The organism is Marinobacterium jannaschii DSM 6295, assembly GCF_000620085.1.
Taxonomy (GTDB): domain Bacteria; phylum Pseudomonadota; class Gammaproteobacteria; order Pseudomonadales; family Balneatricaceae; genus Pontibacterium; species Pontibacterium jannaschii.
The window spans coordinates 139387-254729 of the sequence record NZ_JHVJ01000004.1; the positions used below are offsets into that span (position 1 = coordinate 139387).

Annotated in this window: 85 protein-coding genes and 1 pseudogene (1 of these 86 running past the window's edge); 60 read left to right on the forward strand and 26 right to left on the reverse strand. The window is 55.1% G+C overall.

From position 1 onward, the window contains the following. The 5 genes from Q354_RS28825 to Q354_RS24315 all read left to right on the forward strand — a co-directional run. On the forward strand, positions 1-255 hold a 255-nt coding region (locus tag Q354_RS28825; protein ID WP_211252192.1), incomplete at its 5' end, for a ZrgA family zinc uptake protein. Positions 256-275: 20 nt separating this feature from the next. Next, positions 276-980 carry an ABC transporter ATP-binding protein gene (locus tag Q354_RS0102365; protein WP_027856218.1) on the forward strand — a complete coding sequence of 235 codons (705 nt, stop codon included), beginning with the start codon at positions 276-278 and terminating at the stop codon, positions 978-980. Further along, a complete protein-coding gene (locus tag Q354_RS0102370; RefSeq protein WP_027856219.1) occupies positions 977-2236 on the forward strand; it encodes an ABC transporter permease in 1260 nt (419 codons plus the stop codon). Before Q354_RS0102365 ends, Q354_RS0102370 begins: the two co-directional genes overlap by 4 nt. A gap of 12 nt (positions 2237-2248) precedes the next feature. Continuing rightward, positions 2249-2785, forward strand: coding sequence for a DUF3299 domain-containing protein (locus Q354_RS0102375; RefSeq protein WP_027856220.1), 537 nt, complete (start codon positions 2249-2251; stop codon positions 2783-2785). 177 nt (positions 2786-2962) lie between these two features. After that, positions 2963-3244 carry an Lpp/OprI family alanine-zipper lipoprotein gene (locus tag Q354_RS24315; RefSeq protein WP_036228310.1) on the forward strand — a complete coding sequence of 94 codons (282 nt, stop codon included), beginning with the start codon at positions 2963-2965 and terminating at the stop codon, positions 3242-3244. A gap of 49 nt (positions 3245-3293) precedes the next feature. On the opposite strand, the gene Q354_RS24320 is transcribed toward Q354_RS24315, so the two are convergent. Continuing rightward, complete coding sequence (locus Q354_RS24320) at positions 3294-4217, reverse strand: L,D-transpeptidase family protein (protein ID WP_051559824.1); 924 nt, start codon at positions 4215-4217, stop codon at positions 3294-3296. Positions 4218-4391: 174 nt separating this feature from the next. On the opposite strand from Q354_RS24320, the gene Q354_RS0102390 reads away from it, so the two are divergent. Continuing rightward, entirely contained in the window at positions 4392-5327 is a 936-nt protein-coding gene (locus Q354_RS0102390; protein ID WP_027856221.1) for a nucleoside recognition domain-containing protein, read from the forward strand. A 28-nt stretch (positions 5328-5355) separates the two neighbouring features. Here the strand turns inward: Q354_RS0102390 and Q354_RS0102395 are convergent, their stop codons facing one another. Continuing rightward, on the reverse strand, positions 5356-5559 hold the full coding sequence (locus Q354_RS0102395; RefSeq protein ID WP_027856222.1) for a hypothetical protein: 204 nt from the start codon (positions 5557-5559) through the stop codon (positions 5356-5358). A 158-nt stretch (positions 5560-5717) separates the two neighbouring features. Here Q354_RS0102395 and Q354_RS0102400 point away from each other — a divergent pair, with 158 nt between their 5' ends. The 3 genes from Q354_RS0102400 to Q354_RS0102410 are packed head-to-tail and all read left to right on the forward strand — an operon-like array spanning position 5718 to position 8328. Beyond that, entirely contained in the window at positions 5718-6866 is a 1149-nt protein-coding gene (locus Q354_RS0102400) for a pyridoxal phosphate-dependent aminotransferase (RefSeq protein WP_027856223.1), read from the forward strand. Continuing rightward, positions 6854-7645 carry an amidohydrolase gene (locus Q354_RS0102405; protein ID WP_027856224.1) on the forward strand — a complete coding sequence of 264 codons (792 nt, stop codon included), beginning with the start codon at positions 6854-6856 and terminating at the stop codon, positions 7643-7645. The genes Q354_RS0102400 and Q354_RS0102405 overlap by 13 nt, the downstream gene beginning before the upstream one ends. A 53-nt stretch (positions 7646-7698) precedes the next feature. Further along, positions 7699-8328 carry an NAD(P)-dependent oxidoreductase gene (locus tag Q354_RS0102410; protein WP_027856225.1) on the forward strand — a complete coding sequence of 210 codons (630 nt, stop codon included), beginning with the start codon at positions 7699-7701 and terminating at the stop codon, positions 8326-8328. Between the two features lie 578 nt (positions 8329-8906). Here the strand turns inward: Q354_RS0102410 and Q354_RS0102415 are convergent. From Q354_RS0102415 to Q354_RS0102430, 4 genes are all read right to left on the reverse strand, one after another. Continuing rightward, positions 8907-9245 carry a hypothetical protein gene (locus Q354_RS0102415; protein WP_027856226.1) on the reverse strand — a complete coding sequence of 113 codons (339 nt, stop codon included), beginning with the start codon at positions 9243-9245 and terminating at the stop codon, positions 8907-8909. 198 nt (positions 9246-9443) lie between these two features. Further along, the gene (locus Q354_RS0102420) at positions 9444-9668 is read right to left on the reverse strand and encodes a hypothetical protein (RefSeq protein WP_027856227.1); all 225 of its coding nucleotides are present in this window, start codon (positions 9666-9668) and stop codon (positions 9444-9446) included. Between the two features lie 275 nt (positions 9669-9943). Next, entirely contained in the window at positions 9944-10168 is a 225-nt protein-coding gene (locus Q354_RS0102425) for a hypothetical protein (protein WP_027856228.1), read from the reverse strand. 267 nt (positions 10169-10435) lie between these two features. Then, a complete protein-coding gene (locus tag Q354_RS0102430; protein ID WP_027856229.1) occupies positions 10436-10660 on the reverse strand; it encodes a hypothetical protein in 225 nt (74 codons plus the stop codon). Between the two features lie 420 nt (positions 10661-11080). On the opposite strand from Q354_RS0102430, the gene Q354_RS0102440 reads away from it, so the two are divergent. Then, a complete protein-coding gene (locus tag Q354_RS0102440) occupies positions 11081-11503 on the forward strand; it encodes a DUF1801 domain-containing protein (RefSeq protein WP_027856231.1) in 423 nt (140 codons plus the stop codon). 43 nt (positions 11504-11546) lie between these two features. Here Q354_RS0102440 and Q354_RS0102445 read toward each other — a convergent pair whose 3' ends face one another. The 4 genes from Q354_RS0102445 to Q354_RS0102460 all read right to left on the reverse strand — a co-directional run bounded on the left by Q354_RS0102445 (position 11547) and on the right by Q354_RS0102460 (position 15818). Then, entirely contained in the window at positions 11547-12314 is a 768-nt protein-coding gene (locus Q354_RS0102445) for a ribonuclease H family protein (protein WP_027856232.1), read from the reverse strand. Between the two features lie 109 nt (positions 12315-12423). Beyond that, positions 12424-14313 carry a phosphate ABC transporter substrate-binding/OmpA family protein gene (locus Q354_RS24325; protein ID WP_051559825.1) on the reverse strand — a complete coding sequence of 630 codons (1890 nt, stop codon included), beginning with the start codon at positions 14311-14313 and terminating at the stop codon, positions 12424-12426. Between the two features lie 143 nt (positions 14314-14456). Then, positions 14457-15005, reverse strand: a complete 549-nt coding sequence (locus Q354_RS28830) for a sugar O-acetyltransferase (RefSeq protein WP_027856233.1) — start codon at positions 15003-15005, stop codon at positions 14457-14459. Between the two features lie 12 nt (positions 15006-15017). Continuing rightward, positions 15018-15818 (reverse strand): AraC family transcriptional regulator, encoded by an 801-nt coding sequence (locus Q354_RS0102460; protein ID WP_169828847.1) that lies wholly within the window; start codon positions 15816-15818, stop codon positions 15018-15020. A gap of 82 nt (positions 15819-15900) precedes the next feature. On the opposite strand from Q354_RS0102460, the gene panB reads away from it, so the two are divergent. The 5 genes from panB (at position 15901) to Q354_RS0102485 (ending at position 19214) form a co-directional block, all read left to right on the forward strand. Then, complete coding sequence (panB, locus tag Q354_RS0102465; RefSeq protein WP_027856235.1) at positions 15901-16722, forward strand: 3-methyl-2-oxobutanoate hydroxymethyltransferase; 822 nt, start codon at positions 15901-15903, stop codon at positions 16720-16722. Positions 16723-16872: 150 nt separating this feature from the next. After that, positions 16873-17484 carry a methylthioribulose 1-phosphate dehydratase gene (locus Q354_RS0102470; RefSeq protein ID WP_027856236.1) on the forward strand — a complete coding sequence of 204 codons (612 nt, stop codon included), beginning with the start codon at positions 16873-16875 and terminating at the stop codon, positions 17482-17484. Beyond that, positions 17481-18158: an acireductone synthase gene (mtnC, locus tag Q354_RS0102475; RefSeq protein WP_027856237.1), complete on the forward strand. Its 678-nt coding sequence runs from the start codon at positions 17481-17483 to the stop codon at positions 18156-18158. Before Q354_RS0102470 ends, mtnC begins: the two co-directional genes overlap by 4 nt. Before the next feature lie 13 nt (positions 18159-18171). Next, entirely contained in the window at positions 18172-18714 is a 543-nt protein-coding gene (locus Q354_RS0102480; protein WP_027856238.1) for a 1,2-dihydroxy-3-keto-5-methylthiopentene dioxygenase, read from the forward strand. Positions 18715-18812: 98 nt separating this feature from the next. Next, complete coding sequence (locus Q354_RS0102485; RefSeq protein ID WP_027856239.1) at positions 18813-19214, forward strand: PhnA protein; 402 nt, start codon at positions 18813-18815, stop codon at positions 19212-19214. Positions 19215-19403: 189 nt separating this feature from the next. Here Q354_RS0102485 and ansA read toward each other — a convergent pair whose 3' ends face one another. Then, complete coding sequence (gene ansA, locus Q354_RS0102490; RefSeq protein WP_027856240.1) at positions 19404-20423, reverse strand: asparaginase; 1020 nt, start codon at positions 20421-20423, stop codon at positions 19404-19406. A 302-nt stretch (positions 20424-20725) separates the two neighbouring features. On the opposite strand from ansA, the gene Q354_RS0102495 reads away from it, so the two are divergent. Then, complete coding sequence (locus tag Q354_RS0102495; protein WP_027856241.1) at positions 20726-21013, forward strand: RNA recognition motif domain-containing protein; 288 nt, start codon at positions 20726-20728, stop codon at positions 21011-21013. Between the two features lie 125 nt (positions 21014-21138). On the opposite strand, the gene mtnA is transcribed toward Q354_RS0102495, so the two are convergent. Further along, positions 21139-22164 carry an S-methyl-5-thioribose-1-phosphate isomerase gene (mtnA, locus tag Q354_RS0102500; RefSeq protein WP_027856242.1) on the reverse strand — a complete coding sequence of 342 codons (1026 nt, stop codon included), beginning with the start codon at positions 22162-22164 and terminating at the stop codon, positions 21139-21141. A gap of 325 nt (positions 22165-22489) precedes the next feature. On the opposite strand from mtnA, the gene mtnK reads away from it, so the two are divergent. Both mtnK and Q354_RS0102510 read left to right on the forward strand, forming a co-directional pair. After that, the gene (gene mtnK, locus Q354_RS0102505; RefSeq protein ID WP_027856243.1) at positions 22490-23689 is read left to right on the forward strand and encodes an S-methyl-5-thioribose kinase; all 1200 of its coding nucleotides are present in this window, start codon (positions 22490-22492) and stop codon (positions 23687-23689) included. 55 nt (positions 23690-23744) lie between these two features. Further along, positions 23745-24566, forward strand: a complete 822-nt coding sequence (locus tag Q354_RS0102510) for a hypothetical protein (protein WP_027856244.1) — start codon at positions 23745-23747, stop codon at positions 24564-24566. A gap of 368 nt (positions 24567-24934) precedes the next feature. Here Q354_RS0102510 and Q354_RS0102515 read toward each other — a convergent pair whose 3' ends face one another. Both Q354_RS0102515 and Q354_RS0102520 read right to left on the reverse strand, forming a co-directional pair. Continuing rightward, complete coding sequence (locus Q354_RS0102515; protein WP_027856245.1) at positions 24935-26371, reverse strand: diaminobutyrate--2-oxoglutarate transaminase; 1437 nt, start codon at positions 26369-26371, stop codon at positions 24935-24937. 23 nt (positions 26372-26394) lie between these two features. Beyond that, positions 26395-26601, reverse strand: coding sequence for an MbtH family protein (locus tag Q354_RS0102520; protein WP_027856246.1), 207 nt, complete (start codon positions 26599-26601; stop codon positions 26395-26397). A 250-nt stretch (positions 26602-26851) separates the two neighbouring features. Here Q354_RS0102520 and Q354_RS0102525 point away from each other — a divergent pair, with 250 nt between their 5' ends. The 12 genes from Q354_RS0102525 to dgt all read left to right on the forward strand — a co-directional run bounded on the left by Q354_RS0102525 (position 26852) and on the right by dgt (position 65225). Beyond that, positions 26852-27832: a TauD/TfdA family dioxygenase gene (locus Q354_RS0102525; RefSeq protein WP_051559827.1), complete on the forward strand. Its 981-nt coding sequence runs from the start codon at positions 26852-26854 to the stop codon at positions 27830-27832. Positions 27833-27915: 83 nt separating this feature from the next. Further along, positions 27916-29979 (forward strand): AMP-binding protein, encoded by a 2064-nt coding sequence (locus Q354_RS0102530; protein WP_036228369.1) that lies wholly within the window; start codon positions 27916-27918, stop codon positions 29977-29979. Continuing rightward, positions 29979-34832: a non-ribosomal peptide synthetase gene (locus Q354_RS0102535; RefSeq protein WP_027856249.1), complete on the forward strand. Its 4854-nt coding sequence runs from the start codon at positions 29979-29981 to the stop codon at positions 34830-34832. The genes Q354_RS0102530 and Q354_RS0102535 overlap by 1 nt, the downstream gene beginning before the upstream one ends. 25 nt (positions 34833-34857) lie before the next feature. Next, positions 34858-44478 (forward strand): non-ribosomal peptide synthetase, encoded by a 9621-nt coding sequence (locus tag Q354_RS0102540; RefSeq protein WP_027856250.1) that lies wholly within the window; start codon positions 34858-34860, stop codon positions 44476-44478. A 15-nt stretch (positions 44479-44493) separates the two neighbouring features. Beyond that, entirely contained in the window at positions 44494-53685 is a 9192-nt protein-coding gene (locus tag Q354_RS0102545; protein ID WP_027856251.1) for a non-ribosomal peptide synthetase, read from the forward strand. Next, entirely contained in the window at positions 53682-57518 is a 3837-nt protein-coding gene (locus Q354_RS24330) for a non-ribosomal peptide synthetase (protein ID WP_051559828.1), read from the forward strand. The genes Q354_RS0102545 and Q354_RS24330 overlap by 4 nt, the downstream gene beginning before the upstream one ends. 8 nt (positions 57519-57526) lie before the next feature. Beyond that, complete coding sequence (locus Q354_RS0102555) at positions 57527-59170, forward strand: cyclic peptide export ABC transporter (protein ID WP_245600970.1); 1644 nt, start codon at positions 57527-57529, stop codon at positions 59168-59170. A 13-nt stretch (positions 59171-59183) separates the two neighbouring features. Further along, positions 59184-59771, forward strand: a complete 588-nt coding sequence (locus Q354_RS0102560; RefSeq protein WP_027856253.1) for a nitroreductase family protein — start codon at positions 59184-59186, stop codon at positions 59769-59771. Between the two features lie 118 nt (positions 59772-59889). Then, a complete protein-coding gene (locus Q354_RS0102565) occupies positions 59890-60633 on the forward strand; it encodes an AzlC family ABC transporter permease (protein ID WP_084332445.1) in 744 nt (247 codons plus the stop codon). Further along, positions 60626-60952: an AzlD domain-containing protein gene (locus tag Q354_RS24335; protein WP_027856255.1), complete on the forward strand. Its 327-nt coding sequence runs from the start codon at positions 60626-60628 to the stop codon at positions 60950-60952. The genes Q354_RS0102565 and Q354_RS24335 overlap by 8 nt, the downstream gene beginning before the upstream one ends. 605 nt (positions 60953-61557) lie before the next feature. Next, positions 61558-63324, forward strand: a complete 1767-nt coding sequence (locus Q354_RS0102575; protein ID WP_027856256.1) for a protein adenylyltransferase SelO — start codon at positions 61558-61560, stop codon at positions 63322-63324. Positions 63325-64016: 692 nt separating this feature from the next. After that, positions 64017-65225, forward strand: a complete 1209-nt coding sequence (dgt, locus tag Q354_RS0102580) for a dGTP triphosphohydrolase (RefSeq protein WP_027856257.1) — start codon at positions 64017-64019, stop codon at positions 65223-65225. A gap of 661 nt (positions 65226-65886) precedes the next feature. Here the strand turns inward: dgt and Q354_RS28975 are convergent. Beyond that, positions 65887-66619 (reverse strand): annotated as a pseudogene (locus tag Q354_RS28975) (thioesterase II family protein). A 268-nt stretch (positions 66620-66887) separates the two neighbouring features. Here Q354_RS28975 and Q354_RS0102595 point away from each other — a divergent pair. The 6 genes from Q354_RS0102595 to Q354_RS24345 all read left to right on the forward strand — a co-directional run bounded on the left by Q354_RS0102595 (position 66888) and on the right by Q354_RS24345 (position 73816). Further along, on the forward strand, positions 66888-69179 hold the full coding sequence (locus Q354_RS0102595; RefSeq protein ID WP_245600972.1) for a TonB-dependent siderophore receptor: 2292 nt from the start codon (positions 66888-66890) through the stop codon (positions 69177-69179). 79 nt (positions 69180-69258) lie between these two features. Further along, positions 69259-70062, forward strand: a complete 804-nt coding sequence (locus Q354_RS0102600) for an ABC transporter ATP-binding protein (protein WP_027856260.1) — start codon at positions 69259-69261, stop codon at positions 70060-70062. 2 nt (positions 70063-70064) lie between these two features. After that, the gene (locus tag Q354_RS0102605) at positions 70065-71084 is read left to right on the forward strand and encodes a FecCD family ABC transporter permease (RefSeq protein WP_027856261.1); all 1020 of its coding nucleotides are present in this window, start codon (positions 70065-70067) and stop codon (positions 71082-71084) included. Further along, positions 71081-72136 carry a FecCD family ABC transporter permease gene (locus Q354_RS0102610; RefSeq protein WP_027856262.1) on the forward strand — a complete coding sequence of 352 codons (1056 nt, stop codon included), beginning with the start codon at positions 71081-71083 and terminating at the stop codon, positions 72134-72136. Before Q354_RS0102605 ends, Q354_RS0102610 begins: the two co-directional genes overlap by 4 nt. 22 nt (positions 72137-72158) lie before the next feature. Next, positions 72159-73097 (forward strand): ABC transporter substrate-binding protein, encoded by a 939-nt coding sequence (locus Q354_RS0102615; RefSeq protein ID WP_027856263.1) that lies wholly within the window; start codon positions 72159-72161, stop codon positions 73095-73097. Between the two features lie 5 nt (positions 73098-73102). Next, on the forward strand, positions 73103-73816 hold the full coding sequence (locus Q354_RS24345) for a 4'-phosphopantetheinyl transferase family protein (protein ID WP_051559829.1): 714 nt from the start codon (positions 73103-73105) through the stop codon (positions 73814-73816). Here Q354_RS24345 and Q354_RS0102625 read toward each other — a convergent pair. Beyond that, complete coding sequence (locus tag Q354_RS0102625) at positions 73813-74463, reverse strand: DUF1826 domain-containing protein (RefSeq protein WP_051559830.1); 651 nt, start codon at positions 74461-74463, stop codon at positions 73813-73815. The genes Q354_RS24345 and Q354_RS0102625 overlap by 4 nt on opposite strands. Before the next feature lie 126 nt (positions 74464-74589). Between Q354_RS0102625 and hisI the strand changes: the two genes are divergently transcribed. From hisI to Q354_RS0102640, 3 genes are read left to right on the forward strand one after another with little or no spacing between them, the layout of a single operon-like run. Continuing rightward, positions 74590-75018, forward strand: a complete 429-nt coding sequence (gene hisI, locus Q354_RS0102630; RefSeq protein ID WP_027856265.1) for a phosphoribosyl-AMP cyclohydrolase — start codon at positions 74590-74592, stop codon at positions 75016-75018. 21 nt (positions 75019-75039) lie between these two features. After that, positions 75040-76017: a GTP cyclohydrolase FolE2 gene (gene folE2, locus Q354_RS0102635; RefSeq protein WP_245600973.1), complete on the forward strand. Its 978-nt coding sequence runs from the start codon at positions 75040-75042 to the stop codon at positions 76015-76017. An 11-nt stretch (positions 76018-76028) separates the two neighbouring features. Then, positions 76029-77369: a dihydroorotase gene (locus tag Q354_RS0102640; protein WP_027856267.1), complete on the forward strand. Its 1341-nt coding sequence runs from the start codon at positions 76029-76031 to the stop codon at positions 77367-77369. Positions 77370-77457: 88 nt separating this feature from the next. On the opposite strand, the gene Q354_RS0102645 is transcribed toward Q354_RS0102640, so the two are convergent. The 3 genes from Q354_RS0102645 to Q354_RS0102655 all read right to left on the reverse strand — a co-directional run bounded on the left by Q354_RS0102645 (position 77458) and on the right by Q354_RS0102655 (position 80751). Beyond that, the gene (locus Q354_RS0102645; RefSeq protein WP_027856268.1) at positions 77458-78735 is read right to left on the reverse strand and encodes a quaternary amine ABC transporter ATP-binding protein; all 1278 of its coding nucleotides are present in this window, start codon (positions 78733-78735) and stop codon (positions 77458-77460) included. After that, positions 78728-79627: an ABC transporter permease gene (locus Q354_RS0102650; protein WP_027856269.1), complete on the reverse strand. Its 900-nt coding sequence runs from the start codon at positions 79625-79627 to the stop codon at positions 78728-78730. Before Q354_RS0102650 ends, Q354_RS0102645 begins: the two co-directional genes overlap by 8 nt. A gap of 119 nt (positions 79628-79746) precedes the next feature. Next, positions 79747-80751: an ABC transporter substrate-binding protein gene (locus Q354_RS0102655; RefSeq protein ID WP_027856270.1), complete on the reverse strand. Its 1005-nt coding sequence runs from the start codon at positions 80749-80751 to the stop codon at positions 79747-79749. A 669-nt stretch (positions 80752-81420) separates the two neighbouring features. On the opposite strand from Q354_RS0102655, the gene hemH reads away from it, so the two are divergent. Together hemH and rlmB are read left to right on the forward strand one after the other, a co-directional pair. After that, entirely contained in the window at positions 81421-82431 is a 1011-nt protein-coding gene (hemH, locus tag Q354_RS0102660) for a ferrochelatase (protein ID WP_027856271.1), read from the forward strand. A 3-nt stretch (positions 82432-82434) separates the two neighbouring features. Continuing rightward, positions 82435-83178: a 23S rRNA (guanosine(2251)-2'-O)-methyltransferase RlmB gene (rlmB, locus tag Q354_RS0102665; RefSeq protein ID WP_027856272.1), complete on the forward strand. Its 744-nt coding sequence runs from the start codon at positions 82435-82437 to the stop codon at positions 83176-83178. A gap of 106 nt (positions 83179-83284) precedes the next feature. Here the strand turns inward: rlmB and Q354_RS24350 are convergent, their stop codons facing one another. From Q354_RS24350 to Q354_RS0102680, 3 genes are all read right to left on the reverse strand, one after another. Then, positions 83285-85315 (reverse strand): methyl-accepting chemotaxis protein, encoded by a 2031-nt coding sequence (locus tag Q354_RS24350; protein WP_036228314.1) that lies wholly within the window; start codon positions 85313-85315, stop codon positions 83285-83287. 186 nt (positions 85316-85501) lie between these two features. Next, on the reverse strand, positions 85502-86713 hold the full coding sequence (locus Q354_RS24355) for an acetate/propionate family kinase (protein ID WP_051559831.1): 1212 nt from the start codon (positions 86711-86713) through the stop codon (positions 85502-85504). Beyond that, entirely contained in the window at positions 86710-87657 is a 948-nt protein-coding gene (locus tag Q354_RS0102680; RefSeq protein ID WP_027856273.1) for a bifunctional enoyl-CoA hydratase/phosphate acetyltransferase, read from the reverse strand. The genes Q354_RS24355 and Q354_RS0102680 overlap by 4 nt, the downstream gene beginning before the upstream one ends. Before the next feature lie 195 nt (positions 87658-87852). Here Q354_RS0102680 and Q354_RS0102685 point away from each other — a divergent pair, with 195 nt between their 5' ends. Further along, the gene (locus Q354_RS0102685) at positions 87853-89121 is read left to right on the forward strand and encodes a DUF2252 domain-containing protein (protein ID WP_027856274.1); all 1269 of its coding nucleotides are present in this window, start codon (positions 87853-87855) and stop codon (positions 89119-89121) included. 87 nt (positions 89122-89208) lie between these two features. On the opposite strand, the gene Q354_RS0102690 is transcribed toward Q354_RS0102685, so the two are convergent. From Q354_RS0102690 to Q354_RS24365, 4 genes are all read right to left on the reverse strand, one after another. Next, entirely contained in the window at positions 89209-91149 is a 1941-nt protein-coding gene (locus tag Q354_RS0102690; RefSeq protein WP_027856275.1) for a bifunctional diguanylate cyclase/phosphodiesterase, read from the reverse strand. Between the two features lie 21 nt (positions 91150-91170). Then, complete coding sequence (locus Q354_RS0102695; RefSeq protein WP_322786126.1) at positions 91171-91902, reverse strand: transglutaminase-like cysteine peptidase; 732 nt, start codon at positions 91900-91902, stop codon at positions 91171-91173. 28 nt (positions 91903-91930) lie between these two features. Beyond that, positions 91931-92968: an O-antigen ligase family protein gene (locus tag Q354_RS24360; RefSeq protein WP_245600974.1), complete on the reverse strand. Its 1038-nt coding sequence runs from the start codon at positions 92966-92968 to the stop codon at positions 91931-91933. Positions 92969-93419: 451 nt separating this feature from the next. Continuing rightward, on the reverse strand, positions 93420-94007 hold the full coding sequence (locus tag Q354_RS24365; protein WP_156948145.1) for a hypothetical protein: 588 nt from the start codon (positions 94005-94007) through the stop codon (positions 93420-93422). A gap of 440 nt (positions 94008-94447) precedes the next feature. Between Q354_RS24365 and Q354_RS0102710 the strand changes: the two genes are divergently transcribed. From Q354_RS0102710 to Q354_RS0102800, 18 genes are all read left to right on the forward strand, one after another. Further along, a complete protein-coding gene (locus tag Q354_RS0102710; protein ID WP_051559833.1) occupies positions 94448-95884 on the forward strand; it encodes an undecaprenyl-phosphate glucose phosphotransferase in 1437 nt (478 codons plus the stop codon). A gap of 21 nt (positions 95885-95905) precedes the next feature. Continuing rightward, the gene (wecB, locus tag Q354_RS0102715; RefSeq protein ID WP_036228320.1) at positions 95906-97030 is read left to right on the forward strand and encodes a non-hydrolyzing UDP-N-acetylglucosamine 2-epimerase; all 1125 of its coding nucleotides are present in this window, start codon (positions 95906-95908) and stop codon (positions 97028-97030) included. Positions 97031-97054: 24 nt separating this feature from the next. Next, a complete protein-coding gene (gene wecC, locus Q354_RS0102720; protein ID WP_027856279.1) occupies positions 97055-98308 on the forward strand; it encodes a UDP-N-acetyl-D-mannosamine dehydrogenase in 1254 nt (417 codons plus the stop codon). A 3-nt stretch (positions 98309-98311) separates the two neighbouring features. Beyond that, positions 98312-98908, forward strand: coding sequence for a serine O-acetyltransferase (locus Q354_RS24370; RefSeq protein ID WP_051559834.1), 597 nt, complete (start codon positions 98312-98314; stop codon positions 98906-98908). A 52-nt stretch (positions 98909-98960) separates the two neighbouring features. Beyond that, positions 98961-99986 carry a glycosyltransferase family 4 protein gene (locus Q354_RS0102730; protein ID WP_084332446.1) on the forward strand — a complete coding sequence of 342 codons (1026 nt, stop codon included), beginning with the start codon at positions 98961-98963 and terminating at the stop codon, positions 99984-99986. 3 nt (positions 99987-99989) lie between these two features. Next, the gene (locus tag Q354_RS0102735) at positions 99990-101132 is read left to right on the forward strand and encodes an O-antigen ligase family protein (RefSeq protein WP_027856281.1); all 1143 of its coding nucleotides are present in this window, start codon (positions 99990-99992) and stop codon (positions 101130-101132) included. Beyond that, complete coding sequence (locus tag Q354_RS0102740) at positions 101129-101932, forward strand: glycosyltransferase family 2 protein (RefSeq protein WP_027856282.1); 804 nt, start codon at positions 101129-101131, stop codon at positions 101930-101932. Before Q354_RS0102735 ends, Q354_RS0102740 begins: the two co-directional genes overlap by 4 nt. Positions 101933-101935: 3 nt before the next feature. Beyond that, positions 101936-103099 (forward strand): hypothetical protein, encoded by a 1164-nt coding sequence (locus Q354_RS0102745; protein WP_027856283.1) that lies wholly within the window; start codon positions 101936-101938, stop codon positions 103097-103099. 3 nt (positions 103100-103102) lie between these two features. Further along, positions 103103-104227 carry a sugar-transfer associated ATP-grasp domain-containing protein gene (locus Q354_RS0102750; RefSeq protein ID WP_051559835.1) on the forward strand — a complete coding sequence of 375 codons (1125 nt, stop codon included), beginning with the start codon at positions 103103-103105 and terminating at the stop codon, positions 104225-104227. Positions 104228-104248: 21 nt separating this feature from the next. Further along, a complete protein-coding gene (locus Q354_RS0102755; protein ID WP_027856285.1) occupies positions 104249-105553 on the forward strand; it encodes a phenylacetate--CoA ligase family protein in 1305 nt (434 codons plus the stop codon). Between the two features lie 6 nt (positions 105554-105559). After that, on the forward strand, positions 105560-107734 hold the full coding sequence (locus tag Q354_RS0102760; RefSeq protein ID WP_027856286.1) for a bi-domain-containing oxidoreductase: 2175 nt from the start codon (positions 105560-105562) through the stop codon (positions 107732-107734). 7 nt (positions 107735-107741) lie between these two features. Further along, positions 107742-108914, forward strand: coding sequence for a glycoside hydrolase family protein (locus tag Q354_RS0102765; protein ID WP_036228322.1), 1173 nt, complete (start codon positions 107742-107744; stop codon positions 108912-108914). Continuing rightward, positions 108901-109638 carry a WecB/TagA/CpsF family glycosyltransferase gene (locus tag Q354_RS0102770; protein WP_027856288.1) on the forward strand — a complete coding sequence of 246 codons (738 nt, stop codon included), beginning with the start codon at positions 108901-108903 and terminating at the stop codon, positions 109636-109638. The genes Q354_RS0102765 and Q354_RS0102770 overlap by 14 nt, the downstream gene beginning before the upstream one ends. Positions 109639-109759: 121 nt before the next feature. Next, positions 109760-111124 carry an MBL fold metallo-hydrolase gene (locus Q354_RS0102775; RefSeq protein ID WP_027856289.1) on the forward strand — a complete coding sequence of 455 codons (1365 nt, stop codon included), beginning with the start codon at positions 109760-109762 and terminating at the stop codon, positions 111122-111124. A 209-nt stretch (positions 111125-111333) separates the two neighbouring features. Next, the gene (locus tag Q354_RS28135) at positions 111334-111582 is read left to right on the forward strand and encodes a hypothetical protein (RefSeq protein ID WP_156948147.1); all 249 of its coding nucleotides are present in this window, start codon (positions 111334-111336) and stop codon (positions 111580-111582) included. Positions 111583-111588: 6 nt separating this feature from the next. Further along, positions 111589-112515 carry an outer membrane beta-barrel protein gene (locus Q354_RS24375; RefSeq protein WP_084332447.1) on the forward strand — a complete coding sequence of 309 codons (927 nt, stop codon included), beginning with the start codon at positions 111589-111591 and terminating at the stop codon, positions 112513-112515. Between the two features lie 129 nt (positions 112516-112644). Continuing rightward, positions 112645-113106 carry a polysaccharide biosynthesis/export family protein gene (locus tag Q354_RS0102795; protein ID WP_245600975.1) on the forward strand — a complete coding sequence of 154 codons (462 nt, stop codon included), beginning with the start codon at positions 112645-112647 and terminating at the stop codon, positions 113104-113106. 81 nt (positions 113107-113187) lie between these two features. Continuing rightward, positions 113188-115343, forward strand: the 5' portion of a protein-coding gene (locus Q354_RS0102800; RefSeq protein WP_027856292.1) for a GumC family protein. It continues 34 nt past the right edge of the window; 2156 of the gene's 2190 nt are visible here — the first part of the coding sequence; the start codon lies at positions 113188-113190; the stop codon falls past the right edge of the window.

Below are 115343 nucleotides of genomic sequence, written 5' to 3' on the forward strand. Positions count from 1 at the left end.
GATCACGAAGATCACGAAGATCACGAAGATCACGAAGATCACGAAAGCGCAGAGCACAAACATGATGAAGGTGGTCATTCCGATATCAGCGTCAGCTACCAGTTCCGCTGTGTGGCGGTGGATAAACTGGATCAGATAGAGGTGGGATTATTTAAGGCATTCCCGGCATTTGAGGAACTAAAAGTCCAGCTGATCGCTCCAACCGGGCAGAAGCTGCTGCGCCTGACGGCTGACAGCAATAAAATCAGTTGGTAAAGGCAAGTGGAGATGGGGTAGTGGGCAGCGCAATCGAGCTGGATGCTCTGAAATTTGGCTGGAAACCGGGTCAACTGGTGCTGGACCTACAGCCAGTGAAGATTGACCGGGGTGAACAGGTCTTTCTGAAAGGGCCGTCGGGTTGTGGCAAGAGCACCTTACTGAACCTGATCGGGGCGGTTATCCGGCCCGGTCAGGGCAGTATCCAGCTGTTAGGACAGGATCTGCAGCAGCTCAGCGGTTCTGCCCGGGATCGCTTCAGGGCCGATCATATTGGCTTTATCTTCCAGATGTTCAACCTGCTGCCCTTCCTCTCCATGCAGGAAAATATTCTGCTACCTTGCCGTTTCTCTGCCCTGCGCCGGCAGCGGGCGGAGCAACGCTTCGGCTCGCTGGAACAGGCTGTAGGTCATTACCTGGATGATCTCGGACTGAATGATCGGGCACTGTTGCAGCGTCCGGTAACCGAACTCTCCATGGGACAGCAGCAACGGGTAGCGGTAGCCCGCGCCCTGATCGGTGCGCCGGAGATCCTGATCGCGGATGAACCGACCTCGGCGCTGGACAGCGATAGCCGTGACAGTTTCCTGCGTTTACTTAACAGCGAATGTCAGCAACAGGGAACCGCCTTGCTCTTTGTCAGCCATGATTCGGCACTGCAGGAACACTTTCACCGCACGATCGAACTCAATGCGATCAACCGTGTGATGCAGGGGGCGCTATGATTCTGCTTAACCTTGCCTGGCATAGCCTGCTTAACCGTAAGACCAGCGTGTTGCTGACCCTGCTGTCGATCAGCGTCAGCGTAATGTTGCTGCTGGGGGTGGAAAAGGTACGTACCGAAGCGCGCAGCAGCTTTGCCAACACGGTGTCGGGTGCCGATCTGATCGTGGGGGCCCGCAGCGGACCGGTTCAGCTGTTGCTGTATTCGGTTTTTCGTATCGGTGATGCGACCAGCAATATCTCCTGGGAGAGCTATCAGAAGATCAGCGCCCATTCCAAGGTGGCCTGGAGTATCCCTATATCCCTGGGAGACTCCCATCGCGGTTTCCGCGTGATGGGTACCTCAAGAGCTTACTTTGAGCACTTTCGCTACGGCCAGCGTCAGCTGCTGGAATTTCAACAGGGGCAGGCATTTGACGGTCTCTATGATGCGGTTGTCGGTGCTGAAGTAGCGAAGAAACTGGGCTATACGGTGGGCGATAAGATCGTCGTCGCCCATGGACTGGGTAACACCAGCTTTGCCAAACATGATGATAAACCCTTTAGGGTTGTCGGCATCCTGGATCCGACGGGGACGCCGGTAGATCGTACCGTGCATGTTTCGCTCGAAGCGATTGAGGCGATTCATGTCGATTGGAAGGTGGGGACCCGGCTGCCGGGACAGACTGTGTCGGCGGAAGAGGCTGCACAGATGGACCTGATGCCGAAGCAGATCACTGCATTCATACTGGGCCTGAAGTCACCGATGGCGACCTTCCATCTGCAGCGCTCAATCAATAACTACCGCAAGGAGCCGTTGCTGGCGATCCTGCCCGGTGTGGCGCTGCAGCAGTTGTGGGACCTGATGAGCGTGGCGGAAAAGGCACTGGTGGCGATCTCTATACTGGTGGTGTTTACCGGCCTGATCGGCATGCTCACCGTGTTGCTGACCTCGTTGAATGAACGCCGCCGAGAGATGGCCATCCTGCGTTCAGTGGGCGCGCGTCCCGCCCATATACTGGCATTACTGATTCTGGAAACCACTGCGTTGACACTGCTTGGCGCAATCCTTGGGGCCTTATTGCTCTATGCCGGACTGGCCGCCTTTAAGCCCTGGCTGAGCAGTGCCTTTGGCCTCTACATTACTCTGGGGCCTCCAAGTCCCTATCAATGGCAACTGCTGGGTATGGTGATGATTGCGGGTATAATGGTGGGACTGATACCCGGTTATCGTGCCTACCGTTATTCGCTGGCCGATGGTCTTTCCGTACGAATCTAGGAAGCCAAATCCATGTTCAAGCCGATCTGTCTGGCGCTTGCGCTGATGTTCCTTGCCGTTCCGCCGTTGCAGGCGGAGCAGATTAACGGTGAGGAGGTAACTACTGTGGAGTGGGAGGCGCTGATGCCGGCCGACTTCACAATGGATCATATCTTTGATAGCCAGGAGGACCTGGCTATGCTGGATGATTTCGATCCCAAGGCGGAAGCTAAGCTGAAGGAGATGATGAATCTGCTGCAGTCGGCACCGGTTGTGGCGGCGATGGATGGCAAGATGATCAGGATTCCGGGCTTTGTGGTACCACTGGAGGGAGATGGTCAGCGCGTCACGACCTTCTTTCTGGTGCCATATTTCGGTGCCTGTATCCATACCCCGCCGCCGCCCTCCAACCAGATTATCCATGTCAGCTATGAGCCGGGCACCAAAGTGGAAAACCTGTTCGATGCGGTCTGGATTACCGGAAAGTTGCGCACTGAAGACTTCAGCCATGAGATGGGGGCGGCGGGTTATGTTATGGAAGCCTACCAGATCGAACCCTATGCGCTGTAACCCGGAGACTCTTGGTCCGGCGGTTACAGAACCCATGGGTTCAGTCAGCGCAAATATTTTTGAATAATTTTATAAGAATTTGATTGTCGGGCCGAAAGATCAGGGGCTTTGTCTATACTGGAGGGGAGTAGCTGTAGTTCTCATGACTCTCTAAAATTCCGTCAGTGGAGGCGAAGTATGAAACGCTTAGTACCTCTGATTCCTCTGGTTGCGGCAGCCCTTATCAGTGGCTGTGCCAGCACCGGTACCGCCGAAATGGATTCATTGCGGGGTATGGCTCAGGAAGCGATGGAACGTGCAGACGCAGCATCAGCAGCCGCTGGTCAGGCGTCCAGTCAGGCTGCACAGGCATCTCGCGATGCAGCAGCGGCAATGGAAGCAGCCAGGGATGCACAGGCCTGTTGTCAGGCTAACACTCAGCGAATCAACCGGGCGTTTAAGGACGCCATGAGTAAATAAGCCAGGAGTTAACGCTTCTCCCTGCAGCATCGGAAAGCAGTCGATAGCTTCAGGGAGATGTCATATCCAGCCGCTCGCCTATCACCATCGGAATACCGTTCGCCCCCCGCACCGCCCGTGCCACTGCATTCAGATCCAGCTGAGTATTATCCCCGATACCGGCAGCACGGATTGTCTTCATCAGCGCCTCGTAATCCAGGCTTTTGGCATTGGCTCCGGCATAGGCCGGAGAATGTACTTCCAGCAGCAACTCATCGCCGCGCCAGCCAACTTTATAGGCGCTGTTGATAATACGTACCTGGGTTCCCTTCCTGACCGCATTAAACAGGCGTTCTATATGTTCCGGATAGAGGCGGATACAGCCATGGCTGACGCGCATACCAACGCCGGCGGGCTTGTTGGTGCCATGCAGAAGATAGCGCGGTAGCGCCAGCCTGAGGGCATAGTCTCCCAGCGGGTTTTCCGGGCCGGGGGGAATAAACTCAGGCAGCGGTTTACCCCTCAGCTCGGCTTCCTGGCGAATCGAGCGGGGCGGGTACCAGCGCGGGCCTTTGGTTTTCTGAGTGATTCGGGTTACGGTTTCCGGCGTCGGCCAGCTCTCCCTGCCGATTCCGACCGGATAGACTTCGACCACCCCCGGGCGGTTAAACGGATAGTAATAAAGACGCATCTCTGCCAGATTCAATACGATACCTTTGCGTGGTGCGGCCGGCAGAATCAGGCGGGTGGTGAGTATCACCCGGGAGCCTTCTCCCGGTAGCCACAGATCCAGGTGCGGGTTGGCCATCTGGATATGGTTAGCGCCCAGGCTGTGACGCCTGGCGATATCCAGCAGCGTATCTTCACTGCGCGATTTGACCCAGCTTAGCTTCCCTACCACTGAGTCCCCTTCAGGGATGGCATAGGTTGCTGCAGACAGCGGCCCGGATATCAGGCAAAGCAGGCAACCTGCGGTGGTTATCAGGCGTTTCATCTTGGATCGCAGGTTATTGAGTCTTTATTCAGCATAGGTGATGCGCGCCGCCTGATAAATGTTTATCCTGCCGCGTTGGTCAGACCAGCAGCAATTTAATCGCGCCGACGGCATCGTAGTGGCACGGCGCGCGGGTTAAGATGACGGGTTTGCACCGCAACAAGGGAGCTCGGGGTGGAACAGATCATTGATGTCATTCTGGATTCAGGGCGTTCTGCAGTGGATATGGCGCTCTATATCCTGCTTCCGGTCATGGTGGTGATGCTGGCCGTGATGAAACTGCTGGATGCTTACGGTGTACTGGCCCGTATCGCGAATCTGCTGGCACCGCTCCTGCGTATCTTTGGCGTACCGGGGCTGGGCATATTCGCGATGGTGAAGCTGCTGTTTGTCAGCTTTGCCGCCCCGGTGGCAACTCTGACCCTGATGGATCAGAACGGCACCGCACGCCGCTATATCGCCTCGACGCTGGCGATGGTGCTGACCATGTCCCAGGCCAATGTGGTTTTCCCCATGGTCGCAGTGGGGCTGAACCTGCCGGTGATCATGGCGACCTCAGTGGTAGGGGGGCTGTTTGCTGCTGCACTGACCTATTACCTGTTGGGACGGGTACTGGCACAGGACCAGCCTGAGCCGACGGCCGAGGTGCCGGTAGTGGTAACCGCGAAGAAAAGCCCTATCCAGATCATGTCTGACGGCGGTCAGGAGGGGGTTAAGATCGTTATCGGCATGATCCCGATGCTGATCCTGGCGATCTGTTTCGTCAATGCGCTCAAGGTCAGTGGAGCGATCGGCCTGATCAGCGCGCTGCTGACCCCTCTGTTGGGCCTGATCGGCCTGCCGGAAGCCAGTGTGTTGCCACTGGTTACTAAGTTTATCGCCGGTGGCACCGCGTTTATGGGCGTCACCATGGAGCTGCTGAACCAGGGGCAGCTGACGGTACAGGAGCTGAACCGGATGGCGGGCTTTGCCACCAACCCGCTGGATATTGTGGGGGTGGCTGTACTGGCTGCCGCCGGAGCGCGGGTCAAATCGGTGGTGAGGATTGCCGTCATCGGGGCCTGCGCCGGTATGCTGCTACGGGGTATTCTGCACCTGCTGATCTTCTGAGCAGGTGCTGCCCGGCGTCACAGGCACATCAGATGCGGTTCAGCACCAGCTGCGGGCCGCTTTTCCCACCCTGAATTACATGCTTGCTGAAAACGCCATAGATATGGCCGCAGCTGTCACAGTGTGCGACCTGAAACCAGGCTTTATTATCCCGGGCCTGCTCATGGCTGTCCTTGGATACGATGTGATGGATACCTTCGATCTTGCACTCAGGGCATTTAGGTTCAGCCATGTTCACTCCTTAAAAATCAGTCTGTTGCTTGGAGCCTGCCGGATGATGAAAGGTTCCCGCGCAGATAATTTATTTTTCCTCTACTGAGGCCATAGGCGTTCAGCGGCGTTTGTGATTAAAATCGGACTCTTTTGGTTACCTGCGCAAAGAGCATTGATATGAAGTATCCGGATACCAAGCTGCCTAAAGTCGGCACGACCATCTTTACCCTGATGTCGAAACTGGCCGCAGAGAAGGGCGCCATCAACTTGTCACAGGGGTTTCCGGACTTCGATGGCCCTGAAGCCCTGCGCGAGCGTGTGGGGCACTATATTGCCCGGGGAGCCAACCAGTACTCGCCTATGACCGGGGCACCGGGCCTGCGCCAGGCAATTGCCGATAAGGTGAAGTATCACTATGGCGCCGAGATCTGTCCGGAACAGGAAGTAACCGTCACCTCGGGAGCCAGTGAAGCGATCTTCGCGGCGATCACGGCAGTGGTCAGCGCCGGTGATGAGGTGATTGTGTTTGACCCGGCGTATGACTGCTACGAACCGGCCATCGAACTCAGTGGTGGCCGGGCGGTCCATCTGCAGTTGCAACCGCCGGCATTTTCCATCGACTGGCAGCAGCTGACGGCCGCGATCAGCGACCGCACCCGGATGATTATCCTCAACAGCCCGCACAACCCGACCGGCGCGGTGCTTAGTGCGGAGGATCTCGACCGCCTGGCCGCCTTGCTGGCCGATAGCGATATCCTGCTGCTGGGGGATGAAGTGTATGAACATATTGTGTTTGATGGCGCGCCGCATCAGAGCCTGCTGCGCCACCCGCAATTGCGCGGCCGCAGCTTTGTGGTGTCTTCCTTTGGAAAGACCTATCACACCACCGGCTGGAAGGTCGGTTACTGCTGTGCACCGCCGCAACTCAGTGCCGAGCTGCGCAAGGTACACCAGTATCTGACCTTCTGTACCACGACCCCGATGCAGCTGGCGCTGGCCGACTATATGGCACAGGATCCGGAATACGGTGATCACCTGCCCGGTTTTTACCAGCAGAAGCGGGATCTGTTCTGCCAGTTAATGGCCCACAGTCGTTTCCGCTTCACCCCGGCGACCGGGACTTACTTTCAGCTGATGGATTACAGCGCTATCAGCGACCTGCCGGATACCGAATTCTGCCAGTGGCTGGTGGATAGTGCTGGTGTTGCAGCGATTCCCGTCTCGGTATTCTGTGAAACCCCGCCGCAAAGCCGGCTGGTACGTTTCTGCTTTGCCAAAGATGATGCCACCCTTCGGGCGGCGGCGGAGAAACTATGTCAACTGTAAAACGGCAACTCAGGGTCAGCCTGGTACAGGCGCCTTTACACTGGCATCAGCCGCAACCGAACCGTGAGATGTTTACAGAGCGTATGGCGGCGTTACAGGGCTGTACAGATCTGATTGTACTGCCGGAGATGTTTACTACGGGTTTTACGATGACGCCGGAGAGGGTGGCGGAGCCGGAGCAGGGGCCGACCGAACACTGGTTGCAGCAGCAGGCTGCCGAACTGCAGGCCGCGATCTGTGGCAGTGTCGCTATCCAGACGGCCTCGGGATACGTCAACCGTATGCTATTCGTCAGCCCGGACGGCGAAGTCCAGTCCTATGACAAACGGCACCTGTTCCGGATGGGCGGTGAACATAACCACTATCTGCCAGGGGCCGAACGCAAGGTCTTCAGTTACCTTGGCTGGCGCATTCTGCCGCTGATCTGTTATGACCTGCGCTTTCCGGTCTTCAGCCGCAATCGGGATGATTATGACCTGTTGCTCTGTGTGGCTAACTGGCCGGCACCCAGGCGTCAGCCCTGGCGTATTCTGGCGCAGGCCCGGGCCATCGAGAATCTCAGCTACGTGGCGGCCGTGAATCGCTGTGGCAGCGATGATAATGGACTGAACTACAGCGGTGATTCGCTGCTGATCGACTTCAAAGGTGAAAAATTAATTGATCAGCCGGACAGTGAGGCTTTCGTTTTAACTCAAAGCCTTGATATGCCAGCGTTACAGCAGTTTCGTCAGCGTTTTCCCGCCCAGTTAGACGGAGATCTATTTACACTAGAACTTTGACTAGTAAAGAAATGCGGTCAATCCTGTAAAGGAGAAACAACACCGGAGGCGCTATGAAACTCCTGGTTATAGGTGCCAGCCGAGGAATAGGTCTGGGAGTGGTAGAAAAGGCGCTGGATAAGGGACACCGCGTAACTGCATGTTCGAGACACCTCTACGGAAGTGATGTCGACCATAACCATCTGCAATGCTGTCGGGCTGACGTACTTGATTCGTTTGCCCTGCAGAGGGTATTGCCCGGCCACGATGCGGTGGTGCTTTGCATCGGCAAAGAACCCAGCTTTAACGAAGTGAATCTGTTCTCTGAAGGAACCCGCAATCTGGTCGAAGGGATGCAGCAGTTTGGTATTACCCGACTGGTGGTCGTGACAGGGATCGGAGTGGGTGACACCAAGGGGCATTGTGGTTTCTTTACAGATCACCTGATCAATCCGATTCTGATGCGTACCGTCAATCAGGATAAGGAGCGTCAGGAAGCCTACGTCCGTCACAGCAGCCTTGACTGGACTATCGTTCGCCCGGCACAACTCACCTACGGTCCGGAAACCGGCCAGTATAAAGTGATTACAGAGTTAGACGGTATCACCGCTGACTGTGTATCCCGCGCCGATGTGGCGCACTTTATTACCCATCAGCTGGACTCTGAGGCCTACCTCTACGGCACACCGATGCTGACCTACTAATGTAAGAGGGTTGCTTCATTGACGCCGGAATTTCAGGGATGAAGTTCCGGCCGCGGCGGTTACCCCCGGCATTGTGTGCCAGCTGAATCCCAGAGGCCTGTGAAAATTGTTTATTGAAAATAATTCAAGAATTTTAGTGGCACTTTAGCTGTTGTTTCCCAGATAAACGCTATACTTTCTTCAAAGGTTGCTGAGGCCGTTACATCTCTCAGCTACAGGCTAAGGATCAGACCCGGCAGCCATGATGCGATTTTAAGATGCTGGTGAACTTAGAGTGACTGGTTGCTGTAAGCCTTCAGCCTGATCAGAAACACTGCCCACAAGCACTGGTGGAAGTGACCGGACAAGATGGGTTCGCCAACTGGAAGCCTGTGAAAAAACAGGTTTCATCACGACCCAGCCTACTATAGGCCTTTAACCGAAATCTGTTTTCGGTGTACAAGGGGTAACCGTAAGGTTACCCCTTGTTTATTTTCAGTCGCTTTAATCCCTCAGTCCTCAGTCCCGGGCTCTCAGACTCAAACTCTCACATCCAGGCGCGTAGACTCAGGCGGGGCGTGCCCCGGTCATTGTCTGTTTCAGCTGAAAATAAAAAGGCCACCCCGGTAAAACCCGGGGTGGCCAAATATTGCTTGTGATGCAAGGAAAACGGTGTGTTGCTTAAAACTGCCCGCGAATAGCTTTAAGCTGGCTTGGCGATTGGTATACAGCGAAGGGTCGTAGTTGTCTGAATCCACAAAGCTGTTGAGCTCAACGCGTTCGTTATCGATAAAGTGGGTATTGGATTCAAAATTAATACCTGAGCCCAGCTGGCTCTGCTCGACACTTGGGTTTTCAGCGTAGCCGTAAGAGGCGGCGGAAGCTGCGCCGGAAACCAGTGCCAGACCCAGAACGATAGAAGTAGTAAATGCTTTCATGATTTTGTTCCCGTAATGTTTTTCGTTGCAGTAATCTTATTCAGTGGAACTGAAATGCAGCTGAAAGATTGAGTTTTTATTGGCGATTTAGCTTGTTGTTTATGAAACAGTCTGTTCCCGATTGATGAACGAATCTGGAAATATAAAAAGGCCCCGATCTGCTGCAACAGAAAGGGGCCTTTATTACGGGAACCCGTATTAACGGTTGGTGTAAAGGTCCGGGTTATACTCACCGGAATCGACAAAGCTATTCAGCTCTACACGCTCGTTATCAATAAAATGAGTGTTGGACTCAAAATTAATACCTTCGCCCAGTTGGCTCTGCTCAACACTTGGGTTTTCGCCGTAGCCGTAAGAGGCGGCGGAAGCAGCACCGGAAACCAGTGCCAGAACCAGAACGATAGACGTAGTAAATGCTTTCATAATTTTGTTCCCCGTAATGTGTTTCGTTGAGGTAATAATAGATATCGGTCCTGAAATTAAACTGAAAATATCCGGTGCTGACAGAATATATTGTGGTTGTTAATGCAACGGTCTGTTTTTTATTAAGTCATTTAATGAATGTTGCCTGTTAAAAACAGACTGTTCCATTAAACAAAAAAGCCACCCCGGTAAAACCTGAGGTGGCGAAAGATTGCTTGTGATGATAGGAAAACTGCCCGCTGCTAAAGGCTTCCTGACTTATCGCTGCAAGCCTGTTAGCGGTTGGTGTACAGCGAAGGGTCGTAGTGGTCTGAGTCTACAAAGCTGTTCAGCTCTACACGCTCATTGTCGATAAAGTGGGTATTGGATTCGAAGCTGATGCCAGCACCCAGCTGGCTCTGCTCAACACTTGGGTTTTCGCCGTAGCCGTAAGAGGCGGCGGAAGCTGCGCCGGAAACCAGTGCCAGACCCAGAACGATAGAAGTAGTAAATGCTTTCATAATTTTGTTCCCCGTAATGTGTTTCGTTGAGGTAATAGTAGATAGCGCTCCTGAAATTTAACTGAAAATAATTGGCGCTTTTTAAATATATTCTGGTTATTGGTGCAACAGTTTGTCCTGTTTTAATCAGGGTATTGTTTCTAATTGAAAACAGACTGTTCCATTAAATAAAAAAGCCACCCCGGCAATACCTGAGGTGGCGAAAGATTGCGATGAAAGGAAAACTGCTTGCTGCTAAAGGCTTTCCGGCTTATAGCTGAAAGCCTGTTAGCGGTTAGTGTACAGCGATGGGTCGTAGTGGTCTGAATCTACGAAGCTGTTAAGCTCGACACGTTCATTGTCAATAAAGTGGGTATTGGATTCGAAATTGATACCCGCTCCCAGCTGGCTCTGCTCAACGCTGGGGTTTTCACCGTAGCCGTATGAGGCGGCTGAAGCTGCGCCAGAAACCAGTGCCAGACCCAGAACGATTGAAGTAGTCAGTGTTTTCATGATTTTGTTCCCCGTAATATGTTTCGTTGGAGTCATCATATTCGAGGGATCTGAAATAAAGCTGAAAGACGGATGATATTTTTAGTAATGATTGAGTTATCGATGCAACAGTTTGTTGCTTGTATTACCGGAATTGATTAGTGGGAAATAAAAAAGGGCCACATACGGATGTGGCCCTGAATACTAAATGATCAATATGCTGCAATGGATTCGGAATCAAGGCCCCGATGGGTGGATCAGGCTAAGTAAGAGGTTTATACATGAGGACAAATTAAACCACTTCCTTTCTTACTTTGTGATCCTGGACGAAAGCCCTGTTCCGAAAGTCGATACTCCGGGATCTCCCGCTCACGGTGCTGTTCGACTTGTTATCAGCATAACGGTGTAAACTGAAAGCAACCTGAAACGGCTGGAAAAACTATGTCCGGACTTAAAACCAGGCCTACCCGAAAAAGCGCGGAAAAACTGATTCGCGAGCTGGAACATCCTGTCCGGAGCCGCGATGCTGCCATATTACTGGCGTTATTTTCGGAGATAACCGGCTGCAAGCCGGTTGTCTGGGGCGACAGTATTATCGGCTTTGGCCGCTATCACTACCGGCAGCGCAGCGGGCTGGCGGCCAGCTGGCCGATCACCGGCTTCTCGGTACGGAAACACAACCTGACGATCTATATTATGCCGGGGTTCGATCCCTTCACCGAGTTACTTGACCGACTGGGCAAGTATAAGACGGCCAGGTCCTGTCTCTATATCAACAAGCTGGCCGATGTGGATATCGGGGTCTTCGAACAGTTGATAGGGGCTTCGGTAGAGCTGATGCAACAGCGCTACCGGTGTGACTGAGTGAGGCGCTGCAGGTGGGCTTCACCCGTGACGCAGTCCAGTCTCAGCCCTGGCGCAGGCTGAGCAGGTACTGGATGTCATACGGCTCCTGGTAGCGAACGAAGGCCTTCTCCTTCGTTTCTACCGCCACGATCGACATGCGGTCTGCCAGTTCATTGCCCTCAGTGCCCACATGCGCCTTTACGTGGCTCAGGGTGAACCGGTCTGCTATCTCACTATAGAGGGCAAAGGCCTGTTTGATGATCTCAAGGTTTTTGATCTCACCGCCGGACTTTGTCCAGTCCTTACGCTGCCAGCCGGCGGCCCACTTACTGATGCAGTTGATTGCATAGGTGGAGTCACACAGGACCTGAACGCTGAGACCCTGGCGGATACCCTGTTCGGCCACACAGAGGGACTGATAGAGCGCATTGAGTTCGGCACTGTTATTAGTGCCCTGAGGGTTGTACAGGCCGTACCAGAGCTGCTCGACTTTGCCATCGCGGTAGACGGCCATGCCGGAGCCCGCTTCGCCCGGGTTTGGCTCGCAGGCGCCGTCACAGTAGATTTGCATCTGAAATTCAGATTCCGCTGCAGACGGCGTCGACGCTGTGCTGCGGGGTTTGGTCGCAGGAGTGGAGGAGCGGCCGGGCGATGTCCGTTTAGGCGCTGCCGCTGCGCCCTGGCTGAACGCGGCTTCCGCCTCAGCCCGGGTCGGGAAGGACTTAAAGCGCGCATTGGGAAACTTATCGACCGACCGCTGTGCTGTTGGCCAGTCGGTAAAGATACCGGTCTCACGACCCTGCCAGACCACATAGAATTTTTTCGCCATTCCCGCTTCCTCTATACACGTTGGCCGCAGTGTACTGGTGAGCGCAGGAGGATGCCAGCGGCGGAAACAGGGCCGTTGCTATGATAGCGGCTGCCCCAGAGGGGCGGACTCAGTTTGAGGCCAGGTTGCCCTGCGGAGAACGCACCCAGATCTCAACCCTGCGGTTGCGCTGGCGGCCCGCCCGGGTGGTGTTTGAGGCGATGGGCACGCTTTCGCCCATGGCATAGGTTGCTTCCACATTGATGCCGCGCGAAAACAGCGCTTGCTGTACCAGCTCTGCACGCTGCTTGGATAGTTTCCGGTTGGCCTCGGCTTCACCGATGCTGTCCGAGAAGCCGATCAGGAAGGCGCTCTGTCCCGGATTATCCTCAAAGAACTTCACCACCCGGTCAAGGTCGCGTTGCGCCTTGTTATCCAGCTCAAAGGTGCTGCTGTTAAAGCGGAAGTTGAGTGACAGGCGATTCGCATTGGTGACCAGGTTGAGATACTCCAGAGGCATATCGCCACTCAGCACCGGTCGGGTCTTATAGACGTTCTGTGAGATAAAGCCGGTTTTCTTCACCACGTTCTGTCCCTCTTCCGACATCACGAAGCGGATAAACTGGTGGGCGGGTGAAGAGGTTTCAATGGTGGCCGGTTCGTAGATATAGAGGCGGCGTACCAGAGGATAGTCTTCGGTTGAGATGGTAAAGGATGTCGGGTAGATCGGTTGGGCGTTCTGCTCGTCTGAGACTGCCAGAGCCTTTGAACGCAACACATAGGGCAGGCCGATAAAGCCAATGGCCCCCAGCTCCTTGCTGACACTGTCTGACAGTTCGACACTGGACTCGATGCGAATGGCATCCGGCGACAGCTTGGCCTTATGCTTCTTCAGCACCATGCTTTTAAAGGAATCCCAGGTGCCGGAGTTTTTATCGCGCGAGTAGATCCTGACCGGCGCATCCGGTCCGCCAATCTCAGACCAGTTTTCTGTTTTGCCTGAGAACAGGTCTGCCAGCTGGGCAGTGCTGAGATGGTCCAGCGGATTTCCCGGGTTAACGATGATCGCCAGGCCGTCCATACCGATAATATGTTCGGTACCTTTGGAGGTCAGGTTTCCGTAGCGTTGTTCCAGCAGGGTCCGCTCTTTATTCTTGATCCGGCGTGAAGCCATCGCCAGGTCTGTCTTATTCTTGTCCAGATCTTTAAAACCGGTACTGGAGCCGTGTGCTTGTATCTCGATACGGCGGCGCATGGATTCCATCGGCAGTTTGAAGGTCAGGTCTTTCTCCACGCTGACCTTGCCTTTCTCGATACGAAGGTCAATGGCACCCTCCCGTGTATAGAAGGCTTTCAGCAGTTCCGGTGCCAGTGCTTCACCGATCGTATTGGAGCCATGCAGACGAAAGACCGGTTTGTCAGCGGTCCGTGGCACTGTAACTGCCGGGGCTACTGATGCCGCGGTAACCGCAGTCTTCTCAGTGGCGGCCTGCTTTTGTTCTGCGATCGCGGCTGGCTGCGGCGAAGCCGGCTCTTTCAATGCGCCGGCGCTGACATAGGCGGTCGGGACTTCTGTCTGAACCGGAGTCTTGTCTGTAACGCCGGGATTGTTCTGTGTTGCCAGCTGGGGCAGAGACAGGTCGCTGGCAAGCTGTTTCTGATAGAGCATGAAGCCACCGGCGGCCAGCAGGATGCCCGCTGCGAGCCCTAAATACAGCCAGCCACCTTTCTTATCCGCGGGGGCTGCAATGGCCTTTTCCTGTGGGGCCTGCGCTGACAGGGGCGCGCGCGCAGCGCTGTTCAGAATGACCTCTTTTTTCAGATCCAGCGGCAGCTCCGACAGCAGATCCTGATGGATCGCCTGAATATCAGCGCTGAACTGGCTGATGTCGACATTCAGCATGATCTCACGGCGATAGGCCGGGTCTTCGGTAAAGCGGTGCAGCTCAATAGAGGAATGCCCGTCTTTTTCGAGGGCGCGTTTCAGTTTCCAGATTAGATCAAATACGGTGGTCTTCACGACGGCAGCTCTCTTACGACATCCGTTTATTAAGGGGGCGCATTAGTGGCGCGGATGCTACCGTTGGAAGATTGCCTATTTGTTACAATCTGTAATCGAGCCGTAATGAAATCTTTATGTAAGAACAATTACTTATGGCGTTTTTAGGGGGCTTTTAGTGGTGTGGAGCGGGCCGGGTTTCCGAGCGCTTTGTGGCCTGCGGGTATATCGCGGGTGACCACGGCCCCGGCACCGATAATGGCCCCGCGACCGATGCTGACGCCGGGCAGGATAATCGCCTGACCGCCGATCCAGACATCCTCGGCGATATTCACAGCCTGTCCCCGGGTCAGGCCGCTGCGCCGTGCTTCCGCATCCTGCGGGTGCTCGGCGGTATAGATATGACAACCGGGACCGATCAGCACGTTATCGCCGATAGAGATGCGGCCCACATCCTGCAGCAGTACATTCTGGTTGCAATAGATATTGTCGCCCAGATAAATATTGCAGCCATAGTCGCAGCTGAAACCGGCATCGAGCCATAGCCTCGGGCCGCGTTCGGCAAACAGCTGCCAGATTTTTTTCTGATGTCCCTGAGTCGGTTGCTGGGTATAGCGGCGACAGACCTCGGCCGCGCTCTGGCGCAGCTGGCTCAGGGCCTTATCGCGAGGCTGGTGCCACTGATACTGCTGAAACTTCTCCAGTTCTGTCATTTGGGGCAGGGCCTATTCTGTGTTTTCCCGTTTACGCAGATACTCGCCCGGCGTGACGCCCAGCAGCTGGCGGAAGCGGCTGATAAAGGCCGAGGTCGAGCTGTATCCCAGCGCCAGTGCCACGCTGGTAACGGCTTCGCCGTTTTCCAGCCGTTGTATCGCCTCCAGCATGCGTAGCCGCTGCCGCCACTCACGAAAGCCCATCCCCAGCTCTTTCTGGAACAGCCGGTTCAGGGTACGGCTGGTGGCGCCGATCTGGTCAGCCCAGACCTCCAGAGTCTGGTTATTGTCCGGTTGCTGCAGCAGCTGCTCAGTCAACTGGCGCAGCCGGTTATCCTGTGGCATCGGCAGCTCAAAGCCCACTTCCGGCGCGGCGACCAGCTGATCCAGCAGGCAGCGGATCAGACGCCCCTCGGCCCCGGCCTGCTCATACTCCCGGGGCAGGGTGGAGGCATGCCGGATCAGCTCACGCAACAGCGGCGTCACTTCCAGCACATAGGTCTCTGTCGGCATCTGATCGAGAAACGGCTGGTCGATATAGAAGCCGCAGAAGTCGACGCCGTTAGAACTGCTCAGTTCATGGGCCACATGGGGCGGACACCAGAGGGCATGCTGGGGCGGAATGACATAGCTGGTATCTTCCACCCGGGCCAGAATCACGCCGTCGGTGGCGAACGAGAGCTGTCCCCAGGGATGGTCATGGGTTTCGACTATATGATTAGCCGGGATCTGCATCACCCGGAAAAACACCGGACGTTGCAGGTTTCTGAAGTTTGGCGGTGGCAGTAATTGCCAATTATGTCTGTTTTGCATTATTGGTTGTCTGGATGCAGCAAGTGCGACAGGTGTTGCACAGCATACCATTGCCACCGAATCAGGAACACAGGAGTTTGAGATGAGTGTACATCTCAGTCGCGACCGAATGACGGTGCCGAAAATACAGGCCCGTAAAGGTGGCGAAAAACTGGTGGTGCTGACAGCGTACAGTACACCCATGACCCGGTTGCTTGATCCTCATTGTGACATCTTGCTGGTAGGGGATTCGCTTGGGATGGTGCTGTATGGCCTGCCCAATACCCTGACAGTCAGTGTCGATATGATGATCAATCACGGGGCGGCAGTGGTGCGGGGCGCAGAGCATTCCTGTGTCGTAGTGGATATGCCGTTTTCCAGCTATCAGGAGTCGCCGCAGCAGGCATATCGCAATGCCGCGCGTATTCTGGCAGAGACCGGAGCCCAGGCAGTGAAACTCGAAGGGGGCCAGGAGATGGCCGAGACCGTCAGGTTCCTCACTGAGCGGGGCATTCCGGTGATGGCCCATGTCGGGCTAAAACCCCAGTCTGCCAATGCCCAGGGGGGCTTTAAAGTGCAGGGCCGGGATGAAGCGGCCGCTGCGCAGATCATGGTCGACGCTCAGGCGATGGATGCTGCGGGTGCATTCAGCATGGTCATCGAAGGTACTTCCGAGCCGGTGGCGCGGAAGGTGAGCGACGCGGTCAGTGTACCAACCATCGGTATCGGCGCCTCGGCTGCCTGCGACGGCCAGGTACTTGTCACCGACGATATCATCGGCCTGTTCGGTGAATTTACGCCGAAGTTCGTTAAGCGCTATGGCAATGTCGCCGATCAGATCGGTCAGGCTGCCCATGCCTATGCCGAAGAGGTCCGCGGAGGTATCTTTCCGGCCGCCGAACACTGTTTCGACCGAAAAGACTGAATCCGGCCCCGGCCGAATCCTCCAGAAACCGCGCTCCGGCCTATCAGTCCGGGGCGCGGTTTTTTTACGTCTGCCCTCAGGCCCTGACTTCGCTAACTACCGGCTTTGCCGTAAACTAGCGGCAATTTTTCGGCTTATAGAGAGTGCTGCATGGCAGAGCAACTGATTCAGTCAATCATCGAGGCTGGACGCTGGATCGACAGTCAGGGCTGGTGCCCGGCCACCGGCGGTAACTTTTCCGTCCGTGACGGCGACAGCGTGCTGGTGACCGCCTCCGGACGTCACAAGGGGCAGCTAAGCGCTGCCGATATCCTGCGGGTGAATTTTAACGGCCAGCCTGTTGAGAGCGACCTGAAGCCTTCGGCGGAAACCCTGTTGCATACCGCCCTGTATGAGCTGGACGCTTCCATTGGAGCCGTGCTGCATACCCACTCAGTGACCTCCACCGTGCTGTCGCGCCTGATCCACAAGGGCATGCTGACACTGCAGGGTTACGAGATGCAGAAAGCCCTCAGCGGCAACCAGAGCCATGAGGAGGAGATCCGCATTGCGATTCTGGATAATTCCCAGGATATGCCGTTGCTGGCAGAGATTCTCAAAGCCGGCTGGCAAGTGGCTCCGCTGCAGTGGGGCTTTCTGGTGCGGGGCCATGGCCTCTATTGCTGGGGCCGCGATATGGCGGAAGCCCGCCGTCACCTGGAAGGACTGGAATTTTTATTCGCCTGTGAGCTTGAGATGTGGCGACTGGGAGTCAACGAATGACGATTAAAGCGATACTGACCGATATTGAAGGCACTACCACGGACATTAACTTTGTCCATAAGGTGCTGTTTCCCTACGCCTACAAGCAACTGCCGGGCTTTCTGCGCGAGCACGCCTCGCGCGATGATGTGGTTGCCATTCTGGACCAGGCCCGGGCTGAACTGGGTCAACCGGAGGCGGATCTGGAGACGCTGATCGCCGCTTTCCTTGGCTGGATCGATGCCGATAAGAAGGTTACGGCCCTGAAATCCCTGCAGGGACTGATCTGGGTGACCGGCTACCAGCAGGGCGACTTCAGCGGTCACCTCTATAAGGACGCCTACGAGAAGCTGAAACAGTGGCATCAGGCCGGCCTTAGCCTGAATATCTTCTCTTCCGGCTCGGTAAAGGCGCAGAAGCTGCTGTTTGGCTACAGCGATTTCGGTGATCTGACTCCATTGTTCAGCGGCTACTTCGATACCACCACTGGGCAGAAGCGCGAGGCGCAATCCTATCGCAAGATCGCGGCGGCGATGGCCGTGGATGCGACTGAGATCCTGTTCCTGTCTGATGTCGAGGCGGAGCTGGATGGCGCCGCCGAGGCCGGCATGCAGACCCTGCTGCTGGCGCGCGATCAGTTACCGGAACATTCAGCCCACCGGGTCGTAAGCAACTTTGATGAAATTTCCCTTTGAGCAGAGGTGAGAGATGAGCGCACTGACAATCTACAACGATAACGCGCCGCAACAGGTGCTGTTCCATACGGATGAGGGTGCTGAGATCAGCAGCAAGCTGGCTGAGATCGGGGTACGCTTCGAGCGCTGGCAGGCCGATCGTGAAGTGACGCCGGAGATGGATGCCGCTGAGGTACTGGCTGCCTACAGCAGCGAGATCGACAAGCTGAAAGCGCAGGAAGGTTATGTCACCGTCGACCTGATCAGTCTGGATGCCAGTCATCCACAAAAGGATGAGCTGCGTAAGAAGTTTCTGGCGGAGCACACCCACAGCGAAGATGAGGTACGTTTCTTCGTCGCTGGTGAAGGGCTTTTCTACCTGCACCTGGAGGCCAAAGTGTTTGCCGTACACTGTCGTAAGAATGACCTAATCTCAGTACCAAAAGACACAACTCACTGGTTTGATATGGGGCCAAATCCGGATTTTTCTGCTATTCGTTTGTTTAACAACCCGGATGGCTGGGTTGCCAATTTCACCGGTTCAGACATTGCGGAACGGTTTCCGTTGTTTGATTAACAGCGCTTCAGGCGTTGACTGGTATAGGGAAATACGGGAATTAATCGAACTGAGCCGGGTCTGACTAATAACTTGCTAATGCGAGGGAGGTTATTCCCATGGCCAGAGGACATTCCCGTCATGGCGCGCACCACAACCTGAACCACTTTGGTAAAGAACTGGTGCGCCGCTGCAGCGCCCATTGTGAGCTGTGTGATGCTCAGGGCGTAAAACTGAAGATATATGAAGTGCCGCCGATTCCGGCCGATGCAATGCTGGACCACTGCATCATGATCTGTGAAACCTGTTACGAACAGATCGAGAAGCCGAAACGCCTCGATGCCGATCACTGGCGTTGTCTCTATAACTCCATCTGGAATGATACCCCGGCGGTTAAGGTTGCTGCGCTGGCGATGCTGGACCAGGTGGCAGAACGCGAAGCCTGGGCGGCGGAACTGCGTGAGCAGGCCTATATGGAGCCGGAAGAGGAAGCCTGGCTGGAGGAGTTGGAGGCGCTGTAGCCGGGTGCGGAAAGACTATGTCCAAGATCGTTGTTTTTCCGCACCCTGTTTTGTCCCTCAGTCCTCTGATCGCCCGGCCCTTCAGGCCGGGGGGCGTCAGCAGACACAGTTAAGTGCCTCGCCGGTTCTGAAGGCAGGCATTGTTCAGAGCTTCTCTGCGGCCCGCTGTGGCTTTATCAGACCTGGCCTTCAGTCCAGGCTGATCTCGCCTGCCAGCGAGCGTTGCAGCTGTTCCCGCATGGCCTGTGGATCGCTCTCAGTGGCCAGCAGCAGGTGCAGTTTGGCGAAAGCGGCCTCCAGCGTCATATCGCCCCCGGATATCACCCCGATCTCATTCAGTACCGCACTGCAGGCGTAAGCTCCCTGGCTCACCTGTGCCTGCAGGCAGCGGCTCAGGTTAAGCAGCTGGATGCCGCCGGCCGCGGCCTCGCGTAATACCGCAATCAGCTCAGCATCTGCATCCGGCAGGTTGCCAACGCCGTAGCTCTGGATAATCACCGCCCGGACGCCCGGTTGATTGATGATTGCCGCCGCGGTTGTGGCCGGCATGCCGGGATAGATCTGCAGGATCGCCACTGCCGCCGGATCAAATTCTGGAATCTGAAACTTCTCTGCGGCAGGCTGAATCAGCAGCTGGCGGTGCAGTTCGATATGGATTCCCACCTGTCCCAGCCAGGGAAAGTTGGGTGAATCGAAGGCGTCCAGACCGGTCGCTTTCACCTTGCTGGCGCGGTTGCCCCGCAGCAGGCGGCCATTGAAGTAGACACAGACCTCGTTGACCGGCCGGGACTCTCCCGCCAGCAACAGCGCTGTAATCATATTATCCAGGGCATCATTACGCAGCTGGGAAAGCGGAATCTGTGAACCGGTCAGGATTACCGGTTTGCCAAGGCCCTGCAGCATAAAAGACAGCGCCGATGCGGTGAAAGCCATGGTATCGGTGCCATGTAATACGATAAAGCCATCGTAACGGGCGTAATTGTCACTGATGCTGGAGGCGATCTGACGCCAGTTATCCGGTCGTAAATTGGCACTGTCGATCAGTTGCTCATACTCCAGTACTTCAAACTCGGGTAGCAGTGCGTGATGGCTGTTGTCAAGCCGGTTACGAAGCAGCTGCTCAAACCCTGGGACAGCGACGTAGCCTGAATCTGAAGCCTGCATACCGATGGTTCCGCCGGTATAAATAACGAGGATCTTTTTACTCATGAACACCTGAATCCGGGAGTAGAGGAGAGAGAAGGGCCCTATTTAACAGGTCGCGATCAGCATATTCAATCCGTGTTGCTGCGGAGAAGTTGTCTGATTTATAACCAGAATAAATCAAAATTTAACCAATTTTATATTGAATCATCCTGGCAGAGCGGCTAAAAAGTAGTCTGCATTGTCACCCGGGAGAGGGTGATTTGGAGTCTAAATGGCCTTTTGGGCTATGAGCGTTATCGCCCGATTCAACCGGCGGTCAGGCGAAAACGGAGCTTCTACGCCGGTGAGATTCGAGATCAATAAAAATGAATATCTTCGTTGGTAACGTGTCCTATCGGATGCAGGATCAGGAACTGGAAATGCTGTTTGCCGAATTCGGCGAAGTGCAGTCTGCAAAAATCATCATGGATCGTGAAACGGGCCGTTCCCGCGGTTTTGCATTCGTCGAGATGCCCGACTCCAGTGAAGCACTGCGTGCGATAGAGAGTCTGAATGGCCAGGAGTCCGGAGGCCGTCAGCTGATCGTTAATCAGGCCAAGCCACGTCCGCAGGGGGGCTCGCGTCCACAGGGCGGATTCCGCCGCCGCGATTGATTTCGTTCTCGCCAGAAAGGAGTCGCAGGCCCGCACTATCTTCCGGTAGTGACAGCGCCGGACTCCTTTTTCTATATCCCGCTTACCAGATGCAATCTGCGATAGCCTGAGGCGCCTCTGTTGCCTTACAGCCGGAAGCTACTCAGCGCACCTTCATCGATATCGGCCTGGGAAAACACACCGGTATCCAGAATCCATCCGCTTACCAGTTCGGCGGGCGTGACATCAAAGGCCGGGTTGTATACCGCGGCATCCTCCGGACTCCAGATCACATCGCCAAAGCTGCCACTGACGCCCTGTACTTCAGGGGCCTTGCGCTCTTCGATCGGAATCGCGCTGCCATCCGGGCAGGCCGGGTCGACGGTGGTATAAGGCGCGACCACGTAAAAAGGCACCTTGTGGTAGCGGGCGTTGACCGCCAGCGAGTAGGTACCGACCTTATTGGCGAAATCACCGTTGGCCGCGATACGATCAGCCCCGACCAGAATGGTGTCGACCTTGCCCTGCGCCATCAGCATTGCGGCCATATTGTCGCAGATCAGGGTATAGGGTACGCCCAGTTGCTTCATCTCCCAGCTGGTCAGGCGACCGCCCTGCAGCAGGGGGCGGGTTTCGTCGACCCAGACATGGATATCCTTGCCCTGGGCATGGGCCTTGTTGATGACGCCAATGGCGGTGCCGACGCCGGCGGTCGCCAGGCTGCCGGTATTGCAGTGGGTGAGGATGTTACTGCCGGGTCGGATCAGGTCGGCACCCAGCAGGGACATCCGCTCGCACAGCGCTATATCTTCTTCAAAGATCAGCTCGGCTTCCTGCATCATCGCCGCCGGGCCGCGATCGCGCAGCACCGAGACCATCCGGTCCATACAGTTCATCAGGTTAACTGCCGTCGGCCGTGCCGCACGCAAGGTGTTGGCGGCCTCGATCAGTGCGGCTTCGGCGATACCGCGTTTAGCCATATCGGCCAGCAGCAGGCTGGCCCCGATACCGATCAGCGGGGCACCGCGAATCTGCAGCTTCCTGATCATGCTGACCATCCCCGGAACTGACTGACAGTCGAGCCAGATCTCGTTATGTGGCAGCTGATGTTGATCCAGCACCAGCAGCTGCCCGGACTGATATTTCAGGCTGGTGGCAATCAGATCTTTCATTGCAACAAACTCCGTCAGGGGAACCTGCGCAGCAACTGGCTATCTTATGTAGTCAGGCTGCCGCAACGGTCCGCAGGTTCTTAAGCTTTGATGGCCGCTACATTAACAGTTAGTTAAATTCTGTAAAGCCAATTCCAGTATGTAATTGCGTTTGAAATCAAACTGTAACAAAAGGTTCCGCCTGATCTGCAGCGGGCAGATTGGATGATTGCCGCAGGGCAGCAACAGGGGTAGAGTGTCAAACCCCGTTTTTTTATTATGAACGATACAGGGGGCCTGAGAGTCAGTTTTGCCGGGTCCCCCGATAATAAGAGTCTGTAAAGCCATGGAATTCCGTAAGTTTGACAGCGACAAAGACGTTACCGAGTTTGTACTTCATAACACTGAATTGTTTGAACCGGATACCCAGCTAACGGTTTCAGAGATAGGTGATGGCAACATAAACTTTATCTATCGGGTCGGTCAGCCCGGCGGCGACAGCGTTATCGTCAAGCAGGCGCTGCCCTATGTACGTATTATCGGCGAAGGCTGGCCGCTGTCTCAGGACCGGGTGCGTATCGAAGCGGAAACCCTGCAGTATGAAGGCAGCCACTGCCCGGACCTGGTGCCAACGGTGTATCACTTTGATGCCGATCTCTGCGCCATCGTAATGGAAGATATCGGCCAGCACGAGAACCTGCGCCACGCCCTGATCGCCCGCCGTCGCCTGCCTAACCTGGCCAGCGACCTGGGGCGCTTCCTGGCCGATACCCTGTATCACAGCAGCGACCTCCACCTGGATTCCCATGCCAAGAAGGAGCTGGTGAAGTCTTATATTAATCCGGACCTCTGTAAGATCACGGAAGAGCTGTTCTTCTGGGACCCGTACTGTGACCACGAACGCAACAGCATTAACCCGCACCTGCGCCCTTATGCTGAACAGCTGTGGGCCGATGACGCCCTGAAACTGGAAGTCTACAAGCTCAAGCGCCAGTTCCTCTGCGATGCCGAAGCGCTGTTGCACGGTGACCTGCATGCCGGATCGGTGTTCGCCAGCGGCAGCGGTACCAAGGTGATCGATCCGGAGTTCGCCTATGTCGGCCCGATCGGTTTCGATATCGGCTCTATTCTGGGCAACTTCCTGCTGAACTATGCCGGTCAGGCCAACCTGCCGGGAGACCTGGCGGAACGCCGCGACTACCAGGCCTGGTTGCTGGACAGCGTCGAGACCCTGTGGAATACCTTCGCCGAGCGCTTCTATATCCATATGCGCGAAAAGACCCAGGACCCGAGCTTCAACAATGAAATCTACCGCACCTGGTATCTGGATAAGCTGTTTGCCGATACCCTGGGGTATGCCGGCACCGAGATGATCCGTCGTACTATCGGTCTGGCCCATGTTGCCGATATCGAATCCATCGAGGACCCGCAGAGCCGGGCTAACTCTGAGAAACTGGCGCTGCGCATTGGTTGTGAGCTGATTATGGCCCGTGACCAGATCATCGATGTGGAAGCGCTGGCCCAGCGAATCCGCCGCATCAGCTGATCCCTCCACTAATGCGGCAGTCTGAGGGCTGCCGTCCTGTTTGACAGCCCATCCTATGACCTCCGATAACAGTCCGATCTCCACCTCCGTCCTGGCTAAGAAGCTGGGTAAATCCTCAAAACAGATGTTTGCCGAGCTGGAAGCCCTGCGCTGGATTAAGCGTGAGGATGACCACTGGATACTGACCCCGAAAGGGGAGTTTGAAGGTGGCCGCTATAAGACCAGCGATAAGTTCGGTACCTACGTGGTCTGGCCCGTGACAGTGTTGCAGCACCAGGCGCTGGTAACCCCTGACAGTCATCTGAAAAGTGCCACGGCCCTCGGCCGGGAGCTGGATCTGTCTGCCGGCCGCATCAACCAGTTGCTGAAGACGCTGGGCTGGATTGAGGCGCAGCAGAAAGGTTGGGTGACGACCCGGGCCGGTAAGCTGGTGGGCGCTGCGCAACGCCAGAATGAGCGCAGTGGCGTGCCCTATCTGCTCTGGCCGGAGGATCTGCCCACATATCCTGCCTTTGCGGATATCTGCCAACGCTGGTTGCAGCCCCGCCCGGGAGCGGCCCTGGACGGTCATCAGCATGACTCAGCGGCACGGGTACAGATCGATAACTGGCTCTACCTGGCGGGATTGCTGCACAGCTGCCAGCATCCACTGCCTCTGGATGAGCCGCTGAAGGTGGACTTCTGGCTGCCGCAGTCGCATATCTGTATCCAGTACTGGGGCGATCTCAGCGGTGCCGGACAGTTATCGGAGATGATGGCGGTGCGGGAGCGGATTGATGAGCTGGGTTTTGGTCTGATCGAGCTGCAGCCTGAAGATCTGGATCAGCTCGACCAGCTGCTGCCGAAGCTATTGCTAAAGCTCGGTGTAGAAATCTGATATGAGTGGTAGGTTGGGTAGCGGAGCGCAGCGACAAAACCCAACGCTCCTGCGCAATTTGATTAATGCTGGGATTCGCAGGCTCATCGCCAGCCTACAAGTTACTTTGTAGGTGGGTGTCTTGAATCTGCGTTTGTAGGTTGGGTAGCGGAGCGCAGCGACAAAACCCAACGCTCCTGCGCAATTTGATTAATGCTGGGATTCGCAGGCTCATCGCCAGCCTACAAGTTACTTTGTAGGTGGGTGTCTTGAATCTGCGTTTGTAGATTGGGTAGCGACAAAACCCAACTATCTGAAAGCTACAAGCAGCGGGCTACAACCGGGTAGCCTGCTGCTGTGGGCCTGCTGCTTAAAGCTAAAAGCGGCTTTTACAGCGTTACCTGGCTAACCGCCTGAACTGCTTCGGCGAAGATCTCGGCGATGATATCGATCTCTTCCGCCGTGACGATCAATGGTGGCAGGAAACGTACCGTCGAACCAAAACGGCCACCCACCTCCAGGATCAAACCACGCTGCAACGCTTGCTGCTGCACCGCGCGGGCCCGTGCGCCGTCCTGTGGTGCATTGCCCAGGCTGTCGCGTTTACCCGCCGGATCAACCATCTCCACTCCCAGCATCAGGCCACGGCCGCGCACATCACCGATAATCGGGCTGCAGATCTGGCTCAGCAGGCCCTTCAAACGAGCGCCCATCTTTCCGGCATGCAGGTGCAGCTTTTCCTCTGCCAGATGGCGCATCACCACCTGGCCGGATGCCAGCGCCAGCTGGTTACCACGGAAGGTGCCGGCATGAGCGCCCGGCTGCCACTGGTCGATCTCATCGCGGTAGACGATCACCGCCATCGGCAGGCCGCCGCCGATCGCCTTGGACAGCACGATAATATCCGGCTCTATACCGGCGTGCTGGAAGGCAAAGATCTCACCGGTGCGCCCCATACCCGCCTGAACCTCGTCCAGGATCAGCAGGATATCGTGACGGCGGCTGATTTCGCGCAGCCCCTTGAGCCATTCGATATCCGCTGGCAGGGCGCCGGCTTCACCCTGAACCGCTTCCAGAATAATCGCCGCCGGCTTCTGCACGCCTGATTCCGGATCGCTCAGCATAGTTTCCAGCTGGTTCAGGCTGGCCCTGACGCCATCCTCGCCGAGTCCATAAGGACAGCGTGGTGCATAGGGGAAGGGCATAAACTGCACATCCGGTACCGTCGCGCCCAGTGCCGATTTCGGCCCCAGGTTACCCATGATAGCGAGGGTGCCCTGGGTCATACCGTGATAGGCGCCGGAGAAGGCGATAACCGTATTGCGACCGGTGGCAGTCTTGGCCAGCTTGATTGCCGCTTCTACCGCATCGGCGCCACAAGGGCTGCAGAACTGGATGCGGGCACTGTCGGCCATCTTGCCCGGCAACAGGCCGAACAGGCGGTCGATAAACTGGTCTTTGACCGGGGTGGTGATATCCAGTGTCTGCAGCGGCACACCGCTGTTCAGGGTCTGGCTGATCGCTTCCGTGATCTGCGGGTGGTTGTGGCCCAGCGCCAGGGTACCGGCTGCTGCCAGCGCATCGATAAAGAGCTGTTGCTGCGAATCCTGCACATAGATGCCCTGACTTCTGGTCAGTGCCAGTGGCAAGCGCCGTGGATAACTGCGCGCATTGGACTCACGTTTCTGTTGACGTTCGAGGTACGAATTCTGACTCAGCTGTCGCATCGGCTGGGTGAGGAAGTGATTCAGACAAGGGCTGATAGCGTCCTGATCCTGAACTGCCTCGGCGCTCTGCAGCAGGGTGTCACTGACAACTTGGTTCATGGTGATGGATTCCGGGTTGGGTCTTAGCGGTTAGCCATTGCGTCGCGCAGGCTCTTGGGACGCATATCGGTCCAGTTTTCCTTGATCCAGGCCAGGCAGTCTTCGCGCTGGCCCTGCTTGCCCGCTTCACGCCAGCCGCCTGGAATTTCCTTGTACTCCGGCCAGATGGCGTACTGCTCCTCATGGTTGATTACGACATTAAAGATGGTGTTCGGATCATCAAGGCTCATCTTCCACTCCCTTTAGGTGGCTTGTTTAACAGACGACTACAAGTGCTGTTGAAGGGGGCCGTTACTAAACGACCGTTTAGCATGTTGCATTCGAGAAGCGGTTTTATAAGGCAAATGCGAATTATTATCAATACAATTTAACTTTTCATATAGATTATGTATTATGCCCAGCCTCAGTTGCCAAACGACTGTTTGGTTATGCGGCTAGATCCAGATTTTCATATTCACAGCGTTAAGGAAGAGGTTACAGATGGCTCCTGAAACAGATATCGCGACATCGACTGTCATCACCGGTCAGCTGGAGGCTACAGGCCCGCTGCCGCTGCTGATCGAGCCGGCGGCAGACCGCAACTGGCGTAACTGCTTTGATGAGATCAAGGCCGTGATCGATGCCCGGCTGGAGCAGGTGGGAGGCGTACTGTTGCGTGGTTTCGAAGTCGGCGGAGAACAGGACTTCCAGGCGTTTGCCAAGGCCTTTGGCCATGACCTGCTGAGCTATGACTATGCCTCAACGCCACGCAGCCAGGTGGAAGGCAAGGTTTACACCTCGACCGAGTACCCGGCCCATCAGGTAATTCCGCTGCACAACGAACAGGCCTATACCCTGGCCTGGCCGATGAAGATCTGGTTCTGCTCTATCACCGCTGCAGAAGAGGGCGGCGAGACGCCGATCGCCGATAGCCGCAAGGTTTACCAGCAGATCGATCCGGCCATCCGTGACAAGTTCGCCCAGCGCAAGCTGATGTATGTGCGTAACTACGGCAACGGCCTCGATCTGCCGTGGCAGAAAGCCTTCAGTACCGAAGACAAGGCCACTGTCGAGCAGTTCTGCCGCGACAACCAGATTGAGTTTGAGTGGAAGGGCGATGGCGAGCTGCGCACCCGCCAGGTCTGCCAGGCTATGGCGATCCATCCGCGTACCGGTGAGCCGGTCTGGTTCAACCAGGCGCACCTGTTCCATGTCTCCAACCTGCAGCCCCATGTGCGTGAGACCCTGATCTCCATCGTCGGCGAGGACAACCTGCCGCGTAATGTCTACTACGGCGACGGCAGCCCGATCGAGGAGGCCGATCTTGCCCATGTACGCCAGGTGCTGGATGCCTGCCAGGTGCAGTTCCGCTGGCAGCCGGGCGATATCATGATGCTCGACAACATGCTGGCTGCCCATGGCCGCAGCACCTTCAAGGGTGAGCGCAAAGTGGTCGTGGCGATGGCCGAGCCTCATCGCTAGGCCGGACTCAGACTGCCGCGCCCGATTATTCCAGTAGCCCTATTCAGTTGCACCCGCCACGGCGGGTGTAGGAGAACGCCCTTATGTCCAATGCCTCTTTGACCACCGTCGAACAGCCCGCCAACTGGGTTGAACTGTTGCAGTATCAGGCCCGCTGTCATGGTGAACGCACCTGTTTCAGCCTGCTGGGTAACGGTAGTGATGTTTCAGCTTCGATCAGTTATGCCGAGCTGGATCAGCGTGCCCGCGCCCTGGCCGTGGAGTTGCTTGAGCATGCCCGTGCCGGTGACCGTGCCATGCTGCTGATGCCCAATGGCATCGATTATGTGGTCGGGTTTTTTGGCTGTATCTACGCCGGCCTGATCGCTGTCACTGCCTATCCGCCACAGCACAAGCGTCGTGACTGGGGACGTATCAGCGGTATGCTGACCGACTGTGAAGCGGCTGTGGTACTTTGTGCCGCAGAGCACAGCGCGAAGGTCAACGCTTGGCTCCAGGCTGAGGCGCACGGCTGCCGGCTGCTGCAGGTGGGTAGCGAATCTCTGGTGCAGGCGGCGCAGTGGCAGATGCCGCAGATCGACAAGCAGACCGTCGCCTACCTGCAGTACAGCTCCGGCTCGACCGGATCGCCGAAGGGGGTGATGCTGGGGCATGGAAACCTGTTGCATAACACCGCGCTGATCGCCCGTGAATTTGGCATGGGTGGTGAAGACCGCTTCGTCAGCTGGTTGCCGATGTACCATGATATGGGCTTTATTGGCGGCGTACTGACTCCGCTGGCGCTGGGCGCTGCTACCTGGCTGATCCCACCGCCGGTGGCACTGCAGAACCCCTACCTGTGGCTGAAGGCGATCTCGGACTTTAAGGCGACCACCAGTGGCGGCCCGAATTTTATCTTCGAGCACTGTGTTGCCCGGATCAGCGAGGTGCAGAAAGCCGGACTGGACCTGAGTCACTGGCGCTGCAGCGTGAACGGGGCCGAGCCGATCCAGGCCCGGACCCTGGCAGACTTCAACTGTGCCTTCGCCTCTAGCGGCCTGGCGCAGACGACCCTGAAGCCAAGCTACGGCATGGCCGAAACCTGTCTCTTTGTTACAGCCACCCCGGAAGATGAGCGTTATCGTGCTGTTCAGTTGGATAAGACTCTGCTGCAGCAGGGGCGTGTGAGTCTGTCTGATCAGAATAGCCTGGAGCAGGCGGGATCCGGACGTATTAATGATCAGATGGACGTACGGATCGTCGATCCGCAAAGCGGTCAGTCGCTGCCGGCCGATCAGGTTGGCGAGATCTGGATCCGTGGCGCCAGCGTAGCACAGGGCTACTGGAACAAGCCCGAGCTGAGCGCCGCGACCTTTGGCAACCAGATCGATGGCGTTACCGGATATCTGCGTACCGGCGATCTGGGCTTTATCCTTGACGGCCATCTCTATGTCTGCGGTCGCCGCAAGGAGATGCTGATCGTCAACGGCCGTAATCACTACCCGCAGGATATCGAAGCGACTATCCAGACCGTCGACAGTGATCTGGCGGCCCATGGTGGTGCTGTGTTTGAACTTGGCGACGGCAGTGGCCAGGTGATCGCGGTGCAGGAACTGAGCCGTCAGGGCTGTCGCCGTGAAGGCCTGGATCAGCTGATCACCCGCATCCGTCAGGCCGTGGCCGAAGTGCATGAGATCACCCTGGCTGCGGTGGTGCTGATCGCACCGGTCTCTCTGCCGAAAACCACCTCCGGCAAGATCCAGCGCCTGCAGTGCCGTGACCAATACCAGCAGCAGTCACTGCGCATCCAGGCGCAGTGGCAGCAGTCCGGGCCGGGCAATGCTGATCAGGCCGAGGTGCTGCCGCCGCTGGTGGCTGGAGATTCGGGCCAGATCAGCGCCTGGATCTGTGGCTGGATCGCCCATCGCCTGGGAATCGCTGCCGACACCGTCGATGCCTCTCAGGAGCTGGTGGCGACCGGGCTGGACTCGGTGGATGCCATGACCCTGACCCACGAGCTGGCGGAAGGGCTGGGGCGCGAACTGTCGCCGGATCTGGTCTGGCACTATCCCACTATCGATGCCCTGGCCCAGTACTTAGAAGAGAGCCTGGCCGTTGCACCTCAGTCCGAGCCAGAACAGGAGTTGCTGCTGGAGGGAGAGATCTGATGAGTGATGCGATCTCCCTGCTGAAGCAGTGCTGGCTGCGCGGCATCAACCTCAGCCTGAAAGATGACAAGCTCAGTTTCAAGGCAGCACCGGGTGTTATGGATCAGACGATGCTGGCGGAGATTCGCCAGCATAAGACTGGGCTGATCAGTGCCCTGCAAGCCCAGCCCGACTATTTCGAACCCCGTCCGCTCAGCGCCAACGAGCGGGCACTCTGGTTCCTCTACCGCATGGCGCCGGACAGCGCCGCCTACAATATGGCCTATGCGGTTAAATTGTCCGTCGGAATCAGCGAAGCGGCGATTAACCAGGCCTTCGCCACGCTCTTAGCCCGTCATCCGATCCTCTGTACACCCTATGGAGAGCGCGATGGCGAACCGCTGCAGTGGGCCAGGGCGGTCACCCCCGGCAGGCTGGAAGCCCGGATGATGCTGGATGCCGGGGCCGAGCAACTGCAGCAGTGGATCAGCGAAGAGGCGGACCGGCCATTGGTGCTGGAATCCGGTCAGATCTGCCGTGCTGCACTGGCGATCAACCAGACCGAGCAGGGCGCCGAGCCGCATCTGGTGCTGGTGGTACACCATATCGCCGCCGACTTTATCTCTTTCGAAGTGCTGCGCCAGGAGTTCCTGCAGCTGCTGGGTGGCAAAACCCCGGCGCAGGCCGCTGCATACAGTTACCGTGACTGGGCCGTGCAGCAGCAACTGGCCCTGCGTCAGGGCGAGAAGAGTCGCGAATACTGGCTGGCTGAGCTGGAAGGGCTGCCCCAACTGCAGCTGCCGACCGACTTCAGGCCCGGTAGCGATACCCGCGCCGAAGGCGAGGAGATCAGCTTTGTACTGGCCGAGCCGCGCGCTGCGCAGCTGCGGCAACAATGTCGCGACCTGGGCATCACCCCTTATGTCTGGTGGCTGTCCGCCTTCCAGTGGTTTATGGCCCGTCTATCGGGCCAGGATGACTTTCTGATCGGCACCCCCAGTGCGGGCCGCCTTAAACCGGAACATAGTCGCCTGGTGGGCTATCTGGTCAACCCGTTGCCGCTGCGTTGCCAGCCGCAGTGGGAGCAGTCCTTCGCGGACTGGAGCGGCCAGGTGGCACAGCAGGTAAAACGGGCCCTGAGTCACCAGGCTTATCCCTTTGCCGCCCTGGTTGAGCAACTGGAGGTGCAGCGTGAAGCGGGCCGCAGCCCGGTGTTCCAACATATGTTCACCCTAAACCATGAACGCCCGGAAGCAGGAAAGGCCGGACTGATCGAAGCCGAGTTGCTGGCCGAGCAGCGCGGTGCAGCCCATGAGCTGAACCTGGTGGTGGTCGACGACCGCAGCTGCTTTACCGGTAAGTGGCGCTACAATAACAGCCTCTACCGCCGTGAAAGCGCCGAACGCATTCGCGAGAGCTTCCTCTGTTTCGTCAGCCAGTTGCTGGACGATAACCAGCAGGCGCTGCACAGCCTGACGTTGGCATCGGATGAGAATGTTTCAATACTCCAGGGTGAGCCACTGGCACCTCTGGCTGATTCCGCCTGGCAGGCCTTTGCGAACCATTGCGCCCAGCGCCCGGACGCTATCGCCCTGCAGCAGGGTAGTGACAGTCTAAGCTATGCCGAGCTGATGCAGCGGGTCGAAAGTGCCGCCGCGCAGTTACATAGCGATGGCATTCAGGCGGGCGAGCGTATCGGTATCTGCCTTGAGCGCAGCATCGGGCAAGTAGTACTGATGCTGGCAAGCTGGCGTCTGGGCGCTGCCTATGTGGCGCTGGATGGCAAATGGCCTGAGGGGCGTCTGCAGTTCGTCGCTGAGGATGCGCAGCTGAAGCTGATTGCCGGTGCAGGCGAACGCCCGGACTGGCTGGCTGACGCTTGTCACTGGTTCTCGCCCCAGGCGATCAGCGCTGGCACAGCGGCGATCACTGAGGTTGCGCCGGCGCAGGCTGGCGATGCCGCTTACCTGATCTATACCTCCGGCTCCACCGGCCAGCCGAAAGGCGTGGTGCTGAGCCAGTCCAACCTGATCCACTACGCCAGTGCGGTGATCGATCGCTTAGCACTGGATGCCGATGCCAGCCTGGCGACTCTGGCCAGCAACGGTGCCGACCTGGGTTATACCGCGCTTTACGGTGCCCTGCTCAGCGGCCGTACCTTGCGTCTGCTGCCAGAAGATCTTGCCTTTGATGCCGAAGCGCTGGCCGATGAGCTGGCCCAGCGCCCGGTCGACTGCCTGAAGATAGTGCCGTCCCACCTCAACGGCCTGCTGCTGGCCAGCCCGCGCGCCGAGCTGCTGCCGCGTTGCGCCTTGGTAACAGGCGGTGAGGCGCTGACGCCTGATCTGATCGCCCGGATCAAAGAGCGCAGTCCGCAACTGGCACTGTTTAACCACTACGGCCCGACCGAGACCACCGTTGGCGTGGTGATGAAACGACTCGATGCGGCTGAACCGGTGGTTGCACTGGGCCAGCCGCTGGCCAATGTCCAGCTGCGCATTGTCGATAGTTGTGGCCAGCCGCTGCCACAGGGCTTTGCCGGCGAGCTGGAGGTGGCAGGTCCGACCCTGGCCGCGGGCTATCTGGGCCAGCCGGAGATGACTGCCGAGCGTTTCTATCAGGCTGCGGGCCTTCGCTGGTACCGCACCGGCGACCGGGTGATGCAGGTCGCGGGCGAACTGCAGTTTATCGGCCGCTGTGATTTTCAGGTGAAGATCCGTGGCTACCGGGTCGAACCGGGTGAAGTGGAAAGCTGGCTGAAACAGCAGGCCGACGACGCGGTGGTCATCAACGCTCCGGACGAGCGCGGCAATAACCGCCTGGTGGCCTACCTGGTGGCCGATCAGACAGCACTCGATGTATTGCGCCAGGAGATGGCAGCTGTGCTGCCGGACTATATGGTGCCCGCTGTCTGGATTGCACTGGACCAGTTGCCATTGCTGGGTAACGGTAAGGTTGACCGCAAGGCCCTGCCTGATCCGGATCAGCAGCCAGAAACGGCCGTCGAGAGTCTGGCCGACAATAACGGTGAACCCCGCAACAGCACTGAAGCGGCGCTGCTGACCATCTGGCGCGAGCTGCTCGGTAAGCCGGAGCTGGGCATTCATGACAACTTCTTTGCCAACGGTGGCGATTCCATCCTCGGCCTGCAGATTATCGCCAAAGCACGCCCGCAGCAGATTACCCTGACGCCGAAGGCGATCTTCGAACACCAGACCGTCGCAGAGCTGGCTGCCGTGGCGGAGACCCCGCAAGGTAAGTTGCAGCAGGCGCTGCTGGAGATCGCCCGTGACGTGCTGGGTAAGCCGGACCTGAGCGCCACGGATAACTTTTTCGCTGTCGGCGGCGACTCTATCCTCAGCCTGCAGATTATTGCCAAGGCCCGGGCGGCGGGTATCGCCCTGACGCCGAAGCAGGTGTTCGAGCATCAGAGCATGGCCGAACTGGCACAGGTTGCCAGCCTGACCGAACAGAGCCGCGAAGCAGAGAGCAAGCCGCAGGATCTACTGCCCACCGAACCCTTCCCGCTGACACCGATACAGCACTGGTTCTTCCAGCAACAGTCCGCTTCTCAGACCCCGTCACAATTGGGCCACTGGAACCAGTCACTGCTGCTCGACAGCCAGCTGGATATCGATCTGCCGGCCCTGCGCGCTGCCAGCCTGAAGCTGGCCGAACGTCACCCGAGCCTGCGCCTGCGCTTTATCCAGCACGAAGGCCAATGGCTACAGCAGTACCAACCGCTGGCGCAGGATTGGGCTGAACGCCTGGCCACCGAGTGCCGGAGCGATCAGCTGGACGATCAGTTGCTGGCGCAACTGCAGTCCGGTTTTAACCTCGACAGTGCGCCGCTGCTGAAACTGGTCTGGCTGCCGCAGCAGAGACAGCTGCTGTGTACGGCTCACCACCTGATCGTCGATGCCGTCAGCTGGCAGATCCTGCTGACTGATCTGGCAGCACTCTATGCCGCCGAGCTGGGTGATGCTCAGGCACCGGTTGCGGTGGATGCCGTGAGATTCCATCAGTGGCAGCAGCAACTGGTCGAACGCACTGCTGCGATCGATACCCCACAGGCACGCCACTACTGGCAGCAGCAGGTTCAGCCTGAGTTGCCACGCAGCGCTGCTGACAACTGCTATGGCAACAGTGCTGCCATCAGTACCCGGCTGGATGCCGCCACCACCGCCCGCCTGCTGGGCGAGGCCAATGGTGCCTACAACAGCCGCGTGCAGGAACTGCTGCTGACTGCCCTGGCCCGGTTGCTGGGACAGTGGCAGCAGCTGCCAGAGATCTGTATCGAGCTGGAAGGCCATGGCCGTGAAGCGGCCGAGAGTGGTCTCGACCTTTCCGCCAGCATCGGCTGGTTCACCAGTCGCTACCCACAGAAGCTATCGGCGGCGGCCGACTGGGCCAGCGCGTTGATCCACAACAAGGAGCAACTGCGCCGCCTGCCGGGTAACGGTCTCGACTATGGCCTGCTGCGTTATCTGGCGACTGACAGCGACAGCTGGCCGCAACACAGCTTTGTCTCCTTCAACTATCTGGGACAGCAGGAACAGGCCAGTGAGAGGCCGTTCTCACTGGCTACTGCGCTTTGTCCGGGGATGCGTGCCGATGAAAACCAGCGCCCGCACCTGCTGGATATTAATGCCCTGGTACTGGCCGGCGAGCTGCATATCGAATGGAGTTATCCGGCCAGCGATCCGGCCTTTGCCCGCGTGCCCATGCTGGCAGAAGACTATCTGCTGTTGCTGCAACGCCTGCTGGATCACTGTTGCGATCCGGCCAACGGCCGTGCCACCGCCGCCGATTTCCCCGATGCCGGGATCAGCGACGCGGAATTTATCGACCTGCTGGCAGAACTGGAGGCCTGAGCCTGAGCGCTCTGAACGAAAGACTATGGCAAACCCACAGAACCCAACATCTACGACACCGTTGCCGATGAAAGAGCTGTCCAACAATATCGAAGCGATCTACCCGCTGGCGCCGATGCAGCAGGGACTGCTGTTCCACACCCTGATGAATCCGGGCCAGGGTATGTACCTGCTGCAGTACCGCCATGTGATGGAGATGGACAATCTCGACACCGATGCCTTCCAGCGTGCCTGGAACGCCGTAGTGCAGCGTCACGAACTGCTGCGTACCGCCTTTGTCTGGAAACAGCAGAAGCGGCCGCTGCAGGTAGTCTTTAAGCAGCTGGATCTGCCGGTGGCAGAGCTCGACTGGCGCGGCCTGGATGCCGCAACCCAGCAACAGCAGCTGGAGGCGATGCTGGCAGAGGAGCGCCGCGAAGAGCTGGCCTTTAACAAGGCACCGCTGATGCGGGTGCGGCTGATCCGCCTGGGCGAGAACCGCTACCAGTTCGTGCGCAGCTATCACCATATCCTGATGGATGCCTGGTGCTTCTCGCTGATCATGATGGACTTCCTCGCCTGCTACCGCGCCTTCAGCCAGGGCAAGAGCCTGAGCCTGGAGAAGCCGCGCCAGTACCGCGACTTTATCAACTGGCTGCAGGCGCAGCCGGCCGATGGCCACCGGGATTTCTGGCAGCAGCGCCTGGCCGGATTCGATACCCCGACGCCGCTGGGCATCCGCCAGCCACAGCAGTTCGCCGACGCCGAGCCGGTGGTCGACGTGGTCGAGCAGCTCAGTGTCGCCGACACCGCACGGCTGCAGCAGCTGGCAGCGCAGAATCAGGTGACCCTCAACACTTTGGTACAGGGTGCCTGGGCGCTGCTGCTGAACCGTTACAGTGGCGAGCAGGATCTGCTGTTTGGTGTCACAGTGGCCGGCCGTCCTGCCCATATGAACGGCATGGAATCGGTGGTAGGGCTGTTTATCAATACCCTGCCGCTGCGCTGGCAGGTCAAGCCGACCGCCAGACTGGGCGAATGGCTGCGTGAACTGCAGCGCGAAAACCTGGCCCTGCGTGAACATGAGACCAGCTCGCTGGCCGATATCCAGCAGTGGAGTGAGGTGGAGGGGCAGGACCTGTTCCAGAGCCTGTTCGTGTTTGAGAACGCGCCGATGGATGCCGGCCTGAGCCAGGAAAACCTGGAGTTTATCGTTCAGGACGCTACCAACCGGACCCATACCAACTACCCGATCACCGTGGTGATCATCCCCGGCGAGCAGCTGCACCTGCAGCTGACCTATCAGGGCAGCGATTTCTGCCATAGCGCGGTAGAAACCATGCTGGGCCATTTCCGCACCTTGTTGCTGGCGATGGCCGGGCAGGCGGCGGATGTCCGCCTCGACAGCCTGCCGATGATTTCCACCACCGAGTTGATACAACAGCAGCAATGGGGCCAGGGCGACGCACTGCCGCTGGGCGCTGACTATATCACCCGCTTTGAAGCGCAAGTGGCCGCTAACCCCGATCGTACGGCAGTGCGTGGCAGTGATATGGAATTATCTTTCAAAGAACTGAACCAGCGCGCCAATTCACTGTCACAGCTATTAATCCGACAGGGTGTCGGTGTAGATAGCATCGTTGCTTTGCTGGGTGAGCGTAACGCCGAGCTGTTGGTAATGATTCTGGCCGTGCTAAAAGCCGGTGGCGCATATTTGCCACTGGACCCTAAGCAGCCCCCACTGCGTTTGGCACAGGTGTTAAAACAGAGTCGTTCCCCGCTGCTTCTGGCGATCCCCTCTACTCAGCAACTCGCTCAGCAGGCAATTGATGTGCTGGATGCAGGTACGGCCCTTCCAGATCTTTTCCCCTTCGATCTGGTTGGGCAGGTACTTGATTCCGCTTCCGCTGAAAATCCTTCCGTCCCGACAAGCCCCGAAAACCTCGGTTATGTGATCTTTACCTCCGGCTCCACCGGCACACCTAAAGGTGCCATGGTGACCCGTCAGGGTATGCTCAATAACATGCTCGGCAAGTTCGCGCCGTTGCAACTGGGTACTGAGGATGTCATCGCTCAGACCGCCTCTCAGTGCTTCGATATCTCGGTATGGCAGTTCCTGATCGCACCGATTCTCGGTGCCCGGGTGGAGATCCTGCCCGATTGTGTCAGCCAGGATCCGGCGCGTCTGGTGCAGGAGATCGAACAGCGCGGTATCACTATTCTGGAGCCGGTACCGGCCTTGCTGCAGGGCATGTTGCTGCAGGATCAGCCGCTCGACAGTCTGAAATGGGTGCTGCCGACCGGTGAGGCGCTGCCGCCCGTCGTGGCACAGCAGTGGAGCGAGCGCTACCCGGCGATCCCGCTGATGAATGCCTACGGTCCGGCGGAGTGTTCCGACGATGTCGCCTTCCACCCGATCACCGAACGTCTGGATGACAGCGTGCGCCATGTGCCGATCGGCCGTGCCACCGCCAATAACCGCCTCTACCTGCTTAGTCCTGAACTGGAGCCGATGCCGGTGGGTGCTATTGGCGAGATCTATGTGGCCGGTACCGGTGTCGGTCGCGGCTACCTGAACGAACCGGAACGTACCGCCGGTGTCTTCCTGCCGAATCCATTTAACGACTCTCCAGATAGCGAGGGTTCCCGTCTTTACCGCACCGGCGACCTGGCGCGCCTACTGCCCGATGGCAGCCTGCAGTATGTCGGCCGTGTCGACTATCAGGTCAAAGTACGCGGTTACCGTATCGAGCTGGGCGAAATCGAATCCCGCCTCGGTCAGCATCCGCTGATCGACGAAGTGGTGCTGATCGCCGCTGATGATAGCCAGCGTGGCAAGATGCTGGTGGCCTATATCGCCGGTAGCGACGCCGAGAGCCTGGCCGAAGGTGGCAGCTGGCGCGGCCTGCGTGACTTTGTCGCCGAGGGTCTGCCGGACTACATGGTACCGGCTGCCTTTGTTGCGATGACGAAACTGCCGCGCAACAACAACGGCAAGGTTGACCGTAAACAGCTGCCGGAACTGGATTTCAACCGTCAGCGTGAAGCCAGCTATGTAGCACCACAGAACGAACTGCAGCAACAACTGGCCGAGACCTGGCAGTCCCTGCTGGGGCTGGAGAGGGTGGGCATCAGCGATAACTTCTTCGAACTCGGCGGCCACTCCCTGCTGGCGACTCAGTTAGTCGGCCAGCTCAGTCGCCTGCTGGGTTATGAAGTGCCGTTGCGCAGCCTGTTCGAGCAGCCAACCATCGAGCTGCTGGCCGACTGGCTGGATCAGAATCAGGATGTTGCGGCTTTGCCAGCGCTGACACCGGCGGGGCGCGATGTGCTGATGCCTCTGTCCTGGTCACAGCAGCGGATGTGGTTCCTGCAGCAGCTGGAGCCGCAGAGTGCTGCCTACAACCTGCCAGCCGCACTGCGTATTCGCGGTCAGCTGGATGCCAGATTAATGCAACAGGCGCTGAACCAGCTGCTGTCCCGGCATGAGGTGCTGCGTACCCGTTTCGTGGTCGAGCAGGGCGAGCCACGCCAGCTGATTGAATACTCTCTGAAGCTGGTGCTGCAGCAGCAGGATCTGCGCGCTGAAGCCGATGTTGATGCCGCTCTGAACCGGGCCCTGCGCGCCGATGCGATGCAGCCGTTCAAGCTGGAACAAGCACCGCTACTGCGCGTCAGCCTCTACCAGCTGGAAGACAGTCAGGTACTGGCCTTCAACTGCCACCATATCATCGCCGATGCCTGGTCATTGCGCCTGCTGATCGACCAGTTCTGTCAGGATTACCGTGCGCTTGTCGATGATGCTCAGGCTGCTGGCAGCGACATAGCGGCGGCCGCCGCCGAATTGCAGTACGCCGACTACGCCATCTGGCAGCAGCAACTGATGCGTGACGGCCTGCTGGATACTCAGCTGGAATACTGGCGTTCACTGCTGCAGCCTGAGGGTCAGGCCGAACTGCCATTGCTGGAACTGAGCACCGACTATCCGCGTCCGACCCAGCCAAGTGGTGCCGGTCAGCGTCTGGTCTCCGAGCTGCCCGCCGCGCTGGCACAGCAGCTGATCGCTGCTGATCGCAGTGCCGGTCGCAGCCACTTCACCACCACCATGGCCGCTTTCCAGCTGCTGCTGGGTGCCTACAGCGGCCAGCAGGATATTCTGATTGGCGTGCCGGTGGCGAACCGTCACCATGCTGCCACCCAGCCGATGCTGGGCTGCTTTATCAATACCCTGGTGCATCGCGCTGACCTGCAGCCACAGCAGAGCGTCGAGCAGCTGCTGGCCGCCATTGCCGATCAGGCGCTGCAGGCCCAGGCGAATCAGGACCTGCCGTTTGATTACCTGATCGACCAGCTTGGCGTCGACCGCCAGCTGAGTTACAACCCGCTGTTCCAGGCGATGTTTAACTTCCTTTCCGGCACGGCGCTGGAACAGCTGGATATCGCCGGTATCGAAGCCGAAGCGATCGACAACCGTCCGGATACTGCCCTCTGTGACTTTAAGCTCGACCTGCAGGCCCATGACGGCGGCTTCATCCTGAGCTTTGAGTACAGCAGTGAGCTGTTCGCTCCGGAAACCGTGGCGCGTATGGCGGCCGACTATCAGCGTATCCTTGCCTGGTTGCTGGATAACCCGGCTGCACATCTGGCGGAGATGAACCTGTGGCAGCCGACTGAAGTAGCGGTTGCCGTCGAGCCGCTGCAGGATCTGCTGGCGCAATTTGCCGGCCAGGTACAGGCCGCGCCTGAAGCCCTGGCGCTGCAAGGCGCTACCGGCAGCCTGAGCTATGCCGAACTGGACCAGCGCAGCGACCGCCTCGCCGCCGCATTGCAGCAGCAGGGCGTGACCCTTGGAGCGCGTGTCGCGCTTTGTGTTGAGCGTGATGGGGCGATGCTGATCTCAATGCTGGCAGTACTCAAGTGCGGCGCAGCTTATGTGCCGCTGGAGCCGGCCTGGCCGGTCGAACGTGCGGGTTATATTCTCGAACATTCCCGCCCAAGCCTCTGTCTGGTGGACGATGCCCTGCGTGGTCAGATTGAACAGTGGCAGCCGGGCCTGGCCTGCCTGTCACCGCAGGCCACTGCCGATCAGCCGCTGCAACCGGTGGCGCTGAAACAAAACCAGCTGGCCTATATCCTCTACACCTCCGGCTCCACCGGACGTCCTAAGGGGGTTGAGATCAGTCGCGATAATATCGCCCACCTGTGCCGCGCCCTGGCTACAGAGTTCCCGTTGCAGCAGCGGGATCAGGTGTTGGCGCTGACCACCTACTGTTTCGATATTTCGGTGCTGGAGCTGCTCTATCCACTGACCCGTGGTGCCAGCATCCTGATCGCCGATAAGCAACAGGTGCGTGATCCGCAGCAGCTGGCACTGCTGTTGGATCAAAACCCGGTCAGCCTGATGCAGGCAACCCCGGCCACCTGGAGCATGTTGCTGGCTCAGACGCCACGCCGCTTCGACGGCATCACTGCCATTGCCGGTGGTGAGGCGTTAAGCGCGGGACTAGCCGGCCAGTTGCTGGCGCGTGGAGTCGATCTGACCAACGCTTATGGCCCGACTGAAGCCACCGTCTGGGCCAGCTTCCAGCGCCTGCAGCCAGGCGATTGCCAGCACGATGGCAACGCCGTGATGCCGATCGGTCGCGCCATCGAAGGGCTACAGGCCTATGTGCTGGACAGCGCCCTGCGCCCGGTACCAACCGGGGTGGTTGGCGAACTGTACCTGTCGGGTGACGGTGTCGGGCTGGGCTATCACCGCGCACCGGAACTGACCGCGGCCGCCTTCCTGCTAAGCCCGTTCGGCCCTGATGGCGAACGACTCTACAAAACCGGCGATCTGGTGCGTCGCCGCGCCGATGGCGTGCTGGACTATATCGGCCGTAACGACTTTCAGGTCAAACTGCGCGGCTTCCGTATCGAGCTGGGTGAGATCGAGGCCCTGCTGCCACAGCTGGACGGGGTGGATAATGCCGCCGTGCTGCTGCAGGGCAGTGGTGATAAGGCGCGCCTGGTGACCTACTGGAGCGGCAGCAAGCAGGACAGCGATCTACTGCGTCAGCACCTGGCGGTCCACCTGCCGGAATATATGCTGCCAAGCGCCTGGCAGTGGCTAGCTGAGCTGCCACAGAACGCCAATGGCAAGGTTGACCGTAAGGCCCTGCCTGCACTGCTTGAAGAGCAACAAGGTACGGTTAGCAGCGGCAGTGCGCCACAGGGGCACTGGGAGCAACTGCTGGCCGGTTACTGGCAGCAACTGTTGCAACAGCCGCAGGTCAGCCGTGAAGACAACTTCTTCAATCTGGGCGGCCACTCCTTGCTGGCTGCACGTCTGGTGGCAACCCTGGCGGAAGAGCAGGGCATCGAGCTGCCACTGCGCAGCTTGTTTGAGAAGCCGCAGCTGTCTGAGCTGGCCGCCGAGCTGGAAAATCTGGCAGAGCAGGGCAGCAACAGCCTCCGTATCCAGGCCTGTGGTCGCGAAGGGTTGCTGCCGATGCACGCGACCCAGAAACGCCTCTGGTTCCTGGAGCAGTTTAACGGTGCCAGCCGCGCCTATCAGTTGACCCTGGCGCTGCGTATTAAAGGTACGCTGGAGCAGAGTGCGCTGGAACTGGCGCTGCTGCAGCTGATCGAGCGTCAGCACAGCCTGCGTACCCTGTTTACCGAACATCAGGGCGAGCTCTACCAACAGGTGCTGCCGAAGATCCCACTGCCACTGCAGGTACATCCAGTCAGCGCCGAATTGCTGGCCGAAGGTGCTGAAGAGGCACTGGAGGCGCAACTGCGTCAGTTGGCCGATCAGCCATTTGAACCGCAGACCAGCGCGCCGTGGCGCATCAACCTGCTGCAGCCTGAGCAGGTGGCTGAAGGCGAGGGCACAGAGCAGGTACTGCAACTCTGTATGCACCACCTGATCGCCGATGGCTGGTCGTTACAGCTGTTCTTCGAAGAGCTGCAGGCACTTTATCTGGCGGTACTGGACCAGCGCAGCGCTGAGCTGTCCGAACTGCCCTATCAGTTTGTTGACTACGCCTACTGGTGGCAGGGTGAGGAAGCCGCCGAATTGTTGCAACAGCAGCTGACCTACTGGACCGGGAAGCTGGCCGGTGAGCAGCCATTGCTCGACCTGCCGACTGACCTGCCACGACCGAAGCAACTGGGTAACCGGGGCCAGCGTCACCGCTTTGAACTGCCCGCCACACTGGTAAGCCAGCTGCAACAGCGCAGTGCCGAACAGTCGGTGACCGCCTTTGTGCCGCTGCTGAATGCCTGGCAGCTGCTGCTGTCGCGCTACAGCGGCCAGCAGGATATCCGGGTCGGTATTCCGGTGGCTAACCGTCACCAGGCCCACAGCGGCAAGCTGATCGGCTTCTTCGCCTCCACTCAGGTGGTGAAAGCGCCTTTGGCACCGCAACTGGCCGTCAGTGATAGCTGGCAGGCGTTGCAGCAGACCCTGAACGAGGCGCAACAGCATCAGGACCTGCCGTTCGAACAACTGGTCGATGCCCTGCAGTTGCCACGGGATAACGGTCGTGCGCCGCTGTTCCAGAGCCTGTTTAACCTGATCCAGCTGGACTCAGGTAACGCCTTTGCCGGGCTGGAAACCCGCCGTATCAACCTCGAGGAGGGCACGGCCCTGAGCGAGATCGGCCTGCAGATCGAGCAGGGTGCGGATCAGTGGCACTGCGTACTGGAGTACAGCAGTGAGCTGTTCCTGCCCGCGACGGCAGCGCGCTATGCCCGCCATTACCTGCAACTGCTGGAGGCTATGCTGGCCGGACCGCAGCTGCGCCTCTGCCAGTTACAGATGCTGGAGAGCAGCGACTTCGAGCGCGAGATCGCCTTCAACGCCACCGATGCCGAACTGGACCCGGGCCTCGACCTGATCCGTCGTTTCGAGGCCCAGGCCGAGCGCACCCCGGATGCCGAGGCGCTGCGTTTCCACGACCAGAGCCTCAGCTACCGCGAACTAAATCGCCAGGCCAACCAGCTGGCGCATCAGCTGATCGGCCGTGGCATCGCTGCCGAGCAGCCGGTTGCGGTATTGCTGGAACGCGGCCCGCAGTTGCTGCTGGCCCAGCTGGCGGTGCTGAAAGCCGGTGCCGCTTATATCCCGCTGGATCCGGCCCAACCGGCCGAGCGTCTGGGTTATATCTGCCAGCACGCCCAGCCTGCACTGCTGCTGACCCAGACGGAATTTTCCGGCCTGCTGAGCTGCAGCGCCGAAGCCCTGTTGCTGGATCAGCCACCGCTTGAGCGCCCGCCAGAGCACAATCCGCAGCGTGCCGTTGATTCGGCGCAGCTGGCCTATGTGATCTACACCTCCGGCTCGACCGGCAAGCCAAAGGGCGTGGCGGTCAGCCGTGGCAACCTGGCTAACTTCCTCTACGCCATGGATCGGGAAGTGACACTGACAAGCGCCGACCGCTGGCTGGCGGTGACCACCTCATCCTTCGATATCAGTGCGCTGGAACTCTACCTGCCGCTGCTGCAGGGTGCCGCAGTACTGATCGCCGACCGCCGTCAGGCGATCGACGCTGATGCCCTGTTTGAGCTGTTGCAGCAGGCCACGGTATTCCAGGCCACTCCGGCCAGCTGGCAACTTCTTTTGACTAAGAATGCGTCTCAATGGCCAAACATTCGTGGTCTGATTGGCGGTGAAGCTGTCCCGGCCTCGTTGGCAGCACAGTTGTTGGAGAAGGGCGTTGCCCTGACCAACGTCTACGGCCCGACCGAGACCACCATCTGGTCGACCTCGCAGCCGCTGGATGCGACGGAGGTAGCCGCCGAAGGCGTCGCCGCCATCGGCCAGCCGCTGCTGAATAACCGTTGCTACCTGCTGGACGAGCAGCTGCAGCCGGTACCGCCGGGCGCGACGGGCGAGCTGTATATCGCCGGTGAAGGCGTGGCCCGTGGTTACCAGAATGCCCCTGAGCTGACCGCCGCCGCCTTCCTGCCGAACCCGTTCAGCAATGATGGCAGTCGCTTCTATAAGACCGGCGACCTGGTACGGCGCCGCGCCGACGGTGCCCTGCAATACATCGGCCGTAGCGACTTCCAGGTCAAGGTACGCGGTTTCCGTATCGAGCTGGGCGAGATCGAAAGCTGCCTGCGCCGTTTTGAGGGCGTCAGCGAAGCGGTGGTGGTGGCGGACAGCCAGCAGCGCCTGCTCGGCTATTTACAGGCCTCAGGCGATATCCAGGCGGCTGATCTTGACCGTGGTGCGATCCGTCAGCAGCTGGAGCAGCAACTGCCCGCCTATATGGTGCCGTACCAGCTGGTTTGCGTGGACAGCTTCGGCCTCAACAGCAACGGCAAGATCGACCGTAAGGCGTTACCTACTGAGCTTGATGGCGCAGAGCTGCCGCAGGATCAGGGCCGTGCCCCTGAAGGCGATGTCGAGTTGCGTCTGGCGGCGATCTGGCAACAGCTATTGGCTGTCGAGCCGGGGGCCGAGCAGAGCTTCTTCGAGCTGGGTGGTCACTCCCTGCTGGCGATGCAGATGATCAGCAAGGTGGAAGCGGAGTTTGGCCTGCGCCTGGCGCTGCAAGCCCTGTTTGAGCGTCCGACCATCGCCGCCCTGGCAGAACAGGTCAGCCCACAGGCCGATCAGCAACAAGATGATGAGCTGGACTTTATGGACCAGCTGCTAAGTGAATTTGAAGACTAGGAATCGATCTCCGCGATGAAACAATCACGTTATCTGGACATAGCGAAACGACTGGCCAGCCTGCCAGCGGAGAAGCAGCAGCTGTTCCGCGACAAGCTGGCAGAGCAGGGGATCAACAGCTGGCAGCTGCCGATCGTACCTGCATCTGAAGGCGCGCCTGCCCGGCTGTCGCTGGCGCAGCAGCGCTTCCTGGTGGCCGAGCAGATGAGCAACCGGGCGCTGTATAACCTCTGTACCGTACTGCGCTTCGACAGTGGCCTCAATATTGCCGCCTTGCAGCAGGCGATCAGCGCGCTGTTACAGCGTCATCAGGTGCTGCGCACCCGTTACCGTCAGGATGGTGAGGGTAACTGGCAGCCGGAACTGATGCCGCTGCCCGAATTGCAGCTGCAGGCGCAGCCACTGGCAATCGGTGCTGTCAGTGCCCTGCAAGCCTGGTCTCAGGCTGAGTATGAGCGCCAGCTGGCCGAGGCCTTTGATCTGACGGTCGAGCTGCCATTTCGTATCAGCCTGTTCCAGACAGAAGCTGATAGCGCTGACGACAGCTACTGGCTGTTCTTCACTATCCACCATGTCGCCTTTGATGCCTGGTCGGCACAGCAGCTGAACCAGGAGCTGGCCCTGCTCTATAGCGCCGCCGCCAAGGGCGAGCATGCCGAGCTGCCCGCACTGCCGATTCAGTACAGCGACTATGCCCGCTGGCAGTGTGACTGGCGGCAAGGGGAGGACTATCAGCGCCAGTGCGACTACTGGCAGCAACAGCTGGCGGATGCGCCGCCGTTGCTGGAGTTGCCGCTGGACCGGCCACGGAAACCGGCCCATGCCCGCAGTTTCAGCGGTGCCGTACAACGTCTCAGCCTGAGTCAGGCTTTGAGTGATCAGCTGCGGCAACAGGTCAGCGGCATTGGCAGCACCCTTTATATCTATCTGCAGACGGCCTTCAGCTGGTTGCTGTCGCACTACAGTCAGCAGACCGATCTCTGTTTCGGCAGCTCGGTGGCCAACCGCAGCCGTCAGGAACTGAGCGGGCTGGTTGGCCCGCTGCTGAATACCCTGGTGCTGCGCCATGATCTGAAGGGCGATCCCAGCTTCAGCGATTCCCTGACCCGCACCCAGGCGGTGACCGCTGCCGCCTTTGACCATCAGGACCTGCCGCTGGAACATCTGCCTGACCTGCTGCAGCTGGAGCGCGGTGGCCTGCACTCGCCACTGTTCCAGGTGATGTTTGTCCACATCGCACTGCCGGGTAACCGTCGTGTGGGGTTGCCGGGCACCCACGTTGAGATTGTCGAGCCGCAGCAGCGTCATGCCCGCTTCGACCTGACCCTGAGGGTGGTTGAGCCCGCTGAAGGCCATATCAGCCTGGAGCTGGAATACAGCAGCGAGCTGTTTGATCAGGTCAGCGCCATCCGCCTGCTGGAACACCTGCAGCAGACCCTGGAACAGACCCTGGCCGCACCGCAGCTGCGTCTTTCCGAACTGCATTTCCAAAGTCAGATGAGTCGCCAGCAGGGCGATGCACTGGCCTGCCCGGCACAGCTGATCGATCCGCGTCTGCGGCAGTGGGCGCAGCAGGGTGACAGCCGTATCGCCCTGGACAGCGGCGACAGCCAGCTGAGCTATGCCGAATTGGATCGAGTGGTCGATCTGCTGGCCGCTGAACTGCAGCAGCGCGGTACCGCCAAGGGCGACCGGGTTGCGATCTGCATGCCCCGTGAGCCACGCCAGGTCGCAGCGATGCTGGCGTGCTGGCGTATCGGCGCCATCGCCCTGATGCTGGATCCGCGTCAGCCGCAGCAGCGCTTGCAGGCACTGTTGGAAGATGCTGATGCCGCACTGCTGTTGCATCTGGGTGAGGCGGTGGAGGCTTGCTCCATCACTAAACTGCAACTGCCGGGCTGGTCACAGCTGGCCAGCGACAGCAACGGCGAGCAACCGGTTGCGCCAACTGCGGTTGAGCTGAGTGCTGCCGATCCGGCCTATATCCTCTATACCTCCGGTTCCACCGGCAAGCCGAAGGGCGTACTGGTCAGCCAGGGAGCGGTGGCGCACTATGCAGCCGCTATCTCGCAGCAGATCCCGGCCGAGGCGGATGCCCGCTGGCTGACCCTGGCAACGGTGGCTGCCGACCTGGGTTTGACCTCAGTATTTGCCGCCCTGTACCAGGGGCAGGCGCTGCTGCTGCCAGAGGCCGAACTGGCCTTCGATCCACCGGCATTGGCCGAGTTTCTCTCTGCCCACCCAGCGGATTACCTGAAGATAGTACCCTCCCATCTCAAGGGCCTGCTCAGCGTTGCCGAACCTGCGCGGATTCTGCCGCGCAAGGCGCTGATCAGCGGTGGTGAAGGTCTGGATGCGCGTCTGTTTGCACAGCTGCGCGAGCTGGCGCCTGAGATGGCGATCATCAACCACTATGGCCCGAGTGAGGCCACCGTGGGTGTAAGTTGCAGCCGTATCGAACAGTTTAGCGAATTGACCAGCAGCGCTGCGCCGCTGGGCCGGGCGCTGCCGGGTATGCGTCTTGAGGTGCGGGGCCGCGACGGACAGCTGCTGCCGCAAGGTGCCTCGGGTGAACTCTATATCGCCGGCCCGCAGTTGGCTGAGGGCTACTGGCAGCGTGAAGCACAGAGCGCCGAAGTTTTTGTTGGCCAGGCTGCTGCACGCAGCTATCGCAGTGGTGACCGGGTACGTCTGAACAACAGCGGTCTGCTGGAATATCTGGGCCGTGCTGATGATCAGGTTAAGCGTCGTGGCTATCGCCTCGAACTGGGCGAAGTCAGCGGCTGGCTGCAGGCGCAGTTGGAAGTGACGCTGGCTGCGGCCCTGATCTGGCAGCAGGAGGAGCGCCAGCTACTGGTTGCCTGCCTGCAGGCTGAGGCAGGTCAGGAAGCTGTATTGAATGAAGTGCTGAAAGCCCGGATGGAAGCGGAGCTGCCGGATTATATGGTGCCGGATCGCCTGATCTGCAGCGAACAGCTGCCGCTGAACGCCAACGGTAAGATCGATCGCCAGCAGCTGCCGGCACTGGTTTCGGCGGCCCTGGAGACTGAAGCGAAAGGCGCAGACACGCAGGACTCTGAAGCGGGTGCACTGAGCGCCAACGAGCAGGCACTGGCGGCGATCTGGCAGCAGCTGCTGGCGCTCGACAGTGTCAGTGCCGAGGATGACTTCTACGCCCTGGGCGGTGACTCCATCCTCAGCCTGCAGCTGATCGGCCTGGCGCGCCAGCAGGGGCTGGAGCTGTCACCGTTGCAGGTGATGCAGCACCGCAGCCTGCGTGCGATGGCTGCTTGTTTGCCACAACCGCAAGAGGCCATCCCGCAAGAGGCTATCAGCCCGGCTGCCGAGCAGCTGCGTGACCTCTACCGCGATATCCTCGGTCAGCCTGAGCTGGATCAGGATGCGGATTTCTACCAGAGCGGTGGCGATTCTATCCTTAGCCTGCAGCTGATCGCTCGTGCCCGCGCTGCCGGTCTGCAGCTGACGCCTAAGCTACTGGCGGAAATGCCGATACCACGACAACTGGCCGAGCAGCTGGCGCCACAAGCAGAGAGCACAGTCTCTGCTGGTGAAGAGCTAGGTAGCGAAGCCGTGGCTATAGCGCTGGCAGACCGCAAGCAGCCGCAGCCACTGTCGGCGGCGCAGAAGCGGATCTGGTTTATGCAGCAGCTGTCGCCGGAGAGCAGCGCCTGGAATGTCAGCCAACGCCTGGCGATTCGCGGTGCCCTCAACACTGAGGCATTGGCTAAAGCCTGTGACGCGCTGCTGCAGCGCCATGAGATCCTGCGTAGCCGCTTCTTCGAGCTTGAAGGCGAGGGCGACACTGCTGTTGTGCAGCAGCCACTGAGCCAGTGGAACTCACCGCTGCAGATTCACTCACTGACGGATGCAGATTTGAATGCTGGGCTGGGTGCTGGTCTGGAGAGCCTGATGGCTGAAAAACAGCGCCGGGTGTTCGACCTGGCCAGCGGCGAGCTGCTGGCACTGGATCTGTTCCAGCTCGGTGAAGATGACTATCAGCTGCTGATCAACCTGCATCATATCGCCACCGACGGCTGGTCTATGGGGCTGTTGGTGCAGCAGTTCCTCGGCTTCTATCAGCAGGCCGCCGCCGGTGAGCCATTGCAGGTAGAGCCGATGCAGCCAGCCTATATCGACTGGGCGGCCACGCAGCAGGCGCAGGATAACGCCGAAGCCGAAAGCTATTGGCAGCAGCGCCTTGAGGGCATGCCGCAGACTCTGGCTCTGGCCACCGACTACGCTTATCCAGCACTGCAGAGCGATAACGGCGCTCGCGTTGAAGCAGTGTTGCCGGATAGCCTGACCGCCGCGATCGAAAGCCATGCCCGCGAGGCTGGCCTGACACCGTTCCAGCTGCTGTTGGCCGGCTGGAAGCTGCTGCTGTGGCGTTACAGCGGCCAGCAGGACTTTGCGGTCGGCGTACCGGTGGCGGGGCGTGATGACCCGGCCAGCCAGCAGATGGTGGGTGTCTTTATCAACACCCTGGCAAGCCGCTGCCAGATCGATCCGCAGGCGAGCCTGGGTCAGTGGCTGAGCGCCAGTGCTGAAGCCTCTGTTGCAGACCTGAACCAGCCGATCGCCCTGGAGCGCCTGCTGGAGCTGATGCAGCCAGAACGCGATCTGGCCCGTCCGGCGCTGTTCCAGACCCTGTTCAACTACCAGGCCGACCAGCAGGGCCAGCGCAGTCTGGCGCTGCCGGGACTGTCTATCGAAGCGCTGCCGCAGACCGAGGTCAGCAGCAAGAGCGAGCTGAGCCTGAACCTGTTCCGCCAGCAGCAGCTTTCCCTGCAACTGGAATACAACTCAGACCTGTTCAGCGCCATCATTGCCGAGCGCTTGCTAGCCGACTATCAGGCCGTTCTTGTGCAGCTGACAGAACAAGCCGAGCAGCCGCTGCACCAGCTGCAGCTGCCATCCATGCAGCAGCCGCAGGGACAGGGTGCTGTCGCTGAGATCACGGCGGCTGATGACTTTATCCGCCGTTTCGAGGCCCAGGTGGAGGCTACGCCAGAGGCGCTGGCACTGCAGGCTAAAGATCGTCACCTGAGCTACGCTGAGCTGAACCGCGAAGCTAACCAGCTGGCCCACTGGCTGATCAGTCAAGGGGTTAAGCCGGAGCAGCTGGTAGCCTTCTGCCTGCCGCGCGACAGCCGTTTGCTGGTGACCCTGCTGGCGATCCAGAAGGCCGGTGCCGGTTACCTGCCGCTGGATCCGGCACAGCCCCAGGCGCGTCTGCAACTGATCGCCGAACAGGCGGGGGCCCGTCTCTGTCTCTGCGATCTAAACAGTCAGTCCGTGGTGCCGCCAGGTGGCAGCATGCAGCCTGTGTGCCTGGATCAGCTGGGTGATGCCCTGGCGATCCAGCCGCAGAGCAATCCCTGGGTAGAAACTGCACCTCAGATGCTGGCTTATACCCTCTACACCTCTGGCTCTACCGGGATGCCGAAAGGAGTGCAGCTGGAGCGTTGCCAGTTCGCAAACTTCCTGCGGGCGATGGAGCAGCTGCTGCCCGCCTTTAACAAGGCGCTGGCGCTGACCACCATCACCTTCGATATCGCAGGCCTGGAGCTCTGCCTGCCGCTGGTGAAAGGTGCCGCGGTGGTGCTGGCCGACGAGGATGCCCGTCGTGATGGCGAGCTGTTGGCAGGTCTGATCAGCGACAATGGCATCGACCTGGTACAGGCGACCCCATCGGGCTGGCGCCTGTTGCAGGATATGCCAGCAGAGGCCCTGTCCGGCGTGACTGCACTAGCCGGTGGTGAGGCGCTGGATGCCGAGCTGGCAGGCCAGCTGCGCAGCCGTTGCCGCACTCTGATCAATGTCTACGGCCCAACAGAGACCACCGTCTGGTCGACCGCAGCTGAAGTGACAGAGCTGACACAGCCGCTGGCGCCGATCGGTGCGCCGGTGCTGAACAACCACTGTTATGTGCTGGATGCGCAGCTGGAGCCGGTGCCTCAGGGCGTTGTAGGCGAGCTTTATATCGCCGGTGAAGGCGTGGCCCGTGGTTACCAGCACCGCCCTGAACTGAGTGCCGAGCGCTTCCTGCCGGATCCGTTCAGCGCCGAAGGTGGCCGTATCTACCGTACCGGTGACCTGGTGAAATGGCTGCCGGACGGCACCCTCTATTTCGTCGGTCGTGTCGATCAGCAGGTCAAGCTGCGTGGTTTCCGTATCGAGCTGGGCGAGATTGAAGCGGCGCTGCTGAGCCATCCTCAGATCGCTCAGGCGGCTGTGACCGTGCATGGTGAACGTCTGATCGCCTGGTGTGTCGCCGTTGCCGGCGCCACTTCGGATAACGCCGGTCTGCAGGAGCACCTCTCCGCTCAGCTGCCGGACTATATGCTGCCGCAGGGCTATGAATGGCTGCCAACGCTGCCGCTCAATGCCAGCGGTAAGGTTGATCGTAAGGCGCTGCCTGAGCCGAGTAGCAAAGACGTGCCAGAGATGGCGGAGCAGTCAGCGCTGACAGCGGATGAGCAGCTGCTGGCAGGGATCTGGTGCGAACTGTTGGATCTCTCAGTGATCAATCCGCAGGACAACTTCTTCCTGTTGGGTGGTCACTCGCTGATGGCAGCGCAGCTGCGTGCCCGCTTGTGTCAGCAAGGCTATGAACTGCCGCTGCGTACCCTGTTTGAGAACCCGGTACTGGCCGATCTGGCACGCGCGCTACAGGCGATGCAGATTGGGCAGGCGGAGCAGGCGATCCCTGTGGTGGAACGCCATCCGGCGATGCCGCTGTCCGATGCCCAACGCCGTATCTGGTTTATGCAGCAGCTCAATCCGCAGGACGCCGGTTTCAATATGAGCAGCCTGATCGAGCTGGAAGGCGAGCTTGAGATGACTGCCCTGCAGCAGGCGCTGGATGCTGTGGCCGAGCGCCATGAGATCCTGCGCGTGACCTACCATGCCGCCGCCGATGGCGATGCGGTGCAAAGAGTTGAACCACAGCTGCGACCACAGCTGGTGGTGCAGGATTGCCGTGCGCTGTCTGGTCAGATTGATCAGCTTGCCGAGCAGCAAGCGGCAACGCCGTTTGACCTGACCTGCCAGAGCCCGCTGCGTGTCACCCTCTATCAGCTGGATCAGCAGCGCTGGTTGTGTCAGCTGGTACAGCACCATATCGCCTCCGATGGCTGGTCGACAGCGTTGCTGATCAACGACCTGATCGATGCTTACCAGCAGGCGCGACAGCAGGGTGAAGCCCGCCTGCCGCAGCTGCCGGTGCAGTACCTCGACTACGCCGCCTGGCAGGCCAGCGATGCGGTACGCCAGCAACAGCAGGCGGGTATCGATTACTGGCGTGGCCACCTGGCCGGTATGCCGGATCAGCTGGCGCTGCCGCTGGATCATCCGCGCAGTGCCGAGCGCGGCTACAGCGGTGATGCCATTGACCTGCGAGTACCTGCCGAGCTGGCGTCAGCGCTGCAGCAGTTGGCCAACCAGCAGGGCTGCTCGCTGTTTATGCTGCTGATGGCAGCCTACACCGCCCAGCTGCATCTGGAGACCCGCTCTCAGGACATTGTGATGGGCACCGATATCGCCAACCGCGAGCGTAGTGAGACCGAGTCGCTGATCGGCTTCTTCGTCAACCTGATCGCCCTGCGGATGCAGCCACGTGCCACCCTCAGCTTCAGCGACTACCTGCAGCAGGTGCGCAAGGTCTGCCTCGATGGTTTCGCCCATCAGCAGATCCCGTTCGACCGCGTGGTCGAGGCGGTGCAGCCGCCGCGTATGCCGGGCAGCCACCCGCTGATCCAGGCGCTGCTGGTGATGCAGAACACCCCGGATGCCCGTCGCGAGCTGGCGGGGCTGAGCATCACGCCGCAACTCAACAAGCAGCAGCACTCCAAGTTCGATATGGCGCTCTTCGTCAGCGAAGAGGCCGCTGCCGATGGCACCGAGCTGGCGCTGCGCTGGGTCTACCGCAACCAGCTGTTTGAGCGCGCCACTATGGAGCGCCTTGGCAATGACCTGATGGCGCTGCTGCGCCGCATTACCGATAACCCGAATACCCCGTTAACCGCGTTGGCTAAACGCGCGGATGGAAGCCAGAAGATGGAAAGCAAATCCCCTGCAAAACGTAAGCTGAGCAAACTCAGCAAGATGAAAAAAGCCAAGGCCGCACCGGCTGCCAGCCAGTCCCTGGTCAATGCCCGTCCTCTGCGTGAGGATGCGCCATTCCCGCTGCTGGTGGAGTGCAATGAAAGCGGCCTGGACCCGATGGCCTGGGCGGAAGCCAACCGCGAGCAGATCATGCAGTGGATCGAGAAGCACGGCGGCATCCTGTTCCGTGGCTTCAGCCTGCCGACACCGGTGGAGTTCGAGCAGTTCTGCCAGGCAATCTATCCGGAACTCTATGGCCAGTACGGCGACCTGCCGAAGAAAGAGGTGGGCGAGAAGATCTATCAGTCGACCCCGTATCCGAATGACCAGATGATCATGTACCACAACGAAAGCTCCCATCAGCACCGCTGGCCGCGCCGTCAGTGGTTCTACTGCGAGATTGCGGCGGAGTCCGGTGGCGCAACCCCGATCGTAGACTGCCGAGAGCTGTATAACCGCCTGCCGCAGGCGGTGCGCGATAAGTTACAGGCCAAGCAGCTGCGCTATGTGCGTAATTTCAGCGGCCTGGATGTTAGCTGGCAGCACTTCTTCAAGACTGAAGATCGCGCCGAGGTAGAGGCGATCTGTCGCGACGGCAATATCGACTTCGAATGGTATGGCGAGGACAAACTGCGCATCAGCCAGGTCTGCCCGGCGGTGATCCGCCATCCGATTACCGGCGAGATGAGCTTCTTTAACCAGATCCAGCTGCACCACTACAGCTTCCTCGAAGCGGATGTGCGCGAGCACCTGCTGGAGGTTGGCGGCGAAGAGAACCTGCCGCGTAACGTCTACTACGGTGACGGCGAGCCGCTGGAGCAGGAGGTGGTTGACCTGATCAGCGAGCTGTATGAAGCCTGCGCGGTGCGCTTTAAGTGGCGTCATAGTGACGTGGTGATGGTGGATAACATGCTGGCGGCGCATGCCCGCGATCCGTTTGAGGGTAAGCGCAAGATGGCGGTAGCGATGGGCGACCTCTACCGTCGCGAGCAGCTTGACGATCTGAGCCTGGAATCAGCCCAGGAACTTAATGCAGAAACCGATGTAGAAACCGAGGCAGAGCAGGAGCTGGCATCATGAGCTTGAACGAGCAGAATTCCTACTGGGATAACCCGGCCAGCGATATGGGTGCGGCCCTGACCCTGCAGCAGCAACAGTTGGTGGAGTCCGCGCCGCTGCGTTTCTTCTGGCTGGATCTGGCTGATAGCAATACCGAAACCAATGCGGCTGAGGCTGAAGCACGACTGCGCCAGCTGATGCAGAGCCAGCAGGCACTGGCGACCGGTTATGCGATCCCTCAGGGGTTCAGCGCTCTGCGTCAGCAGGTTCAGGCTCCACGCCTGGACTGGCGTCTGACCAGCGGTGAGATGCTGGAGCCGATCCGGGCCGAAGCGGAGCAGGTGTTCAAGGCCGAACAGCCGCACCTGCTGGCCTGGTTTTGGACCGGTGAGGCGGGCGCCAAGCGTCTACTGTTGGCCGGTTCTGCCCTCAGCCTGGATGAGGGCACTGTGGCACGGATCCGTGAGGTGTTGATCGGCCAGCGTGAAGCCGATGCCGAGCCGGAGATGCAGTACCTCGACTACGCCGGTTGGATCAGTGAGCTGCAGCAGGATGAGGATGCCGACGAAGCGGTGGCGTTCTGGCAGGGCCAGCAGTTGGCGGATCTGCCAGCGATTGAATTGAACGAACGTCAGGGTGCGGCCAGTGGTGAGACTTCACTGATTCGCCTGCCTCTGGCGCGTGGGTTGCAGGACCAGCTGGTTGCCCGGGCCGAAGCGATGGAGGCCGAGCCTCAGTTGCTGGCGCTGGTGGTATGGGCGGCGCTGCTGCAGCGTCTCAGTGGTCGCGAGCAGTTCCAGCTCAGCCGCTACCACGATTGCCGTGATGATTACGAAGAACTCGACGATGCGATGGGCCTGATGCAGCAGCCGCTGCCGGTGCCTTTCTATGATTTCAACGGCCTAGATCTGCAGCGTGCTGTCAGCGGTCTGGCACCGTTGCTGGAAGAGCAGCTGGAGTATCAGGAGTATGTCGGCCAGGTGGCGCAGCAGAGTGCTGCCGCACGACAGGTCAGCTTCCACTGGCACTCACAAAATGCCCTGGATGATATCCGCGGTGAAGGCCTGCCCGCTGCGGGTCAGTTGAGCCTGCAGCTGATCGCCACTGATGAGGGCGAGGGTGAACTGCTGCTGGCCTATGACAATGGTCGCTATGGCGAAGCGGCGATGCAGCGCCTGCTGGCCCGCCTGCCACTGTTGATGCAACAGGCACTGGCCCAGCCAGACAGGGCACTGACCCAGTTGTGCTGCCTGCTGGATGATGAAGCGCCTGAGATGGCTGCTGCCCAGGATAGCCAAGACTGCGCCGATCTGGTCAGTCTGGTCCGTCAGCAAGCCGTGGCAAAGCCAAATAGCCCGGCGCTGCGTGATGGCGATAAGCTCTATAGCTATGCCGAGCTGGACCAGCTCAGTGATCGTATCGCCGCTAACCTGCAACAGGCGGGGGCGGCCCCGGAAACAGTAGTAGCGCTCTGTCTACCACGCAGTGCCGAGCTGCTGCTGGCGATGTTGGCAGTGCTGAAAACCGGCGCAGCTTACCTGCCGCTGGATCCTGAACAGCCACTGGCCCGTATCAACGCCATTCTGGCCGATGCCGCTCCTGTGGTGCTGGTGGCTGAAGATGGCGATTTCCAGAGCGCGGGTGAGTTACTGGGCTGGCCGCAGTTGATGCAGGCCGAAACACAACTGGCGGCGGTTGAGGCTAAGCCGCAGGTGCTGGCTTATCTGCTCTATACCTCCGGCTCCACCGGCACCCCTAAAGGGGTACAGGTGACTCAGAGCAACCTGATGCACTACAGCCAGGCCGCGATCGAGGCACTGCAACTGCCAGAAGGCGGCCACTACGGTCTGGTCTCCTCCTTGATGGCAGACCTGGGTAACACCATGCTGTTCCCGGCCTGGTTGCAGGGTGGCTGCCTGCACCTGATCGGTCGCGAGCAGAGCACCGATGGCGTGGCGCTGGCGGCTTATCTGAAGCAGCAGCCGCTGGACTGCCTGAAGATAGTACCTTCCCACCTGGTAGCGTTGACCAGCGGAGCCGAGGACGCTGAACTGCTGCCAACTCAGGCTCTGGTGCTGGGCGGTGAGCGCATCAGCGACAGCCTGCTGGCACAGCTGGCGCAGTGGCAACAGGCAGGCGAGCTTAGCGCCCGCATCTACAACCACTACGGCCCGACCGAAACCACCGTGGGCGTGCTGTGGCAGCAGCTGGATCTGAATGCGGGCAGCAGCGCCCTGGGTGAGGTGCTGGGTAGCAACCGCATCTACCTGCTTGATACAGATCTGAATCCCGCCGTTAGTGGTCAGGTTGCCGAGCTCTATATTGCCGGTCCTAACCTGAGTCGTGGTTATCTGGGCGCCAGTGACCGCACCGCCGAACGCTACCTGCCGGATCCGTTTATCGCCGGTGAGCGTTGCTACCGCAGTGGCGATCTGGCCTTGCGCCGCGCCGATGGTGCTATCGAGATCGTTGGTCGTGCCGACCAGCAGGTGAAAATCCGTGGCTTCCGTCTGGAACTGGAAGAGATCGAAGCACTGCTGGGCAGCCACGCCACAGTCCAGCATACCGCCGTGCTGCTACAGGGCAGCGGCGAACAGGCTCGTCTGATCGCCTTTGCGGTACCGGCTGCCGGTGGTCGCATCGATGACAGGCTGCTGCGCCAGTGGCTGGCAGATCAGCTGCCGGATTATATGGTGCCAGCCCAGCTGATCGCTGCGACCAGTCTGCCGCTGAATGCCAACGGCAAGGTCGATGCCAAGGCATTGTTGGCCCTGGCTGAGCAGCAGGCGCAACGGGAATATCTGCCGCCGCGCAATACGCTGGAACAGCAGATCTGCGAGCTGTGGCAGGAGATCCTGCAGCTGCCGCAGGTCAGCATCGCCGACAGCTTCTTTGAGCTGGGCGGTCACTCCCTGGCGGCGATCAAAGTCGTGGCGCGCCTGCGTCAGATGCTGGCGCGTGAGCTACCGACGGACCTGCTGTTCCGCAAGCAAAGCGTGATGGAGCTGGCGGAGTTCCTGAACAGCGATGAAGAGGTCTCCCGCCTGGTGCCGATCAGTCAGATCGACGGTGCGCCGACCCTGGTACTGATGCACAGTGTTAACGGCGATCTCAACGCTTATGGGCCTTTGCAGCAGGCGCTGCAGGAGAAGGTGAGCCTCTACGGACTGATGCCGGACAGCGGGTTGCTGGAAGGTGCCACGGCTGAACAGTTTGATCAGTTACTGGAGGGTTATGCTGAGTTGCTGGCACCGCTGAAAGCGCAGCCACTGATCCTGGTCGGTTGGAGCCTGGCATCCCGTATCCTGCTGCAGCTATCGCCGCGCCTGCTTGAGAAAGGCTTTAATGTTCAATCAGTTGCCATTATCGACTATGATCCGCAGCGCACACTGGAGAGTGATGGCGATGATCCGGCACAGCTGCGCAGTGATCTCGCGCACTACCTTGGTAGCCGCAACCTGAGCCTGAGTGACAGCCAGTGGCAGCAGCTGCAGCCACTGTTTGCCGGTGACTACCGTCAGGGTGCCGAAGCGCTGCTGGCAAGCCCGGTGTTGCAGGCGGTGCTGGGGGATCAGCTACCACAGGAGGCGATTGCCGCCCGTGTAGCGCAGCGACGTACCCTGAAACAGGTGTTCTACAGCCAGCCACTACCACAGCTCAATCTGCCGTTGTGGCTATGGCTGAGCGAGGAAAACAGCGCTGATCTCGATAGCTGGCAGGCCTACAGCCAACAGCCGGTGCAGGGCTGGCGACTGAATGCCGATCACTTCTCTATCCTGGCTTCCGGGCAACTGGAACAGCAGCTGATGCAGCTGATCAACGCTGGCGACAGCGAGACAAAGGGAACTGCCTGAGTATGGGTATGATTAAACAACTGCTGGCGCAGTCGCGCCGCAGCATGGTGCTGGCGATTGTCGCCAGCGCCCTCAGCGCGGTGGTTGGCGTTACCATTATCGGTGGCGTTAACCATGCGCTGGAGAACGGTATCGAATCGCTGACACTGGCATTGGGTGCCTATATCGCTATGGTGGCACTGCTGTTTGCCAGCGGCGTCTGGTCTCAGTCGCTGCTGGTGGGCCTGGGCCACCGCATGGTCTATCAGCTGCGCCTGCAGCTGGTCGGTCGTATCCTCAATACGCCCCTGGAGCGTCAGGAACAGCTCGGCGCGCCTGCGCTCTATAACGTGCTGACCCGTGATGTCACCATGGTTGCGAATGCCACCAAACAGCTGCCGGTATCGCTCTATAACGGACTGTTGCTGCTGGCGGGTATCGCCTACCTGGCCTGGCTGTCGCCGTTGCTGTTTGGCTGCACCCTGCTGATCGTTGCCTTGGGGGTCTGGGGCGATTTTAAGCTGGTGGGGCGGATCAAGACCATGATGGCCGAGGTGCGCCAGCTTGATGAGCAGCTGTTTGAGCAGTATGAAGCGGTGATCGAAGGGCGCAATGAACTGGGTCTGAGCCAGCCGCGCCGGGGTTTCCTGTTTGACAAGCGCTTCGAGCCCGCAGCCCGTGGTGCGATGGATAAGGCGGTGAAGGCGGACCTGCTGTGGGCGGTGAACCTGAACTGGACCACGGTGCTGGTGTTCGCCCTGATCGGCCTGGTGTTCTTCCTGGGGATGACCCTGGAATCGATCACCCAGGAGGTGATCGTCGGCTATGTCCTGACCACGATGTTCCTGCGCACCCCGATTGCGATGATTCTGGAAGCGATTCCGGCGGTAATCCGCGGCACCGTGGCCCTGAATGCGATCGATAAGCTGGTGCTGGGCGAGGCGGAAGACAAAGCGCAGACTGTTGAGCCGCTGCAGTTCCAGTCGCTGCAGCTGGCTGAGGCACGCTACCAGTATCCCGCTCAGGACGATGAGCCGGGCTTTGCCCTGGGGCCGGTGGACTTCCAGCTACAGCGCGGTGAGCTGATCTTCCTGATCGGCGGTAACGGCAGCGGAAAATCCACCCTGGCCAAGCTGCTGACCGGGCTCTACCTGCCCACTGGCGGCAGCGTGATGATCAACGGTGAAGCGCTTAACGCCGACAATGCGGCGCGCTATCGCAGCTGTTTCTCTACCATCTTCCCTAACTTCTTCCTGTTCGATGATGTACTGGATAGCGAAGGGGAGGGCGGTTACAACCCGCGTATCGACCACTACCTGCAGCGCCTGGCGATCGATCACAAAGTCTCGGTGCAGGATGGTCGGCTGTCGACCACCTCCCTGTCTCAGGGCCAGCGCAAGCGTCTGGCACTGTTGCTGATGTATATGGAAGACCGCCAGGTATTGCTGCTGGATGAGTGGGCGGCGGATCAGGACCCGCTGTTCCGCGAAGTGTTCTACCGCGAGATCCTGCCTGAACTGAAGGCCGCCGGTAAGACCATTATCGCCATCAGCCATGACGACCGCTATTTCGATGCGGCAGACCGGATCTACAAACTGGAAAGCGGTACTATTCGCCCCTTCGATGTTAATCGCGAGTCACTGTTTGCCGAGCAGCAGGCAGTTTCGGCCTAAGGAATTTCTCTAAATGGATGCTATTGAAGCTTTACTGAGCCGGCGCTCCTACCCGCGCCGTAACCTGATCCAGCCTGCGCCTGAGCGGGCGCAACTGGAGCAGATCCTGCAAACGGCGATGACGGTGCCGGACCACGGTAACCTCAAACCCTGGCGCTTTGTGGTGGTACAGGGCGAGGGCATTAAAGACCTCTCCCAGCTGGTGCGCCTGCGCTATGCCGACAAGGGCATGACCGAGCAGCAGCTGGAAGCCTTCGTTGATGAAATCGCCGCCACGCCGATGATGATCTATGTCTGCAGTGCGCTGAAAACCGAACACCGTATCCCAGTACTGGAACAGCAACTGGCCGGTGCCGCCGCCTGCGAGCATATCCTGTTAGCGGCCCATGCCCTGGGCTTTGGCGGCATCTGGCACTCGCTGGAAGCGGACAAGGGGTTGCGCGAGATGCTGCAGATGAGCGAGGAGGACCTGATACTGGGCGTACTTTCTCTGGGGACACCAAAACGCACCGCCCCCGCCAAGCGTAAGTCTTTTGCTGACTTTACTTTAGAGTGGGATCGGCAAGGTGGCCTGCGTCCCTGGCAGGAAAAATCTGAATAGCCTATATCCGGTTACGACAGCATTAGCTGTCACCGACTCCCAGGCGCGGCCAAGGGATTCCCGCGTTACTGATTCCTGCTAAGGTGCCTGATCTATTGTTTTCAGCTGAAGGTGCCCGATGCAGTACTCCATACCGGGGCAGGTAAGCCCCAGCGACAGCCGGCGGGATGCCTTTCTGGCCGGTTGCCGTGACCTTTTACCCTTGGTGCCCGGTGTACTGGCCTTCGGCCTGATCGCCGGTGCCAACGGTGTCGCGCTGGGCTTCAGCCCCGAACTGATTATGGGCATGACCGCGCTGATGTATGGCGGTGCCGGTCAGCTGGCTGCTTATCAGTTGATCCAGGACCAGGCGCCGGTACTGATCATTATGCTGACGGTGTGGATGATCAATATCCGCTTCCTGATCTACAGTGCCACCTTCGCCCCCATTCTGATTCCGCTGAAAAAGCGTTTCCGCCTGCCGCTGACCTACTGCCTGTCCGACCAGAGCTATGGCCTCTGTGCGATGGAGGTCGGTAAAAAGGGCATTATCTGGTACTTTGCCGGGACTGCTATCTCCATGTGGGCCTGCTGGCTTGGTTCGGTCGGGCTGGGGATACTGGTCGGCGCGAAGATCCCGCCGGAGTGGTCACTGGAATTCGCCATCCCGCTGGCCTTCCTGACCATGTTGGTCTCGGCGATCAAGGATCGCCTGCTGCTGGCCACCGCCGTCGGTACTGGCTTACTGGCGGTACTACTGGCCAAGCTGCCCTACCAGAGCGGCTTTATCGTCGCCGTGGCGGGTGGCGTCGGCCTTGGCCTGTTGCTCAGTAACCTGTTCCTGCCGAAAGCGGCACAGGCTAAGGAGGCGGATAATGACTGAACTCCATTTCTGGTTGCTGTTCCTCGGCATCGGTACCGGCACCTTCCTGATCCGCTTCTCCTTTGTTTACCTGCAATCGCGCGGCAAGGCCAACCCGGATCGTTTTAAGAAACTGTTTATCTTCCTGCCCCCGGCGATACTGGCCGCGCTCTGTATCCCACCGATCGTGCTGGATCGTAGCGCCACCGAGCTAAGCCTGCACTGGCCGCAGATTATCGCCGCGATCATCACTGTTATCGTCGCCAAAACCCTCTCCGGTGGCCTCAAGCCGATTGCGGCGGGGCTGCTGACGCTCTATGTGCTTAATCATGTGATCTGAGCCACGAGCTACAGACTTCCTGCATTCCCACAAAAGCCTGGTTGCTTCGGCTCTTTTCTCGTTCCCACAGTCCGAGGCTGTGCAAGTACGCGTAGGTTGGAACTGCGGAGCGAAGCGACAAAGTCCAACATCTTCCCGGTAGCCTGCCGCCGATGCTACAGCGCTTTGGCATCGATGCCGAACAGTGGTTAAGGGTGATGCAGCCAAGGGGTTACAGCTCAGTCGCGGCGGTTGTTTTCGGCGGCCTGGGCGGGCTGGGGTGGGTCGTATTCAGTCCACCTCTTTAGGGAGTGAATTTTTATGGGTGTCTTTAATATTCTCGAGAATACACAGGTACAGGACTCTGGTATCTAGATCGATACCAGAGTAAAAACGTTGGTTATTGATGTAAAATCTTACTAGTCATTATCCGGTATGGTTTGGTCACTTATCAGCCCAGGCAGCCAGCCGGGCAAAATGGATAAGGCTCAATGAGTATCAAGGCGCTGCGCTCCAAAATTTCCACAGAGCGCGGCGTTCTGGGACAAGTACAAATATCCGTACAAATAATGTGGTCAGGTACAAAGTATCAAAATTTATCTTTACTCGCCTTGGTATAAACAACTATGAAGAACCGACTGTCCCAGAAAACCTCCTCGACTGTATCGACGCTCGATGATCTTGCGAAATTGGCAAATTATTCCTTCATGGACAGGCTCAACTGTGACCCTGACGCGACAGAAAACGGTGCCGACCATGCGCCGCGACAGGTCTTTACCGGCCATTATGTCCCCGTTACCCCTACGCCAATTAAAGACCCTGAGTATGTAGCGCACAGCAAAAACTTCTTTTCCGAGCTAGGCTTCGCCGACAGCATGGCAGAGTCCTCCGACTTCGTCCGCATGTTCTCCGGCGATATCTCTCAGGTTCCAGCGCCGATGCGCAAGGTCGGCTGGGCGACTGGTTACGCACTTTCCATCTACGGTACTGAATACACCCAGCAATGCCCGTTTAAAACCGGCAACGGATATGGAGACGGCCGTGCCGTGTCTGTGCTTGAGGCCGTTATCAACGGTCAACGCTGGGAGATGCAGCTCAAAGGAGGTGGACGCACACCCTATTGCCGCGGCGCGGACGGTCGCGCTGTTTTGCGCTCCAGTATCCGCGAGTTCCTGGCGCAGGAGCTGATGCACGCTTTGCGTGTGCCGACAACACGGTCTTTGAGTTTGTATGTTTCAAAAACCGAAAAGGTAAAACGCCCCTGGTACTCACCGGGCTCGCGCTCGGAGAATCCCGACATGCTGATCTCTGAGGCTGTCGCGATCTCGACACGTGTCGCACCGTCGTTTATCCGCGTTGGCCAGCTCGAGCTTTTCGCTCGTCGGGCCCGTAAAAACGAACACCCGAAAGCGATGGAAGAACTTGAGAAGATAGTGCTGCACCTGATTGATCGTGAGTACGCTGACGTTATCGATCAGCAGCTGACCACTCCGGAAAAAGTGGTGTTGTTAGCGCGCGAGTTCCGTGGCCGCCTTACGTCTCTGGTGGCGAACTGGATTCGCGTTGGCTTCTGTCAGGGTAATTTCAACAGTGATAACTGTGCAGCGGGTGGCTTTACACTTGATTATGGTCCCTTCGGATTTTGCGATGTCTATAATCCGTATTATCAGCCTTGGACGGGTGGTGGTCATCACTTCTCGTTCATGAACCAGACAAACGCAGCGCAGCGTAACTTCGACTCGTTCTGCTCGGCTTTACGACAGCTGTTGGTATCGCAGCAGGACGCTTTGCTAGCACTTGATGAGATTCAACGTGAATTTCCCGAAGTCATGTACGCGCAAATGGAAACGATGTGGGCTGCCAAACTGGGTCTTGGCACTTTAAACACCGAGTCTCAGAAGGCGCTATACAAGGAAGTACTCGGCGAGCTGGAAGCGCTCATGATGCAGACGCCTGTTGATTACACTATTTTCTTCCGCGAGCTGTCGTCAATCCCTGACGATATTGGACCACTCAAGAAAAGCTTCTACATTAACTCGTCGCATGATAAAGACGCCGAAGAGATGGATCAGCGCTGGGCGGAGTGGCTCGCAAAATGGAAAACGCTTCTCAATAGCACCCATGAGGCGAATGCGACTTCGCCCCGAACCAGCGAGGAAATCTCCAGCCAGATGAAACGGGTCAACCCAAAATACATTTTGCGAGAGTGGTTTGTAGTGCCAGCTTATCAGCAAGCTGCAGAGGGCAATTACGCGCTACTTCAGGAACTGCAGGACGTGATGACACAGCCATATGCAGAGCAGTCGAAGGACGTGGAAGATAAATACTATCGGTTGAAACCAGCTGAGTTCTTTGAGGTGGGTGGACTGTCCCATCTTAGTTGCTCGTCGTGATTCTTTGGACTTAAAAAGTACTGCCAGATACAACTTAGCAGTGAATTTTTATGGGTGCCCTTAATGTTCGGAAGCCAGCTCCGAGGCCGATTGCTTTTTTCTTTCCCTCGGCCTCTGTGGGAACGCATATTTCTCGATGTAGAGTATCGAGGTCTTAATCTACCCCTCTGCCAAGACTAATTCCTGTGGTTATTCATTTTCTTTACTCGCATAAAGAAAACGGCCAAAAGTGCGCCCCACGACTTGTGGGCTGCGCCATTCCCTGCGCTTGTCGCCTGCTGCGGGGCGAGCTGGAAACTCCTCGCTGCGCTCGTCAGACACCCAGCCCGCTAAGCCCGCCTCAGCCGCCAATGCTCGGCTGCGTCGAAGGGGATTGGGGCACTCCGTAGCCTGATATGGAGTGACAGTGCTGTTTGCAAGTTGGAGTAGGATCAACCAATGGTGACTAAAAGAGTTCGGGGGATGTCTTAGCCGATAGAGTTATGCGAGGATATACGTCACTTTGATGCTTTTTCACAGAAGGACTCTGGAGCAATGCTTAAGGATTCAAGAAAAATCAAATACTTATCCCTTACCATTAAATTCCTGCTCTGTAGATATACATCAAATTGACGCGTTTAAACACGTAAAATTGACATATATTTAACTGTTATAAGCCTTCCTCGCAATCTGATACATATAAAGGGAATTAGATGTACGATCAAGAAGTTAAAGATTATGCTCGAGCACAAGAGCAGCTCATCTCAAATTTAGATTATCGTATTTTTGAACACGATGATGGGCGCTCAGAAGGGCGTCAGGAACTTATGAGAGACTATGCAAGGGTTTTATATTCATCGTCGTTTAGGCGACTTCAGGGAAAGATGCAGCTGCTAGGTGTAGATGCAAATAGATTCAATCGAAACCGTCTAACGCATAGTCTTGAAGTGGCTCAGATAGCACGATCTATTGCAATGGATCTAGGACTTGAAAATACAGTTGTCAGTGAAACAGCTTCTTTAGCACACGATATCGGAAACCCCCCGTTTGGTCATTATGGGGAGGTGGTTCTAAATGAATTGAGTGCTGGTTGTGGTGGTTATGAAGGAAACGCTCAAGCGTTTCGTATTCTGCGTACTCTTGAGAAAAAGCACCACAAATATTCTGGTTTAAATCTAACTGTTCGAACTTTGATGGCAGTTACTAAGTACTTCTTCAATAAAAATAAAAACGACAGGAAATTCCTGTACGATAGTGATTATGATTTTTTGTGTACTGAAATTAATAGGCATGATATTTCTATTAAAAAAAGTATCGATGCAGAAATAATGGATCTCGCAGATGAAATAGCGTATGCGGCTCATGATTTAGAAGATGCTCTGAGCTTCGGTATGATCAGCTTGGGTGAAATGGTCCATGAGTTTAAAATTAGCGAAAAGTATCAAGCGGCTTACTTAACCATGGCTACAATCGCTCAAGAAGTACAGAGTGAAGCGATGAATGCTAATAGAATCGGCACCTCTGAGGAGTATGCGATAGTACTCAAAAAAGAGCTAACATCAAAAATTGTTAATACTCTTTGTTCAGATATAGGTCTTGTTGATGGGCAATTGGGATATAAAAAACACTCAAAGCTAGCTGAGGGCTTAAAGAAGCTACTGTTTAAAGCGATTCTTAGAAAGAAAGATATTCAGCTTTATGAGCGCCGTGGCGAAAAAATAATAAGAGGATTGTTTGAAGTATATTGCGATGATAAATACAATAAAGATAATGTGTTATTGCCACCTGAGCTGAGATGTATCAGTGATTGTAAAACCCGTTTAGTGACAGATTATATATCAGGTATGATGGATTCATATGCCGCTCAGGAATATGAAAAGTACTTTGGTAAAAGCAACTTGGAAAAGCTCTACTTTGTCTAGCCGTTTCTTATAACAAAGCCATCAAATAGCGTGCAAAAGTTGCGCTGGACTCGCTATGCTCGCCATTTATGGCGAGCGTTACAAGGCTCCATGAAACCAACCAAACAACAAAGAGATCAGCGGCTGCTACAGCTCCTCAAATATGTGGGAATTCCTGCAAGTTTAGTCGTTGCGGTAACCACCGCTGTGCACGGGCAAGGCTACATCATGTTCATGGTTGTAAGCCTTAGTTTAATGCTTTTGGGAGCGAAGTTTCTTTTCAACAGCAATTCTTACAAGTCAGCGCTTGAACAGCACCGGAATGGCACATTTCCGATGTTTCGGTACATATATGGCTTTTGTGTTTTAGGCTGGGCCTTGTTCAGCTTAACTCTCGGGTTTACAACGACTTGGTTGCTTGATAATGCCTTATAACACATATGAGCCACCCCAGAGTCAAGATTAAGAAAAGATAAGTAAGAAAAAGGACACCCACAAAATTTGAACTCAACAAATTTACAGCCGGGATTTACTGATCTCCATAAAATCCCGGTAGATGTGTTTTAGATTCAGGGCGATCTACTGGTTGTACAGATGGTATTTACCTGATAGCCCCTCTCGCACAGTTATCGATTCAGGCCGTCGAATCGATAGTCTTTCTGCTGATGATCATCGTAAAGCCTTACCCCAACTGCCCTCGAAACCACGCCAGAAACCCTTCCTCCTGCAAATAAAAATGCCCGCCCGGCAGCTGGTGTTGCTGAAATCCAGCGTTACTGTACTCCCGCCACTCACTGATAGCTGCAAACGGCACTTGGCTATCTGACTCGCCGCCGATCGCGGTAATCGGGCAGGGCAGGGGCTCGGCGGGTTCGAACTGGTATTGATCGTGAATCTGGAAGTCTGCTCTGACTACCGGTAGCAACAGCTGGCGGAATTCCGGGTTATCGAGAAATTCATCCGGTGTACCGCCCATCTCCTTTAACAACGCAACTAATTCAGTTTCCGGCAGGCTGTGGCGTGGCTCGCCTTCGGGTCTGAAGTGGGGGGGCCTTGCGGGCTGATAGCCATAGATGTTGTGGCATAGCCGCGCCTATGCGACGGAGTTCCAGTGTCAGTTCCCAGGCGATCAGTGCGCCCAGGCTGTGGCCGAACAGGCTGAAGTTTTTCACGCCTGTTTGGCTGATCTTATCCGCCAGCTGTTTAGCCAGCGCTCGGGCATCGGTGGCGCAGGGTTCGCTGAAGCGGCCGCCGCGACCGGGGTATTCCACCGGTACCACTTGAACCTCCGATAGCGCAGCGGGCCAGGTGCGGTACATGGCTGCGGAACCTCCGGCACAGGGCAGGCAGAAGAGGGTGGTTTTGGTTGTTGCAAGCGAAGAGGTCAGGGGAAAACAGGCGCGGTTGAGATTCATAAAGCAGGTCAGGTAGCCGGTGATGGGTTAGTTCTTGAATGCGTGTCTCAATAGAATCAGACACTTAGTCAGCGAAGATTAAGGTAAAGCAAGTTGCATAAAAGATTGACATTGCACATCTAATCGATAATTATTCGCATTCTTATTACTATACATTAAATAAAATTAACCCAATAGCGTTGTAGTTAGGAGTAATCAGCACATGAAGAAAACGGCGTTGGCCCGCGCAATCGGTCGGGAAACTCAACGGAAAGTAGCCGGTGTCTGGATGGCATCCATGTTAGCTGCGCCGATGGCGATAGCGGCAGAGGAAGCGACAGAGAATGCTGATACTCAGGTGGTTTACGGAACAGAACTGAGCCGCTACGAGTTTGACGAAGCGGAGTCCGTAACCGGCTTCAACGCTGATATCGATGAGCTGCCGCGTACCGTGCAGGTACTGCCTGAGCAGCTGATCCTTGACCAGAACGCTAATAATCTGACTGATGTGCTGGTTAACGCGGCGGGCGTTACCCGCGCGCACGGTTTCGGTGGCACTGAAGCCCAAGTGAATATCCGTGGTTTCCTGAACAATCATATCTTTGTTGACGGTAACCCGGTCAGTAACCGTCACAATATCGATGTTGCCAACATCGAGAGTGCTGAAGTGATTCTGGGCCCTGCATCCGTGTTGCACGGTCAGGTCAGTCCGGGTGGTTTGGTGAATATCATCACCAAGAAGCCTCAGAAAGAGAGCGCTAACTCTATCCAGGCTGAGCTGGATGAACACGGTAAGCGTAAGCTGACCATCGACAGTACCGGTTCCCTGTCTGATACCCTGCAGTACCGCCTGGTTGTATCCGGCGAAGACTCTGAAACTTTCCGTCAGGTGACTACTACTGATGGCACTTTCGATTCCGAGCGCAAGGGCCTGACTGTAGCGCCATCCTTAAGCTACACCCCGGATGAGCAAAATACCTTTACTTTGCGTTTTAGCCATACAGAGCAGGAACTGCCAATTGACCGCGGTACTGTGGCAATTGACGATGGCAGCGGTAACCTATCGATCGCAGAACTACCGGTAGAGCGTCGCCTGGGTAGCGAGTTCGATATCCGTGACAGCAAAGAAGATATGGTTCAGTTCGACTGGGATCATGAACTGGATAACGGTTGGACCAATCGCTTTAAGATTGGTTATTACGAAAAGACGTTTGATGATTATCAGACACGGCCAAGGTTCGGTACTCTCGGGACACCAGCTGACTTAGATAATGAGACGTTAATCGCTATGGCTGGACTACAGTCTGGCTCCGTCCAGGCTAACGGTTTGCTGGGACGATTAGCTGATTCGAACATCGATGTTACGGAGAGTGACTTGTTTCTGTCCGATAGCATTACAGGCGATTACACCCTGGCTGGTATCGACAACACGCTGTATGTCGGTGGAAACTACTACCGACGCAATAAAGAACACAGTGACGGTGTCGGGCTAATTTCAACGCCAGCCCCATTACAGGGACTAGGGTTGCTGCCATTCATGCCTGACCTCAACATGATTGATATCAACAGTCCAACGCAGAGTGCTAATCGCCGAATTGACCAGACTGTCGTTAGTCACTCTGATGAGACCGCTGAAGAGTTTGGCCTGTCTGTACAAAACCTGGCGTACCTGACGGATCGCTTGAATGTGTTGTTGGGTCTGCGTTATGACCGCTACGATCTGGATAAAACCAACACCACTTTCTATAGACCAGGGCCTGTAGATACTTTGGCGGAAAATTCTCTGTCAAAACTATCATCACCTGATGTGGTAGATATCGATAGCTCTAACGACAATATCAGTGGCCAGGCGGGTGCGCTGTACCGTCTGACCGATGAGTTATCTGTCTACGCGTCTTACTCTGAGTCCTTTACTCCGAACTACCCTGACGTAACCGCAGGTGTTGCTTCTTTCACTGGTGATTTGGCTCCGGAAGAAGCCAAGCAGTACGAAGTGGGTGTGAAGTCCAGCCTGATGGATGACAAGCTGCGTCTGACTGCATCTGTTTACAAGCTGCAACGTAAGAATGTTATGAAGTTCGAAGACTTGGTTGCTCGCCTGAATGGCGAAGAGCAAACCAAAGGTGTCGATCTGAGTGCGACCATGCAGTTTGTTCCGGGGCTGAACGTTCTGGCATCTTACTCTTACATGGACACTGAAATCGTTGATGACAACGATGCCACGAAGAACAACGAAGGCAACACGCCATTCAGCGTGCCGGATAACAAAGCGCGTGTCTGGGGTTCTTACGAGTTCCAGGGCGGCAACCTGGCAGGTCTGGGCTTCGGTCTGGGTGCTGAATATGTGGATGAGCGTTTCGGCAACGATGCCAACACCTTCAAGCTGCCTGGCTACACCATCTATGATGCGGCGGCCTGGTACTACATTCCGGTTGGCAGCGATAGCAAACTGCGTCTGCAGGCGGGTGTTAAGAACCTGACCGATAAGACCTACTACCCGGCTAACGGTAGTGGTAATGCCTACCGAATCAACGTCGGCGACCCTCGCACGGTCTACCTGACGGCTCGCCTTGAGTTCTGATTTCAGGGCTAAGTAAGCGAAAACAGCGGCGCCAGCGATGGTGCCGCTTTTTGTGTTTCTGAGATGTGGTTATTTTCTGATGCTGGTTATCGAACAATTAAGCGTTGGTTACAAACGCAAACGGATCTTGCAGGATCTCAGCCTGAGCTTTCCTGAAGGCGGCTTTACCGCCTTGCTGGGCGCTAATGGCTGTGGCAAGACCACCCTGTTGCACACCCTGGCCGGGTTGTTGAAGCCGGAAGCGGGGCAGGTAGTACTGAATGGCGAGCCGCTAAAGTCACTGAGCAGTAAGCAGATCGCCCGTCAGCTGGCGGTGTTGCCGCAGGTGACGACGGCACCGGCCGGACTGACGGTGCGTGAGTTGGTGATGCAGGGGCGTTTTCCCTGGCAGAACTGGTGGCGGCAGTGGTCGGATGAGGATGAGGCGGCCGTGGAGGCGGCGATTGCAGCGACCGGTATCGCTGATTATCTGGATATGCCGCTGGAACAGCTCTCCGGTGGTCAACGCCAGCGCTGCTGGATCGCCATGACCCTGGCTCAGGATACGCCGCTACTGCTGCTGGATGAGCCAACTACCTATCTGGATATCTCCCACCAGGTGGAGCTGATGAACCTGATTGCATCGCTGCGCCTGAAGGGTAAAACCATCATTGCGGTGCTGCATGACCTGAATCAGGCGGCAACCTATGCCGATCACCTGGTGATGATGAAGGGCGGTAATGTCTACGCTCAGGGTGATGTCGACCAGGTGTTTACGCCGCAGAACCTGAAGGCGGTGTTCGATCTGGATGCCCATATCATCAGCGATCCCCACAGCGGTAATCCGATCGCAGTGCCGCTGCTGGAAAGCCATCTCTGTTCTGATCTGAAGCAGGTGGGCTAGGGATGTCGGTCGCAATTACACAGAATCCGGCCCGCAGCAGCCTCACCGCCATTCGCCTGACGGGGATTATTGGTCTGCTGTTGCTGTTGGCCGTAGCGGCTTTTTTGCACCTGAGCCTGGGAGCCAAAAGCCTCGACTGGAGCACCATCTGGCAGGCACTGACCGCCTATGATCCGCAGGATTCCGACCAGAGTATTGTGCGGGAGATCCGCCAGTCGCGCCTGATCGTGGCGCTGGTGGTGGGGGCTGCGCTTGCCGTGGCCGGGGTGCTGATGCAGGCGGTCAGTAATAACCCGCTGGCCGATCCCGGCCTGCTGGGCATTAACAGCGGGGCGGCGTTCTTCGTTGTCGGTGGCTTGCTGATGCTGCCGGGTACCCAGCACCACTATCTGCCACTCTACGCCTTTGCCGGGGCGGCCTTTGCCGCGGTGCTGGTATTGCTGTTGAGTGGCCGTCAGCAAAGTCCGGAACGGCTGGTGCTGGCCGGGGTGGCGGTGACAGCGCTGTTTGGCGCTATGACCGCGATCCTGCTGATCGTTGACCAGCAGGGACTGGATAAGCTGCGTCACTGGCTGACCGGGGCGATCGGCGCTTCTGATCTGAAAAAGCTCGACTGGGTCTGGCCTTATCTGGCGGCGGCATTAGTGCTGAGCTTCTTCCTCACCCGCTCGCTGAATGCCTATCACCTGGGCGAGCGTGCGGCTGCCAGCCTCGGCGTGAATATCCGTCTGCTCAAGCTCGGTAGCCTGGTGTTGGTGGTGGTGCTTTCCGGCTCGGTGGTCGCGGTGGCCGGGCCGATCGGCTTCGTCGGTCTGGTGGTGCCGCATATGGCACGACTGCTGGTGCGCAGCCACTATGGCTGGTTGCTGCTTTATTCGCTGTTGCTGGGGGCACTGTTGCTGGTTTCGGCGGATCTGGCGGCCCGTATTGTGGTTCGGCCGTTTGAGATCAATACCGGTATCGTCACCGCTTTGGTGGGTGCGCCGGTATTTATCGCCTTGGTGATCGGGAGGATGAAATGAGCCTGCTCTCTTTTACCGCCCAGCCACTACACCTGACACCGCTGCCCGGGATCAGCCTGCGTATTCGGGCCAGGGATCTGTTCTGGCTCGGTTTCTTTAGTGCACTGTTGCTGGCGGTGCTGGTCTGGAGTGCGGCCAGTGGCAGCTATAGCCTCAGTATGGCTCAGAGCTGGCAGGCGCTGGTGAGTCCGGAAACCGAGCCGAAGCGGATCGTGCGGGTGCTGTGGGAGTTTCGTCTGCCGCGCATCTTAGCAGCGGTGCTCTGTGGTGCGGCGCTGGCGATTGCCGGGGTAATGCTGCAATCGATCACCCGCAATGCCCTGGCATCGCCGGGCCTGATCGGGGTCGAAGCGGGGGCCAGTGTCACTTTGCTGATATGTGTGATCCTGCTGCCGGGATTGATCCCGGTGTTCTGGCTGCCGGTCGGTGCTATGGCGGGCGGCTTTGCCGTTGCCGGGCTGATCTGGTTGCTGTCCTCGGCGCGGGGCTACTCGCCGGTGCGTTTGATTCTGGTGGGCGTGGGGATTACCTCGATGCTGGGGGCCTTCTCCGAGATGCTGATCACCTACGGCGATATCGAGCTGGTGGAATCGGCATTGATGTGGCTGGGTGGCAGCCTGCATCAGGTGAGCTGGGAGCAGGTGCAGGTTATGACAGCCTGGTTAGTGCTGGCCGGGATTCCTGCCTGGCTGGGGTTCCGGCAGCTCAATTTGCTGCGCCTGGGCGATAAGGTGGCCCTCAGCCGCGGTGTCGATAACCGCAAGGTGATCCCCTGGCTGCTGTTGTTGAGTGTGGCACTGACCTCGGCGGCGGTGGCGACTGCTGGCACCCTGACCTTTGTCGGCCTGATGGCTCCCCATATGGCACGGCGCTTCTGTGGCGACCGCCATGGTGTCTTGATCCCACTGGCCGGATTGATGGGCGCCCTGCTGGTGTTGCTGGGCGATACCCTGGGCCGCACCTTGCTGGCACCGCTACAGCTGCCTGCCGGACTGGTGATCGTACTGGTCGGCGCACCCTATTTTATTGTTCTGATGAGTCGGGCGCGCTAGCCCGGCGATGGAGAGATCTGCTATGAAACGGATTAAACAGCTTGCAGCGCTGACCCTGGCCGCCCTCGGTCTGGCGTCTGCTGTGTCAGTGTCAGCTGCTGAAGAGACCCGCACCTTTGAAAACCGCTTCGGCAAGGTCGAGGTGCCGGTAAAACCCCAGTGTGTGGTCTCACTGCATGATTTCAGTCTGACTATCCAGTTGCTGGAGCTGGGCGTGCGCCCCTGTGGTTCAGTCGCGCGCAAGAAACTCTGGTCCGATCCCTATTTCCGCGGTGTGCAGCATCGTTTTGATCTGGGTGATACCGCTTACGTCGGCAGTCACAAGTCTCCGGATGAGGAGGCGATCGCCATGCTGGAGCCAGACCTGATTGTTGGTCTCTCCTATCATGAACAGCTGAAGGACAAACTGTCCCAGATCGCTCCAGTGGTGATCCTGCCAACCCAGGAGACGCCGGTGTCTGAGTGGGCGGCACAGCTGGCCGATCTGGTCGGTGCCGGTGACCGTTTTCGTGATCAGCAGAAGGAATACAGCTGGGTGATCGAGGAGTTTAAGCGCCTGGTGCCACAGCCTGAGAATGTCAGTGTGACCACGCTGGAGATCTATGAAGATAACTTCCAGCTGATCGGCCGCGGTGGCCTGGATGATGTGATCGCCGATATGGGGCTGGGGCGTCCAGTGGGCTACCAGAATGCGAAGAAAGGGATCAACTACAGCCTGGAGCGGGTCGGCGATTTCGATGCCGATATCATTATCGATACCTATGAGCCGCTGCTGGACAGCCGTGAAGAAACCGAGGAATTCAGGGCATCGCCCCAGTGGCAGAACCTGTTTGCGGTTAAGAACAACCAGTTCCTCTACTTCAATCGCAGCCGTTATGGTGATTCAATGGGCGGCCTGACCGGTTCGGCTTACCTGTTGCTTTCCCATATCGCCGAGCGGGACCTGAAAACCCAGAAGTAGAATCGATGACCGGACACGCCTCATTTATAACGTCGCCGCAAGCGATCCCCGAGCCTGGGCCGTTACAGTTCTGGCACTGCCGCTTTGATCCGGGCCTGTATCGGCCCGGCGACGAGCAGTGTCTAGGCATTGAGTTGCCGGAGAAACTTGCTTCGGCATTGGCCAAGCGCAGGGTGGAGTATATAGCGGGACGCTGCTGTGCCAGGGCCGCGTTATCTGCTGCGGGCTTAGCGGATGCCGTTCCGGGCTATAACAGTGATCGTAGCCCGCACTGGCCGGCCGGCGTGCAGGGCAGTATCAGTCATAGTGATGGTGTGGCAGTTGCGGCTGTGTTGCGGGATGCCTATATGGGGATCGATCTGGAGACGCTGGTCAGTGCAGATACCGCTGCCAGCGTCGCCGGGATGATTCTGACCCCGGCGGAGCAACTGCGATACGGAGCCAGGCCTGATCCGCTGATCCTGACCCTGATCTTCTCACTGAAAGAGAGCTTCTATAAGGCCGCTTATCCGCAGGTGGGACGCTTTTTTGACTTTACTGTGCTCTCGGTGACCGCTATAGATCCGGCTCGACAGCAGATCAGCTTTAGGCTGGAACAATCGCTGAGTCCGGCACTGCAGGCCGGACTGACGCTACGGGCCTACTGGCTGGAGATGCCAAACACCCAGTACCTCACTTACGTAACACTGGAAAGGGCCTGCTCGGCGGACAGGGCCTAGTCGGCAAAATCCAGCGACAGGAATAGGCGCATCTCGCCCGGCGCAACGGCCGGGGAGCGATGTACGATGCCGTAACCCTCGTTCTCAAACCAGCCATCTCCCTTTAACAGCGCCACATCGCCGGCCTTGAGCTGTTCGATCTTTTTCGGCTCACCCTCCGGGATACGTGGCGATCCATCCTGTGGCTCCGGCAGCCACTCAGTGCCATTGCCGCCAAAGCAGGTCACCAGCCGTGCCGGCAGGTAGTCGACATGGAACTTAGGACACATCGCCCGGCGCAGGGTGGCAAAGCGCACACCGATCTGTTGCGGTTCAAACAGGCACTGATACATATCGAGTAGCTCACAGATATTGTCGATCAGGGCCTGCTTGCCTTCGCCCTCGGGCAGTTTTCGTTGCAGCAGAGCCTGGCTCTCGCTCTCCAGTCCGTCATCGCAGCTAAGCAGGGTGCGCAGGTTGATCTCCCGGCCACTCTGGTTCAGTTGCGCGATATAGCTGTTGATCTCAGGGACAAGATCCCGTTGCCACACCGCCAGATTACAATCCGGCTGATAGATCTCTGTCAGGACCTCGGGACTGTCGCTGATCTGTGCCTGGGGGAGCTGTGTGCTGAGTTGCCGGGTCTTGAGCTGTTCCGCCGCCGCCATACGTTTGCCTCATTGTTATAGTTGGGTCGCCAGCAGTTAACTGCCGAAAACTAATAGATGATATGTTATATTGTAACAAATAAATAATTTCCAGACCCTTTCCACATACCAACGACGATAACGACAATGACACGACAGTTTTTCCGTCAGATGGAGACCCGTCAGCGGGGTGATCGTATTGAGCTGACCGAGTTTATCGATCATCTGAGCTGGAGCGAACAACAGCTGATACCGGTAGTGACCCAACAGTATGACAGTGGCGAAGTGCTGATGGTGGCATGGATGAATGCTGAGTCACTGCGGCTTACTTTAGAGGAGGGCTGGGTGACCTACTGGTCCCGCTCGCGCCAGTGTCTCTGGCGCAAGGGCGAAACCAGTGGCAACCGCCAGCGGCTGATCGAGCTGCGAGCCGACTGTGACGGCGACACCCTGCTTTGTCTGGCTGATCAGCAGGGGCCCGCTTGCCACACCGGGCGGGATAACTGCTTCTACTACACGATGCTGCCTCACAGCGGCGAAGTCGTCGTCAACGCCAGCCAGCCTGAGACTGCCTAATACCGAACCGGATCTGTTGTTATGAATAAAGCCATGAATAATCCCGCCCCACAATCCGCCCGGGCTCTGCCCGATGTTGCCGCGTCCGATCGCGCTGCCATACAGTCGACCCTGGACTGGGTCGGTATGTCCGAAATCGCCTTACCCTTTATTGTCCAGGATGAGCAACAGGGGGCGATCCATTGCCAGGGCAGGGCGCAGGCCTACGTCAACATCGCCCGGCCGGATATCAAGGGCATCCATATGTCCCGCCTCTATCTGTTGCTGGAGCAGTGGAGCGAAGCCGAAGCGGTTACGCCGGAATCGATCCGGTCATTCCTGGACCAGAAGTTGGGTACCCATACCGATATCAGCGACAGTGCTACGATCAGCCTGCGCTTCGATTACCTCAGCCGTCGCCCGGCGCTGAAAAGTGCTTACAGTGGTTGGAAGGCCTACCCGGCGGAGATCGAAGCCAGGTTGCTTGAAGGACGGGTGGAGATCGAGCTGAAACTGAGTATTCCCTACTCCAGCACTTGTCCTTGCTCGGCGTCCCTGTCTCGCCAGTTACTGGCACAGGCACTGCAGGATGACTTTGCCGACACTGCCAGTATCAGTAAGGAGGCTATCAGCCAGTGGTTGCTGAGCGAGCGCGGTTCTGTGGCGACACCGCATAGCCAGCGCAGCTGGGCCTACCTGCGGATCAGGCTGGCGGATGACTTCACGGCGGAGGGGTTCCCTATCTCACGCCTGATCGATCAGGTCGAGACGGCGCTGAAAACGCCGGTACAGACCGCCGTTAAGCGCGAGGATGAGCAGGAGTTTGCCCGTCTCAACGGCGCCAATCTGATGTTCTGTGAAGATGCCGCACGCCGGGTGCGCGTTGCGTTGCTGGATCAGCCCGGTATCAGCGATTTCTGGCTCAAAGTAGAGCACCAGGAGAGCCTGCACGCCCACAATGCGGTGGCGATTGCTACCCGTGGGCTTGAGCAGGGATATACCGCACAACTGACGTATTGAGGTCCTTTCAGATGCAAACCACATTGATACTGAATGCCCGGGTGATCAACGAGGGGCAACAGCAGCAGTGCGACCTGCTGCTGGAGCAGGGCAAGATTGCCCGCATTGGGGATGATTTACAGCACTGTCCGGCTGACCGGGTCATTGATGCTGAAGGACTCTACCTGCTGCCTGGAATGATCGACGATCAGGTTCATTTCCGTGAGCCGGGCCTGACCGCTAAAGGGGATATAGCCACCGAATCAGCGGCCGCCGTGGCCGGTGGGATCACCAGCTATATGGAGATGCCCAATGTCAGTCCGCCAACACTGGACCTGGCGGCACTGGAGGCGAAGTACCAGCGTGCTGAGGGACGCTCGCTGGCTAACTATGCCTTTTACCTGGGCGCCAGCAATAGCAATATCGAGCAGATTCGCCGTGTCGATCCCAATTCGGTCTGCGGTGTTAAGGTCTTTATGGGGGCCTCGACCGGCGACCTGCTGGTGGATGATGAGCTGGCGCTGGAACTGATCTTCCGTGACTCTCCGGTACTGATTGCTACCCACTGTGAGGATAGCCTGCGCATTGCGGACAACCTGAAACGCCTGCGTGAGACTCATCCGGGTGAACTGAACGCCGATATGCATCCGCAGATCCGTGATGTGGAAGCCTGCTATGCCTCCTCCTCCAAGGCGGTCGAACTGGCGAAGCGTTTCGGTAGCAATCTGCATGTACTGCACCTGACCACAGCTAAGGAGCTGGCGTTGTTCCAGACCGGAGCGATTGAGGGTAAACGGATTACCGCCGAGGCCTGTGTCCACCATCTCTGGTTTAGCGATCAGGACTATGCTGAGCTGGGAAACCGGATCAAGTGCAATCCAGCGGTGAAATCGGCGGATGATCGTGCCGCGTTGCGGTCCGCGCTGCTGGACGGGCGCCTGGATATCGTCGCCACAGACCATGCGCCGCATCTGCTGGCGGAGAAAGAGCAGTCGTATGAAAGTGCGCCTGCGGGTTTACCACTGGTCGAGCACGCTCTGCCGTTGATGCTGGAGCTGGCGAAACAGGGCGTGCTTAGCCTGGAGCAGGTGGTTGAGAAGGTCAGCCATAACCCGGCGATCCGCTATGCGATTGAGGGCAGGGGCTTTATCCGTGAAGGCTATGCCGCCGACCTGGTGCTGGTCGACCTCGATGGCGAGACATCCGTGACTGATGCGGCGGTCCGCTATAAGTGCCGATGGTCGCCATTTGCGGGCCAGCGTTTCCGCGCCCGGATCTGCAGCACCTTTGTGAATGGGGTTGAACTCTTTGATGGCGAGCAGGTACTGTGCCGTCCCGAGGCTGCGCAACGGCTACGCTTTAACCGCCGCTAAGCAGGCGGTGGCGGGCGGCCAAATGACATGAAAAAGCCCCGCAGGCTCAGAGCTTGCGGGGCTTTTCGTTGCTGCAGAGCATTGCTGATCAGCTCACCTTGGCAGGTTGCTCTTCAGGTTCTGGCTTCGGCTCCTCGCCGTCATCCTTCTGACCTGCAGCGTGGTGTTCGGCCAGTACTTCAGCCAGGTTTTCACGCGACAGCTCACCCTGCAGCTGGCCATCGGCATCGACTACCGGCAGCGGGATGTCGGAGTTCAGAGTTTCCGGGATGACTGCTTCGATCAGGGCCTCTGTCTGGATCGCCGGCGCATCGGCTTCATCCAGTACCGCTTCAGACAGCTCGGAAACACTGTCATCCCGGTTGGCTTCTTCAAGAGACTCCTGGGTAATAACTCCCTGGTACTGGTCGTCCTGAATCAGGTAGCCGTAATCTTCCTTGCTGCGGCGCATCTGTTTCAGGGCTTCCTCGATGGTATCGGCGGTGATACGGCAGGCCGGCGGATGCATCACGGTTTCCACGGTCAGGGCGCGGGCACGGTTTACATCCTTCACGAAGTCCTCGACATAATCGTCGGCAGGATTCAGCAGGATCTCGTCCGGCGTACCCTGCTGAACCAGCAGGCCATCACGCAGGATAGCGATACGGTCGCCGATACGCAGTGCTTCGTCCAGATCGTGGGTGATAAAGATGATGGTCTTATGCAGTTTCTGCTGCAGGTCGATCAGCTGGTCCTGCATACCGCTTCGGATCAGCGGGTCCAGTGCCGAGAAGGCTTCATCCATCAGCAGGATTTCGGCATCGGTGCAGAGGGCGCGGGCCAGGCCGACACGCTGCTGCTGACCGCCGGAAAGCTGGTTCGGATACTGGTTTTCATAACCTTCCAGGCCAACAGTATTCAGCCACTCCAGGGCTTTCTTCTGCCGCTCGGACTTGTCGACGCCCTGAATCTGCAGGCCATAGGCAACGTTATCCACCACGGTACGATGAGGCATCAGTCCGAAGTGCTGGAATACCATCGACATCTTATGGCGACGGAAGTCCTGCAAAGCCGCTTTGTCGAGCTGCATGACATCGACATCTTCGACAAAGATACGGCCTTCAGTTGGCTCGATCAGGCGGTTGAAGTGACGGATCATAGTGGATTTACCGGAGCCGGACAGGCCCATAATCACGAAGATCTCGCCGCGATTGATCGACAGGTTGATATCCTTGAGGCCCACGGTATGGCCGCATTCAGCCAGTACTTCGCTCTTGCTCTTGCCGGCACGAACCAGCTTCATCGCGTTGGCAGGATTGCTACCGAAGACCTTATAGAGGTTCTCGATGCGGATCAGCGGTTCGGAGGTATTTTCATTATCAGCCATTGTCGCGTCCTCCGAGGTGAGCCTGGGTACGTTTTGCGTAGCTCTGGGATACGCGGTCAAAGATGATTGCCAGGGCGACGATGGCCAGGCCGTTCAGCAGGCCGAGGGTGAAGTACTGGTTGGTAATCGACTGCAATACCGGCTGGCCGAGGCCCTTAACACCGATCATCGAAGCGATAACCACCATGGCCAGTGCCATCATAATAGTCTGGTTAACGCCCGCCATAATGGTTGGCATCGCCAGTGGCAGCTGCACGCCGAACAACCTCTGGGATGAGCTTGCGCCATAGGCGGTGGCGGCTTCCAGTACCTCTTTGTTAACCAGTCTGATACCCAGGTTGGTCAGTCGGATTACCGGTGGAATGGCATAGATAATAACCGCGATAACGCCCGGGATCTTACCGATACCCAGCAACATCACCACCGGTATCAGGTAGACGAAGGCGGGCATGGTTTGCATGATATCCAGCGTCGGGGTAACAATCGACTGCACACGGTCAGAGCGGGCCATAGCAATGCCTATCGGTATACCTATACCAATGGCAAGCAGGGTGCAGACGGTAATAATACTCAACGTCCGCATGGTGTTGTCCCACATGCCGAAGTAACCGATCAGCAGGAAGGAGACGACAACGCCAGCGGCGAGTTTCCAGGAGCGTCCTGCCATATAGGACAGGAAAGCGATCACGACAATGACCAGCCACCAGGGCGTACCCAGCAGCAGTTTTTCGAACCAGATCAGGAAGCTGAGCAGTGGGTCAAAGAAGCTCTCGATCAGGTCGCCATATTCACGGGAAAAGTCACGGTAGGCGCCATCAAGGTATTTACGGATATCGCGCAGTTCAGAGCGATCCAGTTGGGGAATTTCGGTTAGCCAGGATTTGTCGGACATAGGCTCTAATACTCCATTGCAACAAGACATTGCAGAATCCGGAGCCCTCCGTTGCCGGCCTGCTCCGGAACGGCCCGCAGCTATTCAATCGCAGCGGGCCATTTGATTATTGTTATTGGTTATAGCTCAGATAGCGCTTTTTCGATCTTTTTAGATGCCTCGGCGGTTACCCAAGGTGTCCAGGTGTTTTTGAAGCGGGTCATAAAGTTTTCCATCGCGATATCACCATCGGCCTGATTCTCTTCCATCCAGGCCAGCAGGGCGTTCATCTCTGAGTTGGAGAATGCACGCTTGCTCAGATAGGCAGCGGCTTCAGGGGCGCGGCTCGCAAACTCTTCAGTGATAACCGTATGTACCGGAGAAGGTGGCCACATGGTGGTTTTCGGGTTGTCGCAATCCGGGTCGGTAATACAACTGGTGAAGTGTTCTTCATCGACGCCGGTACCGAAGTCGACTTTCACCATGTTGTACTTACCCAGAATCGCGGTCGGAGCCCAGTAGTAGCCCAGCCATGGTTGCTCACGCTCGTAGGCTTTGGCGATCGAACCGGCCAGACCGGCACCTGAACCCGGATCGATCAGCTCGAAACCGGCTTCTTCCATTTTCAGCGACTTGAAGATGTTGCCGGAGGTGATCTGACAGTTCCAGCCAGCCGGACAGCCCATGATGGCGGACAGCTCCGGATCTTCCGGATGCTTGAACAGCTTGGCGTTGGCCATAATGCCCTGAATCGTACCGAGGCTTGGGTCTTTGTCGACCATGTACTTCGGTACCCAGAAACCCTCTTCACCGCCATCAGCCAGAGACTTGCCGACCAGGCGCAGGCGTTTCTCAGCTACACCGCGCTCCAGAGCGTCTTTCATGGAGTTGCTCCACATCTCCGGAGCAACGTCCGGCTCGGACTTCTCAATCATAGAGGCGCCGGTTGGCATGGTGTCGCCAGGAACCAGCTCTGCATCACAGCCATAGCCGTGCTCTAGGATAAAGCGGTCGATATTGGCGATGAGGGTGGCTGAACTCCAGTTCATATCGGCAATAGCGACTTTGCCGCATTCAGCCTGAGCCTGGAAAGAGGCGGTTGCCAGCATCAGAGCTGCTGCCGCAAAGGTGGTATTTCTACGCATCTGAATCTCCCTTGTGATACGGGAGGCGCTGTATAAACCCTCAGACTGAAACTGCCTAAGCACTTACACAGAGGCTCCTTTAAATAAGGCGTCAGTCATGCTGATACAGGTCTGTCGGAGACTGGTTTGGTTGACGAACGTTTGATGCGCGATACCTTCAACCCCGAATCGATACACTGAATCAGTAAAACCAAGCCCTCGTAGTGCAAAAAATTGGTGTGTTGGAAGGGCCGATATTTGGTCCGGCTAAGTTTTTGCATCTCCAACACGGGCAAATACAGGCTAGCATCCTTAGGGTTCAAAATACAATCCTTTATTCCCTATGGTTTTAAAGTAAGAATTTCTAAGTTTTTTAATGATTTAGTAAGAATAACAGACCTGATTTTAGGTGCTTTGTCGTTTGTAGTCTAAAATGTGTCGCTTTATGTTTTTGTGTCCGGTTTAAACAATTAGGGAACGAACGGTATTGCCGGATCAGACTGCCCTGATCGCTTTGCTGCGTTGCAACGTAAAATAACGTCAGGCCGTGAGTCGGGGGGGCTCTCGGGGGCGCTCGGAAGTGCGCTCCGGCGCTTAGTCAGCAACGGCTAATAAAGTCAGTGAGTTGTTCGCAGCTTTCCCGATAATTCACGTATAATCAGCGACTTAATTTTTTAGGATGAGTGATCCATGAGGGAACAGCTTAAAACTGCCGTTATTCTCGTTAACCTGGGCACCCCTGATAAGCCGGATGCGGCTTCTGTCAGGCGCTACCTGAATGAATTCCTCTCCGATCAGCGGGTGGTAGAAGGAAAGGGCCTGCGCCGTTTGCTATGGCTGGCTGTTCTGAAAGGGATCATCCTGCGTCTGCGCCCGCGCCGTGTTGCTAAGGCCTATGCCAGTATCTGGGAAGATGATTCACCGATGCGCAAAGTGCTTAACAGCCAGGTTGCCGGGCTTCAGCTAAGCCTGCAGCACCGCTTTGCGGCTGATGCACCGACAGTCTATGCCGCCATGACCTATGGTTCCCCCGGGCTGACACCTTTGCTGCAGGAACTGGTTAAGAACGGTTACAAACGCCTACTGGTGGTGCCGCTTTATCCGCAATACTCCGCGACCACAACCGCCCCTGTTTATGATCAGCTGGCTGATTTCCAGCGCGGCTGTCGTGAAGTTCTTGATATCAGGGTGGTGAAATCTTACTACGATCATCCGGACTATATTGCGGCACTGGCTGAATCTGTGCGCAGCTATCGCCAGCAACATGGCGAAGCGGACCGGCTGCTGTTGTCCTATCACGGTATTCCACAGGAATACGCTGACAAGGGCGACCCCTATCCTAAACAGTGTCACCGGACCTCTGAATTGCTGGCCGAAGCTTTGGGGCTGGCCGACAATGCCTGGATGACCACTTTCCAGTCCCGCTTCGGCCCTAAACAGTGGCTGCAGCCTTATACGGATAAAACACTGGAGAAACTGCCGGAGCAGGGCATTAAGTCACTGCAGATCGCCTGCCCGGCATTTTCGGCCGATTGTCTGGAGACTCTGGAAGAGATCGCTATCGAAAACCGCGATGTCTTCATCAAGGCAGGTGGGGACGAATACAATTACATTCCGGCGCTCAATGCGGATGCCGGGTTTATCAATCTGTTAAGTCAGCTGGTCGCCGAACAAGCCGGTGACTGGTTGCAGGAGCGCTAGTTAATGTCTCAGGATTACCTGTTTGGTATCCATGCCGTAAAAACCGCCCTTCAGCGGGATTCACAACGTATCCAGGGGATACGTGTTCTTAAGGGGCGCAGGGACGAGCGTATCCAGCAGCTGCTGGAGCTGGCGAACGAAAAACGCATCAAGGTTGAGCCGGCGTCCCGTCAGGAGCTGGATCAGATGGCGGCAGGCGGGGTACATCAGGGTATTGTAGTCTCTATTGTGCCGGTCAAAGCCCGCAATGAGCGCTTCCTTGAAGAGCTGGTGACCAATCTGCAGGAGCCGGCGTTTCTGCTGGTACTGGACGGGGTAACTGATCCCCATAACCTGGGTGCCTGCCTGCGTACGGCAGACGCCTCTGGTGTACATGCCGTGATCGCACCGAAGGATAAGTCAGCGCCACTGAATGCCACGGTCGCAAAGGTTGCCTGCGGTGCTGCTGAAGCGGTGCCTTATGTACAGGTAACAAACCTGTCGCGGACTTTGCAGTTTCTGCAGCAGGCCGGCGTCTGGATTACCGGTACGGCGGGTGAAACCGACCAGGAGATCTATGGTGCCAACCTGACCGGCCCTATGGCGCTGGTGATGGGAGCCGAAGGTAAGGGCATGCGTCGCCTGACCCGCGAACATTGCGATCAGCTGGTGAAGATCCCGATGGCCGGTGAGGTCAGCAGCCTTAACGTGTCTGTTGCCACCGGCGTTTGCCTGTTCGAAGCGGTGCGCCAGCGCAAGGCTGGCTGATCCCGCTGTCGTGCTCCGTGGGTTTCGCTGCTTTGCCACGTTACGCCTGCAGCGTGGGATTGAGGCACGAATCCCACGGATCTCCTGATATCTGCAATAGCATCTCTCAGGTCTTAAACCGGGCCAGCGTTGTAATCAGCTGCTGTGCCTGCTGACCGATCGCCTCGCTGGCCTGTACATTGGCTTCGGCCCCTGAGGCGGTCTGTTCTGAGGCCTGACTGATCTGCTCCAGATTATCCCGGGTTGCCGCAGTCACCTGGGCCTGTTGCTCGGTGGCGGTGGCAATGCTGAGATTCAGCTGACTGATCCGGTCAACCTCAACCACAACCTGATCCAGTGCGGCTTCGACCTCCCGGGTCAGGCTGATATTGTGGTCCATCTGCTGGTGACCTTTCTCCATCGCGGCGACAGCATCATCAGCCTGGGTCTGCAACCGGTTGATCAGCTGGTTGATCTCTTCTGTCGCGGCCTGGGTGCTGAGCGACAGCGAACGTACCTCATCAGAGACCACGGCAAACCCCCGGCCATGATCACCGGCGCGGGCCGCTTCAATTGCCGCATTTAACGCCAGCAGATTGGTCTGTTCGGCGATGCCCTGAATCACGTTCAGAATACTGCCTACTTTCCGACTTTCTTCGGCCAGGTTAGCGATCACTGCGGTGGTTTGGTCTAGCTGCGCGGTCAGCCCGGCAATGGCGGTGCGGTTACGCCCCATCAGTTGCTGGCTGGCATCGGCGTATTGCTGAGAACTGTGACTGGCGCTGGCGGCTTCACGGGCATGGGCAGAGATCTGCTGGATCGTCTGATTGATCTCCTCCATGGCTGTTACGGCGCTGCCGGTTTCCATCTGCTGCTGATCGACGCACAGGCGGGTACTGACAGATACCTGATTGAGGGTCTCAGAGGCCTGGCCCAGGTGCTGGCTGCTGTCCCTGACGGTGGCCACGGTACTGCGGATCGCGGCAATAAACTGATTGAAGCTGGCCGCCAGCTGGGCCAGTTCATCGTGGCCACGGCAGGGTAGCTCGACACAGAGATCGCCATCGCCACAGCTGATCTCCTGCATGCGCTGGCAGATCCGGCGCAGTGGTGTAATAACCAGCCTGTAGGAGAGCCCGATAGCGAGGAGAGCGATCAGAGTGCCGGCAACCAGAGACACCGTGAGAGCGGTTTTGCGCTGCCGGGCGATCTGCTGGGCGGCTGAGGTCTCTGTGCTGACTTGTTCGCCGATGTGCTGTCGTAGCTGTTCTGAGGTGTTGATGAAAGCCTGTGTGCGCTGCTCAAACCCAATGCGGGCGCGTTTAAACGCATTGAACAACTGACGAAGGTGTTCGATATCGCGGCGATATTCGGTCTGTAACAGGCTCAGAGTCTCCGCATAAGTCATCCCCTGCCACTCGCCCATGGTGATCTTGCGGCTCGCCAGGGGGGAACGGCTGAGCTCGCCAAATGCCTCTTCGATTGCCTGCAGGTTTTCTTCAAGCCGTTCCGATAGCTGTGGGGTGCTGCCCGGGCTTAACAGCAATTCGAGGTTACGGCTGCTCTCGGCGAGGGCGACCCGGGCGTCGTAGGCGGCGGTGACAAAGCGCCATTTGCTCTCGATATCTTTCTCCCAGGAGTGAACCTGGTCACGCAGAAAGGCGTCTTCAAGTGCCGCGATCTGGAAGTTGCCATAAAGCCTGAGGCGTTGCATCAGTTTGTGAATGGCATCGATTCTTAAGCGTGTGGTATGCAGGGTTTCGGTATAGCTGCGATGATTACGCAGCAGCAGGGTTTGTTGCTGATGCAACTGCTGGCGCTGTTCATCGAGTGCCTGGGCTTCGGCCTGATATTCACTGTCGCGGATACTATCGAGCAGGCTGGCTATCTGCAGGTCATCAAGGTTGATCTGATTCAGCTCTGCGCTGGTTGGCGGCTGGCTCTTAGCGGTCTGGGTGCTGACCCGGCTGGCACTGGTGCGTACCTGCTGTGCCAGTTCAATTGAAGAGCTGGCGCTCTTCCAGGCAGTGCCGGATATATGCTGTAGCAGATCATGTAGCTGGCTCAGCCCGAGCATCCCGAGGGCTCCGGTACCTGCCAGAATGATCAGTATCAGCAGGAAACTGCTCCCGAGTTTATGTCCCAGTGTCAGGCGCATCAGCTTCTCCCTCTTTTATTGTTTATTGAGGGATCAGCAATAAGTATGCCGTGCTTACTAATAATTGAGCGATTGGTTGGTAAAGCGCTCAAAGTGCCGGTAAAGGGCGCTTTGAGCACGGTTGCTCTGCCGGGATGTCAAAGTGGGCTAGGAAGAATGGGTGATCCTGGCCCCATTGTGCCTGGCCTAATGGGTTATATCCGACCCATTTTCCTGTTCGGTAAATACTTCCAGAATATGCCGTGCAATCATCGCCTCCTCATCCGTAGGGATCACCCGCACCATCACCGTGGAGTCGATGTCATTAATCAGCCCCTTACCCTGGCGATTGCGTTCCGGATTGATGGTGACTCCCAACCATCGGCAGCGCTCTGCGATACGTTGGCGGACATCGGCATCGTTTTCTCCGACCCCGCCGGTAAACACCAGCTGCTCAACGCCCTGTAAAGCTGCCGCCAGGCGACCGGCTTCCAGTGCGGCGCGATAACAGAACTGATCGATCGCTTCTTCTGCTTTGGGGTGATTTGCCTTGTGCAGCTCCTGCATATCGCTGCTGATACCGGAGATACCCAGCCAGCCACTTTTCTTGTAGATAAGCTGTTCCACCGTATCTAGGTCCATCTTCTCTTCTCTCAGCAGGTAGAGAATCAGGCCGGGATCGATGCTGCCGCAGCGACTGCCCATCGGTAGTCCATCAACTGCGGTAAAGCCCATGCTGGAGGCGATGGAGCGCCCTTTGTCTACGGCACACATACTGGCACCGGAACCAAGATGGAAGATGATGGTTTTAAACTGGCCGCAATTCAGTGAGTCAAGCTGGCGCTGGATATATTCATAGGAGAGGCCGTGAAAGCCGTAACGATGAATACCGCTTTCCGTCAGTTCCCTTGGCAGGGCGTAGTTGCGCTCAATGGCCGGTTGCTGGCGGTGAAACATGGTATCGAAGCAGGCGATCTGGCGTACATCGGGCAGCATCGCATGGCAGGCCTGAACGAGGCGCAGGTTATAGGGCTGATGCAGGGGGGCCAGGGGCACATATTGTTCCAGCTGGCGGATCAGCGCTTCATCGATCTCAACCGGTCCTGAATACTGATCGCCGCCATGTACCACCCGGTGGCCGATACCGTCCAGGCTGACCTCCGGAAGGTTTTTGTCCAGCCAGCCCAGTACCTGTTGCAGGGCGGCTTCATGGCGTTTGGTCTCCGCAATGCGCTCAAACTGCAGCGGCTCTTTATCGATGACCTGCAGGCCAGCGGAATTGCGGACACTGAAGGTGGCGGCCCCCAGAATGGTACTGACTTTAAGCTGGTAGCTGCATTTCAGCGTATCGCCGCTGGCCTGATAAAGGGCACACTTCAGGCTGGATGAACCACCATTGACGGTAAGCAGGTTATTCAAAGCACGGCTCCTTTTGCCGGATGGTGAACCATATGAGACGCCAGGGCGCAGGAGGCGATGCGTCCCAACGGGGTTTCGGCGCGACTGGTCAGAATGATCGGAACCCGGGCACCGACGGCAATACCGGCGGACTTAGCGTTGGCAAAGTAGATCAGCTGTTTAGCCGTCATATTGGCAGCCTCCAGATCCGGTGGCAACAGGATGTCGGCGTCACCCGCTACCGGAGATTCAATATGCTTGTCGATAGCCGCTTGAAGTGAAATGGCATTGTCGAAGGCCAGGGGGCCATCCAGGATAGCGCCGCTGATCTGACCGCGATCGGCCATTTTGCATAAGGCAGCGGCATCGATGGTGCTTTGCAGATTAGGTTTCACTTTCTCGACCGCCGAAAGTATGGCTACCTTGGGTGTGGCGACGCCAAGGGCCTGCATAAAGTCGATCGCATTCTGGATGATATCGCGCTTGGTCATCAGGTCCGGGGCGACGTTGATGGCCGCATCGGTGATCACCAGTGGCTTGTGGTAGTTTGGGATATCAAACACAAAGACATGACTCAGGCGGCGCTCGGTACGGATTCCCTTACTCTTGTGCACCACGGCTGCCAATAGCTCTGAAGTACCCAGGCTACCTTTCATCAGTGCTTCGGCGGCGGTCTGGCGTACCATATCGCAGGCTAGTTCAGCGGCAGCATGACTGTGCGGGGTATCGATCAGCTCATAGCCGGAAATATCCAGTTGCTCTTTATCTGCTGCGTTGTGGATTTTACTGCGGGGGCCAATCAGGACGGGCTCAATCAGTCCGCGCTCAGCCGACTCAATAGCCCCCAGTAAACTGTTGTGATCCGTCGGATGGACAACCGCCGTGCGTATCGGGCGGGCTGCGCTGGCCTGTTCGATATAAAATTCGAGTTGATCGTGAAGCGGTGGTTTATCCTTGATAATCATAACAGTGAGACTTCCTGTGCTTATGTTGTCAGATTCAGCCTAGGCCGAATGTGTGAACCGATTATGACGGCCATCCATGCCCCGGACTGCTGATGCAGATCATCTAATATACAGCTATTCATACTGTCATAAAGAGGCTGGGCCGGACGTGTTAAAGTCCTGCTATCTGAAGTAATTAAGTAACAAGGACAGAGCATGAAAGTACTGGATACCCGGGCTCGTCGTGTAGTCGATGAGATCAGTCGTTTCAATCAGGATCTGCCAGCAGACGCCAGAGCGCTGAAGTACAGCAAAATGGCCGCCAGCCCCTTTGTCTTCTTTCGTGGTACCAGTCACCTTTACTGGCTGGATGTCTCCAGGGACTGGCGAATCTCGCTGTTTGGTGGCCGGCCTGCCTCTCAGGTCTGGCTGCAGGGCGATGCTCATGTCTACAACTTTGGTGCCCTGCATGATCATGAAGACCGTATCTACTTCGGCATGGATGATTTCGATGATGCGGTTGTCGGCGACTATCAGTTTGACCTCTGGCGCCTGGCCGCCAGTATGGTGCTCGATCTGAGCGAGCGGCCGTTTTTTTCCGAGAACCTAGCTGACCGCGCCGTGAAAGCACTGGGAAAAGCCTATATCGATGCCGTCGTGAAAGCTGACGGGGATAATCCAGCGTTGCGCCTGGAGCATGCCCCGGAGCCGATCCGTAGCTTCCTGCAGAAGGTCCACCGCAAAAACAGTCGTGAAAAGATGCTGGACAAATGGACCTCTGATGATGCCAGTCGTCTAAACCTGGAACACGACAAGCTCGAACAACTGTCAGATCAGGCGAGTCAAAAGCTCAGCCAGGCGCTTTCTGAATATTTCAAGACCTGTCGCGTAGACACATCGAAAAATCTGCCGGTCATTCTGGACCTGGCACAGCGTACCCAGGCAGGAACCGGATCACTTGGAACGGATCGCTACTATGCCCTGATCGCCGGGGACTGCGCCGGGGAAAACCTGATCCTGGATATTAAGCAGCAGCGTGAGCCGGCTTCGGTCGCGGTGATGCCCGATGCAGAGCAGCACTGGTACCGAAGCAACTTCACTAATGAAGGCCGTCGCCATGCCCAGGCCTACCGCGCAATCGCGGAGCACCCCGATCGCTGGCTGGGCTGGATGGAGATGGATGGCCTTTCATTTTCGGTACGTGAGCGTTCACCTTTTAAGAAAGACTTCCCGACCCATCAGCTGAGTATCGACGAGTATGTCAATATGGCTGAAATCTGGGGTGAGATACTGGGACGCGAACACGCCCGCGGCTCGTGGCAAGTCCAGGAACCACAAAATCGCTTCATCGCCTATATCCGCGATGAAGTGGAAACCGACCGCAAGGCCTTTATCCGCACCCTGCGCGCAGTCTCGCTGAACTATGCCCGCTGTGTAAAACAGGACTGGGCGACCTTTAACCTGCTACTGGCCCCAGAGTCATAGAGCTGTAGGTTTGCCGAGCCTTTGTGGGAAATCACCATCCCGCGGCGTGGGTTGAGGTACGAAACCCACGAATCGATCTAACCGACCCTACAACGCAATTGGCTGTCCATGCAGATAACCCTGGGTGCCATCGGCATCCAGCAACTTAAGCTCATACAGCTGACTCTCCCGCTCGACATGCTCGGCATAGGCCTTTATCTGCAGGCTGTGGGCGATTGTGATCAGGCTGCTGACAAAGAAACGGTCTTCGGCATTGCTATCCACCGCCCTGATCAGTGATCCATCGATCTTCAGGTAATCCGGCTGCAGGGTATAGAGGTAGGAAAACCCTGCCGGATGGATACCGAAATTATCGATACCAAAAGAGACCGCCTGATGTTTCAGCATATTGCGGAATCGTGTTACCGCATCCAGGTTGTTCAGTGCAGCACTCTCGCTGACCTCTATATGAAGGCGGGAGTTGACCGGGCAGTCGCCAAGGCGAGACTCCAGCCAGTCGCTGAATTCATCATTATTCAGCGCATCAGAGCTAAGATTTACGGCCAGAGGTGCGGTCTGGGGGTGCTGGTCCAGATAGGCAATAACCCGGTTGATCACGGCGCGGTCCAGTGCGCTCATCAAGCCCAGTTCTTTTACCACGCTGATAAATTCACCGGCAGAGCAGGGGGTTTCATCCAGATTCATAATCCGGGAGAACACTTCCTGATGGCAGGAGTCCAGTGATCGCAGGTCGGCCAGATTCTGTGCCTGTAAGAAAATATTCTCGGCATTAATAGTGTCTGCAACATGCTGGTGCCAGGCGTTGGAGTGGATACGTTCGCTGCTGTCCTCTGCAAAAAGTTCAAAGGTACTGCCCCGCCGGATCGATTCCTGTAACGCAAGTCGGGCATGGGACAGTACCTCGCCCGAGCCGGTAGTATCGTCACAGTGAGCGACGCCAATATGCACCGGCTGCTGGTCTGCTGATCCACCCAGTGCTTGGTAGTTTTCACAGAAGCTGCTTTGCAGGCTGCAGAGGGTGCGGTGCAGGGCATCGCTGTCGGTGCGTCGTGCCAGAAGCAGGAAGTCCGCACCGGTGAAACGACCGATAATGGTATCGTCATTGTCGCCGGCGGCTGATTTCAGTCTGTCGGCGACGATTTTGACGAAATTACTCGCTTTTTCCATGCCGAAGCTTTCATTGAGCTCTTTGAGGTTATTGATCCGCAGATAGATCAGAGTGCCGGGGCCAAAATCCTTACGATAATCGAGCCGTTCCTCCAGCTGGTTCTGCAAAGCGCGTTGATTCGCGACGCCGGTTAGTGAATCCTGGTAAGCGGTGCGACGCAGCTCCTCTAGCTGACGACTCTGCTCATCAAACATCAGCCGGACCTGCCGTACCATCTGATTCATCGCTTCAACTACCCGGCGCAGGTCACGTGTCAGTGGAATTCTAGGCTGTTCGATATAACGGCGCTCGGTTAGCGCGATCGCCTGCTCTTCAACCCCGCGCAGGGGCTTCATGATCACCATCAGCAGGTAACTCACCACCGCTGCAGCCAGCACCACCAGTACCACAAACCAGACAAAAGCCTCACTGACCCCCTGCCATAACCGATCATAGGCATAGCCAGCACGGCTCTGGACATGGACACTACCAACCGGCGCCCACTGGTAGGTGACATCACGCATCGTCTGCGGCGGCGCTATATCCACCATGGAGACAAACCATTCAGGCACAGAATCGGAAATACGCGGAGAGGTATCCTTACTAAACAGCGTGTTACCTTCGCTGTCCTCGATGATAATCTGCTGGTAGAAGCCACTGTCAAAAATTGCATTCACCGTGGCCTCGATGACCGCTGCGTCGCGATTCTGAATCTCCGGAGCCAGATACAGGCCAAGATGGGTCGCGGCATCCTGACCGTGCGACTGCAGCTGACTCAGCAACAGCTGCTTGGTGCTTTCAGTGGTGAGATAGAGTGAACCTACTAACAGGCTCAGCAGCACCGTGAATATGGCTATTATCAGTTGTCTGGACAGCGTCATGCTGAAGCGCTCCTTGCTGAGTTACTGTAGATTGACTTGCTGGTTTCCGATGCGGGATTTTACCTTGACCCAAGGGCCAAGTCGGTCTGACGTGCCGACCAGTTTTGACCGTCGGCCTTTCTTGGACAGCCAGAGGTTGTCACCATTAAAACTGTAGACATGGCGCAGGTCTTTGCGCGCACTCACCGGCTTGATTTTCGGCACCAGATTATCCAATACCAGCGGAACCGATCGTGGAGACTCGTAGTAGGTCAGCACCATATGGGCCTGGTTGTAATCCAGTGCTTTAACGTAGGCGATACTGAGCTTCTTATCGGCCACGCCGAGCTCGCGCAGGGTGTAGTACTTGGCGATAGAGAAGTCCTCACAGTCGCCGCCATTGCTGACCAGAAACTCTACCGGCGTGGCCCAGTAATCCTCTTTCTTCCAGTGATCGATATCGTTTAAAAAACGTACCTTATTAAAGAAACGGTTTACCCAGTAGAGCTTTTCCGACTCAGGCTGATCGGCCAGATCCTGTATTAATTGCTGCCATTCGGTCAGGCGCTCACCGGCTTCCGGTCCGTAGCGGTGACTCAGTTCTGCGATATAGGCCTTGCTCAGGCGTACACTGTCGGCGCCGATAACAGTCAGGGAGATAAGCAGAGATAGAAAAAGCAGGCCCAATAAAAGCAGAGGAGGGAGCGATACCGAGCCGCAGCCCTTAGAGCTGCTATAGCCTGCCTTACTTGAGTGAAGTGGTCCCTGAGTCACCTTCTAACCCTGTATATCCTTACACTGGCTAAATCAATTGATCAGCAAGATGCCCGGCATCCCGATCTGACCTGGAGGATGAGCGACGCCGACGGAGGGACTTCTCCTCCTTGAAGTGAAGCGAGATCCAGCCCAGCGCCAACAGCACCATAAAGGTAGCCGCATTCGCCGGAATCTGCAGGTTAAAGTCCACCGTCGAATGAATGCCAAAGGCGATCATCGCCATAATACAGCTGAAAGAGAGTCCTTTCATTAACGGGTCTTTACGTACGCGCTGGGCTTTGAGAGCGGTATAAGCGGTCAATAGCAGCATCAATAGTAACGGCGCAAAGCCGATCAGGCCAAGCTCAAAGGCAAACTGCAGATAGTCGTTATGGGCGTATTGAAAGAAACGCCCTCCAACATCAGCATCCCGGAATTCCGGAAAGCTACTATAAAAAGTACCGGCACCGTTTCCTGTTAGTGGAGACTGCGTGATCATTTCAATCGTATAGACGTTTACCTCGTCTCGGACCTGTTTATCCATTGTGGTATTTTCAATACGATCGATCACCTTCTCGACGCCAAAGAATGTGCCGACCACCACAATATCGATAATTAACAGACTGGTCAGCAGGATAACCAGCTTGCGAGTCGCGAAGCGGCCCATCAACAGGGCGATAACCCCGGCGATCGTCATGCTGGCAAAGAAGGCTGTATTGCCCATACGGGAGTGGGTCATCACCAATGCTGCCACCATAATGACCAGGCTAATACGGATACGCGCCTTGCTGCCCAGCATCGCTTCCATCAGGCGACGACCACGCTCACGCCAGCTGCCACTGCGGCTGGTGGCCAATCCCGCAATCATCATCCCCAGCCCGGCTGCCAGGCAAAGCTCCATATAACCTGCCATATGGTTACGGTTAATAAAGGTGCCTGTTACCAATCCGGTATAGGACGTTTTATCGACGAAGAAGATCTTTTCGATGCCAGATAAGGTCATCAGGCTGCCGTATACCGCCTGGAATACGCCGGAAATCACCAGAGTATAGATCACCCATTGAATACGCGATTTAGTGTTCAATAATAATAGTGTAAGAACGAAAAGCGCTGTTAAAGCCAGTCCCTGATAGAGCATCAGCTGAGATATAGCACTATCCGATGTCGTAATATGAAGAGAGCCGGATGAAAGAGAAAGTGTTTGAAGGAGGACCCAGAACTGACAGAGTAATAGTAAAATAATAGCGGGCAGTGATTTATTGAGCGTTCTATTGGGAAGGGCTTTTCCTCTTAAAAAGAGAAGCAGCCATCCGCCCAGTAGTATAAATACCGCTATGGAGAATAGAGATAACGACCATGGCCGGGCACTACCGAGTGGTAATGGCAACCAGGCCAGCAATATCAAATAGCTGAAAAAAATAAAACGGTCAGGCGCTTTACTCACGGACTTTATAACCAATTAAACGCTCAAAAAAAATAAAGCGCCGGTTAAAGCGCTTTATTCGGGCTGGATAACAGTGTTCTAACTTGATTGATCAGCTTGGGCTGCCGTTACCGCCGCCGCCGCCGCCGGAACTATTACCGAAAGGCGATGGTGTAACCGGTACACCTGTCAATCCAGGCGCGATACCTAAGCCCTGTCCCTGCCCTTGTGGGTTACCCTGGGCCGGGCCAGCAGCAGTGGCTTCAGCGTTCTGGGTCGGGTCATCACCACCTTCGATTGCCCGTTGCAGGGCTGCAACTTCAGCGTCAACAGAACTACCACCGGATTCACCCGATGGGCCGTTTGACTCTGCTGCTGCAACGCCTTGGCTCACAGCAGCTGCGATGGTAGCTGCCATTGCTGGTGCGGCCTGGGTGGCAGCTGTCTGTATGGCAGCTGCTTGTTTAGGTGCTGCAGCGGTGGCTGCCTGTGCGATAGAAGCAGCCTGTTCAGGAGCCGCCTGAGCCGCTGCGGCAACGGCTGCGGCTGCTAGTGCAGGAGACTCTGCAGCAATGGCTGCAACGGCTTCTTCAGGAGTCATTCCTTCTGCGATCGCATTTTCAACAATTGCTTCAGGTGAAAGCCCAGCGGCTACGTCTGCTGCAACGTCGGCGTGGGCAGAGTACAACGGGATTAACATCCCTGCCAAAGTTCCAAGAAGTACTCGGCGCATGAGTATCTAGCTCCATTGAGTGAAATTCAAGCTTCAGTATACGTGGCAAATAAAGTGCTTTCTACCGGAAAAAAGGTTTATTAGCAGGATGTTTTTTCTTAGTGGTTTCTCAAATGCAGGGGTTGTTTTTTAAGATTAATATTAATGAATCCTTGGTGTTTGGTATGCTTTTAAATTGAATGATTGTTTATAAAATAATCTCCAGTATTAGAAAAAAGTATGGTTTTTATAGTGGGTGTTTTCTTAACTCATTGAATTAACACGTTTTGTTTATTAAGAATGATCGATCCTGAATAAAATATTGTTCACCCGTATTTGATGGCGGGATAGACTAGCTAAATCGAAGGCGCAAGGAAAACCGGGACGGTTTGCAGGAATTTAAGCTGAAGACGCCGATGGAGATCTGAATGGAAATAAATGCCAGTCCGGTAATTACCGGCCTGTCCACAAGAAAGAAGCGTCTGCTGAGAAACCATGACTCTCTGACAGCGACGCTGCAGTTGATCGTTGATCAGGCCTTGGTATTGGCATCGCTGTTTATATTGCTAATGTTAAGGAGTGGCGAAGTTCAAACTGCCTATCAGGTCCTGGCTGTAGTCACACTGCTGTCGATGTGGTTTATCTACGGTGCGCAGGGCGTTTATCGCCGTGCTAATGGCTATCTGAAAGGCTGTCTGCGTATCTCTGTGGCCTGGCTCTCCGTGATCCTGTTTCTGGCCGTGCTGGGGTTTCTTACTAAAACATCAGCCGTATTTTCAAGGCAGGTGCTGGTTAGCTGGGCAATACTCGCCTGGCTACTGCAACTTTGCGCCTTCTGTTCCATTAGCTACTTTGCCAAGCAGTACCGGGAGCGCTTCTCCCGTAACCTGCCGACATTGGTGGTGGGAACCGGGGCCGTCGCCTGCCATCTTGTGAAGAGTCTCAATCAGAATCGCTGGTTACCCGACCAGGTGGTGGGCTGTGTTGCCGGTGACGAAGAGGAGGTGGATGAAAAACCTTCGGTTTCATTATTAGGGCGGCTGGAGAATATCCGCAACCTGATAGAGAAGCATAAAATACGCCGAATCTACATCGCCTTGCCGATGAGCGAATCAGAACAGATTGAAGGATTGAATATCGACCTGCTGGATATGAATGTCGATGTAATCTGGGTGCCGGATATCTTTGCCCTCAACCTGCTGAATCACTCCGTCAGAGAAGTGGCCGGTGTGCCGCTTATTTCACTCAATGAAAGTCCCTTATCGGTATCGAAATCAGCCTCTTTACTGAAAGACCTGTTGGACAAGAGTCTAGCGACCATCACTCTGCTGCTGATTAGCCCCCTGATGGTCTGGGTGGCCTGGAAGGTAAAAAAATCATCGCCAGGCCCCATTATCTTCCGACAGAAAAGACACGGCTGGGATGGCCGGATCATAGAAGTGTGGAAGTTCCGCAGTATGAAGCTGCATCGGGAGGCTGAGACCTCAGTCACTCAGGCGACCCGGGAAGATCCCAGGGTCACTGACATAGGACGCTTTATTCGCCGTACCTCCATCGACGAGCTGCCGCAGCTGTTTAATGTGCTGCAAGGCACCATGTCGCTGGTGGGCCCCAGGCCCCATGCGGTGGCTCACAACGATTACTACTCCGACAAGATCAACGCCTATCTGGCGAGACACCGTATTAAGCCGGGCATTACCGGGCTGGCCCAGGTAAGCGGTTACCGGGGAGAGACTGAAACCCTCGACAAGATGCAGAAACGGGTCGAATACGACCTGGCCTATATAAACAACTGGTCAGTGGGGCTGGATATCAAGATCCTGATTAAGACACCGCTGTCACTGTTTTCAAAAGAAATCTATTAGAAAAGCGATATTAGGGACGATATGCGTAAAGTATTGCTGGTCTTTGGTACAAGGCCCGAAGCTATTAAGATGGCCCCCCTCGTTCATATACTGAAGCAAGACTGCCGCTTCGAGGCGAAAACCTGTGTGACTGGTCAGCATCGTGAAATGTTGGATCAGGTACTGGAACTGTTCGATATAGAGCCAGAGTATGATCTGAATATCATGCAACCGGGTCAAACGTTGTCTCAGGTTACTGCGAGAATCCTGACCGGTTTGGATGAGGTAATCTCTTCGTACAGGCCGGATATTGTTTTGGTGCACGGTGACACTGCAACTACCTTCGCGGCCTCACTCTCGGCTTATTACCATCAAATCCCGGTTGGTCACGTTGAAGCTGGCTTACGCACTGGGAACATATATTCTCCCTGGCCGGAAGAGGCAAATCGCAAGCTCACCGGATGTCTGAGCCGATTCCATTTTGCCCCCACTAAAGCCTCCAAAAGTAACTTACTTGGAGAGGGATACCCGTCAGATCGCATATATGTAACCGGAAATACGGTTATCGATGCATTACTAATGATCAAATGCAGGTTGGAAGAAGATGATCAGTTAAGCAGGTCATTAATAGAAAGGTTTCCAATGCTTGACGCCAACAAAAAGCTTGTGCTGGTAACAGGACATCGCCGCGAAAGTTTTGGTGGTGGTTTTGAGCGCATCTGTAAAGCACTACAGCTGGTGGCTCGTAAGCACTCCGATTGCCAAGTTGTATATCCGGTACATCTTAATCCACAAGTTCAGGAGCCGGTTAATCGACTTTTGAGCGATGTGGGCAATATCCATCTTATAGAGCCGCAGCAATATCTCCCGTTCGTATACCTGATGACTCGTGCCCACGTGATTCTGACCGATTCCGGTGGTATCCAGGAGGAAGCACCTTCACTAGGTAAGCCTGTATTAGTTATGCGTGATACCACTGAACGTCCTGAAGCAGTCGAAGCGGGGACTGTTAAATTGGTAGGCACTGATATTGATGTAATTGCCTCCAGCTTGGGGAGGTTGCTCACAGACGAAAATCAATATCGAGAGATGAGCATGGCACATAACCCGTACGGCGATGGAATCGCTTGTCGTCGAATAGCAGATGCGCTGGCAGAAAACTTGTAACAGATAGCACGAAAGGAATTAAGCATGTCATTTAAAAAAGTTTCTGTAATTGGTCTCGGGTATATTGGCTTACCTACTGCCGCAGTTATAGCTTCTCGTGGTATTGAAGTTGTGGGAGTGGATGTTAACCAGCACGCGGTTGATACCATTAATGATGGTGATATTCATATCGTAGAACCAGACCTGGATATTATCGTGCGTGGTGTTGTAACTACTGGCAACCTGCGTGCGACAACAATACCAGAGCCTGCTGACGCCTTTATGGTGGCTGTGCCGACACCTTTCAAACACAGTGATAATGGCAGCCATGAACCTAACCTCGATTATATTCAGGCCGCGTCTAATGCAATCGCTCCAGTGCTTGAGAAAGGTAATTTGGTAATTCTTGAGTCCACATCGCCGGTTGGGGCAACTGAAAAGATGGCAGAATGGTTGGCTCAAGCTCGTCCTGACCTGACTTTTCCACAACAAAAAGGTGATGCTGCGGATATTAAGGTGGCCCATTGCCCTGAACGAGTACTACCTGGCTATGTGCTTCAGGAGTTAGTGTCTAATGACCGAGTGATTGGCGGCATGAGCAATGCCTGTAGCGAACGTGCAGCAGAACTATATAAGACGTTCGTGCGTGGTGAGTGCGTGATTACCAATGCGCGTACAGCGGAAATGGCAAAACTTACAGAGAACTCCTTCCGAGATGTAAACATTGCGTTTGCAAACGAACTCTCTGTTATCTGTGACAAGCTGAAAATAAACGTATGGGAGTTGATTAAGCTCTCAAATAGACACCCGCGTGTAAATATCTTAAGCCCCGGGCCTGGTGTAGGTGGACACTGTATAGCTGTAGATCCATGGTTCATTGTAGATAGCTGTCCTGACGAAGCGAAGCTTATTCAACAGGCACGGATAACTAATGATGCTAAGCCATATTATGTGCTTAAAATGATCAAGGAGGCAGCGGACCAGTTTAAAAAACCAGTAATTGCATGCCTAGGATTATCGTTTAAGGCAGATATAGATGATTTACGTGAGAGCCCAGCGTTACAGATTGTCGAAAGCTTAGCTGAAAGTGGAGTTGGAAAAGTTATTGCGGTTGAACCAAATATTCACGAGTTGCCTGAAAGTTTGATTGTTAGAGATATTGAAATATGTAGTTTAGCAGCAGCTCTTGAAAGAGCAAATGTTGTAGCAGTTTTGGTTGATCATAAGTCTTTTAGATTGATAGATAAAGCTATATATGCAAATAAGGTAGTCATCGATAGCCGAGGAATAGTAGGTTAATATATGCTAATTACTTTGGCTGTGATTTTTGTTTTATTACTAGCTTCATATATTTTTTTGATAATGAGGAAGGATGGTTTTTCTTACTCTTATTTTATAGTGCGCTGCAATTCTGGTAATGCTAAGCCTGATTTCTTTAGTTACTTTTACCTTGTTTTTACTGATAAAGGGTTGTTGGCACTTTTGATATATAGAGTGGCTAATCGAATTGGCTCTCGTGTTTTAGGGCGGATTCTGAGCCGCGTTTCCGAATTTTTTACTGGTATCGAGATATACTATAACGCAAAGATAGGAAAGTCAGTGCAAATATGGCATGGGAATGGTGTGGTTATAGGTCAGTCTGCCGTGATTGGTGATAATTGTGTCATATTACAGCAAGTAACGATTGGCGCGGGGTTTGTTGAAATAGGCGATAACTGCAAGTTAGGGGCTGGTTCGAAAATTCTTGGTAACATTATTATTGGTGATAATGTTGCGGTTGCTGCAAATTCTGTGGTGACAATGAATGTTTCTAGTAATTCGGTGGTGGGTGGAATTCCAGCTGAAGTAATTAGAAGTATCGAGTCCACTGAAGAGGTGTGTTTTGGAACCAAAAAGTAAAAGGAAAGTGTGTGTTCGAATATTTGGGCCGCTACCACCTCCGGTTCATGGAGTGTCTCTTTTAGTTGAAGCATTTGTCGGCTACTGTAACGAAAACTCTATAGATGTGCGTGTATGTCGGACAAGCCCTAAGCGTCTACACCTAAAACACCGTAACTCGATCATCGAGTCCTTTGGGTTGCTTTGTCTGATGGTTAGATTGATATTTGAAGCGTTTAGGATTTGTGTGACGCGTAGAAGGGATGTTGTATGTATTTATTTGGCCACGCTGCGTGTGGCCTTAGTAAGGGATCTACTTATCGTATTAGTTTTTAGAGTTTTTAGAAAGCAGGTTTATATTTATTTACATGGAACGGAGCTAAGTTTAAAAAATAGACTATATAGGCGCGTTATTAAGTTCATTATAGGCGACAATGTTATCATTTATGTGTCAGACGGCCTGCAACAAGAGCATGAATGGCTAGATTGTATCGAAGAACGTGTGGTACCGAATGGTGTTAATGAGTTTTGCAATTTTAACTATGTGCGGAAAGAAATGGAGTGTCTGAATCTTTTATTTTTCTCCAATGTTTTTAAGGAAAAAGGCATAGAGGAGTTTATTGATGTTGTTCTGGAGCTGGAGAGGAGGGGGGTAGACTTCAGAGCAAGGATTTGTGGGAGCCTTCTAGGGGGTTATTCCCATGAGTATTTCGAAAAAAGACTAGGGGGTATTCTACGGACCGGAAAGGTTTGTGTCGAAGGGCATACCTCAGGACAGCAGAAATCTGAGGTGTTTGAATGGGCAGATGTGCTTTTGTTCCCTTCATATCGTGAATCTTTTGGGAACGTTATTGTTGAAGGTATGTCAGCAGGAGTTCTTGTAATTTCGAGCCGGACAACATCTTCCCCTTTCATATTAAGTGAAGGAAGTGGTTTTGTTGTAGAAGATTTTGTTAATGAGGCGGTTGAGATATTGGAGTCAATTGAAGATCTAGAAAGGCTCGGGGTTGTTACTAGTGCCTATGAACGATATCAAAAAATGTTCACTGAAAAAAAATATTTCGATAATTTGGGTGCTGTTTTGATGAAAAAGGGTTGAATAGTGCTGCTGAAATATACGTTGTCCTTAGTTCTGGTTGTTTTATCAATATGCTCATTGATTCTTGAATCCACTGGCATGCAATACCCATTTGCAATTGGGATTGTTTTATTAGGTTTCGTCGCGTTTTTTGGAACAAAAATAAATGATATATACTTTATAGATCTAGGATGGATGATATGTTTGGTAGTGTGTTTTTTTTATGTGCTTGAGTCAACTGTGAATGAAAAACCCTTAAAGTACATTGGGTGGCAGGGGTTGATGTTCTTTATTCCTATTTCACAATATATAGCGAGTAATTTGAAGTATAGCTTTACGGAAGCGGCGGTTTCCAGAATAGTGCTTTATTGCTGTTTAATGAAGCTTCCTGTTTTTATTATTTATTATGAAGAAGTTGTATCATCTATTCTAGCTCAAAGTGAGCGGGTTAGGTTTCATGATTTTTTTAGTATTTCGCTTGTTTTTATTATTTTTCCGATTTTGCTTTACTTTAAATCTATTGAAGTTAAGTACAAAGTAGTTTTTTCTGCTTTTTTAGCACTTTTTGTGATTACAGCAGCTCACCGATCCGCTTTCTTGGCGTTGGCTGTTCAGTTTGGATTCTGGCTTTTGTACTCTTCAGATGTAAGTAGGCCGTTTAAGTTTAGAGTTGTGATGGGTTTTTTTAGTATAGCTGTTTTGTATTTGTTATTTACCAGTAGCGGGCAGGTTATGATTGATTTGTTTTCTGCTTCTTTGTCGGGAGGTGATGGAAACACAAATGCAAGATTAGGTTTGTACTATTTGGTGCTGAATGACTGGTTTGAGTTTCCTTTCGGTCATGGGTTAGGTGAAGCATATGCATATGGTGAAAGCACGATGGGCGACAAAGTATATTATGCACTGCATCACAATTCATACTTAACACCACTGTACTATCTTGGAATTTTTCCAGCGATGTTCTTTGTGGCTAGCATGTTTTGGTTGATGGTAAAGCCTATTAAAGGGGCTGTATCTACACTGTATTTCCGTTCTGTGATTACTGGTATGTGTGTTTTTGCCGTATTGAACCTTTGGTTTGAGCATCCGATTTATGCTCTTAGCTTTTGGCTGGTTTTTGGTTTGCTAAAAGCAAGTATGAAAAGTGACTTGGTAAATATTAAATGAAATTGTCGATAGTTATTCCTACAATTAATATTGGTTTTGATTTTAATGATGTATTAGGTGAGGAAGATTTTCTTAATAAAAACATTGAGGTTGTTATCGTTAAGCAGGATGTTAGAGCTGAGCGGCCTATATCTATCAGTGAAAGAAGGCGTGGTAGAATTATCGTTAAAGAAATAGTAGTAAATAAAAAGGGATTGTCTCGAGCTAGAAACTTGGGTGTGGAGCACTCGGAAGGCAGTGTTATAGTTTTTTTGGATGATGATGTTAAGCCTGCTTTAGGATACTTCGATAGCCTGGCTCAGCATTATATAGAAAGTGATGCGGATATTACGTTTGGGGTCATTAAATATGTTGACTTTGAAAGCTATAATTTTTGTGGTGAAAAGATTAAGTATCAGTTTGGAAAAGTTATCTCCGTATCAATGGCTACCGGTGCGGGCTCCACAATATCCGTAAAAAGGAGTAGCTGGGATAAGCATAATCTTGCGTTTATAGAGGGAATTGGTGCGGGGACTAGTGTTATATGCGGTGAGGACTCCGTCTTCTGTTTACAGGCTTTTCAGAGTGATTTGAGAATATATAGTACTAAATCCACTGTTATTTATCATCCTGTTAGTGGAAGCACCATGCATGTCAGGAACGAAAATTATTACGTATCGTTGTGGTTTATATATAAAGAATACTACGGTGTAAGAGGTTATTTTTTGGGGGCTAGGTTTGCAATGAAGCTTCTTATTAAGGAGCTAAGTGTGACTGAGTTTTTTAGGTTCTTAATGTCATATTATGCGAAGCCTGTTTGAAAGATGGGTATAAATAAAAATTATATATTTCAGGGAGGTGCTTTAGCGCTGCCCTTTGTTTTTTCACCTTTTATTTTTAAGTTCTATGGCGGAGCTGTATTTGGGAAATACTCTCTTGTTATGTCATGGGCAACGATGCTTTCATATCTACTTACGATGAGAAGTGAAGTTATCATTGGTAAATTAAACCTGGTTGAGGATGTGCGTGAAAAATTTTCCGTATGCTTGACGATTCTGTTGTATACAAGTTTGATTGGTTCTGTGCTGGTAGTGTTTTTTTATGAGACTATCGATTTGTTGGTCGCAGTATTATTGCTCTCTGTCTGCTTAGGATTGTTTAATATTGTTAATTATTATCTTATCGTTAAGGATGAATTCGCGTTTTCTAAGATTCAATTTTTAAAGAATTTTGTCCTCTACTGTATGTTCGGGATGGTGTTTTTTATTGATTCCTCTGTTGAGGGTATGTTGTTTTCTGCAATGATTGCATTTGTTCTATGTGCAGTGCTCGGGGGAGAAAGGTATGGTGTTTTCCGAGAATATTTGGTCTTGTCAAATGTTGCTAAGGTTAATGATGCCTTGAGGATTGGTTTTCCCTATGTTTTAACTTCACTTTCTGCAGGGGCTCGTGAATTAGTTATTGTTACATTTATAAACTTTCAATTTGGGGCGTATGCAGCTGGATTGTATTATATTTGTATGATGTATTTGGTGAAGGCATTTGTTGCATATAGTACGATACAGGCTAATAATATTAAATACTCTCTAAATAGAGGCGTTATTGGAAGTGTTAGCGGTGTTTTTTTAGGGGTTGTAATAAAAGGGGTGGCAATATTATTTATTGTTTGCTTTATGGTTTTTTTGACTTATCGTGTATTAGATTTTGAGCCTGTTGATCTCGAATTATTGTTGGCTATTTTGCCTTGTACTTTAGTTTATGTAGTGCTGATGCCGGTCACCGTTGTTTATGAGACGCATGATTTAGGAAGGCTAAACCTTGTTTTCAATATGATGGCATTGTTTGGAGCTGTTTTAAGCTGCTTCTTCGTTTATATGCTGTCGCTTTCGTTGAGCTTTTTTTTGTTGATAGGATCTCTCGTCTGGCTTTCTGTAATATTTATTCAGGCATTAGTGGGAGTGAGATGTATTGCATATGGAGAGGCGTAATAAATGAGTAAGTTTTCATATAAGTGGAATATGAAGTCTTTAGATTATGTTAAAGATTTTCTTAGGTATGCTTATTATATGTTTTTTAATGGTAGGCATAAGTTTAATATGAGGAGGTATAGAGACTGTAAGGTTAGTAAGCCAGCTCCGTTGATGAAAAAGGAGCTTAAAGAATTGAGGGCGTACTGGGGCTGTGTTCCAATGCAGTATTATACACATGACTTTTATAGAAGTGATTGTGAATTAGGGTTGGAGGAAATGAAGGCGTATATACCAGGGTATTATTTCTACAATATTTTGTATCCTAGGTATGATGATACTAAAACGGCTAAAGGTGCATTGGAGAATAAAATTCTATCTTATTATGTATTCAAAGGTATGAGTCTTCCAGTGCCTAAGATGGTGGCGTTCAAGAAGGGAGGAAAGTTGTTGACTCCAGAAGGCACGGTGATTGATGAAGTTCAATTTAATGATATTTTATCCTCGGTAGAATCTAGAAAACTATTTATAAAACCTGTTGATGGTAAAGGTGGTGTGGGTATTAATATTGCTATTAAGAAGGGTGGTGAATTCTTTATTTGTGATGTGCTTGTTGGCTTGAAATATATTCTGGGTTTATCCGGTGATTTTGTAATAGAAGAGCAAGTAGAGCAAATTTCATTTCTTAATGATGTGTATCCTCATAGTGTAAATACGCTGAGAGCGGTCACAAAAAGAAACTTTACAGGAAATGCTGAGTTAATAGCGGTCACGCTTCGAATGGGTACCGCCGGGAGGCAGGTTGATAACAGTCACTTAGGAGGGCTATTGATAGGTATTGATTTATTGACCGGAAAGGCAATGAGGCCCTATGCTGGCTATGAGTATGGATCAGACAAAATATTTAACCACCCAGATACTAAGTTCGATTTTGGTAATATGAAAATTGAAGGCTGGGACCATATTAAGGGAGAGATTGTTTCATTTGCGAATAAAATGGTTCTTCAAAACTTGATTGGTTGGGATATTGCGTTAACAGATGATGGACCATTGGTGATTGAAGCAAATACAATGTTTGGTATTGATCACTCTCAGTCAGGTGTTGGTGGTATGAGAGATTTATTTGACGATGATTTAAACATTCATTAATGTGCGGTCTGAGGCGCTTTTATGAAACAGAGTGTTAAGAGGTTTTTTCAGAAGACGCCAGTTTTCTTGGGTAAACATTTATCAGCCTTGCCCTTCGAATATAGATTAGGTCAAAGTTATGTTGTATACAAAGAAAAATCTAAACTTGTGGTGCGTCCAGAAGAGATTTTCTATCAAGTAAAGAACTTGGTTTCTATATGTGAAAAAAGGGTTCCTTTTTACAAGAAGTTTTACAAAGAACATGATTTTTCTAGTTTGGAGCTAAACTCGTTTGACGACCTATCATCGATACCGATTATCAAAAAGAAAGACTTGCAAAAGGTAAAGTTTGAAGATCGGATAGTATCCTTGAAAGGGGGAGTGGTTACAAACACAGGTGGTACTTCAGGCCAGCCATTGAAGTTGCTTTTGGACGGGCAAGCATATTCACGAGAGTGGTCGCATATGCATGCTATATGGGAACAGCTAGGATATAAAACAAAATGCATGAAGCTAACCTTTCGCGGTATGAATTTAGGTGAAGCTCCTGTTGTATATAATTTTATTCATAATGAATTTCAGGTAAATGCATATTGTGATTTTGAGCTTTTGGTTGATGCTTTATATAAAGTATTGTCTAAGTACAAAATTGAATATCTTCATGGCTACCCTAGTGGTATTTATGAGTTTCTAAAGCATTCGGCTGAGTTGTATCCCGAATTAATTGATAAGATTCGATTAAATGTGAAAGGGGTTTTCTTAGGGTCCGAGTATCCTGCACCTGTATATAGAGATTACATCGAGTCAATACTATGTATTCCGACATTGTCTTGGTATGGTCATTCTGAAATGGCCATTCTTGCACGAGAATATAAAGAGCCTTTTGTTTATTTTCCCTTTCAGTCTTATGGCTTCTCAGAGTCGGTTAGTATTGAGGGGCGGAATCATTTAGTTGGTACTACCGTTCATAATCAGTTGGGACCCCTGATAAGATATGATACCGGCGATTTAATTGATTCTGTAAGTTATAAAAATGGTCTGCTCGAATCTTTTAAGATATCAGAGGGTCGTACAGGTGAGTTTGTTTCAGACTTGAATGGTCGGAATATTTCATTAACTGCGCTTGTTTTTGGGCGGCATCATAGAATATTCGAATATGCAGAATTTGTACAGGTTAAGCAAGCTGAGGCTGGTAGGTTAACAGTATATGTTACATCGCAATCTTCTGACTTAAACTGCGAGTTGCTTTTTGATACATCGGGGCTAAATATGGATGTTGATTTTAAGCTGATCAGTAGTCCCATTAAAACGCAGGGTGGAAAAGTTTCCCTTATTGTTAAGGAATAAATTCGAATGAAACAGGTATGCCAAACTCTTAGAACTGGTGTTGTAGAAGTGAACGATGTTCCAGTGCCAACCTTAACTGACAAGTTTGTGCTGGTTAAAAACACAGCATCTGTAATCAGCGCAGGTACCGAAAAAACCAAGATTGATATGGGCAAAAAGAACCTTTTGCAAAAAGCAAAAGCTCGCCCAGATCTTGTTAAGCAGGTAATTAAAAAAGTAAAGGCCGAAGGCCTGCAGAAGACGCTGCAAACGGTGAACTCTCGTCTAGATTCACCTTCTCCCCTTGGTTACAGCTGCGCAGGTGAAGTTGTAGCGGCAGGTGGGTTGGTAGAGGGGATTCGTCCCGGAGATCGAGTAGCCTGTGGCGGCGCAGACTATGCCAACCATGCAGAGTTTGTTGCGATACCAAAGAACCTTGTCGTTAAAATACCTCAAAATGTTTCTGATGAAGAAGCTGCATTTACCACTGTAGGTTCGATTGCGTTACAGGGTGTTCGATTGGCTGATCCTAAGCTTGGCGAAACCTTTTTGGTTCTGGGCTTGGGGCTTCTAGGTCAAATAGCTGTTCAGCTGCTAACAGCAAATGGCTGTAAGGTAATTGCGACTGATCTCGATGCTGATCTGGTCAAGCGCGCGGAAGGTTTCGGTGCGATCGGTGCGTACCCAGGATCTGACCTTGGTGGTCTGTGCAAGGAACTTACCGCTGGACATGGTGTTGATGGGGTGCTGGTTTGCGCAGGTAGCTCCAGTAATCAGCCGATCGAGCTATGTGGCCAGGTAACACGTGAAAAAGGCCGTGTAGTTGTAGTGGGCGCTGTCCGCATGGATATTCCTCGTGAAGATTACTTCAAAAAAGAGATAAGCGTCGTCATTTCCCGTTCATACGGGCCAGGGCGATACGATCCGTTTTATGAAGAAAACGGAAATGACTATCCGCTTAGTTATGTTCGTTTTACTGAACAGCGCAATATGCAGGCATTTCTTGAGCTTATCTCTCAAGGAAAAATGGATGTTAAATCTCTTATTACTCATCGCTTTGAGGTTGACCAGGCCGAAGAGGCGTATCAATTGATCGAGGGAAATAAGACTGAGCCGTATCTCGGTATTTTGATGCAGTATCAGGCTGATCTTTCCGAGGTTGAGAGCGGCGGTCGTATCAGTGTAAGTAAAAAACCAGTTTCCACAGATAGGATTGGTGTTTCGTTTTTTGGTGCAGGTAATTACGCTACTGCAAGCCTGCTTCCTCCATTGAAGGCGGATACTGATATAGAGTTTCGTGGTTTGGTTACTGCGAGTGGTAGGACTGCTCAAGGTGTTGCCAGTCAATTTGGTTTCTCGTTCTGTGCAGCGAATTACGATGAGCTATTGGATAAAGATTCCGACGCGATCATGATTGTGACTCGTCATGACACGCACGCCGAGTCAGTTTCAAAGGCGCTTGCTGCAAACAAGCATGTATATGTTGAGAAACCGTTGGCTTTGACGATTGATGAGCTATCGGATGTTCACACAGCTTATCAAAGTTCAAAAGGTACGGTGATGGTTGGGTTTAACCGTCGATTTGCGCCGTCAACACTTGAAGTCGTTGAGCACTTCAAGCACGTCAAATCCCCACTAGTCGTGAATGTTCGTGTGAACGCTGGTCAGATACCAGGTGATCATTGGATTCAGGATACTGAAGTGGGCGGTGGACGTATGATCGGCGAAGGATGTCACTTTGTAGACTTGGCTTCTGCACTTACGGGTTCTAATCCTGTCACTGTTTCGGCTATTGCGAGTGCTAAGGCCGACAAATCTGCTCTGTTGAATGACAACCTTTCACTCTCTCTCCAATTCGAAAATGGCAGCATCGCAAACATTATCTATTGCGCAGACGGCTCTAAAGCTATGGCCAAAGAGTATATCGAAGTGTTTGGCGGAGGTAAGAGTGCGGTCATTAAAGACTTTAAAGAGGCAGAGCTGTTTAGTGGTGACACAAAGGTTGTGCAAAAAAAGCTGTCAGCACAAGATAAGGGGCAGAAGATCATGCTCAAGGACTGGTTGACGGCGATGAAAGCAGGACAGCAGTCTGTGCCTTACGAGTGCCTCATGGCTACCAGTATGGCAACGATCATGGCTGTTGAGTCTATTGCGACCGGCGCACCGATGAAAGTGGATTTGTCAGTTCTTGATAAGGACTAAAGACTCAATGTTTGAAGCCAATAGTGCTGAAATTCTGGAGAATGCCCGTAGAGATAATTTTGCGGGCTTTGATCCTTTCGATGGTCTTAATAGCAAACTATTCAAACTAGCCCCTTCATTGAAGAAGGGAATTTTTGGGCTTGCTTGGATTCAGCTGCATAAACGCTCAACACTTAATCTACGGCCGCTTTTGGGTGTCCAAAAAGCACGTAATCCAAAGGGCGTTGGGCTATTTATTCTGGGGCTGCTGGAGGATTATCAACGGACAGGTGACGCAGCCTTCTTGAAAGAAGCAACAAGGCTTGGGGATTGGTTACTAGAGCAGAAAAGCGACCAGTCTGTGTGGAAGCATGCCTGTTGGGGTTATCATTTCGATTGGAATGCACGTGCATTTTTTGTTCCTAAGGGTAAGCCCAATATCATTACAACGATTTATGTGGCTCAGGCATTGTACGCTCTAGGGCTTGAGACGGGTGGGCAGTCCTATACTAATGCTGCATTGGATGCGGCTTATTTTATCGTTGATTCACTGTATACCGAAGCTGATGGGCGGAGATTTTTCGCCTATATTCCCGGTGAAGATGCGTTTGTGCATAATGCCAGCCTATGGGGGGCTGCCTGGGTTGCTTTTGTTGGTGATAAAAAATCTGATGATCAATTTAAGGAGCTGGCTCTTAAGGTCGCCCGTCAGTCTGTAGAAGAACAAGCTGAGGACGGATCCTGGGTTTATGGTGCCCGACATCATCATCAGTTCATCGATGGTTTCCATACCGGGTATAATTTAGAAGCACTGCACATTATCCGTAAAGCACAGGGCACTTCAGAATTTGATGATGCTATCGAGCGTGGCTTATCGTACTACAAAGACAAGTTGATCGAAGATGATGGCACCGCCAAGTACTATGATAGCAATCCTTATCCGCTGGATATGCACTCGGTAACTCAAGTTGTTATCACTTTGCTTAAGGTAAGTGGAAGTCTTGAGGACCGAGAGTTGGCGCGTAAGGTTATTGAAAAATCTATCGAGACACTTTATATGCCGGCTAAAAAGAGATTTATGTACCAGAAGCACAAGGGGGTTTCCAACAAGGTTGATTATATGCGCTGGACTCAGGCCTGGGTGTATTACTCTTTTTCATATTTCAATCGGACTGTAGCGGAACAAAATGAAACGAATTGAATTGCTTGGCTCTCCTATGGATATGGGGAGTATGGAAGAGACTGTGCAACTTATTAAAGAACGCCTGATAAAGGGTGTCTTTACGCAGCATGTGGTGGTAAACGTTGCAAAAGTAGTTAATATGCGTAAAGACACTGAGCTGGCGCTGTCTGTAACAGAGTGTGACATCATTAATATCGATGGTATGGGGGTTGTTTGGGGGGCTCGGTTCCTTGGGCATGATGTTACAGAGCGCGTAGCGGGTGTTGACCTCTTTCATCAGCTAAACGCGATGGCAGAAAAGGATGAATTTCCAGTCTTTTACTTAGGTGCGAAGGAGGAGATCGTTTCGAAAACAGCCACTGTAATGAAAGAAGCGCACCCGAACTTGCAGGTTGCAGGTTTCCATCATGGGTACTTCTGGGATGATGAAGAGTCAGTTGTCGAAGAGATTCGAAAATCTGGTGCTAAGTTACTTTTTGTTGCCATTACGTCCCCTAAGAAAGAAAAATTTATAAACAAATGGAAAGGTCAGCTCGGTGTTGATTTTGTAATGGGAGTTGGCGGCACATTCGACGTCGTAGCCGGAAAGGTCAAACGTGCCCCTATGTGGATGCAACGATGTGGTCTTGAATGGTTCTACCGGGTACTGCAAGAGCCAAGACGGATGTGGAAACGGTACTTTGTTACAAACTCTCAATTTGCCTGGTTATTGGTAAAGACTAGGTTAGGTCTTGGAGCTTAGCCTGGGTGGAGGCTGTAGTCGAATAAGGAGACCCATCGGCGAATATCATTTTCATCGAATATGACTCTACACATGTTCATTGTGGAATAGGACGTTCCAGTTACAAATTAAAGGATCTGAAATGAATAATTTTGATATTATCCACCATGGCGCTGTAGAAGGTGTTACCGGCTCCTGCCACCAATTTTTCTTCCAGTCTGATTCTAGTGTGTTAGTTGATTGTGGCCTGTTTCAGGGCAGGGAAGCAGAGCTTTTCCCTGAGGGTGATTTTAGCATCAATTTTCCGCTATCGACGGTCAAAGCGCTGTTTGTCACACACTGTCATATCGACCATGTCGGGCGTATTCCCTGGCTGATAGCCGCTGGCTTTAAAGGTCCGATCTACGCCACCGAGGCGACGGCTCAGTTATTGCCGCTGGTGCTGGAAGATGCCCTGCGTATCGGGGTAACGAAGGATGCGGTACTGATCGATCGGATCTTAGGAATGATACAGCAGATGATCATCGCGGTTCCTTATGGCCAGTGGATTACTCCATTTGACGACAGTGAACTTCAGGTGCGCTTTTCGATCGCCGGTCATATCCTGGGCTCTGCCTATATCGAGTTCGAGTCTGAAGGCCGCCGGGTGGTCTTTTCCGGGGATCTGGGGTCTAGTGATACTCCGTTGTTGCCCGATCCGACGCCGTTGGAAAAGGCTGATGTGTTGGTGCTTGAAAGTACCTATGGAGATCGCCTGCATGAGGATCGGCAAGCGCGCAGGCAGAGACTGGAATCTGTGTTGCACAAGGCTCTGCGCGATGACGGTACGGTGCTGATACCGGCTTTCAGTATCGGCAGAACCCAGGAACTGCTGTATGAGATTGAGGAGATTCTTCACGAAACCCGTTCTGACAAGATCAAAAATCTGGATGTGGTACTGGATTCGCCCCTTGCCGCGCGTTTTACCCGGCAGTATCGGGATCTTTTTCATCTCTGGGATCAGGAAGCATGCCAGCGACGCGGGGAGGGACGTCATCCACTCGCCTTTGATAATCTGATTACCGTTGATGAGCATCGCGATCATCAGAGGTTGGTTAAGTACCTCGCACATAGCGGCAAGCCCGCTATTGTTATCGCTGCCAGTGGTATGTGTGCCGGAGGACGTATCGTCAATTATCTTAAAGCGCTGTTGCCACAGCCAGAAACAGACCTTCTCTTTGTAGGCTATCAGGCAGAAGGCACCCCGGGGCGGGATATCCTGCGTTACGGGCCAGGCAATGGCTATGTTATCTTGGAAGGGCAGAAAGTTGCTATCAATGCCTCGATTTATACTCTCAGTGGTTATTCTGCCCATGCCGACCAGAAGGAACTGGTTGATTTTGTCTCTGGGGCTAAAGTGACGCCTCAGGAGATCCGTTTAGTCCATGGTGATAAAACAGCTAAGCGTCTCCTGAAGGAAGTATTAGGCAATAAGTTATCAAGCGATAAATCAATAACTATTGCGTAGTTAGTATTCAATAACAATATATTAATCCGTCATCCTGCCTGGATGTAGTACGGGATAAGTTCTTGCCGGATCATCGGTTTATTGAACGAATATCAGTATATTTTCGTGCTGCCAGTTGCAAGGACTGATGATAAAATCTGCACGCAAAACTTTTATAATTTTTTGAAGTTGGACTAGCTGTACCGTTCGCTTTTAAACAGGGTGATAATATGGACGTTAAAGATCTGCGCTTTGCAGTGCTTGGCATTTGCAGCCTCTACGGGACGACCGTTCAGGCTATAGAACCGGCATCTGTATCGGATGGCCCGGTTGCCGTTATCCCTCAGCTCAGTGTACAGCTGGCCCATGATGACAATATTTTCTCTGAAGAGAGTAACGAAACGTCGTCAGCGAAAGTCATCGTTACCCCATCGGTTGAATTACGGGCAGAGCGTGCTAACGATGCCTATCGTGTGTGATATGCGCTGGAAAATGGCTCCTTTACGGATGGCCATGACGACGATTACACCGACCATGAACTGCAGGGGCAGGCGATTATCGAGCTGAACGGTCGTAACCGTTTTGATCTGCAAGCCGGGTATATCAAGGAACATGAAGACCGTGGTACCGGTGTTGATGACCAGAGTGGTGGCGGTGTATCTACACCGATCGAGTATAGTGAATTCAATTTGCAAGGGCTTTATACCTATGGTGCCAGCGGTGCTAAGGGTAACCTGGAGCTGAATGCAGCTTACTATGACCGCGAGTATGATAATTTCCGGACATTAACAGAGGCGCGTGACCGGGAAACCATTCGTCTTGGCGCGACTTTTCTCTATCGTCTCGCTCCCAAATCTCAGGCGCTGTTTGAACTGCGCCACGAAGATATCGATTACCAGTCTGCGACTAGTACACAGGACAGTACCGAACAGAAATACCTGGTGGGCTTGCGTTGGGATGCTACGGCCAAAACCAGCGGTAGCGCCAAGATTGGTGCAGCCCGTAAGGATTTCGATAGTCCGGCAACAGAAGACTTCTCCGGTGCTAGCTGGGAAGTTAGCGTACGCTGGGCTCCTCAGACCTATTCCAGCTTTGACCTGACGACGACTCAGGAAACTGAAGAATCCAGTGGTACCGGTGACTATATCGATACCGAAAGTCTGACCCTGGCATGGAACCATGAGTGGAGTGGTCGGGTTAGTTCTGTTGCTTCGATCAGTCGGATCGAAGAGGATTATGTGGGCGCTACCCGTGAAGATGAGACCAACAGCCTCTCTCTGGCGTTGTCTTATGAAATGCGGCGCTGGCTCGATATTAACTTTGCCTACACCTACGGTGAACGGGACTCCAATGAAGTGGGGAATGATTACGAGCGTAATCAGTGGATGATCACACTGCTGGGCTCACTCTGAGTTAGCTTTTCTTTGTTCAGGGAAAGGATGGTCTGAAATATGCGGTATAAGCTAAAAACCTCTTTACGTGCCTGGTGGATGTGCCTGTTGTTGATGTTTACCTCAGGTGTTAGTGCACAGGAGGGCGGTTTGTCAGACTATCCTCTCGGGTCCGGCGATTTGCTGAGTATCAAGGTCTTTGGCGAGGAAGACCTCAGCCTTGAAGTTCGGCTCAGCGATGCTGGCACTATCTCATACCCTTTTCTGGGCGAGCTGCGGGTCACCGGGTTATCGACAGGTCAACTCAGCTTGCTGATTCGTGATCAGCTTGCCGATGGCTATCTGGTTCGGCCGAACGTTAATGTTACGGTGCTGGAATACCGTCAGTTTTTTATTAACGGTGAAGTTGAAAAGCCAGGTGGCTATCCGTTTCAGCCGGGGCTTAGCCTGCAGAAAGCTGTTGCATTGGCAGGCGGTTTCACTGAGCGGGCTTCGAAGTCTAAAGTCTACGTTATTCATGACGGTGACGAAGGACGCCCGCCATTACGTTTGCGTCTGACAGACTCGATTCGGCCTGGCGATATTATTACGATCGAAGAAAGTTTTTTCTAACCGGAACCGGTTTTAATCTTTGTTTTCAGCCCTTATGGCTGTGTGCCTTGTCCGCAGCCAATCTCTTTTCGGTGGTAAGTGATGGATTCACAGCAGAAAAATACATTGGATCGTTTGCTGAAAGACGATGTAATCGACCTGCGTCAGTATTGGCGTACTATCTCGCGGCGTAAGTGGAGTATTCTTGGTTTTGCTTTAGTGGTGACACTGCTGGCTGCGATGGTGGTGTTCTCGATGGAGCCGGTTTATCGCGCCACGGCTACACTGCTGATCGAATCCAAACAGGCCAAGGTTGTGTCTATCGAAGAGGTGTATGGCCTTGATGGTGGGAATAATGAGTATTATCTGACTCAGTTTGAGATTCTGAAATCCCGTAAGCTGTCCGAAAAGGTGATTCAACGCTATAGCCTACTTGACCATCCGGAATTTAATCGCGAGCCGACATTTGATTTTAACTGGCGGAAAATTGCTGGTGACTATATTCCGGAACTGAAGCCGGGCGAGCCGACTGTTGAGGGCCGGTATCAGGCGTTGGTAAACGCTTTTAGCAGTCGGGTCACGGTATCCCCTGTGCGCAAAACGCAGCTGGTAAAGATTACCTTTGAGGCTTATTCGCCTGAATTTGCGGCTAAGATGGCGAATGCACTGGGCGAAGCCTATATCGAGAATAACCTGGAAGCCAAACTTGAACTCACGGTAAAAGCCTCTTCCTGGTTGAATGAGCGGTTAGGCGGTTTGAAAGATAAACTGCGTGAGTCTGAAGCGCGTCTTCAGGCGTTTCGCGATAGTGAGCAGATCGTTGGCGACAACGGAGGTCTGGACATTGTTGGTAACGAGTTGGATCTGCTGGCAGATAAGTTGGTGGATGCTCGTCGTGATCGTCTGGAGCTGGAAAATGTATATCGCCAGGTGCAGCGAGCGGGTGGTAAGGCAGATCCATCCGCCTATGAGCGCATTCCGGCTGTGTTGCAGCATCCGCTGGTGCAGAGTTACAAGTCCTCCCTTTCTGAAGCCGAGCGAAAGGTTTCTGAACTGGCTAAGCGCTATGGCCCCAAGCATCCTAAGATGGTTGCGGCCCAGTCGGACGTGGCCAGCGCTAAGCAGGCGCTGTACAGGCAGATCAATAGTGTTATCAGTGGTATTAAAAACCAGTATCAGGTCTCCCGGGACAGCGAAGTCGCGTTGGAGCGCTCATTGGGTAACACCAAGGGTGAGCTGCAGGAGCTAGGCCGTAAGGAATATCGCCTTAAAGAGTTGCAGCAGGAAGTGGACGTCAACCGCCAGCTTTACGATACCTTCTTTACCCGTCTGAATGAGACGGCTGCAACGGGCGATCTGGAATCTGCCAATGCCCGGATCTCTGACCCGGCAGTAGCGCCACTAGGACCAGCTAAGCCGAAGAAGAAGCTCATCATCGCGCTTAGCTTTGTGGTGAGTACCCTGTTTGGTGTGATGATGGCGTTTCTGCTGGAGGCGCTGAATAACACAGTACGCAGTTCCGGTGATATTGAAACCAAGCTGGGTATGCCGGTACTAGGGCTGCTGCCTCTGTTGAAGAGCTCACGTAAAAATCGCCATCCAAGCTATAACCAGTACCTTGATGATAGTCAGTCAGGCTTTTCAGAATCGGTACGCACTATCCGTACCGGCCTGATGCTATCTTCACTGGATAATCCCCATAAGGTGGTTGCGGTGACCTCTACCGTACCTGGCGAAGGTAAAACGTCCTCTGCATTGAGTCTGGCATTCTCGCTGGGGCAGATGGAAAAAGTGCTGCTGATTGATGCGGATATGCGGCGACCCTCTATTGCCAGGCAGTTTGACTGTGCCGGACGTCAGGGGCTGTCTGAACTGGTCGCAGGCACCTGTACTGAGTCTGAGGCGGTGTTCCATAGTGAAGCGCATGGTATTGACCTGCTGCCAGCGGGACAGATACCGCCCAATCCCCTTGAGCTTCTCTCCTCCAAGCGCTTTGCTGCTGTGCTGGCGGAGCTGGAAAAACACTATGATCGTATTGTGATCGATACTGCGCCTTGCCAGGCAGTCAGTGATGCGTTGGTTCTGGCGCCGCTGGTCGGTGCGGTTGTTTACGTTGTTAAATCTGACGCGACACCTACACCTCAGGTGCAGTCGGGTATTAAGCGCCTGCGAGAGGTGAATGCGCCATTGGTGGGCGTAATACTTAACCAGGTAAATCTGAAGAAGGCATCGAAGTACTATGGAGAAGGGTATTCCGG

Coding starts and splice junctions, on each gene's coding strand:
- Q354_RS0102425 (WP_027856228.1), bottom strand. CDS start 10,168: ATGAAAGCATTTACTACTTCTATCGTTCTGGGTCTGGCACTGGTTTCC.
- rlmB (WP_027856272.1), top strand. CDS start 82,435: ATGTCTCAGGATTACCTGTTTGGTATCCATGCCGTAAAAACCGCCCTT.
- Q354_RS0102765 (WP_036228322.1), top strand. CDS start 107,742: ATGTTTGAAGCCAATAGTGCTGAAATTCTGGAGAATGCCCGTAGAGAT.
- Q354_RS0102655 (WP_027856270.1), bottom strand. CDS start 80,751: ATGCGTAGAAATACCACCTTTGCGGCAGCAGCTCTGATGCTGGCAACC.
- Q354_RS0102460 (WP_169828847.1), bottom strand. CDS start 15,818: ATGCAAAACAGACATAATTGGCAATTACTGCCACCGCCAAACTTCAGA.
- Q354_RS0102600 (WP_027856260.1), top strand. CDS start 69,259: ATGCTGGTTATCGAACAATTAAGCGTTGGTTACAAACGCAAACGGATC.
- mtnA (WP_027856242.1), bottom strand. CDS start 22,164: ATGAAAGATCTGATTGCCACCAGCCTGAAATATCAGTCCGGGCAGCTG.
- hemH (WP_027856271.1), top strand. CDS start 81,421: ATGAGGGAACAGCTTAAAACTGCCGTTATTCTCGTTAACCTGGGCACC.
- Q354_RS0102525 (WP_051559827.1), top strand. CDS start 26,852: ATGGCTCCTGAAACAGATATCGCGACATCGACTGTCATCACCGGTCAG.
- Q354_RS0102740 (WP_027856282.1), top strand. CDS start 101,129: ATGAAATTGTCGATAGTTATTCCTACAATTAATATTGGTTTTGATTTT.
- Q354_RS0102605 (WP_027856261.1), top strand. CDS start 70,065: ATGTCGGTCGCAATTACACAGAATCCGGCCCGCAGCAGCCTCACCGCC.
- Q354_RS0102555 (WP_245600970.1), top strand. CDS start 57,527: ATGATTAAACAACTGCTGGCGCAGTCGCGCCGCAGCATGGTGCTGGCG.
- Q354_RS0102480 (WP_027856238.1), top strand. CDS start 18,172: ATGAGCGCACTGACAATCTACAACGATAACGCGCCGCAACAGGTGCTG.
- Q354_RS0102445 (WP_027856232.1), bottom strand. CDS start 12,314: ATGGCGAAAAAATTCTATGTGGTCTGGCAGGGTCGTGAGACCGGTATC.
- Q354_RS0102645 (WP_027856268.1), bottom strand. CDS start 78,735: ATGGCTGATAATGAAAATACCTCCGAACCGCTGATCCGCATCGAGAAC.
- Q354_RS24330 (WP_051559828.1), top strand. CDS start 53,682: ATGAGCTTGAACGAGCAGAATTCCTACTGGGATAACCCGGCCAGCGAT.
- Q354_RS24350 (WP_036228314.1), bottom strand. CDS start 85,315: ATGCGCCTGACACTGGGACATAAACTCGGGAGCAGTTTCCTGCTGATA.
- Q354_RS0102640 (WP_027856267.1), top strand. CDS start 76,029: ATGCAAACCACATTGATACTGAATGCCCGGGTGATCAACGAGGGGCAA.
- Q354_RS24370 (WP_051559834.1), top strand. CDS start 98,312: ATGCTAATTACTTTGGCTGTGATTTTTGTTTTATTACTAGCTTCATAT.
- Q354_RS0102540 (WP_027856250.1), top strand. CDS start 34,858: ATGGCAAACCCACAGAACCCAACATCTACGACACCGTTGCCGATGAAA.
- Q354_RS0102370 (WP_027856219.1), top strand. CDS start 977: ATGATTCTGCTTAACCTTGCCTGGCATAGCCTGCTTAACCGTAAGACC.
- Q354_RS0102770 (WP_027856288.1), top strand. CDS start 108,901: ATGAAACGAATTGAATTGCTTGGCTCTCCTATGGATATGGGGAGTATG.
- Q354_RS0102615 (WP_027856263.1), top strand. CDS start 72,159: ATGAAACGGATTAAACAGCTTGCAGCGCTGACCCTGGCCGCCCTCGGT.
- Q354_RS0102680 (WP_027856273.1), bottom strand. CDS start 87,657: ATGATTATCAAGGATAAACCACCGCTTCACGATCAACTCGAATTTTAT.
- Q354_RS0102510 (WP_027856244.1), top strand. CDS start 23,745: ATGACCTCCGATAACAGTCCGATCTCCACCTCCGTCCTGGCTAAGAAG.
- Q354_RS0102415 (WP_027856226.1), bottom strand. CDS start 9,245: ATGAAAGCATTTACTACTTCTATCGTTCTGGGTCTGGCACTGGTTTCC.
- Q354_RS0102485 (WP_027856239.1), top strand. CDS start 18,813: ATGGCCAGAGGACATTCCCGTCATGGCGCGCACCACAACCTGAACCAC.
- Q354_RS24365 (WP_156948145.1), bottom strand. CDS start 94,007: ATGTTAATCCCGTTGTACTCTGCCCACGCCGACGTTGCAGCAGACGTA.
- Q354_RS0102545 (WP_027856251.1), top strand. CDS start 44,494: ATGAAACAATCACGTTATCTGGACATAGCGAAACGACTGGCCAGCCTG.
- Q354_RS0102535 (WP_027856249.1), top strand. CDS start 29,979: ATGAGTGATGCGATCTCCCTGCTGAAGCAGTGCTGGCTGCGCGGCATC.
- Q354_RS0102745 (WP_027856283.1), top strand. CDS start 101,936: ATGGGTATAAATAAAAATTATATATTTCAGGGAGGTGCTTTAGCGCTG.
- Q354_RS0102520 (WP_027856246.1), bottom strand. CDS start 26,601: ATGAGCCTTGATGATCCGAACACCATCTTTAATGTCGTAATCAACCAT.
- Q354_RS0102750 (WP_051559835.1), top strand. CDS start 103,103: ATGAGTAAGTTTTCATATAAGTGGAATATGAAGTCTTTAGATTATGTT.
- Q354_RS24315 (WP_036228310.1), top strand. CDS start 2,963: ATGAAACGCTTAGTACCTCTGATTCCTCTGGTTGCGGCAGCCCTTATC.
- Q354_RS0102430 (WP_027856229.1), bottom strand. CDS start 10,660: ATGAAAACACTGACTACTTCAATCGTTCTGGGTCTGGCACTGGTTTCT.
- wecC (WP_027856279.1), top strand. CDS start 97,055: ATGTCATTTAAAAAAGTTTCTGTAATTGGTCTCGGGTATATTGGCTTA.
- Q354_RS24320 (WP_051559824.1), bottom strand. CDS start 4,217: ATGAAACGCCTGATAACCACCGCAGGTTGCCTGCTTTGCCTGATATCC.
- Q354_RS0102760 (WP_027856286.1), top strand. CDS start 105,560: ATGAAACAGGTATGCCAAACTCTTAGAACTGGTGTTGTAGAAGTGAAC.
- Q354_RS0102650 (WP_027856269.1), bottom strand. CDS start 79,627: ATGTCCGACAAATCCTGGCTAACCGAAATTCCCCAACTGGATCGCTCT.
- wecB (WP_036228320.1), top strand. CDS start 95,906: ATGCGTAAAGTATTGCTGGTCTTTGGTACAAGGCCCGAAGCTATTAAG.
- Q354_RS0102595 (WP_245600972.1), top strand. CDS start 66,888: ATGGCATCCATGTTAGCTGCGCCGATGGCGATAGCGGCAGAGGAAGCG.
- Q354_RS0102690 (WP_027856275.1), bottom strand. CDS start 91,149: ATGACGCTGTCCAGACAACTGATAATAGCCATATTCACGGTGCTGCTG.
- mtnK (WP_027856243.1), top strand. CDS start 22,490: ATGGAATTCCGTAAGTTTGACAGCGACAAAGACGTTACCGAGTTTGTA.
- Q354_RS0102400 (WP_027856223.1), top strand. CDS start 5,718: ATGAAGTATCCGGATACCAAGCTGCCTAAAGTCGGCACGACCATCTTT.
- Q354_RS0102420 (WP_027856227.1), bottom strand. CDS start 9,668: ATGAAAGCATTTACTACGTCTATCGTTCTGGTTCTGGCACTGGTTTCC.
- Q354_RS0102530 (WP_036228369.1), top strand. CDS start 27,916: ATGTCCAATGCCTCTTTGACCACCGTCGAACAGCCCGCCAACTGGGTT.
- hisI (WP_027856265.1), top strand. CDS start 74,590: ATGACACGACAGTTTTTCCGTCAGATGGAGACCCGTCAGCGGGGTGAT.
- Q354_RS0102375 (WP_027856220.1), top strand. CDS start 2,249: ATGTTCAAGCCGATCTGTCTGGCGCTTGCGCTGATGTTCCTTGCCGTT.
- Q354_RS0102775 (WP_027856289.1), top strand. CDS start 109,760: ATGAATAATTTTGATATTATCCACCATGGCGCTGTAGAAGGTGTTACC.
- Q354_RS0102755 (WP_027856285.1), top strand. CDS start 104,249: ATGAAACAGAGTGTTAAGAGGTTTTTTCAGAAGACGCCAGTTTTCTTG.
- mtnC (WP_027856237.1), top strand. CDS start 17,481: ATGACGATTAAAGCGATACTGACCGATATTGAAGGCACTACCACGGAC.
- folE2 (WP_245600973.1), top strand. CDS start 75,040: ATGAATAAAGCCATGAATAATCCCGCCCCACAATCCGCCCGGGCTCTG.
- Q354_RS0102625 (WP_051559830.1), bottom strand. CDS start 74,463: ATGGCGGCGGCGGAACAGCTCAAGACCCGGCAACTCAGCACACAGCTC.
- Q354_RS0102610 (WP_027856262.1), top strand. CDS start 71,081: ATGAGCCTGCTCTCTTTTACCGCCCAGCCACTACACCTGACACCGCTG.
- Q354_RS0102710 (WP_051559833.1), top strand. CDS start 94,448: ATGGAAATAAATGCCAGTCCGGTAATTACCGGCCTGTCCACAAGAAAG.
- ansA (WP_027856240.1), bottom strand. CDS start 20,423: ATGAGTAAAAAGATCCTCGTTATTTATACCGGCGGAACCATCGGTATG.
- Q354_RS0102515 (WP_027856245.1), bottom strand. CDS start 26,371: ATGAACCAAGTTGTCAGTGACACCCTGCTGCAGAGCGCCGAGGCAGTT.
- dgt (WP_027856257.1), top strand. CDS start 64,017: ATGTACGATCAAGAAGTTAAAGATTATGCTCGAGCACAAGAGCAGCTC.
- Q354_RS0102560 (WP_027856253.1), top strand. CDS start 59,184: ATGGATGCTATTGAAGCTTTACTGAGCCGGCGCTCCTACCCGCGCCGT.
- Q354_RS0102470 (WP_027856236.1), top strand. CDS start 16,873: ATGGCAGAGCAACTGATTCAGTCAATCATCGAGGCTGGACGCTGGATC.
- Q354_RS24335 (WP_027856255.1), top strand. CDS start 60,626: ATGACTGAACTCCATTTCTGGTTGCTGTTCCTCGGCATCGGTACCGGC.
- Q354_RS0102440 (WP_027856231.1), top strand. CDS start 11,081: ATGTCCGGACTTAAAACCAGGCCTACCCGAAAAAGCGCGGAAAAACTG.
- Q354_RS28135 (WP_156948147.1), top strand. CDS start 111,334: ATGGACGTTAAAGATCTGCGCTTTGCAGTGCTTGGCATTTGCAGCCTC.
- Q354_RS24345 (WP_051559829.1), top strand. CDS start 73,103: ATGACCGGACACGCCTCATTTATAACGTCGCCGCAAGCGATCCCCGAG.
- Q354_RS0102685 (WP_027856274.1), top strand. CDS start 87,853: ATGAAAGTACTGGATACCCGGGCTCGTCGTGTAGTCGATGAGATCAGT.
- Q354_RS0102395 (WP_027856222.1), bottom strand. CDS start 5,559: ATGGCTGAACCTAAATGCCCTGAGTGCAAGATCGAAGGTATCCATCAC.
- panB (WP_027856235.1), top strand. CDS start 15,901: ATGAGTGTACATCTCAGTCGCGACCGAATGACGGTGCCGAAAATACAG.
- Q354_RS0102495 (WP_027856241.1), top strand. CDS start 20,726: ATGAATATCTTCGTTGGTAACGTGTCCTATCGGATGCAGGATCAGGAA.
- Q354_RS0102405 (WP_027856224.1), top strand. CDS start 6,854: ATGTCAACTGTAAAACGGCAACTCAGGGTCAGCCTGGTACAGGCGCCT.
- Q354_RS0102565 (WP_084332445.1), top strand. CDS start 59,890: ATGCAGTACTCCATACCGGGGCAGGTAAGCCCCAGCGACAGCCGGCGG.
- Q354_RS28830 (WP_027856233.1), bottom strand. CDS start 15,005: ATGACAGAACTGGAGAAGTTTCAGCAGTATCAGTGGCACCAGCCTCGC.
- Q354_RS0102410 (WP_027856225.1), top strand. CDS start 7,699: ATGAAACTCCTGGTTATAGGTGCCAGCCGAGGAATAGGTCTGGGAGTG.
- Q354_RS0102575 (WP_027856256.1), top strand. CDS start 61,558: ATGAAGAACCGACTGTCCCAGAAAACCTCCTCGACTGTATCGACGCTC.